The 113603-nt window shown below is 70.3% G+C and carries 108 protein-coding genes and 1 pseudogene (1 of these 109 running past the window's edge); 65 read left to right on the forward strand and 44 right to left on the reverse strand.

What is annotated here, in order from left to right; genetic code table 11:
- Positions 1-101 precede the first annotated feature (101 nt).
- The 6 genes from KCQ71_RS11770 to KCQ71_RS11795 all read right to left on the reverse strand — a co-directional run bounded on the left by KCQ71_RS11770 (position 102) and on the right by KCQ71_RS11795 (position 9168).
- Complete coding sequence (locus KCQ71_RS11770) at positions 102-1721, reverse strand: FAD-dependent oxidoreductase (RefSeq protein ID WP_223406066.1); 1620 nt, start codon at positions 1719-1721, stop codon at positions 102-104.
- Complete coding sequence (locus KCQ71_RS11775; protein WP_223406068.1) at positions 1718-3592, reverse strand: ABC transporter ATP-binding protein; 1875 nt, start codon at positions 3590-3592, stop codon at positions 1718-1720. Before KCQ71_RS11775 ends, KCQ71_RS11770 begins: the two co-directional genes overlap by 4 nt.
- The gene (locus tag KCQ71_RS11780; protein ID WP_223406070.1) at positions 3589-4752 is read right to left on the reverse strand and encodes an ABC transporter permease; all 1164 of its coding nucleotides are present in this window, start codon (positions 4750-4752) and stop codon (positions 3589-3591) included. Before KCQ71_RS11780 ends, KCQ71_RS11775 begins: the two co-directional genes overlap by 4 nt.
- On the reverse strand, positions 4752-5744 hold the full coding sequence (locus KCQ71_RS11785; protein WP_163541817.1) for an ABC transporter permease: 993 nt from the start codon (positions 5742-5744) through the stop codon (positions 4752-4754). The genes KCQ71_RS11780 and KCQ71_RS11785 overlap by 1 nt, the downstream gene beginning before the upstream one ends.
- 49 nt (positions 5745-5793) lie before the next feature.
- Entirely contained in the window at positions 5794-7758 is a 1965-nt protein-coding gene (locus KCQ71_RS11790; RefSeq protein ID WP_223406072.1) for an ABC transporter substrate-binding protein, read from the reverse strand.
- Between the two features lie 153 nt (positions 7759-7911).
- Positions 7912-9168, reverse strand: a complete 1257-nt coding sequence (locus KCQ71_RS11795; protein WP_223406074.1) for a Gfo/Idh/MocA family protein — start codon at positions 9166-9168, stop codon at positions 7912-7914.
- A gap of 144 nt (positions 9169-9312) precedes the next feature.
- Between KCQ71_RS11795 and KCQ71_RS11800 the strand changes: the two genes are divergently transcribed.
- Together KCQ71_RS11800 and KCQ71_RS11805 are read left to right on the forward strand one after the other, a co-directional pair.
- Positions 9313-10305 carry a LacI family DNA-binding transcriptional regulator gene (locus KCQ71_RS11800; protein ID WP_223406076.1) on the forward strand — a complete coding sequence of 331 codons (993 nt, stop codon included), beginning with the start codon at positions 9313-9315 and terminating at the stop codon, positions 10303-10305.
- A 108-nt stretch (positions 10306-10413) separates the two neighbouring features.
- A complete protein-coding gene (locus KCQ71_RS11805; protein WP_223406078.1) occupies positions 10414-10917 on the forward strand; it encodes a hypothetical protein in 504 nt (167 codons plus the stop codon).
- Positions 10918-10942: 25 nt separating this feature from the next.
- Here the strand turns inward: KCQ71_RS11805 and KCQ71_RS11810 are convergent, their stop codons facing one another.
- The 3 genes from KCQ71_RS11810 to KCQ71_RS11820 all read right to left on the reverse strand — a co-directional run bounded on the left by KCQ71_RS11810 (position 10943) and on the right by KCQ71_RS11820 (position 14105).
- A complete protein-coding gene (locus tag KCQ71_RS11810; RefSeq protein ID WP_223406080.1) occupies positions 10943-12178 on the reverse strand; it encodes an N-acetylglucosamine-6-phosphate deacetylase in 1236 nt (411 codons plus the stop codon).
- A gap of 79 nt (positions 12179-12257) precedes the next feature.
- Positions 12258-13037 carry a 6-phosphogluconolactonase gene (locus KCQ71_RS11815; protein ID WP_223406082.1) on the reverse strand — a complete coding sequence of 260 codons (780 nt, stop codon included), beginning with the start codon at positions 13035-13037 and terminating at the stop codon, positions 12258-12260.
- 333 nt (positions 13038-13370) lie between these two features.
- Complete coding sequence (locus KCQ71_RS11820) at positions 13371-14105, reverse strand: HAD family hydrolase (RefSeq protein WP_223406084.1); 735 nt, start codon at positions 14103-14105, stop codon at positions 13371-13373.
- A gap of 395 nt (positions 14106-14500) precedes the next feature.
- Between KCQ71_RS11820 and KCQ71_RS11825 the strand changes: the two genes are divergently transcribed.
- The gene (locus KCQ71_RS11825; RefSeq protein ID WP_223406086.1) at positions 14501-15421 is read left to right on the forward strand and encodes an LLM class F420-dependent oxidoreductase; all 921 of its coding nucleotides are present in this window, start codon (positions 14501-14503) and stop codon (positions 15419-15421) included.
- A gap of 4 nt (positions 15422-15425) precedes the next feature.
- Complete coding sequence (locus KCQ71_RS11830) at positions 15426-16409, forward strand: hypothetical protein (RefSeq protein WP_223406088.1); 984 nt, start codon at positions 15426-15428, stop codon at positions 16407-16409.
- A gap of 13 nt (positions 16410-16422) precedes the next feature.
- Here KCQ71_RS11830 and KCQ71_RS11835 read toward each other — a convergent pair whose 3' ends face one another.
- Genes KCQ71_RS11835 through flgN form a run of 5 tightly spaced genes read right to left on the reverse strand, consistent with a single transcriptional unit; the run spans position 16423 to position 20080 of the window.
- A complete protein-coding gene (locus KCQ71_RS11835) occupies positions 16423-16863 on the reverse strand; it encodes a helix-turn-helix transcriptional regulator (RefSeq protein ID WP_223406090.1) in 441 nt (146 codons plus the stop codon).
- On the reverse strand, positions 16860-17246 hold the full coding sequence (fliW, locus tag KCQ71_RS11840) for a flagellar assembly protein FliW (protein WP_223406092.1): 387 nt from the start codon (positions 17244-17246) through the stop codon (positions 16860-16862). The genes KCQ71_RS11835 and fliW overlap by 4 nt, the downstream gene beginning before the upstream one ends.
- The gene (gene flgL, locus KCQ71_RS11845; protein ID WP_223406094.1) at positions 17243-18124 is read right to left on the reverse strand and encodes a flagellar hook-associated protein FlgL; all 882 of its coding nucleotides are present in this window, start codon (positions 18122-18124) and stop codon (positions 17243-17245) included. The genes fliW and flgL overlap by 4 nt, the downstream gene beginning before the upstream one ends.
- Before the next feature lie 5 nt (positions 18125-18129).
- Complete coding sequence (gene flgK / locus KCQ71_RS11850; RefSeq protein ID WP_223406096.1) at positions 18130-19545, reverse strand: flagellar hook-associated protein FlgK; 1416 nt, start codon at positions 19543-19545, stop codon at positions 18130-18132.
- 7 nt (positions 19546-19552) lie between these two features.
- Entirely contained in the window at positions 19553-20080 is a 528-nt protein-coding gene (gene flgN / locus KCQ71_RS11855; RefSeq protein ID WP_308116631.1) for a flagellar export chaperone FlgN, read from the reverse strand.
- Between the two features lie 140 nt (positions 20081-20220).
- On the opposite strand from flgN, the gene KCQ71_RS11860 reads away from it, so the two are divergent.
- The 31 genes from KCQ71_RS11860 to KCQ71_RS12010 all read left to right on the forward strand — a co-directional run bounded on the left by KCQ71_RS11860 (position 20221) and on the right by KCQ71_RS12010 (position 45135).
- The gene (locus KCQ71_RS11860) at positions 20221-21024 is read left to right on the forward strand and encodes a sigma-70 family RNA polymerase sigma factor (RefSeq protein WP_223406100.1); all 804 of its coding nucleotides are present in this window, start codon (positions 20221-20223) and stop codon (positions 21022-21024) included.
- A gap of 112 nt (positions 21025-21136) precedes the next feature.
- Positions 21137-21973 (forward strand): flagellin N-terminal helical domain-containing protein, encoded by an 837-nt coding sequence (locus tag KCQ71_RS11865; protein ID WP_223406102.1) that lies wholly within the window; start codon positions 21137-21139, stop codon positions 21971-21973.
- A gap of 120 nt (positions 21974-22093) precedes the next feature.
- Positions 22094-23518 (forward strand): flagellar filament capping protein FliD, encoded by a 1425-nt coding sequence (gene fliD, locus KCQ71_RS11870; RefSeq protein WP_223406104.1) that lies wholly within the window; start codon positions 22094-22096, stop codon positions 23516-23518.
- Positions 23519-23570: 52 nt separating this feature from the next.
- Positions 23571-23990 (forward strand): flagellar export chaperone FliS, encoded by a 420-nt coding sequence (gene fliS, locus KCQ71_RS11875; protein ID WP_223406106.1) that lies wholly within the window; start codon positions 23571-23573, stop codon positions 23988-23990.
- The gene (locus tag KCQ71_RS11880) at positions 23990-24349 is read left to right on the forward strand and encodes a hypothetical protein (protein WP_223406108.1); all 360 of its coding nucleotides are present in this window, start codon (positions 23990-23992) and stop codon (positions 24347-24349) included. The genes fliS and KCQ71_RS11880 overlap by 1 nt, the downstream gene beginning before the upstream one ends.
- Positions 24350-24542: 193 nt before the next feature.
- Entirely contained in the window at positions 24543-24887 is a 345-nt protein-coding gene (locus tag KCQ71_RS11885; protein ID WP_223406110.1) for a flagellar basal body rod protein FlgB, read from the forward strand.
- Complete coding sequence (locus KCQ71_RS11890; RefSeq protein WP_223406112.1) at positions 24884-25273, forward strand: flagellar basal body rod protein FlgC; 390 nt, start codon at positions 24884-24886, stop codon at positions 25271-25273. The genes KCQ71_RS11885 and KCQ71_RS11890 overlap by 4 nt, the downstream gene beginning before the upstream one ends.
- A complete protein-coding gene (gene fliE, locus KCQ71_RS11895; protein ID WP_223406114.1) occupies positions 25273-25587 on the forward strand; it encodes a flagellar hook-basal body complex protein FliE in 315 nt (104 codons plus the stop codon). The genes KCQ71_RS11890 and fliE overlap by 1 nt, the downstream gene beginning before the upstream one ends.
- Positions 25587-27179: a flagellar basal-body MS-ring/collar protein FliF gene (fliF, locus tag KCQ71_RS11900; protein WP_223406116.1), complete on the forward strand. Its 1593-nt coding sequence runs from the start codon at positions 25587-25589 to the stop codon at positions 27177-27179. Before fliE ends, fliF begins: the two co-directional genes overlap by 1 nt.
- Positions 27176-28195: a flagellar motor switch protein FliG gene (gene fliG / locus KCQ71_RS11905; RefSeq protein ID WP_223406118.1), complete on the forward strand. Its 1020-nt coding sequence runs from the start codon at positions 27176-27178 to the stop codon at positions 28193-28195. Before fliF ends, fliG begins: the two co-directional genes overlap by 4 nt.
- Entirely contained in the window at positions 28185-28799 is a 615-nt protein-coding gene (locus KCQ71_RS11910; protein WP_223406120.1) for a FliH/SctL family protein, read from the forward strand. The genes fliG and KCQ71_RS11910 overlap by 11 nt, the downstream gene beginning before the upstream one ends.
- On the forward strand, positions 28796-30127 hold the full coding sequence (locus KCQ71_RS11915; protein ID WP_223406122.1) for a FliI/YscN family ATPase: 1332 nt from the start codon (positions 28796-28798) through the stop codon (positions 30125-30127). Before KCQ71_RS11910 ends, KCQ71_RS11915 begins: the two co-directional genes overlap by 4 nt.
- The gene (locus KCQ71_RS11920) at positions 30124-30552 is read left to right on the forward strand and encodes a flagellar FliJ family protein (protein WP_223406124.1); all 429 of its coding nucleotides are present in this window, start codon (positions 30124-30126) and stop codon (positions 30550-30552) included. Before KCQ71_RS11915 ends, KCQ71_RS11920 begins: the two co-directional genes overlap by 4 nt.
- Positions 30549-31274 (forward strand): C40 family peptidase, encoded by a 726-nt coding sequence (locus KCQ71_RS11925; RefSeq protein ID WP_223406126.1) that lies wholly within the window; start codon positions 30549-30551, stop codon positions 31272-31274. Before KCQ71_RS11920 ends, KCQ71_RS11925 begins: the two co-directional genes overlap by 4 nt.
- A 398-nt stretch (positions 31275-31672) precedes the next feature.
- Positions 31673-32803 (forward strand): flagellar hook-length control protein FliK, encoded by a 1131-nt coding sequence (locus tag KCQ71_RS27620; protein ID WP_308116632.1) that lies wholly within the window; start codon positions 31673-31675, stop codon positions 32801-32803.
- Between the two features lie 15 nt (positions 32804-32818).
- Complete coding sequence (locus KCQ71_RS11935; protein ID WP_223406128.1) at positions 32819-33238, forward strand: flagellar hook assembly protein FlgD; 420 nt, start codon at positions 32819-32821, stop codon at positions 33236-33238.
- Between the two features lie 34 nt (positions 33239-33272).
- On the forward strand, positions 33273-34448 hold the full coding sequence (locus tag KCQ71_RS11940; RefSeq protein WP_223406130.1) for a flagellar hook protein FlgE: 1176 nt from the start codon (positions 33273-33275) through the stop codon (positions 34446-34448).
- Between the two features lie 97 nt (positions 34449-34545).
- On the forward strand, positions 34546-34863 hold the full coding sequence (locus tag KCQ71_RS11945; RefSeq protein ID WP_223406132.1) for a flagellar FlbD family protein: 318 nt from the start codon (positions 34546-34548) through the stop codon (positions 34861-34863).
- Complete coding sequence (locus tag KCQ71_RS11950) at positions 34845-35612, forward strand: motility protein A (RefSeq protein WP_223406134.1); 768 nt, start codon at positions 34845-34847, stop codon at positions 35610-35612. Before KCQ71_RS11945 ends, KCQ71_RS11950 begins: the two co-directional genes overlap by 19 nt.
- Positions 35609-36424: a flagellar motor protein MotB gene (locus tag KCQ71_RS11955; protein ID WP_223406136.1), complete on the forward strand. Its 816-nt coding sequence runs from the start codon at positions 35609-35611 to the stop codon at positions 36422-36424. Before KCQ71_RS11950 ends, KCQ71_RS11955 begins: the two co-directional genes overlap by 4 nt.
- Before the next feature lie 118 nt (positions 36425-36542).
- Complete coding sequence (locus tag KCQ71_RS27625) at positions 36543-37394, forward strand: flagellar motor switch protein FliM (protein WP_223406138.1); 852 nt, start codon at positions 36543-36545, stop codon at positions 37392-37394.
- On the forward strand, positions 37391-38083 hold the full coding sequence (gene fliN / locus KCQ71_RS11965) for a flagellar motor switch protein FliN (RefSeq protein WP_223406140.1): 693 nt from the start codon (positions 37391-37393) through the stop codon (positions 38081-38083). Before KCQ71_RS27625 ends, fliN begins: the two co-directional genes overlap by 4 nt.
- Entirely contained in the window at positions 38083-38508 is a 426-nt protein-coding gene (fliO, locus tag KCQ71_RS11970; RefSeq protein WP_223406142.1) for a flagellar biosynthetic protein FliO, read from the forward strand. The genes fliN and fliO overlap by 1 nt, the downstream gene beginning before the upstream one ends.
- On the forward strand, positions 38505-39386 hold the full coding sequence (gene fliP / locus KCQ71_RS11975; protein ID WP_223406144.1) for a flagellar type III secretion system pore protein FliP: 882 nt from the start codon (positions 38505-38507) through the stop codon (positions 39384-39386). Before fliO ends, fliP begins: the two co-directional genes overlap by 4 nt.
- 1 nt (position 39387) lies before the next feature.
- The gene (locus tag KCQ71_RS11980) at positions 39388-39663 is read left to right on the forward strand and encodes a flagellar biosynthetic protein FliQ (RefSeq protein ID WP_223406146.1); all 276 of its coding nucleotides are present in this window, start codon (positions 39388-39390) and stop codon (positions 39661-39663) included.
- A 1-nt stretch (position 39664) separates the two neighbouring features.
- Complete coding sequence (locus KCQ71_RS11985) at positions 39665-40423, forward strand: flagellar biosynthetic protein FliR (RefSeq protein WP_223406148.1); 759 nt, start codon at positions 39665-39667, stop codon at positions 40421-40423.
- Position 40424: 1 nt separating this feature from the next.
- Positions 40425-41621 carry an EscU/YscU/HrcU family type III secretion system export apparatus switch protein gene (locus tag KCQ71_RS11990; protein ID WP_223406150.1) on the forward strand — a complete coding sequence of 399 codons (1197 nt, stop codon included), beginning with the start codon at positions 40425-40427 and terminating at the stop codon, positions 41619-41621.
- Positions 41622-41630: 9 nt separating this feature from the next.
- Complete coding sequence (locus KCQ71_RS11995) at positions 41631-43685, forward strand: flagellar biosynthesis protein FlhA (RefSeq protein WP_223406152.1); 2055 nt, start codon at positions 41631-41633, stop codon at positions 43683-43685.
- Positions 43657-44559 (forward strand): hypothetical protein, encoded by a 903-nt coding sequence (locus KCQ71_RS12000; RefSeq protein WP_223406154.1) that lies wholly within the window; start codon positions 43657-43659, stop codon positions 44557-44559. The genes KCQ71_RS11995 and KCQ71_RS12000 overlap by 29 nt, the downstream gene beginning before the upstream one ends.
- A 9-nt stretch (positions 44560-44568) precedes the next feature.
- Positions 44569-44835, forward strand: a complete 267-nt coding sequence (csrA, locus tag KCQ71_RS12005; protein ID WP_223406156.1) for a carbon storage regulator CsrA — start codon at positions 44569-44571, stop codon at positions 44833-44835.
- 15 nt (positions 44836-44850) lie between these two features.
- Entirely contained in the window at positions 44851-45135 is a 285-nt protein-coding gene (locus KCQ71_RS12010; protein WP_223406158.1) for a hypothetical protein, read from the forward strand.
- Positions 45136-45355: 220 nt separating this feature from the next.
- On the opposite strand, the gene KCQ71_RS12015 is transcribed toward KCQ71_RS12010, so the two are convergent.
- The gene (locus KCQ71_RS12015; protein WP_223406160.1) at positions 45356-45565 is read right to left on the reverse strand and encodes a hypothetical protein; all 210 of its coding nucleotides are present in this window, start codon (positions 45563-45565) and stop codon (positions 45356-45358) included.
- Positions 45566-45768: 203 nt separating this feature from the next.
- Positions 45769-46137 carry a hypothetical protein gene (locus tag KCQ71_RS12020; protein WP_223406162.1) on the reverse strand — a complete coding sequence of 123 codons (369 nt, stop codon included), beginning with the start codon at positions 46135-46137 and terminating at the stop codon, positions 45769-45771.
- A gap of 429 nt (positions 46138-46566) precedes the next feature.
- Here KCQ71_RS12020 and KCQ71_RS12025 point away from each other — a divergent pair, with 429 nt between their 5' ends.
- From KCQ71_RS12025 to KCQ71_RS12040, 4 genes are all read left to right on the forward strand, one after another.
- A complete protein-coding gene (locus KCQ71_RS12025; RefSeq protein ID WP_223406164.1) occupies positions 46567-47517 on the forward strand; it encodes a hypothetical protein in 951 nt (316 codons plus the stop codon).
- A 75-nt stretch (positions 47518-47592) separates the two neighbouring features.
- The gene (locus tag KCQ71_RS12030) at positions 47593-48633 is read left to right on the forward strand and encodes an LLM class F420-dependent oxidoreductase (RefSeq protein ID WP_223406165.1); all 1041 of its coding nucleotides are present in this window, start codon (positions 47593-47595) and stop codon (positions 48631-48633) included.
- A 105-nt stretch (positions 48634-48738) separates the two neighbouring features.
- The gene (locus KCQ71_RS12035) at positions 48739-49272 is read left to right on the forward strand and encodes an RNA polymerase sigma factor (protein WP_223406166.1); all 534 of its coding nucleotides are present in this window, start codon (positions 48739-48741) and stop codon (positions 49270-49272) included.
- Positions 49269-50393: a hypothetical protein gene (locus tag KCQ71_RS12040; protein WP_223406167.1), complete on the forward strand. Its 1125-nt coding sequence runs from the start codon at positions 49269-49271 to the stop codon at positions 50391-50393. Before KCQ71_RS12035 ends, KCQ71_RS12040 begins: the two co-directional genes overlap by 4 nt.
- Before the next feature lie 4 nt (positions 50394-50397).
- On the opposite strand, the gene KCQ71_RS12045 is transcribed toward KCQ71_RS12040, so the two are convergent.
- Positions 50398-51348, reverse strand: coding sequence for an oxidoreductase (locus KCQ71_RS12045; protein ID WP_223406169.1), 951 nt, complete (start codon positions 51346-51348; stop codon positions 50398-50400).
- 95 nt (positions 51349-51443) lie between these two features.
- Between KCQ71_RS12045 and KCQ71_RS12050 the strand changes: the two genes are divergently transcribed.
- Positions 51444-52100: a helix-turn-helix domain-containing protein gene (locus KCQ71_RS12050; RefSeq protein ID WP_223406171.1), complete on the forward strand. Its 657-nt coding sequence runs from the start codon at positions 51444-51446 to the stop codon at positions 52098-52100.
- Positions 52101-52188: 88 nt separating this feature from the next.
- The gene (locus KCQ71_RS12055) at positions 52189-52482 is read left to right on the forward strand and encodes a DUF4287 domain-containing protein (RefSeq protein WP_223406173.1); all 294 of its coding nucleotides are present in this window, start codon (positions 52189-52191) and stop codon (positions 52480-52482) included.
- Between the two features lie 30 nt (positions 52483-52512).
- On the opposite strand, the gene KCQ71_RS12060 is transcribed toward KCQ71_RS12055, so the two are convergent.
- A complete protein-coding gene (locus KCQ71_RS12060; protein ID WP_223406175.1) occupies positions 52513-53418 on the reverse strand; it encodes a macrolide 2'-phosphotransferase in 906 nt (301 codons plus the stop codon).
- A 150-nt stretch (positions 53419-53568) separates the two neighbouring features.
- Between KCQ71_RS12060 and KCQ71_RS12065 the strand changes: the two genes are divergently transcribed.
- Positions 53569-54924 carry an MFS transporter gene (locus tag KCQ71_RS12065; RefSeq protein ID WP_223406177.1) on the forward strand — a complete coding sequence of 452 codons (1356 nt, stop codon included), beginning with the start codon at positions 53569-53571 and terminating at the stop codon, positions 54922-54924.
- Positions 54925-55013: 89 nt separating this feature from the next.
- Here the strand turns inward: KCQ71_RS12065 and KCQ71_RS27300 are convergent.
- The 7 genes and pseudogenes from KCQ71_RS27300 to KCQ71_RS12095 form a co-directional block, all read right to left on the reverse strand.
- Positions 55014-55805 (reverse strand): annotated as a pseudogene (locus KCQ71_RS27300) (VC0807 family protein); the annotation flags it as partial.
- Positions 55699-56565 (reverse strand): NmrA family NAD(P)-binding protein, encoded by an 867-nt coding sequence (locus tag KCQ71_RS12070; RefSeq protein WP_223406178.1) that lies wholly within the window; start codon positions 56563-56565, stop codon positions 55699-55701. The pseudogene KCQ71_RS27300 and the gene KCQ71_RS12070, both read right to left, overlap by 107 nt.
- Before the next feature lie 78 nt (positions 56566-56643).
- Entirely contained in the window at positions 56644-58125 is a 1482-nt protein-coding gene (locus KCQ71_RS12075) for an MFS transporter (protein WP_223406180.1), read from the reverse strand.
- Entirely contained in the window at positions 58118-58717 is a 600-nt protein-coding gene (locus tag KCQ71_RS12080) for a dihydrofolate reductase family protein (protein ID WP_223406181.1), read from the reverse strand. The genes KCQ71_RS12075 and KCQ71_RS12080 overlap by 8 nt, the downstream gene beginning before the upstream one ends.
- 113 nt (positions 58718-58830) lie before the next feature.
- Complete coding sequence (locus KCQ71_RS12085) at positions 58831-59664, reverse strand: TrmH family RNA methyltransferase (protein WP_223406183.1); 834 nt, start codon at positions 59662-59664, stop codon at positions 58831-58833.
- Positions 59665-59850: 186 nt separating this feature from the next.
- Positions 59851-60828: a phosphotransferase enzyme family protein gene (locus tag KCQ71_RS12090; RefSeq protein WP_223406184.1), complete on the reverse strand. Its 978-nt coding sequence runs from the start codon at positions 60826-60828 to the stop codon at positions 59851-59853.
- Positions 60829-60881: 53 nt separating this feature from the next.
- Complete coding sequence (locus KCQ71_RS12095; protein WP_223406186.1) at positions 60882-63992, reverse strand: discoidin domain-containing protein; 3111 nt, start codon at positions 63990-63992, stop codon at positions 60882-60884.
- A gap of 242 nt (positions 63993-64234) precedes the next feature.
- Between KCQ71_RS12095 and KCQ71_RS12100 the strand changes: the two genes are divergently transcribed.
- The 3 genes from KCQ71_RS12100 (at position 64235) to KCQ71_RS12110 (ending at position 68931) form a co-directional block, all read left to right on the forward strand.
- Complete coding sequence (locus KCQ71_RS12100; protein ID WP_223406187.1) at positions 64235-67318, forward strand: family 20 glycosylhydrolase; 3084 nt, start codon at positions 64235-64237, stop codon at positions 67316-67318.
- A gap of 72 nt (positions 67319-67390) precedes the next feature.
- A complete protein-coding gene (locus tag KCQ71_RS12105) occupies positions 67391-68395 on the forward strand; it encodes a helix-turn-helix domain-containing protein (RefSeq protein ID WP_223406189.1) in 1005 nt (334 codons plus the stop codon).
- Entirely contained in the window at positions 68392-68931 is a 540-nt protein-coding gene (locus KCQ71_RS12110) for a dihydrofolate reductase family protein (RefSeq protein ID WP_223406191.1), read from the forward strand. Before KCQ71_RS12105 ends, KCQ71_RS12110 begins: the two co-directional genes overlap by 4 nt.
- A gap of 162 nt (positions 68932-69093) precedes the next feature.
- Here the strand turns inward: KCQ71_RS12110 and KCQ71_RS12115 are convergent, their stop codons facing one another.
- Positions 69094-69969: a formate/nitrite transporter family protein gene (locus KCQ71_RS12115; protein WP_223406193.1), complete on the reverse strand. Its 876-nt coding sequence runs from the start codon at positions 69967-69969 to the stop codon at positions 69094-69096.
- A gap of 173 nt (positions 69970-70142) precedes the next feature.
- On the opposite strand from KCQ71_RS12115, the gene KCQ71_RS12120 reads away from it, so the two are divergent.
- Positions 70143-70577 (forward strand): MmcQ/YjbR family DNA-binding protein, encoded by a 435-nt coding sequence (locus KCQ71_RS12120; RefSeq protein WP_223406195.1) that lies wholly within the window; start codon positions 70143-70145, stop codon positions 70575-70577.
- Positions 70578-70601: 24 nt separating this feature from the next.
- On the opposite strand, the gene KCQ71_RS12125 is transcribed toward KCQ71_RS12120, so the two are convergent.
- From KCQ71_RS12125 to KCQ71_RS12135, 3 genes are all read right to left on the reverse strand, one after another.
- Positions 70602-71249 carry a Pr6Pr family membrane protein gene (locus KCQ71_RS12125; RefSeq protein ID WP_223406197.1) on the reverse strand — a complete coding sequence of 216 codons (648 nt, stop codon included), beginning with the start codon at positions 71247-71249 and terminating at the stop codon, positions 70602-70604.
- Positions 71250-71322: 73 nt separating this feature from the next.
- The gene (locus tag KCQ71_RS12130; RefSeq protein WP_223406199.1) at positions 71323-72336 is read right to left on the reverse strand and encodes an LLM class flavin-dependent oxidoreductase; all 1014 of its coding nucleotides are present in this window, start codon (positions 72334-72336) and stop codon (positions 71323-71325) included.
- Positions 72333-72686 carry a TIGR04076 family protein gene (locus KCQ71_RS12135; protein WP_223406201.1) on the reverse strand — a complete coding sequence of 118 codons (354 nt, stop codon included), beginning with the start codon at positions 72684-72686 and terminating at the stop codon, positions 72333-72335. Before KCQ71_RS12135 ends, KCQ71_RS12130 begins: the two co-directional genes overlap by 4 nt.
- A 142-nt stretch (positions 72687-72828) precedes the next feature.
- Here KCQ71_RS12135 and KCQ71_RS12140 point away from each other — a divergent pair, with 142 nt between their 5' ends.
- The 4 genes from KCQ71_RS12140 (at position 72829) to KCQ71_RS12155 (ending at position 76698) form a co-directional block, all read left to right on the forward strand.
- The gene (locus KCQ71_RS12140) at positions 72829-74283 is read left to right on the forward strand and encodes a Na+/H+ antiporter NhaC family protein (RefSeq protein ID WP_223406203.1); all 1455 of its coding nucleotides are present in this window, start codon (positions 72829-72831) and stop codon (positions 74281-74283) included.
- A gap of 29 nt (positions 74284-74312) precedes the next feature.
- On the forward strand, positions 74313-74540 hold the full coding sequence (locus tag KCQ71_RS12145; RefSeq protein ID WP_223406205.1) for a PLD nuclease N-terminal domain-containing protein: 228 nt from the start codon (positions 74313-74315) through the stop codon (positions 74538-74540).
- A 117-nt stretch (positions 74541-74657) separates the two neighbouring features.
- The gene (gene mqo / locus KCQ71_RS12150) at positions 74658-76127 is read left to right on the forward strand and encodes a malate dehydrogenase (quinone) (protein ID WP_223406207.1); all 1470 of its coding nucleotides are present in this window, start codon (positions 74658-74660) and stop codon (positions 76125-76127) included.
- Between the two features lie 37 nt (positions 76128-76164).
- On the forward strand, positions 76165-76698 hold the full coding sequence (locus KCQ71_RS12155) for an NUDIX hydrolase (RefSeq protein WP_223406209.1): 534 nt from the start codon (positions 76165-76167) through the stop codon (positions 76696-76698).
- A gap of 14 nt (positions 76699-76712) precedes the next feature.
- On the opposite strand, the gene KCQ71_RS12160 is transcribed toward KCQ71_RS12155, so the two are convergent.
- Together KCQ71_RS12160 and KCQ71_RS12165 are read right to left on the reverse strand one after the other, a co-directional pair.
- Positions 76713-77444, reverse strand: coding sequence for a phosphotransferase (locus KCQ71_RS12160; protein WP_223406211.1), 732 nt, complete (start codon positions 77442-77444; stop codon positions 76713-76715).
- A gap of 689 nt (positions 77445-78133) precedes the next feature.
- Positions 78134-78850, reverse strand: a complete 717-nt coding sequence (locus tag KCQ71_RS12165; protein ID WP_223406213.1) for a GOLPH3/VPS74 family protein — start codon at positions 78848-78850, stop codon at positions 78134-78136.
- Between the two features lie 197 nt (positions 78851-79047).
- Here KCQ71_RS12165 and KCQ71_RS12170 point away from each other — a divergent pair, with 197 nt between their 5' ends.
- A complete protein-coding gene (locus KCQ71_RS12170; RefSeq protein WP_223406215.1) occupies positions 79048-81828 on the forward strand; it encodes an ATP-binding protein in 2781 nt (926 codons plus the stop codon).
- Positions 81829-81868: 40 nt separating this feature from the next.
- Here KCQ71_RS12170 and KCQ71_RS12175 read toward each other — a convergent pair whose 3' ends face one another.
- The 7 genes from KCQ71_RS12175 to KCQ71_RS12205 all read right to left on the reverse strand — a co-directional run bounded on the left by KCQ71_RS12175 (position 81869) and on the right by KCQ71_RS12205 (position 88918).
- Complete coding sequence (locus KCQ71_RS12175; RefSeq protein WP_223406217.1) at positions 81869-82459, reverse strand: TetR/AcrR family transcriptional regulator; 591 nt, start codon at positions 82457-82459, stop codon at positions 81869-81871.
- Positions 82460-82527: 68 nt separating this feature from the next.
- Positions 82528-84000 carry an MFS transporter gene (locus tag KCQ71_RS12180; protein WP_223406219.1) on the reverse strand — a complete coding sequence of 491 codons (1473 nt, stop codon included), beginning with the start codon at positions 83998-84000 and terminating at the stop codon, positions 82528-82530.
- A gap of 229 nt (positions 84001-84229) precedes the next feature.
- Positions 84230-85312: an extracellular catalytic domain type 1 short-chain-length polyhydroxyalkanoate depolymerase gene (locus KCQ71_RS12185; RefSeq protein ID WP_223406221.1), complete on the reverse strand. Its 1083-nt coding sequence runs from the start codon at positions 85310-85312 to the stop codon at positions 84230-84232.
- Between the two features lie 51 nt (positions 85313-85363).
- Positions 85364-86203 (reverse strand): alpha/beta fold hydrolase, encoded by an 840-nt coding sequence (locus KCQ71_RS12190; protein WP_223406223.1) that lies wholly within the window; start codon positions 86201-86203, stop codon positions 85364-85366.
- Positions 86204-86243: 40 nt separating this feature from the next.
- Positions 86244-87335, reverse strand: a complete 1092-nt coding sequence (locus tag KCQ71_RS12195) for a protein kinase domain-containing protein (RefSeq protein ID WP_308116633.1) — start codon at positions 87333-87335, stop codon at positions 86244-86246.
- A complete protein-coding gene (locus KCQ71_RS12200; RefSeq protein ID WP_223406225.1) occupies positions 87275-87994 on the reverse strand; it encodes an ABC transporter permease in 720 nt (239 codons plus the stop codon). The genes KCQ71_RS12195 and KCQ71_RS12200 overlap by 61 nt, the downstream gene beginning before the upstream one ends.
- Before the next feature lie 12 nt (positions 87995-88006).
- Complete coding sequence (locus KCQ71_RS12205; protein WP_223406227.1) at positions 88007-88918, reverse strand: ABC transporter ATP-binding protein; 912 nt, start codon at positions 88916-88918, stop codon at positions 88007-88009.
- A gap of 646 nt (positions 88919-89564) precedes the next feature.
- Here KCQ71_RS12205 and KCQ71_RS12210 point away from each other — a divergent pair.
- The 4 genes from KCQ71_RS12210 to KCQ71_RS12225 all read left to right on the forward strand — a co-directional run bounded on the left by KCQ71_RS12210 (position 89565) and on the right by KCQ71_RS12225 (position 91817).
- Positions 89565-89867 (forward strand): Rossmann-fold NAD(P)-binding domain-containing protein, encoded by a 303-nt coding sequence (locus KCQ71_RS12210; RefSeq protein WP_223406229.1) that lies wholly within the window; start codon positions 89565-89567, stop codon positions 89865-89867.
- A 1-nt stretch (position 89868) separates the two neighbouring features.
- Complete coding sequence (locus KCQ71_RS12215) at positions 89869-90267, forward strand: DUF4260 family protein (protein ID WP_223406231.1); 399 nt, start codon at positions 89869-89871, stop codon at positions 90265-90267.
- Positions 90268-90351: 84 nt separating this feature from the next.
- Positions 90352-91047 carry a hypothetical protein gene (locus tag KCQ71_RS12220; RefSeq protein WP_223406233.1) on the forward strand — a complete coding sequence of 232 codons (696 nt, stop codon included), beginning with the start codon at positions 90352-90354 and terminating at the stop codon, positions 91045-91047.
- Positions 91044-91817, forward strand: a complete 774-nt coding sequence (locus KCQ71_RS12225) for an SDR family NAD(P)-dependent oxidoreductase (RefSeq protein WP_223406234.1) — start codon at positions 91044-91046, stop codon at positions 91815-91817. The genes KCQ71_RS12220 and KCQ71_RS12225 overlap by 4 nt, the downstream gene beginning before the upstream one ends.
- Before the next feature lie 291 nt (positions 91818-92108).
- Here KCQ71_RS12225 and nrdF read toward each other — a convergent pair whose 3' ends face one another.
- The 5 genes from nrdF to KCQ71_RS12250 all read right to left on the reverse strand — a co-directional run bounded on the left by nrdF (position 92109) and on the right by KCQ71_RS12250 (position 100498).
- The gene (gene nrdF, locus KCQ71_RS12230) at positions 92109-93083 is read right to left on the reverse strand and encodes a class 1b ribonucleoside-diphosphate reductase subunit beta (RefSeq protein ID WP_223406236.1); all 975 of its coding nucleotides are present in this window, start codon (positions 93081-93083) and stop codon (positions 92109-92111) included.
- Positions 93084-93206: 123 nt separating this feature from the next.
- On the reverse strand, positions 93207-95342 hold the full coding sequence (gene nrdE / locus KCQ71_RS12235; protein WP_223406238.1) for a class 1b ribonucleoside-diphosphate reductase subunit alpha: 2136 nt from the start codon (positions 95340-95342) through the stop codon (positions 93207-93209).
- A gap of 5 nt (positions 95343-95347) precedes the next feature.
- Entirely contained in the window at positions 95348-95749 is a 402-nt protein-coding gene (gene nrdI / locus KCQ71_RS12240) for a class Ib ribonucleoside-diphosphate reductase assembly flavoprotein NrdI (protein WP_156738845.1), read from the reverse strand.
- An 89-nt stretch (positions 95750-95838) separates the two neighbouring features.
- Complete coding sequence (nrdH, locus tag KCQ71_RS12245) at positions 95839-96111, reverse strand: glutaredoxin-like protein NrdH (RefSeq protein ID WP_223406240.1); 273 nt, start codon at positions 96109-96111, stop codon at positions 95839-95841.
- A gap of 613 nt (positions 96112-96724) precedes the next feature.
- Positions 96725-100498: a metallophosphoesterase family protein gene (locus KCQ71_RS12250; protein WP_223406242.1), complete on the reverse strand. Its 3774-nt coding sequence runs from the start codon at positions 100496-100498 to the stop codon at positions 96725-96727.
- A 238-nt stretch (positions 100499-100736) separates the two neighbouring features.
- Here KCQ71_RS12250 and KCQ71_RS12255 point away from each other — a divergent pair, with 238 nt between their 5' ends.
- The 4 genes from KCQ71_RS12255 (at position 100737) to KCQ71_RS12270 (ending at position 104583) form a co-directional block, all read left to right on the forward strand.
- Positions 100737-101447: an aspartate/glutamate racemase family protein gene (locus tag KCQ71_RS12255; RefSeq protein ID WP_223406244.1), complete on the forward strand. Its 711-nt coding sequence runs from the start codon at positions 100737-100739 to the stop codon at positions 101445-101447.
- 73 nt (positions 101448-101520) lie between these two features.
- The gene (locus KCQ71_RS12260) at positions 101521-102411 is read left to right on the forward strand and encodes an NAD-dependent epimerase/dehydratase family protein (RefSeq protein WP_223406246.1); all 891 of its coding nucleotides are present in this window, start codon (positions 101521-101523) and stop codon (positions 102409-102411) included.
- A gap of 46 nt (positions 102412-102457) precedes the next feature.
- Complete coding sequence (locus tag KCQ71_RS12265; protein ID WP_223406248.1) at positions 102458-103738, forward strand: enolase C-terminal domain-like protein; 1281 nt, start codon at positions 102458-102460, stop codon at positions 103736-103738.
- Positions 103739-103752: 14 nt separating this feature from the next.
- Positions 103753-104583 carry an aldose epimerase family protein gene (locus KCQ71_RS12270; protein WP_223406250.1) on the forward strand — a complete coding sequence of 277 codons (831 nt, stop codon included), beginning with the start codon at positions 103753-103755 and terminating at the stop codon, positions 104581-104583.
- An 81-nt stretch (positions 104584-104664) separates the two neighbouring features.
- Here KCQ71_RS12270 and KCQ71_RS12275 read toward each other — a convergent pair whose 3' ends face one another.
- Positions 104665-106269 carry an FAD-dependent oxidoreductase gene (locus KCQ71_RS12275; protein WP_223406251.1) on the reverse strand — a complete coding sequence of 535 codons (1605 nt, stop codon included), beginning with the start codon at positions 106267-106269 and terminating at the stop codon, positions 104665-104667.
- 163 nt (positions 106270-106432) lie between these two features.
- On the opposite strand from KCQ71_RS12275, the gene KCQ71_RS12280 reads away from it, so the two are divergent.
- The 6 genes from KCQ71_RS12280 to KCQ71_RS12305 form a co-directional block, all read left to right on the forward strand.
- Entirely contained in the window at positions 106433-107452 is a 1020-nt protein-coding gene (locus KCQ71_RS12280; RefSeq protein WP_223406253.1) for a LacI family DNA-binding transcriptional regulator, read from the forward strand.
- A 413-nt stretch (positions 107453-107865) separates the two neighbouring features.
- Positions 107866-109179 carry an ABC transporter substrate-binding protein gene (locus tag KCQ71_RS12285; RefSeq protein WP_223406255.1) on the forward strand — a complete coding sequence of 438 codons (1314 nt, stop codon included), beginning with the start codon at positions 107866-107868 and terminating at the stop codon, positions 109177-109179.
- 4 nt (positions 109180-109183) lie between these two features.
- The gene (locus tag KCQ71_RS12290) at positions 109184-110134 is read left to right on the forward strand and encodes a carbohydrate ABC transporter permease (protein WP_223406257.1); all 951 of its coding nucleotides are present in this window, start codon (positions 109184-109186) and stop codon (positions 110132-110134) included.
- Positions 110124-111065, forward strand: coding sequence for a carbohydrate ABC transporter permease (locus KCQ71_RS12295; protein ID WP_223406259.1), 942 nt, complete (start codon positions 110124-110126; stop codon positions 111063-111065). Before KCQ71_RS12290 ends, KCQ71_RS12295 begins: the two co-directional genes overlap by 11 nt.
- Before the next feature lie 40 nt (positions 111066-111105).
- Positions 111106-112365 (forward strand): Gfo/Idh/MocA family protein, encoded by a 1260-nt coding sequence (locus tag KCQ71_RS12300; protein WP_223406261.1) that lies wholly within the window; start codon positions 111106-111108, stop codon positions 112363-112365.
- A 147-nt stretch (positions 112366-112512) separates the two neighbouring features.
- Positions 112513-113603 carry the beginning of an early set domain-containing protein gene (locus tag KCQ71_RS12305; protein ID WP_223406263.1) on the forward strand. Its footprint extends 1507 nt past the window's final position, so 1091 of the gene's 2598 nt are visible here — the first part of the coding sequence; it begins with the start codon at positions 112513-112515; the stop codon falls past the right edge of the window.

The following is a 113603-nucleotide window of genomic DNA, read 5'->3' on the forward strand; positions in this document are numbered from 1 at the left end:
TTCTACCTGGTTAACGCGTGACCGTGTGTTGCGCGGCGTCCGCCGTCGGTCCACCCGGACCGACGGCGGACGCGACGACGCGGTGCAGCCGGTGCGGCCGCTCAGTCCATCCCGGGCGCAGGCCAGGACAGATCGATGCCCTCGGCGGTCAATAGCCTTTGGAAGTCCCGCAGGCGCCGGTCGTCGGACCGGATCTGCCTCGGGTCGACGCCCTCGTCGAGGGCATGGGCGGCCAGGAGTCCGGCGCTCTCCCCGATGTTCCACTCCACCGGATGCAGGCGGTAGCAGCCGTTCGTGATGTGCGTGGTGCCGATGTTCTTGGCGGCTGGGAGCAGGTTGCGCATCCGCACCGGCAGCAGTGCCCCGAGCGGGATCTCGAACGGGAGGGCACGCAGATCGATGTAGTTGTCACCGCCGGTCGAAGGATGCAGATCCAGGCGGTAGAACCCGATGCCGACCGAGTCGGCATGGCGCCGGATCCCTCGTCCCGCACGCTCGGCGCGGGACACGTCCTGCTCCACGACCGTGTACTCGGCGGCAATCCGACGCGACTCGCGGATATACGGCGCCTGGGCGAACCCGTCGGGCGTGCCGGTGATGTCGGGCCGCAGCCGCAGCCCAGGGAAGCCTGTGCCGCCGTCGGGCCTCGGAGCCTGCGTCTGCAACCAGTAGAAGAAGCTCAGGGCCTGCCTCTTGGCCCCCCGGAGGTGCCGTGCGGACTCCTCCGCCCCGACCTCGAAGAGCGGACCCTCGACGTAGTCGATCATCGGCCAGTTCACGAGCGTGACGTCACTGTGCAGGGTGCCCGGCTCGAACGTCGCCTGCGCGAGGATGCGTCGGAACGTCCAGAGCTCGTCCGGGTCCGGATCCGGGCGGCCCGGGGACCGGAAGCCGGCGTCGGCGTCGGTGTTCGGGTGGAAGTAGTGCTGCCTGGGCTCGAGCGTGTGTGGGTGTGGTGCGAGCAGGCCGAGCATCGGGCCGGGCCAGTAATCCGGCCGGTAGCCGCGCCAGTGGTCGTAGTCGTCGGGACGGTCGATGGTGTGATCGCCGTCGACGTGATCGATCGCGAAGCACCAGGAGGCAGCCTGCATGTTCAACGGCTGGCGGACCTGCGGGGCGCTGGGCTCCCCGGTGTCCCCCTGGGACTCGAACCCGGTGACGTACTCGGTGCCGGTGAGCGGGAGCAGCTCGCCGGTCTCGGTCGCGTCGATGACCCAGGGCGCGACCGCTACGGTCTCGGCGCCGCTGTCGAGGTCGCGGAGCGTCACGCTGGTCACGCGGTCCCCGTCGGTGGTCGCCGCCACCGGCCGGTGCCGGAGTCGGATCTCGAGGCGCCCGGCCGCCCGCCAGGGTGCGAGCATGCCTTCGATGACGGCCACCGACACCCGCGGCTCGTGGCAGAGGCCGCTGACTCGCCCGAGGCCCGGGTTGAGCCGCCGATCCGCCCGCGCCCGCGCGGTCAGCGGGTACCACCGCCGGTAGTACTCGCGCACACCCTCACGCAGTTCCCCGTAGGTGCGAGTGCCCCCGAATCGCTCCATCCACCCGTGCTCGTCCGGCGGTACCGCCTGCGACGTGGACTGGCCGCCGAGCCACGGGTACTCCTCCGTGAGCAGCACCCGCCGCCCGGAGCGCGCGGCCGCGAGCGCGGCGGCGACGCCACCGAGACCGCCACCGACGACGAGGATGTCCGCCGCAACCTCGGCGCCGGAGGCGCTCACGCCGCCTCGTCGTCGGCAGCCGGGACGTCGTCCGGGCGGTAGACGATCCGCTCCCGGGTGCCGCGTAGCCGCGGGTCGGCGATCGGCACCGCGGACAGGAGCGCGCGGGTGTACCCGTGCTTCGGGTCCTCGAAGACCTCCGCGGCCGAGCCCTCCTCGACGATGTTGCCGTAGTACATGACGGCGACCCGGTCGCAGATCCGCTCGACCACCGAGAGGTCGTGGGAGACGAACAGGTAGGTCAGCCCGAGTTCGGACTGCAGGCCGGCGAGCAGTTCCAGGATCTGGGTCCGGACCGAGACGTCGAGCGCGGAGACCGCCTCGTCAGCGATCACCAGTTCCGGTCCGGTGATCAGCGCCCGTGCGATGCCGATCCGCTGCCGTTCCCCACCGGAGAAGGCGTGCGGGTAGCGGGTCGCCATCGCGCGCTTGAGTCCGACCCGGTCGAGCATGTCCGCGACCCGGTCGCTCAGCTCGGACCCCTGCGCCATGCCTGCGACACGCAGTGGCTCGCCGATCACCTGCTGCACCGTCATCCGGGGATTCAGGGAGCCGTAGGGGTCCTGGAAGATCATCCGCATCGCGCGGCGGTACGGCAGCAGCTGCTTCTCCGACATGGTCGCGAGGTCCGCGACCGTGCCGTCGCCGCTGCGGTAGCGGATCTCGCCCGCCGTCGGCTGGTAGACGCGCATGATCGAGCGCCCGAGCGTGGTCTTGCCGCATCCGGACTCACCGACCAGGCCGACGGTGCTGCCCGGGAGCACGTCGAGGCTGACCCCGTTGACGGCGACCACCTTCTCCTTGCGCTTCCGGCCGAACAGAGCCCCGGAGACCGTGTCGAACTCCATCCGCAGGTCCCTGACGCTGAGCAGGGGGGTGACGTCCGGGGCCGTATGCCGGACGGACTCGTCCGCCGACCCGCCGACCGTCGTCGTCGGGGGCGTCTCGGGCTCCGTGACGACGGCGCGGGTCGCCGAGTGCCGCTGGGGCAGGCTGGCCAGTAGTTCCTTCGTGTAGTCGTGCTGCGGGTCGTGGAAGATCTGGTCGACGGGCCCGGTCTCGACGACCTTGCCGTGCCGCATGACGACCACGTCATCGGCGATCTCCGCGACCACGCCGAGATCGTGGGTGATGAAGATCATCGTCATGTCGCGTTCGCGCTTGAGGTCGCCGAGGAGGTCGAGGATCTGTGCCTGGGTGGTCACGTCCAGGGCCGTGGTCGGCTCGTCCGCGATCAGCAGCGACGGCCTGGCGATGAGCGCCATCGCGATCATCGCGCGCTGGCGCATGCCGCCGGAGAGCTGGAAGGTGAACGCGTCGATCCGTTCCTCGGCCCGCGGGATCCCGACGCTTCGCAGTTCCTCGATCACCCGGTCACGGATCTCGGCGGGCGGCAGGTCGGTGTGGAGCTCGAGCACCTCGGAGATCTGGTTGCCGATCGTGTGCACCGCGCTGAGCGAGGCCATCGGTTCCTGGAAGATGAGCCCGATCTCCCGGCCGCGGATCCCGCGGATGGCCTCGCCGCGGGGGTCGAGCCGGGCCATGTCGACGGCGGGCCGTGAGTCATCGGGCCGGAACAGGATCCGGCCCGCCTCCACCTGCCCGGGAACGTCCACGACCTGGATGATGGACCGGGCCGTCGCGGACTTCCCGGACCCGGACTCCCCGACGACGCACGTCGTGGTCCCGCGCCGGACGACGAGGTCGATGTCGTCGACGGCTCGGACCACGCCCTCGTCGGATCGGAACACCGTCTGCAGGCCGCGGATGTCGAGGACGGCGTCGGGGCTGGCGAGCTCGTCGGCGGTCACGGCGGCTTCGTCGAGCTCCCGCCCGACGTCCCTGCGGGGGTGGCGCCGTCGGCGGATCACGTGGACCTCTTTCCGTAGGGGTCGGCCGAGTCTCTGAGCCCGTCACCGACGAAGTTGAACGCAACGACCGCGATCACCACCGCGAGCCCCGGGAACATCAGCCAGGGTGCGGTCGCCACCGTGTTGACGCTCTGGGCGTCCTGGAGCAGCACGCCCCAGGACACCGCGGGTGCGCGCAGGCCAAGACCCAGGAAGGACAGGGACGTCTCGGCGAGGATCATCGCCGGCACCGCCAGGCTCACCGAAGCGATGATGTGCGACGTGAACGAAGGCAGCATGTGCCGGAAGATGATGCGGTTGGTGGGCACGCCGTCGAGCCGGGCGGCGATCACATAGTCCTCGTCGCGCGTCTGCAGCAGTCGGCCACGGACCACCCGGGCCAGGTTCGTCCAACCGACCAGCGACAGGATCACCGTGATCATCAGGTAGGTCGGCACCGGGCCCCAGTCCGGTGGGACGGACGCGGCCAGCCCCAACCACAGTGGCAGCGTCGGGATACTCATGATGATCTCGACGACGCGCTGGATGACCGTGTCGACCCAGCCACCGAAGTAGCCGGAGATCCCACCGAGGAACAGTCCGAGGATCAGCGAGATCGAGACGCCCACCAGACCGATCGAGAGCGAGATCTGGGAGCCGTAGAGGATCTTGGACCAGAGGTCCGAACCCTTCCGGTCACCACCGAGTGGGTACCAGCGCTCATCGGGGTCCTCGGGTCCGAACAGGTGCACGTCGGAGTCGAACAGGCCGAGGAGCCGGTAGCTGTCACCGCGCACGAAGAACCCGAGGTTGACGAACTCCGAGGTATCCGGCTCGAAGATCCGTTCGAGGCTCTCGATGTCCACCTCGGAGGTGGTCGGGTGCACGTAGAAGCCCTCGGCGAAGGAGAACCGCACGCCCTGCGGTGGGTGGTAGGCGTGCTCGCCGCTGTAGCTGGTCGTGTTGAACGGAGCGATGAATCCGGCGAAGGCGGCCGCGAGGTACATCACGATGAGCGCGATCAGACCGATCTGCGCGAGCCGGTGCTTGCGGAACCGCCACCAGATCAGCTTCCACTGAGGTGCGGAGGTGACTGCGGTCCGCGACTTCCCGGTGTCGTCGACCAGTTCGACGACCTCATCGGGCTCGTCGAGACGTTCGTCGGTGCTCTGGGTCACCATCACTTGCCCCCGAACCGGACGCGCGGGTCGACGACCGCGAGCAGAACGTCCGAGATGAGTGTGCCGATCACGGTCAGGACCGCGACGATCAGGATGATGCCGCCCGCAAGGTACATGTCCTGGGACTGCAACGCGGACAGCAGCAGCGGCCCGGTGGTGCCGAGCGCGAGTACCGTCGCGACGATCACCTCGCCGTCGAAGATGGATGGGATGTTCCATCCGACCGTCGAGATGAACGGGTTCAGCGCGATCCGCAGCGGGTACTTGCGTACGATCCGGCCCTCGGGCAGTCCCTTGGCGCGGGCCGTGGTCACGTAGGGCTTGTGCAGCTCGTCGAGCATGTTCGCCCGCGTGGTCCGGATGATCCCGGCCGTCCCGGCGAGTCCGATGATCACAACGGGGATCCAGAGGTGCTCAAGCAGGTCTCCGAACTTCGCCAGACTCCATGGTGCGTTCGCGTACTCCGGTGAGAACAGGCCACCGACGCTCTGCCCGAAGTACTTGAATCCGATGTACGCGAGCACGAGCGCAGCGAGGAAGTTCGGGACTGCGAGAGCGATGAACCCGAGGGCCGAGATCACGTAGTCACCGCCCGAGTGCTGCCGGATCGCCGAGTAGACGCCGGCGGGCAGGGCGATCGCCCACGTGAACAGGAGCGTCGCGACCCCCAGCAGAATGGTCAGCGGCAGGCGCTCCATGATCAGGTCGCTGACCGGGCGGCGGTACTCGAACGAGAGCCCGAAGTCACCGTGCAGCAGGATGTTGCTGATCCACTTCCAGTACTGCACCCAGAATGGTTCGTCGACCCCGTAGCGAGTACGCAGGGCCTCGACGGCGGCCGGGTCCACCGAGTCGCCGGCCGCCTCCATCCGAGCTATCTGGGAGCTGAGGAAGTCACCCGGTGGAAGCTGGATGATGAAGAACGCGATGAGTGTCACGACGAGCAGCGTCGGGATCACATGCAGCACGCGATGGACCACGAACCTCAGCATCGGACCTCCAGGCGGGTGACGTCCCCACCGCCGTGGGGCGGGAGCGGCCTCAGGACGCCGCCTCTGCGAAGTACACCTGCGCCGGCTTCGTCACGCCTTCCCGGCCGTGGTAGAAGTCGAGGCTCGGTTCGTCGTCCCGGACGTTGTGCACGTCGACGCCGACCACGACGGGCTGGAACGGGACACCGACGATGCCGATCACGTAGGCCTCCTCGTCGTGCTGTGTCGCGATCGCCTGACCCGCTGCGATCCGTTCCTCGTCGGTCGCGGCGCTGCGCAGCGCGTCCCAGTTGTCCATGAGGGTCTGGAACTCCTCCGGAGGCTCGATCCCTTCGGTGCCGCCGGTGTTGTACCAGAGCCCGTAGCCGGGTGCGGTGTGGCTGCCGGAGGACGTGGGGATGAACCAGACGGGTTCGAGGTCCCAGTCGTTGCTCGGGTGCGGCGTGCAGTCGAAGTCGAAGTCGTTGCCGTTGCGCAGCTCCGAGGCGAGCGTGCCGTCGACCGGCCGGATGAGCAGGTCGATACCCACCGCGGCCCAGGCCGCCTGGATCATCCCGAGGGCGTCCGCGCGGGGAACGCCGTCGGTCGCCTCCACGAAGATCGCGGTGACCTGCAGCGGTGCGCCGTCCGGGCGTAGCCGGATGCCGTCGGAGCCGAGCGTGAGGCCGATGCCGTCGAGCAGTTCGTTCGCCTTGTCGACGTCGTACTCGAGGTAGTTCTGGCCGCCCTCGACGTAGTAGTCGCTGCCCTCGGTCGGGTTCGGCTGCCGGATCGGTCCGAGGCCGTCCATCAGGGTGTTGTTGATGTCGTCGCGGTCGATGGCGTGCGAGAGCGCGATCCGGAAGTCCCGGTTCAGGAAGATCTCGCGGAGCACCTCGTCCTGGTGGGAGAGGTTGGGGCACATCGCGAGCAGGCCGTCGTTGCTCGTGCGCCACCGCAGCATCCGGTAGCCGTTCGTCTCCGCGTTCTGCTGGAGAACCTGTGCAGCCTTGTATCCGAGCCCGTTGCCGAGGAAGTCGAGGTCCCCGTTCGCGGCACGCAGTTCCATGGTGTCCTGCTGCAGCACCTGGATCTGCATCTCGTCGATGTAGGGGAGCTGGCGTCCGTCCGGGTCGGTCTTCCAGAAGTACGGGTTCCGGCTGAGCCGGCCGACCCCGCTCTGCGCGTTCGCAGCCTCGACCACCTGGTAGGCGCCCATGGTCGGTCGGTCCGGGTTGGTCCAGAGGTTGTCCCGGTCCGCGAACAACTGGTCCCACGAGTCGAAGCCGGCCTCCTGTGCCTCGGCGAGCACGGTCGCCTCGTCCGTGAGGCCGCCGTGGAACTGCTCCAGGTAGTGGCGCGGCTTGAGGAACTGGTACCCGACGGCGGGGTGACAGAAGTACTTGGGCAGGAGGGCGAACGGCTCGTTGCACGTCACGGTGAGGGTGAGTTCGTCCTCGGCCTCGGCGGTGAGCGGAGTGCCGTCGAGGTTCGCGAACCAGAACGGCACAGCCGGCATCAGGGTGCTGTTGCCGAGCCAGTCGACCATCGAGAAGAGCACGTCCGCGGTGGTGAACGGTTCGCCGTCGGACCACTTCAGACCCTCACGCAGGGTCAGCGTGTAGACGGTGTTGTCCTCGTTCACCTCCCACGACTCCGCGACACTCTCCTCGGGGGTGTTCGCATCCCAGCCCCACTCCAGCAGGCCCTGGTTCGCGAAGGACTGCAGCACCGCCGTGGCGTTCACGTCGGTCTGCGCGTACCGGAGGGTTCCGCCGAACTGGCCCGGGCCGTCGAGCGGCTCGAGGACCTTCGGGTTGGTGGGTAGCCGTTCGGCGAGCTCCGGCAGTTCACCGGCCTCGACGAGCTCGGTGAGCATCGGCGACTCCATGGCGTCCGTGCCGCCGCCTCCGAACGGGTCCGGCGACTCCTCCTCCGCCGTGCATGCCGTGAGCCCGAGGGCGGTGATCAGGGCACCGCCCCCGCCGTACACAAGCAGACTGCGACGGGAGACATCCCGTGTGTAGATCGTCATCGATAACACTCCTCTATCCGGTCTCGTCTGGTCAGATCTCGCCCGCCACCCTCGGCAGGTCGCTTGCGGACGACCCCGTCCGCAAGCCGGCGCTCCGACTGTTCGGATCCCTGGCGCTTCGTCCACATTAGCGACCGCAAGCGGTTGCGGCAACTAGGCATCGCGTGCACTGCGGTCGGCGTGGTCGGCTCGACGCTGGCCCGCCTCGAAGTAGGCCCGGAGGGCGGGATCCAACGGTGGGACCGGCAGCGCACCGCCGTCGGCCCGCATCGACTCCGCGGCGGTCGCACCGGCCGCAACCGCTTCGCGCGCCGCCACCGGCGACGTCTCGGTCGGCGCACCCGTACGCACGAACTCAAGGAACTCGCGGAGCAGGCGAGGGTCCGCGCCGTGGTGGCCGCCCTCGACGTCCGGGATCGGGAACTCGACATCGCCGTGTTCGGCATACTCGGAACGGCGGTTCCACAGCCGCACCACGCCCTCCGGCCCGAGACCGAAGTTCTCGATCCGCCCCTCGGTTCCGATGACCGTGTAGTTGCGCCAGTAGTCCGGGGTGTAGTGGCACTCGGAGTAGGTGGCGAACACCCCGTTGTCCAGGCGCATGGTCATCATCGAGATGTCCTCGACGTCGACGACCGGGTTCAGCCCGGTCTGCGCCAACGGCGGCCAGTTCTTCTCGCGATCGAGCCATTCGCCGACCATCTGCCCGGAGCGGTCGGTCCGGTCGGTGACCTCGCCGTAGACCGTCAGGCCGCCCATCGCGCTCACGCGTGTCGAGTAGGCACCGGCCAGCCAGTGGATCACGTCGATGTCATGCGCGCCCTTCTGCAGCAGCAGCGAGTTCACATGGGCACGCTCGGCGTGCCAGTCCTTGAAGAACCGGTCCCCGCCGTCACCGACGAAGTAGCGGCACCAGACCGCCTTCACCTCGCCGATCCGACCCTCCTCGACGAGGTCGCGCATCAGGCGGATCACCGGCATGTGCCGCATGTTGTGCCCGACGTACAGGCGGCTGCCGGACTCATAGGCGGCCCTCAGGATCCGGTCGGCATCGGCAACCGTGGTGGCCAGGGGCTTGTCGACGAACACGTCGACGCCGGCCCGCAGCAGTCGCTCGGCCTGGTCTGCGTGGAGGTCGTCCGGCGACGTCACGAACGCGGCATCGATGCCGGCGTCGAGCAGGACCGAGACGTCGTCACCGACCCGGACCTCGGGGCCGAAGCGTTCGAACGCGCGGTCCTGTGCGCGCGGATGGGGATCGGCGACGGCGACGACGACCGCGTCGCCGTCGTCATCAGCTGCGCGCTTGGCGATGATCGCTCGGTTGCCGTTGCCGACGACGCCGAGCCGCAGGGTCGCATGACGATCGGTGGACAGTCCACGGCGATCCGTCTCAGGTTGGGTGATCATGGCGAAGACGCTACGGGACGCAAGCGCTTGCGGCAAGCATGCGGCCCCGGATCCTCAGGCTTTCCACAGGATGACGAGGCTGCGCTAGCCTTGCCCCTTGTTGCAGGTTGCGGCAACGATGGATCGCGGCGGAATGGAGTGCGCATGAGCGTGACACTTGCGGACGTGGCACGAGCGGTGGGGATGTCGGCGTCGACGGTCTCCCGCGCCCTGTCCGGCACCGAGAAGGTCAACGACGCCACCCGCGAGAAGATACGTCGCGTGGCCCGGGAGATGGGCTACGAGCCGAACCAGGTGGCCCGCTCGCTGACCTCGGGCCGCAGCGATCTGATCGGGCTGATCGTCCCCGACATCGCCAACCCGTTCTTCCCGCCGATCATCAAGGCGGTTCAGAGCCGGGCCAGTGCCAAGGGCAAGACCGTGCTGATCTCCGATGTCGACGAGCACCCGGCCGATGAGATCCAGCGCGCCCGTGTGATGCGCAAGCGGGTGGACGGGCTGATCGTGGTGTCCCCGCGGACCCCGGTCGAGTCCCTGCCCGAGCTGGCCGCGCTGCAGCCGATCGTGTTCGTCAACCGCAAGGTCGACGGCGCGGCGAGCGTGATCATCGAGGCGTCCGAGGGCATCCAGGAGGCCGTGGAGCACCTCGCCTCGCTCGGTCACAAGCGGATCTGCTACCTGAACGGCCCCCGACGGTCCTGGTCGAACTCCCAGCGCCAGGCGGCGATGCGCGCCGCGTGCGCCGAGCTGAACCTCGAGCTGGTCGAGTTCGGTCCCTTCGAGCCGCAGATCCAGGCCGGGGTGCGCGCGGCGGACCTCGTGCACAGTCGCGACATCACCGCGGTGATCGCCTACGACGACATGATCGCCATGGGTCTGATGGCCCGCCTGACCGAGCGCGGCATGCGCGTCGGTCCGGACATCTCGGTGATCGGCATCGACGACAGCCCGATGTCCGGCATGGCCTACCCGACCCTCACCTCGATCCACGTGCCGGGCACGCGGGCCGGGGCCACCGCCGTCGACCTCGTCCTGGACCTGGTCGACCACCCGGAGGACGCCCCGAAGCCGGTCGTGCAGCTCGAGACGCGGCTGATCATCCGGGGCAGCACGGCACCGGCACCCCCCGAGCGCTGACGCCACGACCGCCGTCGTCGTCTGAGCTGCGGGCGCCAGGCCGGTCTACACTCGCGCCGTACCCCAGCCAGGCAGCCCGCGCCGGCCGCCGGAGAGCAGAGCCACTCGATGAACCAGCCCGCCCCACTGCAGACCGACCTGCGCCTGAACGTCACCATCTTCACCGGCGCCACTGTGTTCCAGACGAAGAAGGTACGCCTGGAGTGGACCCGCCAGGACCGGATCCGGATCATCGACCTTGAGAGCCCGCAGGAACAGGTCCTGGCCGACTTCGCCCCCCAGGAGGTCGCCAAGGCCTCCTACGTGGGCGGCACGTACGGCTCCCAACAGTCCACCCTCAACCTCAAGACGGTCTCCGGGCAGAAGTTCCGGATCATGATCGGCGATGCGGTGATCAGCCCGCAGCCGTGGGAGTCGGTCGAGCAGTACAACGCCCGCATCGCTGCGGAGGGCATGCCCACCCCGAGGTGGTGGACCGACCGGCTCGCGACCTTCGGCGTGAACGCCAAGCACCTGGGCGCGGGCAAGGTCTGGCTCTGGGCGCTGGGCGGCGTCGTGGCACTCATCGTCGTGATCGCGGTCGTCACCCTCATCGCCGACCCGCCCTTCTGAACCCGCCGGGCGCCGCGGGCGTGGGTCACACGCCTGCGGGGACCTCGTGCCCACGCACGAATGTGCGCCACGGCACCAGATCGTCGGAGAACACGACCACGTCCGCGTCGTGACCGGGCGTGAGTGCACCCTTGCGGTCGGCCACGCCGGCCACCCGGGCCGGACGTGAGGAGCCCATCGCGATCACCTCGAGCAGCGGCCAGCCCAGACCCAGGTACAGGTGGGCCAGCATCGCGGCCAGGGTGGTGGTACTCCCACCGAAGGCGTCGGCGCCGATCACCATGCCGACGCCGTCGCGCACCTCGCAGCGCACGTCCGCGAGCCCGTAGCGGTACCCCTCGGGCATGCCGGCCCCCTGGGTCGCGTCGGACACCACGACCAGTCGCTCACCCAGGCACCGGCGGGCGATCTCCAGGAGCGCGGGCGGCAGGTGCTTGCCGTCGGCGATCACCTCGGCGGTGAGGCTGTCCGAGGACAGGGAGGCCTCGAGCAGACCCGGCACCCGCCACGGGCCGCTGCGGATGGTGCTGGACTGCCCGCTCCACAGGTGGGTGACGTGACGCAGGCCGGCCTCGACGGCCGCGGCGAGGGCGGGCACAGTCGCCTCGCTGTGACCGGCGGCCACCACCGTGCCGACGGCGGCGAAAGCCCGGATCGCGTCGACGGCGCCCGGTAGCTCCGGCGCGAGCGTCACCATCGCGGGGGCGAGCGACGCCAACGCTGCCACGTCCGCAGCGGACGGCGCGCGCAGCTTGCTCGGCTCGTGGGCGCCGGCCTGGGCCTCGGCGAGGAACGGGCCCTCGAGGTGGACGCCGAGCAGGTCCGCGCCATCGGGGACGCCGCGGTCACGCCAGGCGTGCAGGGCCCGGACCTTCCCGGCCATCACGTCGACGCGGTCGGAGGCGAGTGAGGCCTGGGTGGCGGTCACCCCGACCGATGCCAGGTGTCGCAGGATCGCGGGGACCGCGTCGTCCGCCGGACCGTCCTGCGCCAGGGCCGCCTCCTCGAAGGAGCGGCCCGCGGCGCCGTGGATGTGCAGGTCGATGAGGCCCGGTGCGACGATCCGCCCACCGACGTCCAGCACCCGCGCGGACTCCAGCAGAGCGGCCGGCGGCGCGGAGGTGAGCACGTCCGCGACCCGCGTGCCCTCGAGGAGGACGCAGGCGCCGTCGAGCAGCGCGCCCCCGGCGACTACCCTGCCGGACGTGAGCAGGACCCGCTCGGCCATCTCGTGCCTCTCTCTGCCGGCTCCGAACGTCATGCTCCGAACCTACCCGGCTGGTCGACCGGCCCAGCCCCACCCCCGCAGGGCCGGGCCGGGGTCCTTGGTGAGCGAGTGCTCAGGCCTGCGCGGGGAGCAAGGACGCGGACGCCCGCTCGAGGAAGAGCCTGGCGTTCGGGGACTCGCGCAGCTTCGTGGCGGGGCAGGCCGTGCTGACGTCCTCCGACAGTGCGCGGGCCACGGCCCGGGCCTTGCGGGCCTCCGGCGCGCAGACCTGGACGTGCGTCGCGGACAGCAGCGCGGGGATGGTCATCGAGATGGCCGTCTTCGGGGTAGCGGCCTCGTCCGGGAAGTGCCCCTCGCCGACCTGCTGCAGCACGGACTCCGGGGTCAGTGTGATGATCCGGGTCCAGCGCTCGTCGTCGAAGTCGGCGTCGAAGGGTTCGTTGAAGGCCAGGTGGCCGTTCTCACCGATGCCCATGCAGACCAGGTCCAGCGGGGCCTCGCGGAGCAGGGCCTCGTAGGCGTCTGCGGCCTCCTGGGGGTCGGGCGCGTCTCCGATGATGTACTCCACCTTCCCCGGCGCGAAGGGCTCCTCGATGCGCTCCCGGATCCAGCGGCGGAAACTCGCGGTGTGGTTCTCGTCGATGCCGACGTACTCGTCCATGTGGAACGCGGTCACGTCCCCCCACGGGACGTCCTGGTCCTTGAGCGCCTCGACGAATGCGAACTGGGAGTTCCCCGTCGCGATGACCACCCGCGCGTGCCCCTTGGCGGCAACGGTGTCGCGGATCACCCGGGCGGCGCTGGCGGCCGCGGCGGCCCCCATCTCAGCCTCCGAGGCGTACACCGCAACGGGTAGCTCCCCGGCGACGAACTGCTGGATCGGCTCCGACACTTGACTCCTCCTGCGCTTCAACTGGGTGTGAACGGCGCCCGGGTCCAAGCCCTGGCGCAACGAAATGCAACCGTACCGCAACCGCGTGCATTGCGCGATCGTCGAGGATTTGTGCGGGGCTTCGAGGGCCGGCTGTGGACGTGCAGGACCGCTTGCGGGCTCGCGGTGGATCGTGGGGTCGACGGCGGTGGTGCCGTCAGGCGACACGCTCCCGACGGCGGTGGTGCCGTCAGGCGACACGCTCCCGACGGTGGTGGTGCCGTCAGGCGACACGCGTCCCGACGGCGGTGGTGCCGTCAGTGCCCGGCCCGCGGGCAGCGCGGGCCGGTTGCTTCAGGTGCCCACGGACTCCGGCGACGCCGCGTCCACGATGGTGCGCACCGCCGTCGGGAGTTCGGACGCCTCGGCGACCGTGTAGAGCCGGCGCGCGTCCGACGCCGGGATCTCCGCCTCGAGCTCGTGTGCCCAGGTGAGGTGGTAGGGGACGTGCACGCCCCAGCCGCCGAGCGCGAGGACCGGCGCGATGTCCGAACGCAGCGAGTTCCCGATCATCACGAACTCCGACGCTCCTGCGTCGAACTCCGACAGCAGCCGTGCGTAGGTGGCCGTGTCCTTCTCGCTCACGATCTCGATGCGCCGGAACAGATCGCCGAGACCGGAGTCCCGGACCTTGGCCTCCTGGTGGAACAGGTCGCCCTTGGTGATCATGACGATCGGATGGACCGCGGCGATCTCCTCGACCGCCGCCCGGATCCCCGGCAGGAGCTCGACCGGGTGAGCGAGCATCTCCTTGCTGAGGACGATGATCCGGTGCAGGTCGGCGACGCTGATCCGCTGCTCGGTGACCTCGATCGCGGCTTCGATCATGGACAGCGCCATGCCCTTGACGCCATAGCCGAAGACGGCCAGGTTGGCCCGCTCGATGGCGGCGAGCCGGTCGAGCGCGCCGGGACTGCTGACGTGCGGCGCGACGATGCGCTCGAACTCCACCTGGGCGGCATCGAAGTAGTCCTCGCTGCGCCAGAGCGTGTCATCGGCGTCGAAGGCGACCATGCGGATCTGCGGCATCGCACGAGTGTAGGTAGCGGCGGTCCGAGATACGTATCGGAAATACCTTGGCGCGGAGCGACGACAGACGTAGATTGGCCGCACACGCGAAAGGAGGTGGTCCGAGACGTGAAGAATCTTGGGACTCGTGAGGTGGCTGTCCGCTAGCCGCTCGTCAAAGTGAACGGACGGCATGCCGTCTCCACGGCGCACGAGCGCTAGCGAGACCACGGCAGCCACCGGAGCCCTGCGGGGCCGCACCTTCGTCCAGTGCGGCACCCCGACACCACGTCGGGAACCGCGGGGCTTCTTCATGCCCGCTGGACCTCCCCAGCCGGCCAATGCCCGGGTCCGCCCGGACGCGTCCGCCGAGATCGTCGCGGTCACCGGCGGACCGGCCATGGCAGGGTGGACCCATGCAGCTGCGCATCTTCACCGAACCCCAGCAAGGCGCCACCTACGACGACCTGCTCGCCGTCGCCAAGGCCACCGAGGAACTCGGCTTCGACGCCTTCTTCCGCTCCGACCACTACCTGACCATGGGCGGCGACGGCCTGCCCGGACCCACCGACGCGTGGACCACGCTCGCCGGCCTGGCCCGGGAGACCTCCCGGATCCGGCTCGGCACACTCGTCTCCTCCGCCACGTTCCGGCTGCCCGGCGTGCTCGCCATCCAGGTGGCCCAGGTGGACCAGATGTCCGGCGGCCGCGTGGAGCTCGGCCTCGGTTCGGGCTGGTACGAAGCCGAGCACACCGCCTACGGCATCCCGTTCCCGGCCAAGCGGTTCGGGCTGCTCGAGGAGCAGCTCGAGATCATCACCGGCCTGTGGCAGACGCCGGTCGGTGAGACGTTCTCCTTCGCCGGAGAGCACTACCAGCTGACCGACGCCCCCGCCCTGCCCAAGCCGGTGCAGGCGTCCATCCCGGTGATCATCGGCGGACAGGGCCCCAAGCGCACGCCGGCGCTGGCGGCCAGGTTCGCGTCCGAGTTCAACCTCGGATTCGCCGAGTTCGACGAGGTCGCGCCCAAGCTGGACCGCGTCCGAGCCGCCTGCATCGAGGCCGGCCGGGACCCGGACTCACTGACCTACTCGGCCGCGCATGTCCTCTGTGTGGGCGCGAACGAGGCGGAGTTCACCCGCCGCGCAGCCGCCATCGGGCGCGAAGGCGCGGAGCTGCGTGAGCACGGCATCGCCGGCACCGTGGCCGAGGCCACGGATCGCCTGGCCGGCCTGCGGGAGTCCGGTGTGGAGCGGGTCTATCTGCAGGTGATGGACCTACAGGATCTGGACCACCTGGATCTGGTCGCACGCGAGATCGCACCGCACGTGGGTTGATGCCATGCGCTTCACGATCAAGGGTCGATCGCACCACCTCACGCAGGAGAGCGTGCGCGAGTCGCTCGCCGGGCACCGACCCGCGCGGGTCCAGCTCCACTGGGTCGCGGTGGCGGGCCTGCACTGGCCGGTCAAGCAGGCGCTGGAGCTGAGCATCGGGCTGTACCGAGCCGACTTCACCACGGACACCGCGCGGCGGATCTTCCAGCAGCTGGGGTTCCAGGTCTCCGCCCCCGCGACCGGCCGGACCCAGCGCCGGAGCGCTCCGACCACCCGTCGACCGGAGGACGTCACCGACGCCGCAGGGCTCGCCTGGCGCAACCTCGCGAGGGCGCTCGTGACACCGTCCCTCGGCCGGTTCGTTGACGACTGGGAGCGCGGACTGTCCGGCGCGACGGCGGCAACCGTGCAGCCCTCCGACGGTGACGCCCACCGCATGGCGCCGGAGTCGCTGGTATCCGATCCGGAGGCGGCCGCCGAGCTGATCGAGTACGCCTCCCTCGCCCGCCGGCGTGCCGATCGGCTGTCCGCGGTGAGTACGGCGACGGCGGTCGCGCTCGGCCTCCAACGGATGCTGCGCGACGGAGAACGGATCCTCGAACCCCCCAACCTGACCGGCCGGGCCCGGCCGGGCTTCGACCTCACGACAACGCATCGGCGCGCGCAGTTCGTCATCGGCCCGCTCACCTCGAGCAACACCGTGCGGCAGCGGCGGGCCATCTCCTCCGTGGTGCGACTGGCCCTGGACACGTCCGGTGCGGTGCCCGAGCTGTGGACGTCGGACCCGCTGTTCGCCGACTTCCTGCGCTCCACCGACGAGACCGTGGAGTGGGGCCTGTCGCGCTCCCCCCGCGCGCTCCGGGAGGCGTTCGAGGAGGCCTACTCCTCGACGAGGATCCCCGTCCGGGTGTTCGTGAACGGGCCCGCCGGCGACGTGGCCCTGCGGGACCTGTCCGCGCTGGTGCCGCAGGCCCGGCTCATCGACTGAAACGCCGCGGGCGTCAGTCGCCGGCCTCCAGCGCGGCCAGCGCTCCGCGCACGTGTGGCTCGCTGAGGTGCCGCCTGCGCGCCCGGCCGACGCGGCCGGCGGCCCGGCGGGCGACGTAGTCGGAGGCGCGTGCGACCTCGATCGAGCCGTCCGGCATCGCCCGCGTCATGGTCGGGGAGAACGGCCGGGCGGCGAGCCACTCCCGCACGTCCTCGACCCGCCAGAGCGGGGTCGACCCGGCCCGCCAGGCGGGCGCCGGGAAGCCCGTCGAGGAGTCCCGGCGGTAGGAGCGCAGGGTTCCGACGGCGATCGCGGCCAGGGCAGCGATCTCCCGCAGGCTCAGGTAGCCGGGCAGCGCCGGGGTCACTCGCGTAGCCGGTTCGTGCCCGTCCTGACCGGGATCCACCAGTCGTGCGTCCTTCGGAGCGCGGTCGACCAGATCGGGCTCGCTCACCTGGTGCTCACCGGCTCACCGAGCGGGTGCTGCAACGGCCAGTCCTGGTTCTCCAGGATCACCTGGAGGGCGGCACCGCTGCGGCGGTGCACGATCACGGGTGCCATCAGGTTGACGGTGGTGATCTCGCCGGCGGGGTTGGCCACCACGAACACCTCGGCGTCGCTCGCGTCCACCAGGCCGAGCCGGTTGCCCTGTTCGGCCGAGAGCACCGGGGCGTACCGGGGCAGGTGCGTGTCCGCGTCGATGAGGAACAACCGCAGGCCGTCGTCCCCGGCGGTGGTCAACGTCAGCAGGCCGGTGGCCCCTGGCACCGGTGTCAGCTCGAACTCCACATTCGGGGCAAGCCCGGGGGGCGGCGTGAGGAAGGAGACCGTGCTCATCGCAGGAAGTCCAGCAGGCTGTTCTGGAGTACCCGCGCCGTGACGCCGAGGGCGCCCTGGTACGCGACCTCGGCGGACTTCAGGTCGATGATCATCCTGGCCATGTCCACATCCTCGACGTCGGAGAGCCTGCGCTCCAACCCTCCCATGCGTTCCTGTGTGGCCACCTCGGCCACCTCCAACCGGTTGTAGCGGGTGCCCACGCCGGTGAGCTCAGTGAGCATCTGCTGCCGGCGCCCGTCGATCTCGTCGATCCGCGCACCGACATCCGCACCCGAGCGCAGATCCGCTGCGATGTCGGACATCAGCGCGAAGACCGATCCGGGTCCGGATCCGAAGACTGCCGCACCGTCGGCGTCGACCCGGACCGAATCGCCCGGGCCGATCCGACGCTGCACCGTGGCGCCCGGGACACCCGTGTACGTACCGTCCGGGTCGAACGCGGTCGCCTCGTCGGAGGTGCCCGCGAACACCGATCGCCCGCCGTAGGTGGCGTTCGCTTGGACCAGCAGGGCCTCCCGGATCCCATCGATCTCCATGGCGAGCGCCTCACGGGCAGCCGGCGCGGTCGCCCCGTTGGCGCCCTGGATGGTCAGATCCTGGGCACGTCCGATCAGGTCGATCCCGGCCTGGATGGCGGAGTCGACGGTGGTCAGCCAGGCATGGCCGTCCTGGGCGTTGCGGGCGTGCTGCTGCGCGACGCGCTGTTCGCCACGAAGGCGAAGGGACTCCGCGGTCCCGCTCGGGTCATCCGACGGGCGTGAGATCCGGGTGTTGCTGGTCGCCTGCTCGGTCAGCTTGTTCAGCTGGGCCAGCGAGGCCTGCAGGTTCTGCGCCGCGGTGCGTGCGGTCATCTGGTGCGTGACGCGGTTGATCATGGCGGTCACCTCCCGACGATCCCGGTCCGGTTGATGAGGGTGTCGAGCATCTCGTCGATCGCCGTCATCACCCGGGCGGAGCCCTCATAGGCGCGTTGGAAGGTCATCATGTTCATGGTCTCCTCGTCGAGGTCGACACCGGCGTTGCCCAACTGCAGGTCCAGGGCCGACCCCGCCGCGAGCGCCGCCACGGCGGCAGTCTCGGACTCACCACGGGCCCGGACCCCGGTCCCGGAGACGAACGTTGCCCAGAGCGCGTCGGGCGCCTGCGGGCCGGAGCCGATCTGCGCGATGGCGTCGGCCACGGAGCCGTCGTGGCCGCCTGCTCCCGGGGCGCCCGTCGCGAGTGCGGTCGCGACCACCCGGAGCCCCGCGGCAGCCGGCGCGCCCGCGGTGAGGCCGAAGAAGTCCCCGGCCGCGACGCCGTCGACGGTCCGGCCGGCGGTGTGCACGGCGTTCACCTTCGCGGCAAGGTCGGTCGCGAACGCGTTGTAGGAGGCGGCGGCCTCGGCGAGCACGCCACCGGTGCCGGTTCCGTTGGCGGGAGCCAGGAGCGAGATGGTTCCCGCGAGTTCACCGCCGCCCAGTCCCGCGGGCACGCCCGGCCGGTGGGCCCACTCCACGCGCACCGGGTCGGAGGCGGCGTCCCCCAACCGGCCCGCTCCGGCGACCTGGACCGGGCTGTGCGTCGTTCCGGACACCAGTGGGTTGCCTCCGACCAGGACATCCACGGTGCCGTCCCCGCGCTGGCGGACCTCCCCACCGGCGAGCGTCGCGATGGTGGTGGTCAGGTTCGACCGTTGATCGACGAGTTCGTTCACCGAACCACCGGCCGCGGCCGTGGACCGGATCCGTGCGTTCAGTTCGGCCACCCCAGCGGCGGCGGTGTTCAATTCTGCGACCAGCGCGTCGGCCTGCTCCCGGGCGCGGCCCCAGTGCGCGTCCACCTCGGCGTAGCCCTGGTTCACCGCAACTACGACGGCCGCGGCGACCTCCAGGACGACGGTCTCGGACGCCCGCTCGCCGGGCCGGTTCGAAAGGTCGGACCAGGATGCCCAGAAGTCGTTGAGCTTCGCCGCAAGACCGTTCTCACCCGGTTCGTGCAGCGATCCCTCAAGTGCCGAGAGCGCCGAGGCCCGCACGGCACTGAAGCCGTGCGACGAGGCGGTCCCGCGGACCCGGGCGTCGAGGTAGGCGTCCCCGAGCCGGGTGACGCCGTCCACCCGGACGCCGCGCCCGGGCTCCGGACTGCCGGCGAACAGGCCGAGCGCGGCCGGCGAGCCGATGCCCGAGAGCTCCACTCGCTGCCGGGTGTACCCGACGGTGTTCAGGTTGGCGACGTTCTGAGCCACCACGTCGAGGGCGCGACGCTGGGCCGTGACGCCGAGGTAGGCCGTGTTCAGTCCGGCGAAGGTGCTCATGGTGTCCTCACAGTCTCTTGTCCACGAGGCGCGCGCCGACCGGCTCGGCCCGGCTGGCCCCGTGGGAGTCGTACGTTCCGGTCGCACCGTCGAGTCCGGCCAGGGTCTCCTGCGCGGCGCGCAGCCCAGCGCGCAGGAACTGCGCGTTCGCGTCCCGCAGGTCGCGGATCCGAGTGGTCAGGGTGGTCAGGGCGGTGAGGTGCTCGGAGAGGACCTCGTCCCACGGTGGCGGCGCGTGCTGGATCAGCTCGCGCAGGCTGCTGCCGTCGGCGGCGCCCCACTGGCCGGCCACACCGGCCGCCTCCACATCTCGCGCTAGGCCGGATTCGTATAGACGCTCGACTACCTGTTCCACCTCGCGGGTGGCGTTCGCAAGCCAGTCGGTACGGCCGGCGGTCAGCAGCAGTTGCTCCTCGGTCAACTTGAACAGGAGCAACTCCAGCAAGTTCCTTTGGTGCCATATGGCGGCGGACAACTCCTGCACTCCCATGCCAACCCCGATCCCGGTCCGACGCGAGGACTCGTTCCCTCGCATCGACCACTCTCGGCAACTGGGCAACGGACGTAAGGTCTAGTCCAACGTCTATACATGAGGTAGTGTCACCTCCGCACGACAGCGGGCCGGTCCGGCCTCGACCGATCGTGCTCCGTTCCAAGGTCCCGGGGGTCCGAGTCGTGAATCGTGCCGAGCGCAATGCGGTCGTGGTGGCGAACCTGCCACTGGTCGGCTATCTCGTCGCCGATGTCTGCCGGCGAGCCACGCACCTGAGCCGCGACGATCTGGCCTCGGCCGGTGCGGTGGCCCTGGTGACCGCCGCCGATGCGTTCGACCCGACGTTCGGCGTGCCGTTCGGCGCCTACGCCCGCCAGCGGATCCTCGGCGCGCTCGCGGACGAGATGCGAGCGGGCGACTGGGCCACCCGCGGTGCCCGCAGCCGGATCAGGCAGACCCTGGCGGTCCGCGAACAGCTGCGCGCCTCCCTCGGCCGGGAGCCGGCGCGCGAGGAGCTCGCGGACGCCCTGGGGGTCGACCTGGCCGGCGTGGACGCCGCACTGGCCGACGCGGCCCGCACCGTGCAGCCGCTCGACGATGTCACCGTCGACCGGCTGCAGGATGCGAACGGCTCACCCCAGGACGCGGTACTCGTCGCCGAACGAGCCACCTACGTGCGGGCCGCTGTCGCAGCGCTGCCGGAGCGGATGCGCTACATCACTGAGCAGGTGTATTTCGCCGACCGCACCGTGAACGAGATCGCGGCGGAGCTGGGCATCTCCCACGCCGCCGTGTCCCAGCAGCGTGCCGAGGCGGTCCGGTTGCTCCGGGACGGACTCGCCACCCACTACGGCGACGGCGACGGCGCCGCGCCGGAACCCAGGTCACGGGTCGCGCCGTCGCGGCGCCTCGCCTTCCTCACCGAGCTCGCTGCCCTGACCCAGGGCGGCTTCACCCGGCCGGAGTCCGTGCGCGCCGTGTCCTGACGGATGAGGATCGACCCGACTGCTTACATCCGCTGGTAACCGGCCGAGAGGTACCGGTGACCGGCCCACGGATGGGCCGGACACGACCAGCCCACTCACGGAGGAAAGCATCATGGGTTTCGCCATCAACACCAACACCGCGGCAGCCAACGCCTACCGCAACCTGTCCGTCACGCAGGACCAGCAGGCCAAGTCCCTGGAGAAGCTCTCCTCGGGTCTGCGGATCAACCGCGCCGGTGACGACGCGGCCGGCCTGTCCATCGCCGAGGGCCTGCGCAGCCAGGTCAATGGCTACAGCGTGGCCGCCCGCAACGCTCAGGACGGCATCAGCGTCGTCCAGACCGCCGAGGGTGCCCTCGGTGAGGCGCACTCCATCCTGCAGCGGATGCGCGACCTCGCCGTCCAGGGTGCCAACGACACGAACAACGACGACTCGCGCACCGCGATCTCCAACGAGCTCACCGACCTCACCGCCGAGCTCACCCGGATCGCCGACAGCACGAACTTCAACGGCATCCAGCTGCTGGACGGCACCGCGACCGACCTCACCATCCAGGTGGGTGCGGACTCGGGCGCCAGCTCGCAGATCACGGTCGGCCTGGCGGCAAACAACCTGTCCACCATCGTGGCGGACATGACCACGGCCGGTGTCGCCGTGACCGACGCGACCGCGGCCCAGACCGCCATCGACTCGATCGACGCGGCCATCGCCTCGGTCTCCACCGGTCGTTCCGAGCTCGGAGCGACGCAGAACCGCCTCGAGTACGCGGTGAAGAACATCAACGTGTCCATCGAGAACCTGACCGCGTCCGAGTCCCGCATCCGCGACGCGGACATGGCCAAGGAGATGGTGGACTTCACCCGCTCGCAGATCCTGTCGCAGGCCGGCACTGCCATGCTCGCGCAGGCCAACCAGGCGCCGCAGGGCGTTCTGCAGTTGCTCCGCTGATCCGCCGCCGGCCGGTGAACCCACCGGCCGGCCACTGGGTTCCAGCGGTCATGACCGACGCCCGGGGCGGGTGCCGCCCCGTCCGGCCACCACCCCGGGCGTCGCCATCCCACCGGCCCGTTGCCGACCACCCACCTGATCGGAGCACTCGCGATGGCCTCCTTCGGCATCGACGGCATCATCAGCGGCCTCGACACCACCTCGCTGATCAATGCGCTGCTCTCCGCCGAGGCCGGGCCCCAGCGCATCCTCACCTCCAAGCGCACCGCCGCCGACAACCTGATCACGGCATGGCAGTCGCTGAACACGAAGATCGCCGCCCTGACCGAGCGCGCGGAGGCGCTCAGCACCGACACCGGGCTGCAGCCGCGCACGGTCACCAGCAGCGACCCGGCCGTGACCGCGACCGCGAAGGACGGCGCCGGGACCGGCGACCTGTCCGTCGTGGTCTCCTCCGTGGCCCGCACCCAGACCTCGGTCACGGCCGCGATGTCCGCCTGGGACACCGACCCGGCCGTGCTCACGGTCCGGTCCGCGAGCGGTGAGCTCACCGAGATCACTGCCGCCGGTGCCGACCTCGACGCCGTGGTGGCGGCCGTCAACACCTCCGATGCCGGGGTACGCGCCACGAAGGTGGCCGCCGGGCTCGACCCCGTGACCGGTCAGGCGCTGCACCGGCTCCAGTTCACCGCGTCCGCCTCCGGCGCCGACGCCGCGTTCGAGGTCTTCGCCGGCTCGGCCGCCGACGTGACGGCGGGCACCGCCGCGGACCTGTTCACCCGCCCGGGCGCCGCGCACGTACGCAGCGCGGCCGACGCCGTCGTGACGCTCTGGGCCGGCACCCCGGCCGAGCAACAGGTCACCTCGGCCACGAACACGTTCACCGACCTCATGGCCGGCGTGGACCTGACCGTCTCCGCGGCAGGTCCGGACCCGGTCACCGTCACGGTGGCCGCCGACGTCGAGGCCCAGACCACCGCGGCCGAGGAACTGGTCGGGGCGCTCGCGCAGATCTTCGCCGAGATCGCGACCCGGAGCCGGGTCTCGTCCACGATCGGCGCCGACGGGAAGGCCGTCGTCACCGGCGGCCTGTTCGCCGGGGAGTCCACGGTGCGCGACACCTCCTCGCGGCTGCTGACGGCGACGACCGCACCGGTCGACGGGCGCTCCCCGTCCGAGATCGGCATCGTGATCACGCGCGACGGCACCGTCGAGTTCGACGCGGACGTCTTCCGGGAGGCGCTCGCCACCGACCCGGACCGGGTCACCGGCACGTTGGCCGCCATCGCCGGTCGCGTCGCCGAGGCAGCGGCGACGGTCTCCGCGCCGAAGACCGGCCTGCTCAGCGCCCGGATCACCGGCGAGCAGGACCACGTCAAGGACATCGGCACCCAGATCGCCGAGTGGGACCGGCGTCTCGGATCGCGCCGCGAGACGCTGCAGCGGACCTACACCGCGATGGAAATCGCACTGTCCCGACTGCAGTCCCAGCAGTCCTACCTCGCCTCACAGCTCGCCAGCCTCGCGACGTCGTCCACGGCCTGACCGGCCCCCGAACCACCCGAGAGGAGGCAGCCCCGCGCGGGGCGCGCCACCGATGTCCACCTACACCGCGGCCCGGCAGTCCTACCTTCAGGACCAGGTGCTCGCCGCCTCCCCCGCCCGCCTCGTCACGATGCTCTACGACCGGCTGCTGCTGGATCTCAGCCGGGCCGAGGGCGCGCAGGAACTCGAGGACTGGGCGCAGGCCCGCGGCCACCTGATCCACGCCCAGCGCATCGTGACCGAGCTGATGACCACCCTGGACGTCGATGCCTGGGACGGCGGGGCCCAGCTGCACGCGATCTACGCCTACGCGCTGTCCACACTGCTGACCGCGAGCACGACCCGCGACCCCGGCCTCATCGCGTCCGTGCGCGAGCTCCTCGAGCCGATCCGGTCGGCCTGGCACGAGGCCGCGACGAACCTGCCGGCGCTGCGCAGCGCAGCGCCGAACGGCTCGCTCGGCGTCGCCTGATGACGCACGCCGACCCGGCCGCCGACGCCGCGACCGTCACCCGAGGCGAGCCGGCCACCTGGGCCGAGTTCCTCGACACCCTCGAGCGGGACGCCCGGCACACCGCCGTGCCATCGCCGAGCACCACGACGGCGACCACGATGCCGCCCGCCGACGGCGCGGCCTGGGTCCCGCCGTCGGGCCTCGGCCCGATGCCGGCCGGACTCGCCGACCGGGCCCGCGCGGTCCTCGCCGCCCAGCAGGACGCCGCGGCGGCCCTCCGGGGCTCGATGTCCGCGGCTCGCCGACACCGTGCGGCGATCGCCGCCGTACCGAGCGCGGACGCCGGACATCCGGTCTACCTGGACGTCACCGGCTGACCTCCGCGTCAAGACGCAGACGACCGGCCCTCGGTGACGACACCGTGTCGACCACCGTCGGTGTCTATACATTCGGGGCGCACAATCCCTTACCGTCGGCGCGCTGCTGCCGAGAGAGGGGAGTGAGCACGGATCGCTCACCCCCTCGGCCACGGATCGGCCACCGCAGTCTCGACGCTAGGTGAGTGTCCTCGTGCTGGAATCCGTGACCGCGCTCGCGATCTCGAGCGCCCTGGATGGCCTGTCCGCGCGACAGCGTGCCATCGCCTCGAACATCGCGAATGTGAACACCCCGAACTACACCGCCCGCCGGGTCGCGTTCGAGGACGCCATCACCCGGTCCGTGGCCGCGGGCGACGGGCGCGCCGACGCCACCGAGCAACGCTCCCTCGAGCCCACCCGGCTCGACGGCAACAACGTCAACCTCGACACCGAGACGCTCTCCAACGTCGACACGGTGCTGCGGTTCCAGTTCGCGGCGCGTGCGGCCGACGGCCCGTTCACCGCGCTGCGCACGGCGATGCGGACGAACTCATGACCTTCGACGCGATCGGTGTGGCCGGCACCGGGCTGACCGTGCACCGCAAGTGGCTGGATGCCATCAGCGACAACATCGCCAACGTCAACACGGTGACCAGCACCGACGGCGAGGCGTTCCGGGCCCGGTACGTGCTCGCCACCGCAGGCGAGGAGGGTGGCGTGTACGTGCAGGGCGCGGCGTACGGGGACGCCGAGGGCCGGCTCGTGCACGAACCGGACCATCCGCTCGCCGACGACGCAGGGTACGTGCGCTACCCGGACATCGACATGGCCGCCCAGATGTCGCAGCTCATCCTCGCCCAGCGTGGCTACCAGGCCTCGGCCGCCGTCGTCGACCGGGCCAAGGACACCTACACCGCCGCCCTCCAGATCGGACGAAACTGATGCCCATCGAAGCCATCGGCGCGCTCGGCGCCGCGCTCCCGACCGCGGGCACCGGCCTCGCCGGCGTCGATCGAGCCGCCCCGACCACCGGGACGGACGGGTTCGGCACGGCGCTGACCGGCGCCCTCGAGGACCTGCAGGCGCTGCAGGGCACCTCGGACGAACTCGCCATCAAGGCGGTCAGCGGTGACCTCACCGACATCCACCAGGCCACCCTGGCCGCCACCCGCGCCCAGGTCACCCTCGAACTCGTCGCCACCATCCGGAACAAGGGCGTCGACGCGTTCAACGAGATCATGAGGATGCAGGCCTGATGGCGGCGACCCTGACCTCCTGGTTCGGCCGGCTCATGGAGTCGGTCCGCTCGTTCAGCATCGCCCAGCGCACGCTGGCGCTGATCGGGATCGCCGTGCTGGTCCTCGGCACGATCGCGCTCTCCTCCTGGCTCACCCGCCCGTCCTTCGCACCCCTGTTCTCCGGCCTGTCACCCTCGGACGCGAACACGATCGTGGATCAGTTGCGCACCAACGGCGTCGAGTACCAGCTCACCGACGGCGGCTCCACGGTGCTCGTCCCCGAGGACGCCGTGTACGACCAGCGCCTGCAGGCGGCGGCCGCGGGGCTGCCGAGCTCGTCCACCGGCGGCTACTCGCTACTCGACGACATGGGCGTGACGACCAGCGAGTTCCAGCAGGAGGTCACCTACCAGCGCGCCATCGAGGGCGAGCTGGCCGCGACCATCGGCGCCATGACCGGCGTCCGGACCGCCTCGGTGCGGCTGGCCATCCCGGAGGAGACGGTGTTCGTCTCCCAGACCACGAACCCGACCGCGTCCGTGTTCATCGAGACCGAGGAAGGCGTCTCGCTCAACTCCGACCAGGTGCAGGCCATCGTGCACCTCACGTCGGCGTCCATCGATGGGATGTCCCCCACGGACGTCGCCGTGATCGACGCGACCGGACGGGTCCTCTCCGCCGTCGGGCAGGGCGCCACCGGTACCCCGGACCAGCAGGCGAGCGACCACGAGGAACGGGTCCGCGCGCAGGTCCAGGCCATGCTCGACCAGGTGCTCGGTGCCGGGAACTCGACGGTGGTCGTGGCGGCGCAGGTCTCCACCGAATCGGCCGAGCGGCTCGAGGAGAGCTTCACCACCCCGGAGGGGACGCCCGCGCACTCGACCTCAAGCACCACCGAGACCTACACCGGGTCCGCGGGAACCGGCGCCGGCGTCCTCGGACCGGACAACATCGCCGTCCCCGACGCCGAGGGCGACGGCGGGGATTACAGCTCGGAGTCGGAGGTGCGCGACAACGCACTCAACTCGGTGACGCAGACGACGTCGATCCCGGCCGGCACCCTGGTCCGCCAGTCCGTGTCGGTGGCTGTGGACACCTCAGCCGCGGCGCCCGTGGACATGGCCGAACTGTCCGCGCTGGTGGCCACCGCCGCGGGGGTGGACACCGCGCGCGGCGACCAGGTCACCGTCACCCCGGTGCAGTTCGACACCTCCTCCGCGCAGGAGGCGCAGGACGCGCTCGCCGCGGCGACCGCCGCCGAGGCGGCGCAGCAGCGCGCGGACCTCACCCGCACCGCGATGATCATCGCCGGGGTCCTGGCCGCCATCATCATCGCGCTCGTGATCTACGCACGCCGTAACCGCCGCCAGGACAGGAAGGCGATAGACCTGGGCCCGGCCACCATCGAGACGATCGAGGACGAGAACGCGCGGCCGGAGCTGCTGGCCGAGCCCGAGCCGCGGTTGGAGCTGCCACCGCCGCCGTTCCTCGACAACGGGCCGGAGGACCTGCTGCGCAAGCGCGCCGAGCTCGACGCCATCGCCGAGCACGATCCGGAGCGTATGGCCGAGGCGCTGCGTGACCTGATGGACGAACGGCGTCCGGTATGAGCGTGACCGATACGGCGTTGACCGGTGTGCAGAAGGCGGCCCTGCTGCTCATGCAGCTGGACACCGAGCGCGCCGCCAAGGTGATGCAGCAGTTCTCCGAGGCCGAGGCCGAGGAGATCACCGCGGAGATCGTCCGGTTGCGCCGGGTGGACCCCGCGGTCGCCGACGCGGTCATCTCCGAGCTCCACGACTCCACGATCACCGGCCGGTTCCGCTCCCGCGGTGGCAAGGACGTGGCGACGGGCCTGTTGGAGGCCTCGTTCGGTTCCGAGCGGGCGGCCGGGGTCATGTCCCGGGTGGAGTCGACCATGGCGGGCCAGCAGTTCGAGTTCCTGGAGACCGTCGAGGATCCGCACCTCCTCCAACTGTTCGAGGGCGAACACCCGCAGACGATCGCGTTGGTGCTCGCGCATCTGCGCCCCGAGCGCGCCTCGGGTGCGCTCGCCGCGCTCCCCGACCACCTGCGACCCCAGCTCGCCCGGCGCATCGCCACCATGGGGCCGCCGTCGCCCGAGGCGGTCTCGATCATCGCCGAGGCCCTCAAGCAGCGCGCGGGTGCCGCGGCCTCGTCCCGCGAGCCGGCGGACACCGTCGGCGGGGTGGCGCCGCTGGTGGAGATCATCAACCGGGCCGACAAGCGCATCGAGACCGCCGTGCTCGAAGGGCTCGACCGGCTCGACCCCGAACTCGCCGAGGAGGTCCGGGCCCGGCTGCTGACGTTCGCGGACGTGGTGCACGTGGCGGACCTGGACATGCAGCAGGTGCTGCGCGGGATCGACCCGGCCACCCTCGCGATCGCGCTCCGCGGCGCGGCATCGGCGATCACGGACAAGATCACCGCCAACATCTCCGCCCGGAACCGGGAGATCCTCGAGGAGGAGTCCGCCCGCCCGGTGCGGCTGCGGGCCTCCCAGGTCGAGGACGCCCGTGCCGAGGTGGTGCTGGCGATGCGGAGCCTCGAAGCGAGCGGCGACCTCGTGGTCGTGCGTGGCTCGGAGGACCGCTATGTCGACTGACTCAGGTCGGGTGCCGGCCGCGTTCGCGCCTGCGGTGTTCCCCGCCACCGGGGCGAGCCCGGACCCACGCGGCCAGGAGCAGGCGCAACGCCGCGGGCACGCAGCCGGGTACGCCGCCGGCCTGCGCGCCGCCCGGGCCACGCTCGCCGAGCGGCTCGCCGAACTGGAGACCGACCACGAACGGCAGGCCGCCGAACGGCGCGCCGCCACCGCCGACGCCGTGGCGGCACTGTCCGCCGCCGCGGCACACCTCGATGCCCGCGAGACCACGACCCTGCTGGAGGCCCAGGACCAGCTGGCGACCGCCGCCGTCGACCTCGCCGAGGCCGTGCTCGGCATCGAACTCGCCGACGGCGACACGAGCGCCCGCGCCGCCCTGACCAGAGCCCTGGCCGGGGTGCGGCACGAGGTGGTGCGCACCGTCCGGATGCACCCCGACGACGTCGCGACCCTCGCCGGGGCACCGGCGCCGGTCGAACTGGTCGCCGACCCCGCGATCACCCGCGGGGACGCGATGGTGGACCTCGACGCCGGCTTCCTCGACGCCGGCATCCGCGCGGCGCTCGGGCGCGCCCGCGCCGCCCTCACGCAGGCTCCGTCATGACCGCGACCCTGCGGCCCCACCCGGCCCGCTTCGCCCGTGCGCTTCGGGCCGCACGGCCGGAGCGGGTCGGCGTCGTCACCAGTGCCGTCGGTCTCGGCCTGGAGATCGCCGGGCTGGAGGTACCCATCGGAGAGCTGGTCACCGTGGGCGAGGGCCCGACGGCGGTGCACGCCGAGGTGGTCGCGGCCACCTCCGCGGGGGTGCGGTGCATGCCGCTCGGGCGGATGACCGGCCTGGTCGCCGGCGCACCCGCGCGTTCGCGCGGGACCGGGATTCTGGTGCCCACCGGTGCGGGACTGTTCGGCCGGGTCCTGGACGGACTGGGCCGGCCGATCGACGGCCGGGGACCGCTGTCCGACGTGCACCACGTGCCTGTCGCGAACTCGGCGCCCGCGCCGCTCGATCGCGCCCGGGTGGCCGAGCCGCTGACCCTGGGGGTCCGCGTCCTGGACACCCTGACCAGCGTCGGGCGCGGTCAGCGTCTCGGGCTGTTCGCCGGCTCCGGCGTCGGGAAGTCCTCGCTGCTGTCCATGGTGGCCCGCGGGACCGAGGCCGAGGTCTCCGTGATCGCGCTGGTCGGTGAACGCGGCCGTGAGGTCCGGGAGTTCCTCGAGGACGACCTCGGTCCGGAGGGTCTGGCGCGATCCGTGGTGGTCGTGGCCACCTCCGACGAGCCGGCGCTGGTGCGGCTGCGCGCCGCGTTCGTGGCGACCCGGATCGCCGAGTCGTTCCGGGAAGGCGGCGCACACGTGATGCTGATGATGGACTCCCTGACCCGGGTCGCCATGGCGCAGCGGGAGATCGGGCTCTCCGTCGGCGAGCCACCGGCCACCCGTGGCTACCCGCCGTCGACCTTCTCCGTGCTGGCCGAGCTATTGGAGCGTGCCGGGACCGCGGCACGGGGGTCCGTGACGGGCATCTACACGGTGCTCGTCGACGGTGACGACCACAACGAGCCCATCGCGGACTCGGCCCGGTCCATCCTCGACGGGCACGTGGTGCTCGACCGCAAGCTCGCCGTGGCCGGGCATTTCCCCTCGGTGGACGCGCTCGCCTCGATAAGCCGGCTCGCGAACCGGGTGACGTCGCCGCAGCAACGTGCCGACGCCACCACCCTGCGCCGGGTGCTCGCCGCCCGTGCGGCCGCGCGTGACCTGCTGGACGTGGGTGCCTATCAGCGCGGCGCGAACCCGCTCGTGGATGCCGCCCTCGAACACGCCGGCCAGATCGACGCGTTCCTGCTCCAGGAGCTGTCCGAGGCCGCCCCGGCCGATGATTCGTGGGCCCGGCTCGCCGGGCTCGCCCGAGCGCTGGGAGGCGCCCGATGACCTTCCCCCTTGCCGGCCTCCTCCGGGTGCGCCGTCTGCAGCAAGACCAGCGGGCCGGTGACCTGGCCCGCGCGAACCGACGCCACCGGGAGGACGTCCGGCGCACCGAACGCCTCGCCGGCGTCCTGGCCGGGAGCCCGGTGGAGGTCGAGGACCGCGCCACCCTGGTGGCACTCGTCGCGGCGCGCGCCTCGGCGCGCGGCCTCCTCGCGGAGCTGCGCGCCAGCGAGGCAGGGTCCGCGAGCGACGTCGAGGACGCCCGCGCCGCACACCACGACGCGCGCGCCGCGACGACGTCACTGGAGAAGCTCGAGGAACGTCACGCCGCGGGCGTGACGCTCGAGGAACTGCGCGCCGAGCAGGGCGCGCTGGACGAGACCGCAGGGCAGGCGTGGGCCCGGTCGGGCAAAGGACCGGACCGATGACGATCGCGATGATCTCCGCCCGGATCGGGCAGATCGAGCAGACGATGGCGCAGCTCACCGCGACGATCCAGGCGCCCGCCACGTCCACGTCCGCGACCGCCGCCCCACCGGCGACCGCTCGGGCGACGGACGCCACGTCGGCGGGCGGGCTCGCCGGCGCGACCGCCGACGCCGATCGGCCCCTGTTCGCCGCGGCGCTCGCCACCGCGCAGGCCGGCGGGACCGGGTCGACTGCGGCGGTCCCGACAGTGCCGGCGGCGCGGGCCAGCGCCAGCGGGACGGCCGTCGCCGCCGGCAGCGCCACCGGCGCCGACCTCGTCACGGCGGCCCGGAAGTACCTCGGCACCCCCTACGTCTGGGGCGGGGAGTCACTCGCGGAGGGCGGTCTGGACTGCTCCGGCCTGGTGCAGCTCGCCATGAAGGATCTCGGCGTGGACGTGCCCCGCACCGCCCGGGCGCAGATGACGATCGGCACCGAGGTGGCCTCGCTCGCCGAGGCCCGGCCCGGTGACCTGATCATCACCCGCGGCGGCGGGCACGTGATGATCTACCTCGGCGACAACCAGGTGCTGCACGCCCCGCGGCCCGGGCAGGACGTCCAGATCCGGGACATGTTCGAGACCGATGCGGACATCACCTCGATCCGGCGCGTGCTGCCGACCGGCGGGCAGGACCTGGCCACCGCGGCTGCCCGCGACGTGGTGACGGCGGGCTCACGATGAGCGCACCGACATTCCCCGCGCCGCCCCGATCACTCGGACCGTCGGCCGGAACGGTTCCGACCCAGCCACGGACCGACCGGTCCGGGCCGGCGTTCCAGGACGTCTTGTCCGCGCACACCGCGACACCGTACGAATCCCGGAACACCCGACCGAGCGACCGGTCCCCGGACGGCATTGGTGGTGGCGCCGGGTCCCGCGGCTCGGCCGGGCCCGGGTCGCGGACGAACCCGGCCCGGTCCGGCCCAACCGAGACCGCTCCCGACCGTCCCGGTCACCGGGCCGAGCCCACCGACCCCGGACCCGGGACGAACGCGACCACCGGGCTCGGGGCGACACCGGCCGACCCGACACCGGCACCGGCTCCGGCTCCGGCTCCGGCTCCGGCTCCGGCTCCGATCGTGCCGATTCCGGCAGCGGTGCCCGGCGACGCGGCGCTCGGGACGACGCCGGAGACCTCGGGTGCCCCCGGCGTCGTGGCGGCCGCGATGGACGGCGTTGCCACCGGCGTGGGCCTCGGAACCCCGATGAACCCCGACGCCGCGGTGCTCGCCCCGAGCGCGGGAGGCGAACCGGCCGGGTCCGCCGGGTCGACCGGCGCACTCTCCGCCATGGCAGGCTCGGCGACGGCCGGTCCCCACCCAGCCGCGGGCACGCCCGGCGCCCCGGGCCCCCCGGGCGTCACGGGCGGCACGGGCGTCATGGGCACAGCGATCGCCACCGGCACCGACGGCGCAACCGGCGCCGTGGGCGCCGCCACCGGACCGGCCATCGTCACCACGGCCGGCGCCGCCAGCCCACCGACCAACGCCGCGGAACCGGGCCTTGCAGGCACCGGCGCCACCTCGTCGAACTCGACCGCCGGTCAGCCCGCCGCGGCCCCGGGAACCCCGTCGGTTCCGGCGACCGCGGGTCTGGGCCCATGGGCATCTGCCGGTGCCGATGGCGGCGCCGCTCCCACCGCCGGCGCCGCACCCACCGCCGGCCGGGACGCTTCGCCGACCCCCACCTTGACGGCGCCCCTGACCGCACCAGCGCCCACCGTGCCCGTGACCGCGATGGCGCCCCCCGCCGTCGGGCCGTCCGCGTCGCCATGGCCGGCGACGGCGCAGCTGCTCGACGGCCTACTCACCCTGCGCTCGACACCAGCAGGGCAGCACACGCTCACGATCAACGTCACCCCGGACCACCTCGGGCCGATCGCCGTCCGGGCGCACATCGGCGCGGACGGCATCCGGATCGAGCTCCAGACACCGGACGCCGGCCGCGAGGCGCTGCGAGCGATCCTTCCGGACCTGCGCCGTGACCTCGCGGCCAGCGGCCTGAACGCCACGCTCGACCTGGATGCCGGCCCCGGGCACCACCCGGGCACGGGCGCCAGGACCGGGCCCGACGGTGAGGACGCCCGGCATCGCGGACCCGTCCCCGGTTCGATCCAGGCTCCCGGCTTCGGCCACGGCCCACGCTCGTCGGAGTCCGGCCACGCGCCCGGTCGCCCCGGCGGAGCCGCTGTACTCGACGTCCTGCTCTGAACAGAAGGAGACCCCATGCCCATCCCCCCGGTCGGTGCCGCCACCGCCGCGCAGGAGCCCCTCACCCCGACCGCACCGAAGCAGACCCTCGACTCCGAGGTGTTCCTGGAACTCCTGGTCACCCAGTTGCGCAACCAGGACCCGTCCTCGCCGATGGACACCACCCAGATGATCGCGCAGACCACGCAGCTGGCCAGCATGGAGCAGCTCACCGCGCTGGCGCGCCTGACCGAGGAGTCCTTCTCCCTGCAGATGCGCTCCGCGGCCGCCGAGCTGCTCGGCCGCGAGGTCAGCTACGCCGACGCAGACGGCGCGACCCACACCGGGATCGCGAGCGCCGTCTCGTACGCCGACCAGGTGCCGACCGTGACCATCGGCACCGAACGCGTGACCCTCGACGCCCTCAGCGGCGTCACCGCCACCACCGACGCCTGACCCACCACCTCATCGACAACCGAAAGGCAGACCCATGCTGCGCTCACTCACCTCCGGAATCACCGGGCTGCGCGCCCACCAGCAGATGCTGGACGTCACCGGCAACAACATCGCCAACGTGAACACCACCGGTTTCAAGGCGGGCACGATCCGGTTCCAGGACACGCTGTCCCAGATGGTGCAGAATTCCGCCGGCCCGCAGGCCGGTGCCGGCGGCACGAACCCGGCCCAGATCGGTCTCGGTGTCCAGGTGGCCGGCATCTCCACCACCTTCACCCAGGGCGCGGCCCAGTCCACCGGGCGAGCCTCCGACATGATGATCGCCGGCGACGGGTTCTTCGTGGTCCGCAAGGGCAACGAGACCCTGTACACCCGAGCCGGTGCCTTCGACTTCGACGGCGCGGGCCGGCTCGTCACGACGGACGGTTCGTTCGTGCGTGGCTGGGCCGCCGTGAACGGCCAGGTCAACCCGACCGGCCCGCTCACCGACATCACCCTCCCGGTCGGGGCCCTCGCGTCCGCCGAGGCCACCACCACGGCCACCGTGGGCGGCAACCTCCCGGCCGATGCCGAGGACGGGACCCAGCTGGTCCGGGACGTCGAGGTCTACGACGCGCTCGGCGGCACCCGCCGGCTGTCCCTCACGTTCGAGTTCTCCACCGCCGGTGGCTGGACGGTCGCCGGGTCCGACGGCGCAGCCACCGCACCCGCGCAGGCACTGACGTTCACCGACGGCCGGCTCACCGGCGGCGGTGCCCTCACCGTCGGCGGGGTCAGCGTGGATCTGGCCGGCGTGACCGGCTACGCGGAGCTCAGCTCGGTCGAGGTCACCGACGTGGACGGCCGCGGCGTGGGCGAGCTCGAGTCGTTCACGCTGTCCCCCGACGGCACCCTGATCGGATCGTTCTCCAACGGCGTGAAGGAGGCCATCGGCCGCATCGCCCTGGCCGGCTTCACGAACCCGGCCGGCCTGGAGAAGGCCGGCGGCTCGCTCTATCGGGCCTCCGCCAACTCCGGGGCCGCCGAGGTCGGCACCGCGGCGTCGAACGGTCTCGGGCAGCTCATCGGCGGCGCCGTGGAGATGTCCAACGTGGACCTGTCCCAGGAGTTCACGAACCTGATCGTGGCCCAGCGCGGCTTCCAGGCGAACTCGCGGATCATCACCACGTCCGACCAGGTCCTCGAGGAGCTCGTCAACCTCAAGCGCTGATCGCCTCGGCCTGTGACCAGGCCTTACCCGACCAGCCCACCGGCCGACAGTGCACACCGAGGCCCGATCGGGCCATGCCCGCAGCTAGGACAAGCCCATGATCATCCTCACGCGCCTGAACGGCACCGCCTTCGCGATCAACCCGGACCTGGTCGAACGCATGCACGCCACCCCGGACACCACGCTCATCCTGGTGGACGGTTCCAAGCACGTGGTCGCCGAGCCGCTCGACGTGGTCCTGGACCGGATCATCGAGTTCCGCGCCGCGGTCGTCTCCCGCGCACGAGACCTCCCCGTCACCACCGACCGGACGCTGTTCGGGCTGGTGCCACCCGCCGTAGCCGCGGGCCCGTCGGCTCCCGTGGACCTGCGACCCCGCACCAAGGAGGATCCGACGTGGACCCCGCAACGCTGATCGGCATCCTCCTCGCGTTCGGTGCCCTGGTGGGCATGATCACGCTGGAGGGTGCGAACCTCACCTCGGTGCTGCTGCCGGCACCGATCCTGCTCGTGGTGGGTGCCACCGTCTGTGTGGCGATCGCCGGGGGCACGCTCGCGGACGCCGGCCGCGCCCTGAAGGGTGCAGGCCAGGCGTTCCGGGGCAAGCCGGTGCCCCCGGCGCAGACGATCACCACGCTGGTGGAACTGTCCGAGAAGGCTCGCAACGACGGGCTGCTCTCGATGGAGAGCATGCTCGAGGAGGTCGACGACTCGTTCCTGCGGGAGGCGTTCCAGGCGATCGTGGACGGCATGGACTCCGAGGAACTGCGTCAGCTCCTCGAGGACAAGCTGGACACCAAGTCCGGCCGGGACCGGCAGGTCGCCAAGTTCTACTCCGACATGGGGGGCTATGCGCCCACCATCGGCATCATCGGGACCGTCGTGTCGCTGGTGCACGTGCTCGAGTACCTGTCCGAGCCGGCCACCCTGGGGCCGTCGATCGCGGCAGCGTTCGTGGCGACCCTCTGGGGTGTGATGACCGCGAACTTCCTCTGGCTGCCGATCTCGAACCGGCTCAAGCGTCTGTCCGATCTCGAGTGCGACCGGATGACCCTCGTCATCGAGGGCGCGCTCGCCGTGCAGGGCGGGCTCCAGACCCGCGCCCTGGACGAACGGCTCCGTGCGCTCGTCCCGGACGACCTCCCGCAGGAGAAGGCGGCATGAGCCGCGCCCGCGGCCGCACCAGGCGCGGCCACGCCGTCCACGGCGAGGAGGGCGGCGACGAACGCTGGCTGGTCTCCTACTCGGACATGATCACTGTCCTGATGGCGCTGTTCATCGTGATGTTCGCGATCTCCAGCGTGGACCAGGGCAAGTACGACGAGCTGCGGAACGCGCTGTCCTCGGGCTTCGGTCAGACCGACCTCGGCCGGCTCGACGTCACCGAGGGCGTGGTGGTCCCGCCCGAGGCGATGCCCGACCCGGCGTCCTCGGCGCAGCCGGAGACCGACTCCGAGCGGGCCGCGCTGGAACTGGCATCGTTGGAGCAGCTCCGGGACGAGGTCGCGGCCGCGCTCGCCGCCCACGGGCTCGAGGGGGCCGCCCGTCTCACCCTGGACGAACGGGGTCTGACCATCGGCCTGGTCACCTCCGAGATGTTCTTCGAGCCCAACCGTGCCGAGCTGACCACCCGGGCCGTGCAGGTCCTGGACGCGGTCACCCCCGCCGTCGTGGCCTCCGGGTACAGCGTCTCGGTGGAGGGGCACGCCGATCACCGCACCGGCACCTACCCGTTCCCGACCAACTGGGAGCTGTCCTCCGGTCGCGCCACCCAGGTGGTCCGGCACCTGATCGGAACCGGTGGCATCGGTCCGGAGCGGATCGCGGCCGTCGGGTTCGGCGACTCCCGCCCCCTCGCGGACGGCTCCGACCCCGACGCCCTGGCGATGAACCGCCGGGTCGACATCGTGGTGCTCTCGGACGCGCCGGAGTCCGTGCGCCAGTTGCTGCCGGAGTTGCTGTCCCAGGAATCCTGAACATCCACCAACGTCTATACACGATTCGCTTACATCGGCGGCGTCGTCGACGACAGTCAGCGGTGTGACAGCCGTAGATACGCGCGCAGACGCCCCCTCGCCCACAGCATGCGAACCCGTGGCGTATGACTTCCGACGCCCCACGGCGCTGGCAAGGGAGCAGTCGCGGATCCTGGAGCTGGCATTCGAGACGTTCGCCCGCCAGTGGGGGACGCAGCTCACCGCCAAGGTCCGGGTGCGGTGCCGTGTCGAACTCGACCAGGTCCGTCTGCAGACCTACGACGACTACACCGCCGCCCTGCCCGCGCTGACCACGATGGTGCTCCTCGAACTGCCCGACGAGGCGCCGCGCGCGGTGATCCAGTTCCCGGTCGGTGCGGCGCTCACCTGGATCGGGCACATGCTCGGCGCCACCGCGGAGCAGGCTCCCGACGCCGAGCGGGAGTTGACCGCCCTGGAACAGAACCTCGTGCGCCGGCTGATGAGCGACGCCGTCGAGGACCTCAGGTACTCGCTCGGCGATCTGCTCAACGTCGCCCCGGTGGTGCGCTCGCTCCGCTTCAACGCCCAGTTCGCCCAGGCCGCCGGGCCGAACGAACCGATGGTCGTGGCCGCGTTCACGGTCACGTTCGGGGACCGCAGCTGCCCGGCCACGCTGGCGTTGCCGTCCGCGGTCCTGCTGCCGCAGCTCGGCGGGTCCGTCCCGAGCGTCGGGGCGGACTCCGGCGACCTGATCGCCGGAGCGCTGGAGCTGGTGCCCCTGGAGGTGTCCGTCCGGCTCGCGCCCGTGCCGGTGCGGCCGGCGCAGATCCTCGACCTCGCCGTCGGCGATCTGATCTCAGTTTCCCACCCCCGAACTCGTCCCCTGGACGTCGCCGTCGACGATCGGGTGCTCGCCACCGCCGCCGTCGGGTCCACCGGTTCCCGGTTGGCCTGCGTCATCGTCACCACCGAGGAGTCCGACCGATGAGCACCACCACCGCCCCCACCGCCACCCTCGACGCCGCCGCGGCCCTGACCGCGCTGCTGCCGATGCCCGTGTCCGGGGTCGAGATCCGGCCCGACGACCTCGCTGCCGACGGCGCCGCCACCGCGTACCTGGCCTCGTTCGTGGGGGCCACCTCCGCGGACGTGGCCCTCGTCCTCACCGACGACCTGCCCACCGACGGCGTGGTCTCCGGTGCGGACGTGCTGCGCCCCGCGCTCGAAGCCGCGACCGCCACCCTCGGTGCCGGGATCCTCTCGGACGTCACCGAGGGCGATGCCGCCGACCTGCTCGCCACGCCGGACGTCGCGGTGTACGACCTGAACGCCCCGGACGGGCGGACGCTCGGCTGGTTCGCGATCCGGCTCCGTCCGAACGCGCGCCAGGCCGCCCGCCAGGGCACCGTGGACGCGGCGAGCGCACGCCCGGGTCGCATCGGCCGGATCAACGACGTGGAGATGACCCTCACCGTGGAGATCGGCCGCACCCGGATGAGCGTGCGGGACGTGCTGGACCTGGAGCCCGGTGGTGTCATCGAGCTCGACCGCTCCGCCGGTGCCCCGGCCGATCTGCTCCTGAACGGCCGGCTGATCGCACACGGTGAGGTCGTGGTGGTCGACCAGGACTACGCGATCCGGGTCACCCAGATCCTGGACGCGACCGAGGCGCACTGATGGACTCCCTGCTGCTGGCCCTGCGGGTGGCCCTCTCCCTGGCCTGTGTGCTGGGTCTGATGTGGTTCGCCCAGCGTCGCCTCGGCCGGGCCCGGACCCGGCGCCATGGCGAGTTGGAGGTCGTGGCCCGCCAGAACCTGGGCGGCAAGGCCCAGGTGGTCCTGCTGGAGGCCGCCGGCAGCCGATTCCTGCTCGGCGTCACCGAGCACCAGGTCAGCGTCCTGCACACCACCGACGCACCCGCGCAGCCGGTGTTCGAGGCATCCCTGGCCCGCGCCGCCGACGACGCCACCACCGACGAGCCCACCCTGCTGCCGGTGAACGCCCTCGAGCCGGCGAAGGGTTGGGCAGGGGGCTCCCTGCTGGACGCCGGCACCTGGAAGGCGGCCGCCGCGGCGGTCACCGGAAGGAACCGGGCCGCGTGAGTGCCGCCGCCGACGCGGTGAGCGGCGCCGCTCGGGTGCGCAGGCTCGTCCTGATCCTGTTGGCCGTCGTCACGTTGATCGTGCTGGTGTCGGTGCTGTTCGCCGGCACCGCGCACGCCGACACTGCCGAACCCGCGGACCCGACCGTGCCCACGGCGCCCGCCGGCCCAGCCGGCCCGAGCGGTCCCGACGACACGAGCGATCCCTCCGGCGGCGTCTCGGTGTCCATCAACGGCCCGAACGACGCGCCGAACGGCGCGATCGTCACGCTGCTCGCGGTCACGGTGCTGGCCGTCGCGCCGTCGCTGCTGCTCATGATGACGTCGTTCACGAAGATCTTCGTGGTCCTGGCGATGACCCGGAACGCGCTCGGGCTGACCACCGTGCCGCCGAACCAGGTGCTGGCCGGCCTGGCGCTGTTCCTGTCCCTGTTCATCATGGCGCCGGTGCTGAGCGAGATCAACGAGATCGCGCTGCAGCCCTACCTCGCCGGGGACATCCTGGTCAGCGACGCCTTCGACCTCGGCTCGGGCCCACTGCGCGACTTCATGCTGGCCCACACCCGCGAGGAGGACCTCGCGCTGATGACCCGGGCCGCCGGTTCCGAGAACCCGGAGACCACCGCGATGGTGCCGCTCACCACGCTCGTACCGGCGTTCATGATCTCGGAACTGCGGGCCGCCTTCATCATCGCGTTCGTCATCTTCGTCCCGTTCCTGATCATCGACCTGGTCACCTCCGCGGCCCTGATGAGCATGGGCATGATGATGCTGCCGCCGGTCATGATCTCGCTGCCGTTCAAGCTCCTGCTGTTCATCCTCGTGGACGGCTGGGGCCTGATCATCACGGCCCTGGTGTCCTCATACCAGGTGGCCTGACATGGATACCTCGGCCGTCCTGGACATCGCGGTGGACGCTCTCGTCCTCGCCGCGAAACTCTGCTTCCCGATCCTGGTCACCGCCCTGGTGGTCGGGTTCGGGATCTCCCTGCTGCAGTCGATGACGCAGATCCAGGAGATCACGCTCTCCTTCGTGCCCAAGGCCGCCGCCGTTTCGGTCGCCCTGCTGGTCTGCGGGCACTGGATGATCGCCGAGCTGACCACCTTCACCACGGGCCTGTTCGACTCGATACCCGGGCTCCTGGGCGGAGGGTGACGTGGGGATCGACCTGGATCAGGGCTGGCTGGAAGCGGTGCTGCTCGCGACTGTGCGGGTGACCGCGTTCCTGTTCATCGCCCCACCGTTCGCGCACCGGGGAGTGCCTGCCCGGATCAAGGCGATGCTCGCCGTCGGGCTCGCCCTCGCGGTGTCCCCCGTGGTCACGGCCGGCTACGTCACCGGGGACCTGCCGGCGTTCCTGCTCAGCCTGGTGTCGCAGCTGTTCATCGGGGCCGGTCTGGGCACGCTCGTCGCGGTGGTGTTCGCCGCAGTGCAGTCGGCCGGCGGGCTGATCGACCTCTTCGGCGGATTCCAGATGGCGCAGGCGTTCGACCCGGGACTGCAGGTCTCGGCCGCACCCTTCGCCCGCCTCTACCAGTTCGCCGCGATCGTGCTGCTGTTCGCCTCAGACGGCTACCAGCTGATCCTGGCCGGCCTGGTCCGCACCTTCACCGCGCTGCCGCTCGGCGAGGCCTGGCCGGCCGCCGACCCGGCCGCCGCACTGACCACCGCGGTGACCCAGATGTTCGTCGCGGCCCTGCAGATTGCAGGCCCGATGATCGTGGTCCTCTTCCTCGCCGATGCCGGGCTCGGCCTGCTCACCCGGGTCGCGCCCGCCCTGAACGCGTTCGCACTCGGCTTCCCGGTCAAGATCCTGCTCACCGTGTCCCTGGCGGCGACGGCGTTCCTGGCCCTGCCCCGGATCGTCGCCTCGCTGACGGACCAGGTCACCGACCTGCTCGTGGGGGTGGGCTGAGATGGCCGAGTCCGGTGGGCAGGAACGGTCCGAGAAGGCCACCGACAAGCGGATGAAGGAGGTCCGCGGCGACGGTTCCCTCGCCAAGTCCCAGGACCTGTCCGCGTGGCTGGGCGCCGGCGCCGGCGCCCTCGTCCTGCCCTGGACGCTCACTTTGGGCGCCGAGGCCGCCCGGGACCAGATGGGCGCCGTCGAGCGCATCATCGCCGCACCCGATCCCGCCGTGGCCGTGGCGGCCCTGAGCGAGGGCCTGGGCACCGTGCTGCCCACGCTCGTCCCCGTGCTCGGGGCGACCATCATCGCGGCGGTGGCGGGCGCCGTCGGGCAGGGCGGGATCCACCGGAAGAAGTTCAAGGTGTCGGCGCAGAGCCTCGACCCGGTCGCCGGCCTCAAGCGCACGTTCGGTCCCCAGGCGTTGTGGAACGGCGTGAAGGCCGCCCTGAAGACGGCGGTCGTCGCGGTGGTTCTGGTCGGCGCGGTGCAGTCCCTGATGCCGGTGCTGCTCTCCTCCGGTGGGCTGTCCCTGTCCGCGCTGCTCGGCGCGGCCGGCGGCGGGGTCACCTCGCTGCTGCGCGCGGCGGTGGCCGCCGGCCTCGTGCTGGCCGCCCTCGACGTCTTCATCATCATCCGGCGCAACCGGAAGAAGACCCGGATGACCAAGCGCGAGGTCAAGGACGAGAACAAACAGAGCGACGGCGACCCGCTGATCAAGGGCGCGATCCGGTCCCGGCAGCTCGCCACGTCGAGGAACCGGATGATCGCCGCGATCGCCGACGCGGACGTCGTGCTGGTGAACCCGACGCACGTCGCCGTCGCGCTGCGCTACGAGCCCGGCCGGTCGGCGCCGCGGGTGGTGGCCAAGGGCTCGGGTCACGTCGCCACCCGGATCCGGGAGCAGGCCGCGGCCGACGGCGTCCCTCTGGTCGCGGACGTCCCGCTCGCCCGGGCGCTGCACGCCGCGTGCCGCCTCGGCGAGGAGATCCCGGTCGAGCTGTACGACTCCGTGGCCGCGATCCTCGCGTTCGTGATGGCCCTGAAGCGGCGCGGTTCGGCACCACCCGGAGCCGTGCACACGGTGCCTGCGGCACGACCCGCCGCGCCCGCCCGGCCACGGGCGCCCGGCGCCCGGGGCCGAACCACCCGGATCCCCCAGCCGACCCACAGCCCGGCCGCCCCCACCCAGTCACTGCCCGCCTAGGAGAGTGCGATGAACCGCAACTACGCCCGCCTGGTCGTCCCGATGTTCGTCGTGGCGATCGTGCTCCTGCTCGTCGTCCCGGTGCCCGCGGCCCTGCTGGACGTGCTGTTCGTCGTGAACATCGTCGGCGCGCTGGTGATCCTGCTCACCGCGATGTACGCGAAGAAGCCCCTGGACTTCTCCGTGTTCCCGTCCCTGCTGCTCGTGGCGACACTGCTGCGGCTGGGCCTCAACGTCGCCTCCACCCGGCTCGTGCTGCGGGACGGCTACGCGGGCGCGATCATCGAGACGTTCGGCCACATCGTGGTGGGCGGCTCGATGATCATCGGCGCGGTGATCTTCTGCATCCTCGTCGTCATCCAGTTCGTGGTGATCACCAAGGGCGCCGAACGGGTCGCCGAGGTCGGCGCCCGGTTCACCCTGGATGCGATGCCCGGCAAGCAGATGGCCATCGACGCGGACCTGAACGCCGGGCTGATCACGGACGAACAGGCGCGTGCACGGCGTAGCGAGGTGGCCGCGGAGGCCGATTTCTACGGGGCCATGGACGGCGGGTCCAAGTTCGTCAAGGGCGACGCCATCGCCGGCATCATCATCATCTTCATCAACCTCATCGGTGGCTTCGCGATGGGCATGCTGCAGCGCGGCATGTCCGCGACGGACGCCCTCCAGACCTACTCCCTGCTCACCATCGGCGACGGTCTGGTCTCCCAGATCCCGGCCCTGCTGATGGCGGTCGCGACCGGCCTCATCGTGACCCGTTCGAACGCCGAGACGGATATGGGCACCGCTGCCGGCGCCCAGCTCACGCAGTCGCGCTCGGCCCTGATGATCGCCGGCGGCGCCGCCATCGCGCTGGCGATCATCCCGGGCATGCCGAAACTCCCGTTCGTCCTGATCGGCGGCGTGCTCCTGCTCGCTGCTCAGCGGATCAAGGCGCGGGAGGAGGTGACCACACGCGAGACCGCGCGGGCCGAGGCCGTGACGCAGGGTGCCCCCAGGGACGAGACCGAGGACCTGATCGACGCGATGCGGGTACATGCCCTGGAGATCATGCTCGCCCCCGACCTGGTGGACCTGGTCTCCGGCACCGCCGACGACCTGCTCGCCCGCGTCAAGGCGCTGCGCCGCAAGATCGCGATGGAGCTCGGCGTCGTGATCCCGCCGGTCCGCACCCGGGACAGCCTCGAGCTCCCGGCCGCCACGTACGTGGTCCGGATCGCCGGGGTCGAGGTGGGTCGCGGGCACGCCCCGGCCGGGAAGGTGCTCGCCCTCGGAGAGGATCTCGGATCGCTGCCGGGTACCCCGATCGTCGAGCCGGTGTTCGGCCTCGCCGGCAAGTGGATCCCCGTCGAGATGCAGCACGCCGCCGAGCTGGCCGGGGCCACCGTCATCGACCGGGTCTCGGTGCTGGTGACTCACCTGTCCGCGCTCGTCACGGCCCACGCCGACCGGTTGCTCACCCGCGAGGACGTCCGCGTCCTGGTCGAGTCCGTCCGCGCGGTCAGCCCGTCGGCGGTCGACGAACTCGTGCCGGGCGTGCTGTCCCTGGCGCAGGTGCAGCAGGTCCTGCAGGGGCTGCTCGTCGAGCAGGCACCGATCAACGACCTCACCCGGATCCTCGAGGCGCTGACGCTGCGCGCCAGGGCGAACACCGACCCGGAGCAGCTGGTCGAGGCGGCGCGGGCCGCCGTGGCCCCCGCACTGGTGGCCCGGCACACCGCCGACGGCGTCCTGCGGGTCGTCACCATCGACCCGACCCTGGAGCAGGCGATGCTGGAAGGGCTGCGCCCTGGTGAGGACGGCAGCCAGATCCTGCTCGACCCCGTGCAGATCGACGCCGCGCTCACCTCCATCGGCACCGAGATCGCGACCCTGGAGGCAACCGGAACCGAGGCCGTGCTCGTGTGTGCGCCCCAACTGCGACCAGCCGTCCGACGCCTGGTGGCCGCCCGGACCCCGAAGGCAGCGGTCCTGTCCTACGGCGAGGTGACCTCGGCGGCGGTGCCGATCGAGACGGTGGGGGTGGTGCGTGGTGCAGCGACGCTTACGACTGGAGGGTGAGCACCTCGAGGACCTGCGGGCGCAGGCCCGGCGCCAGTTTCCGCGGGCCAGGATCGTGTCCGCGGAACGGGTGCGGGTGGGCGGCATCGCGGGCTTCCTCGCCCGGCAGCACTTCGAGTTGGTCCTGGAACTGCCCGACGGCGTCCCGTCCGGCCCGCAGGCCGGTGGCCTGGCCGCGTTGCTCGCCTCGGCCGAGGCCGAGGAGGAGTCGATGCGAGGGGCGCCGGTATCGACCGAGTCGCGGCGGTTCGCGGATCTCCTCGACGCGCTCACGCAGGAGGCCGAGGACGAGGCCGGCCCGCTCGACCCGATCGGCACGGTCCGCCCGATGAGCACGGTCGGCCCGCCGCTGGCTCCGCGGCTGCTGCGCGGCCCCGGGGATCTGGTGCTGGTCGTTGGGCCGGAGCGAGCGGCGCTCGAGGTCGGCGCCACCATGCTCGGCGCGCTCGGGCTCCACGCGTCCGATCTGCTGCGCTCGGGAAGCCTCGATCGGGAGCCGATCCCACCGCTGGAGGCACGCAACCGCGCGACCCGGGCGCGCGCCTCGGGAGTGGAGGGCGGCCATGCCGCCGTGATCGTGGTCGGCCTGGGCCGTCACGGCACCGAACCGGAGACCCACGCGGCCACGGTCCGCGCCCTCGCCGCCGATCAGGTGTGGCTCGTGGTAGACGCCGGCCGCAAGGTGGACGACACCGCCCGGTACGTGCGGGACGTACGCGCGGCCATGGTGATCGATGCCGTCGCCGTGGAGGGCGCGGGCGCCACCGCCACTCCGGAGACGGTCACCGAACTCGAGGTGCCGATCGGCTGGGTGGACGGCACAGCAGTGGCGGATTCCTCCTCAGGACTCGCCCATGTCTATACATTGGAGTAGGGTTGCCACGTGCTTGTACTCACGCGGAAGGCCGGCGAGCAGATCGTCATCGGCAACGACATCACGATCACTCTCATCGAGGTGCGCGGCGGCGATGTCCGGATCGGCATCGATGCACCACGGTCCGTGACGGTTCACCGGGCAGAGGTAGTCGAGGCCGTCTCGGCCGCCAATGTCTCCGCAGCACACGCCTCCGCGGCAGACGAGGACCGGATCCGCGCACTGCTCGCACCCGCGGGCGCGGCAAGCATCGCACAAGCTTCAGACGACGTCTAGACGAACAGAGTGGACATGGCACACCTCGCACCGCAGCCCGGGTCCAGTGCGGACCTGAGCCGGCCCAGCGCGCTTCAGGCGCTCATCGCCGCGATGGCGGTCGGGCTGGACCCCTACGACGTTCAAGGCCTGACCCTGGCGCAGAAGGAACTCCTGGCAGACATCGTGGACGCGGAGCACGCGGCGGCCGATCGCGCCGACGGCATCGAACCAGGACACCCGCTGGCCTACGAGCCGGAATGGCGGTGGTGGCGCGAGTCGGTGCTGCCGCCGGCGCAGACGACCACGCGGGTGAGCTGAGCCGGCCACCCGGACGACCGAGCGGGGTGGGCCCAGCAGCCGACCACGTAGGCGCGACCGATCCCGTGGTGGGGATCGGCAACCGACGCAGACGGGTGGGCTGAGTAGCCTGCGGCCCGCAGGGTCGGGCGAGGCCCTCAGGACGGGCAGGGTCGGGCGCTGCCCTCAGGTGGCAGAGCGGCGGGCGCGGCCCTCGAGACGCGCAGGCCGGGTGCGGCGATCAGAACGCGCCGTGCCAGGCGATCAGTTCCGCGGCGAAGCCGTCCACCGGGCCATCGAACTCCAGCGAGCCGAGTGCATCGGCTCCGAACAGCCTCGCGTCCCCCGCGAGTCCGGCGAGCCAGTCCTCAAGCTCGACCGCTTCGGCAACCGCCGGTGACTGCGTGACACGCCAATCGGCACGGTCACACACCTCCGCAACTACGGACATCCTTCCACCCTCCACGCCATGACAGGCGACCCTCCCCGGCCGCGCAAGACACACATTCGCTGGAACCGGCTCGAACCGTCAACAACCCGCAATACTTTCTGTGACCGTTCTGTGACCTTCGGTCCGGCCGGTCGCAGAAGAGCCCTCGCACCGGGTTCGATGCGAGGGCTCGTGGGTTCTGCGCGGGCTCGTCGCCCGTGACGTCAGCGTTGCCGCGGCGCCTTGTACGCGACCTGCGCGCCGGGCGAGGAGTTGGCGTACGCCTGGAGCGCCTGGGTGACCACGTCGGTGACCGTCACGCCCTCCATGTCCGCCTTGGCTCGCACGAACGCGAGCAGGCGTGGCGGCAGTCGGCATGCCCACGGCACGAGGAGCGCATCCGCCGGCGGCAGTTCGTCCGGCACCGTGGCGCCCTTGCGGCCGTGGGACATCTGCACCCGGGCGATCCGCCTGGCGACCGCGAGCGCCTCATCGGGCGCGATGGGAGCGCCGCCGTATCGCATCGGCAACTGCTCGAACTCGCCCGGAAGGGCCTCTACCGTGGCGGCGTCCGCCGCTGGCGTCTCATTCATGAATTGCGCCTTCACCTGGCCCCTTGCTGGTGTACCTGACGCACCCCCGCGTGAACCGAGGGCGGCGTATCCGCACCCAGTACTCTATCGTCCCCACGGATGACTAGACAAACGAACCGGCAACGGATCATCGACACCTGGCTCCGACCCCCGTCATCTCAGGGCAAAGTCAGGTCGCGGCCGACGCACGTCGGGCGCAGGACGTCTGACGGAGCGTCAGACCACCGTGGCGCCGGGCCAGGCGTGTGGCTCACGTCATACGCGGACTCCAGACACGGGCGGGCCGGGCCGCTACTATGTCGCTGGCGGATGGTGTATGGCCAGTCGGTTCGGGGGAACGACGCTGGTCCGCGCACCACGTGTCCGGTACATCGATCGTTGACGCCCTATCCCCCCTCCACGCACTTCTTCTCGTTCGAGGGTTCTCCGATGACCGATCGTCGCAGGCAAGCCATTCTCGCTGCCGCACTCTCCATCGGCGACCTCACCGACGACACGATGCCCGCCGTCGCGTCCATCGACACCCAGCAGTCGATCTTCGAGATGGCCGGCATCCAGCTCGAGCACACCCTCGGCCAGCTGCGGCCGCACAGCCAGGTGCCCGCGTGGGCCGCGGCCGTGGAGCAGGAGCTCATCGCCGCGCACGATCGCCAGCCGGACCTGATCCACTCGGCGTTCCCGTGGTTCGATCGCTGGTACGACGGGCCCGCGGCCTACCGGTCGCCGCTGTTGCACAAGTTCGCCCACCACCTCGGCAACGCGGTCCGCTCCGAGCGACAGCTGCGCACCGGCGCCCTCGGCCAGTTCCTGCAGGAATGCGTGGGCAGCCTGCTTCGCCGCCGCCGCGGCTTCCACACGCTCTTCCTCGACGAGGCTCCCGCGGCTCGAGTGGCCCGGATCGATGCCCTCCGGCTGCGCGAGGAGGTCCCGTCGCTGGAGCTGCTCACCCTGGACCTGCTGTGGCACTGGCGCGACCAGGTACAACTCCAGGCAACCCGTGCCCAGATCGACCGGATCGTCCTGTACCGGACGATCACCCTGACCGGACCCGCGGCCGAGTGGGCGCTGGCCGAGGGCCGGCACATGCTGGCCAACGGCGACCACAACCCGCTCCGCCACGCGCAGCACCATCTCGTGTTCACGCCCCTGGCCCGGTGGACGATGTCGCGGTGGGAGGCCACGCAGGAGGGTCTGAAGCTCGGGCGCCGCGGTCAGGTGGTCCTGGAGGTGGAGCTCCCGATCCGCTCGGTCTGGGCGCCGTCCTCGGCCGACCCGGTCGCGTTCGTGGCCTCACCGGTGCCACCGCGCCCGGCTCGCCCCGACTTCCCGCTCGTCACCGCGGAGGAGTCCTGGCGGCTGATCGGCGTCGAGATCCTCTGAACCGGTGACAGCCCGCCGGAGCCACTGAGGCCGACGCGCCCGCTCGCCGATGGCCCGTGCGGCAGGATGGCAGTCATGCGCTACGGATTCCACACCGGGTACTGGGCCGCCGGACCGCCGGCCGGAGCCGCCGAGGCGGTCCTTGCCGCCGACCGGCTCGGGTTCGACTCGGTCTGGACCGCCGAGTCCTACGGCTCGGACGCCCTGACACCGCTCGCCTGGTGGGGCGCCGCGACGAGCAGGGTCCGGCTCGGGACCGGCATCATGCAGATGTCCGCCCGAACCCCGACGGCGACGGCGATGGCGGCCCTGACCATGGACCACCTCTCGGAGGGCCGGTTCGTGCTCGGCATCGGCGCGTCCGGGCCGCAGGTCGTCGAGGGCTGGTACGGCCAGCCGTACCCCAAGCCGCTCGCCCGCACCCGCGAGTACGTCGACATCGTCCGGCAGGTGCTGCGCCGGGAGGGCCCGGTCACCTACGCCGGTGCGCACTATCGACTGCCGGTCGACGGCGGAACCGGGCAGGGCAAGGCGCTGCGGTCCACGGTCCATCCGTTGCGCGCCGACCTGCCGATCCACCTGGCCGCGCAGGGACCGAAGAACACCGCGCTGGCCGCGGAGATCGCCGACGGGTGGCTGCCCGCATTCGTGTCACCGAAGCTGGACGCGGCCTACCGCGAGCACCTCGCGGACGGGTTCGCGGCCCGCTCACCCGAGCTGTCGCCGTCGGAGTCCTTCGAAGTGTGCGCGAGCGTACCCGTGGCCCTCGGAAACGATCTCGAGAGCGCCGCGGACCACATCCGCCCGCACCTGGCCCTGTACATCGGGGGGATGGGCTCGGCGACCACGAACTTCCACCGCGACGCGATCGAGCGGCTCGGCTACACGCAGGAGTGCGCGGAGGTGCAGCACCGGTACGCCGCCGGGGACAGGGCCGGTGCCGCGGCCGCGATCCCGCTCGAGCTGGTCCTGGACGTCGCACTGGTGGGCCCGCCCGCCGCGATCCGCGAGCAGCTGGCGGCCTGGGAGTCGAGCGTGGTCACCACGCTGATCCTGCAGACCGACCCCCGGCTGCTGCCGGCGCTGGCAGACGTGCTGGGACTCGGTGCGGACTGACCGCTCGGTGGCGGATACATCTGATGGCGATGTGACGGACGGGCTCGTCCCGGGGATGTAGAGGTGTAAGCAGCGTTTCGTCCCAAGGGTGAGGTGGGCCGCCAGATGACCGACGAAGACCGGTTCGATCGTCTCTACGAGACGCATCGGCCCGACCTGGAGGGGTTCGTCCGCCGCCGGATCCCGCCGGCGCAGGTCGAGGACATCGTGGCCGAGACGTTCCTGGTGGTCTGGCGGCGCCTCGACGACGTGCCCGCCGAGCCACGGCCGTGGCTCTTCGGGATCGCCCGCAACCTCATGCTCCGCAGCATGCGCTCGTCGGGTCGGTGGCACGCCCTGCAGGTACGGCTCGCGGCACAACCCCGACTGCTGTCCGAGGACCTCGCCAGCAGTGTCGCCACGCGAACCGACCTCGCTCGTGCCTGGGCGAAACTCAGCGCGGGCGAGCAGGAGGTCCTCGCCCTCATCGCCTGGGACGGGCTCACCACCAACGAGGCCGCGGCGGTCCTCAACTGCCAGATCGGCACATTCCGAATGCGCCTGATGCGAGCTCGGCGCCACCTCCTACACATCCTCGACCGGCTACCGCCCGTCGAGGCTCGGCCCGCGCGTCCAGTCACCAACGGAGCCCTCTCATGAACACCACCGATACACTCCTGCGTCAACTCGCCGTCCTGGATCCCGCCGCCGCGTCGACTCCGACCGACCCGGAGACCATCGAGAGCACCCGGCTCTGGGTGCTCGGCCACGACCGAGCCGCTCACGCGGCCGGCGCGGGCGCGCCTGCCGTCGCCGGTGTGAGCGATCTGGTTGCGCGACTCCAGGAGGAACCCGTCGCTGCCAAGGTGCGGCGGAGCCACCCCGGGCGTCGCCGGGTCGGCCTCATCGGTGCGGCGGTCGTGCTCGTCCTCGGGGTCGTGGGAGTGCTGCCGAGCGTCCTTCCCGGCGGCGGGACCACCACGTCACCGGCTGCGGCTCTCCCGATGCTCGCGTACTCCGAGCCGGACGGTGTCGACGGGCCGACAGGCCTGCGCGCCCTCGCGGACCAACTGCGCGCGGCTACGGCACCCGCCGAGTCAGGACGGTACTTCTTCGAGCACCGCCAGTACGTCGGCTACGCGATGCACGAGGTCGAGGTGTCGGAGGGCTACTGGGAGGTCGACCGCCTGATCCCGGTCGTAGACCAGTCCTACCGCTGGTACCAGACCGGGGATCTCTCCGGCGGGCAGCTGTACCTGCGCGACGGCGAGACGCCCGAGACCCACGAGATCCTGCTCGCCCCGGGCGAAGGTGCGCCGTACCCGTCCGATGTGCCGGACTCACCGCAGTCGATATACGACCTGGTCATGCTCAACAACGACCAGCATCAGCGCTTCCCCGGTCACTACCTGATCGACGCGTACAACGGCCAGGCGAACGCACTCAGCCAGGCGGACCGTGCGACCTTCCTGGAAGCGATAGCGCTCGCCGGGGACGTCACCTCCTACGGGCTGGTCACCGACCGGGCGGGCCGCGACGGGGTCGCGTTCGGGGCCTCGCGCTTCGAGGACGGCGATGGCGAGACGGTCGAGATCGAGTCCGTCCTCATCCTCGACCCGGACACGGGAAAGGTCCTCGAGGTGGAGACGATCTTCCCGAACGATCTCCCCGGAGCACCAGACGTCGTCGAAGAGTACGGCCTGGTGGTCGACTCCCGGTACACGGACACGCTGCCGGCCTGCGGGACCGTCACGTGCCCCGGAGCCGCCGACGCCGACTGACGCGTCAGGCGGGCCCGTCGGTGATCCCGTCGAGCAGCGCGAGCTCGGACTCGCTCAGCTCCAGCGCGCCGGCCGCGACGTTCTCCTCGAGATGCGTGACGTTGCCGGTGCCGGGGATCGCGAGCACGTGCGGGCCACGCTGCAGCGTCCAGGCCAGGCGCACCTGGGCCGCAGTGGCGCCGTGGGCGTCGGCGACCGCGGCGATCTGCGCCGTCCCGGTCTCATCCGCCGCGTCGTGCGGGCTGGTGCCGGGCACCACGGCCGCGACGGCGAAGAACGGCACGAACGCGATGCCGAGCTCGCCGCAGCGGACGAGCAGGGCATCGTCGGCGCGGTTGGTCAGGCCGTATTGGTTCTGCACGCACACGATCGGGGACACCGTCAGTGCCTCGGTCAGCTGCTCGGCTGTGATGTTGGAGATGCCGAGGTGCCGGATCAGGCCGGCGTCGCGCAGGTCCGCGAGCGCGCCGACGTGGTCGGCGACCGGTCCCGCCTCGGTCGTCATGCCGGAGCCCCACCGGAGGTTGACCACGTCGAGGTGGTCGAGCCCGAGCTGGCGGATGTTCTCCTCCACCTGGCTGCGCAGTTGCTCGGGGCGCGCGTACGGCTCGAAGCCGCCGTCGCGCGAACGGCTGGCCCCGACCTTGGTGGTGATCACGAGGTCGTCGGGATAGGGCTGCAGGGCGGTGCCGATGAGTTCGTTCGCCGACCGGGTCGGGACGAAGTAGAAGGCGGCGGTGTCGATGTGGTTGACGCCGAGTTCGACGGCGCGGCGCAGCACGGCGACGGCGTCGTCGCGATCCCGGGGGGCGGGGTCCCACGGCATGCCGGTGAGGCGCATCGCGCCAAGGCCGATCCGGTTGATGGTCCGGTCGCCGAGCTGCCAGGCGCCGGACGCGGCGGCGTTCGGACCGGACAGGCTTGCGGCGTTCGGGGCTGCGGTGTTCGTTGTCATGGAGACAGCCTTGCGCGGCGCACGCCGGTTTCGGGGCCCATGGCAGGTTGCTGCCGATCCTTGGCAGGATGCTGCCGGCGAGCAAGAATCGATGGATGCAGACCGGCGAAGCAGTCACGCTCGTACACGGCGAGGAGGAGTTGCTCGCTCGGACGAAGCACTTGTTCGAGACGGCGACGGACGTGGCATGCGCGGCGAACGACCTCGGCACCTGGACGATGAGGCAGGAGCCGCAGTGGCTGGACGCCGCGGCGCTGTCGCGGCGGGAGGACGTCCGGGTCCGCAAGATCTATCGGCCCGGGATGTTGCTCGACCCGGTGTCCGCGCAGCAGGTGGCCACGGCCCGCGACCGGCACGGTGCTCAGATCCGCATCACCACCGAGGACATCAACGAGACGATCATCTTCGACCGGCGCCTCGCGGTCCTCGCCGGCGACGTCAGGGCCGGGCGGCGCAGCTACAGCGTGATCACCCAGCCCGAGGTGGTGCAGGGCGTCACGTCGCTGTTCGAGGCTGCCTGGAGGTCCGCCACGGAGCTCGCGCGCTACGACGCCCGGATCGCCGAGGTACGCGAACTCGCTCCACGGGTGCTGGACCTTCTCGCGCAGGGGGCCAAGGACGAGTCCGCGGCCAGGATCCTCGGGCTCGGCGTGCGGACCTACCGGCGCCGGGTGGCCGAACTCATGGACGCCCTTGGTGCCGAGTCCCGGTTCCAGGCCGGCGTGCGGGCACGGGAACTGGGTCTGGTCTGAACGACCGATGAGAAACGCCGAGGACGTGAGTCCATAGGCTCTGAGTCGGCGCCGTGCCGCACTCCCCCGACGATCCAAGGAGTTCCACATGTCCTTCCAGGCCTACCTCGACACCATCGAGGACAAGACCGGGCACACCCCGCGCGAACTACTCGCGATCGCCGAGGCGAAGGGCATCACCGCGGACTCCAAGGCCGGTGACGTCGTCACCTGGCTGGCCGACGACTACGGCCTGGGCCGCGGGCACTCGATGGCGCTGTGGCACGTGATCAAGAACGGCCCGCAGATCAGCAGCAAGCACGTCGGCACCACCGGGACCCATCGGGACGCGTCCGACACGCTCTGGTTGGACGGGAAGGCGACCCGGCCCACACCTGCCTAGATGTACCGGGCCGTGCCCGGCCGCGGTGGCCTACTCCCGCGGATCCAGCAACGACTGAGCGGCCTCGCGGTGCTCGGGTAGTCCGGTGGTCAGGGCGAACAGGCCGTACCCGACGGGACCGAACGCGTGCAGTTCCGTGCACTGGGCGGCGAGGGCAGGCCAGGTTCGTCCGCCCGCCTCACGGTAGGCGTCGAGGGTGAGGTCGAAGATCTCCGGCGGTGCCGTCATCTGTTGCAGCATCAGGTCGCGCGCCGGGTCGCCGACGCCACCGGTGGTCCAGTCCAGCACGCCGGTGATCCGCTCGTCGGGATCCAGCAGCACGTGTGCCTGGTACAGCTCACCATGGCTGAACACCGTCCACCTGGGCCACAGCGATTCGTCGTCGAGCCAGGCTTCCCACCGGCTGCGTAGCTCCGGGGCGATGACGAACTGTGCGGCCACCCGCTCGTACTCGGCCCGGCGCTCGGCCCGGACGTCCTCCGGGCCGGGTGCCTCGAGCCCAGCCGCCCGAACCTCGGAGGCGGGGATCGCGTGCAGCGCGGCCAGCAGACGTCCGATCTCGACGGCGTAGACCGCCGACGCCACGTCCATGTGCCACACCGGCCGGCCGGCGTCGTCGAGGGTGAGGCCGGGCGAGCCCGGCAGCTGCGGGTAGGCGATCAGGTCCTCGCCCGCGATCCGCCAGTCCGGCACGGCGACGGGCAGATGCCGCCGCGCCACCTCCAGGACCGCGGACTCGCGGGCGATCGAAGCACCCATGTCGCCGCGGCGCGGGATCCGCAGAACCCAGGCGACGCCGTCGGGCGTGGTCGCGTAGGCGACCCGGAAGTCCAGGCCGGCCTCGTTGAGACGTACCGATCCGGGTTCGATCGTCAGTCCGTGGTGCGCGGCAAGCGCTGCGATGGACGCCGCGCTCGTGGGATCGTCGGCGGGCATCCGGCCACCCTGGCACACGCGGCGGCGTACTGGCGCCCTCGACGGAGGACTGAAGTACCTTGTGTACCCGCGGGCAACGCACGAGCGGCCGCCGCCCGCGGGCCGGTATCCATCCGGTCGATCCGCCCCGCTCCCGACCGGTAGGGACCCATGTCCGACGAAGCCCGCACCGAGGCCGCACCCGAGTCGACCGACGGAGCCGTGACCCGCTCCGAGCGTCTGGACAGGCTGCCGTTCACCCGCCTGCACGGGAAACTGCTCGGTGGTTCCGGCGTGGGCTGGGCCCTTGACGCCATGGACGTCGGGCTCATCTCCTTCATCCTGGCCGCGCTCGCGACGGAGTGGAACCTGAGCCAGGCGCAGGTCTCCTGGGTCGCGTCGATCGGGTTCGTCGGCATGGCGATCGGCGCGAGCGTCGGCGGTCTGCTCGCCGACCGGATCGGGCGCCGGCAGGTGTTCGCCCTGACCCTGCTCGTCTACGGCCTCGCCACCGGCGCGTCCGCGCTCGCCGGCGGCCTCGCCGCGCTGATCGTGCTGCGCTTCATCGTCGGGCTCGGTCTGGGCTCGGAGCTGCCGGTCGCGTCCACGCTGGTCAGCGAGTACGCCCCGAAGAAGATCCGCGGCCGGATCGTGGTGATCCTTGAGGCGTTCTGGGCGGTGGGCTGGATCGCGGCCGCGCTCATCGGGTACTTCGTGGTGCCGCTGGAGAACGGGTGGCGGTGGGCGTTCCTGATCGGGATGATCCCGGCCGCGTACGCGCTCGTGGTGCGCCGCGCCCTGCCCGAGTCGGTCCGGTTCCTCGAGCGCAAGGGCCGCACCGACGAGGCCGAGACGGCGGTGCGCCGGTTCGAGGAGGCCGCGGGCGTCGCACCGGTGCCCTCTCCGCCGGCGCAGCCCGAACCCGCCCCGCCGCACTGGCGGGAACTGTGGACCGCCCGGTTCCGCCGCCGCACCCTCGCGCTCTGGGTCGCCTGGTTCGGCGTGAACTTCGCCTACTACGGTGCGTTCATCTGGCTGCCGTCGCTGCTGGTGGCGCAGGGCTTCTCGTTGGTGAAGTCCTTCGAGTACACGCTGATCATCACCCTGGCGCAGATCCCCGGGTATGCCCTGGCCGCGTTCCTGATCGAGAAGTGGGGCCGGCGGGCCACTCTCGCCTCGTTCCTGGCCGGCTCGGCGGTCTCGGCAGTGCTGTTCGGCCAGGCGGAGACCGTCGCCGGGATCATCGCCGCCGGCATGGCGTTGTCCGCGTTCAACCTTGGCGCCTGGGGCGCCCTGTACGCGGTGACCCCCGAGGTCTACCCGACGGCGTTGCGCGGCACCGGCGCCGGCGCTGCGGCCGCCTTCGGCCGGATCGCGTCCATCGTGGCGCCGTTGTGCGTCCCGGTGCTGATCGCCACCGGCGGCTCGCCGCTCGCGTTCGGGGTGTTCGGGGCCGCGTTCGTGGTGGCGATGGTGGGTTCATTGTTCCTGCCGGACCTGACCGGGGTCGCACTCGAGGAGACCTGAGCGGGACGGGGCCTGCCCCACTGACTCCCGAAGAGCGTGCGCCAGTGACCCGTCCGGCGGATCAGCAGGTGGGTCGGAACCTGCAGGGCCGCGATCGTGACGAACGTCAGGGCCGTGTCCAGGCTCGGCACCAGTGCCACCGGCAGCGTGAGTGACATCCAGATCCGGAGGACGGCGTCCAGCATCACCGAGCCGCCCCAGACGACGGTGATCTGCCGCCAGGCCCGCCGGAACGCGGGGTCGGAGTCCCACAGCCGATCCATCAGTGCCGCCTTGCCGGGCAGCACCTCACGGGTCACCGTGAAGGTGATCGGCCTGGCCAGTGCGAGCGTCACGAACGTCCACAGGCTCAGCGGCGCGCTCACCCACGCGTTGCGGACGAGCAGCTGCCGCGGATCGTCGGTTGCCACGCCGACCACGAGACCGGCCACCATCGCGAGCAGGACGAGCACGCCGAGCGCGTCGACGGTGCGGGCCCTGACCAGGCTCACGACGGAACTCACGGCGGGTGGCACCATGCCGACGATCAATGCGGGCATCTCATCGACGCCGAGGGCGAGCAGTCCGTGGAAGAGCACGAGCGGCGCGGCCACGTCGAGCAGCAGGCGGGACGCGCGCCGCACTCGCTTCTTCAGGTTCTTCGTCATGCCTCCAGGCTCGCGCGCACGAGTTTCGCGCGCTGCGGCCGGACGGCTGGACCCGATGGGGCACCAGGAGGTCGATATACCTACTTCGGTAGGTAGTCGGGTGGGTCCGCTTCGAGCATGGTGCCGCTCAGCCTGCGACCCCGACGAGGCGGGCGATCGTGGGCCGCAGTCCGGTGGCGCCGCGCTCGGTGCGGTCACCGCGTGGCGCCAGCAAGCCGTGCTGATCAGCGTCATGGAGTTCGGCCAGGAGTTCGGCGGCGGCTGCGGGCAAGCCGGCTTGAACGAGTGCGGGGACCCAGTCGGCACGAGGGAGGGTGACCACCTCCAGCCTGCGCCCGAGCAGCTCGCCGAGTACCCCGGCAACGTCACGTTCGGTGTACTCGGGACCGATGACATCGATCGCCTCACTGATCGGTGGGGGCGAGAGCAATGCGCGAGCGGCGACACGGCCGACGTCGCTGGTCGCCACCATCGGGGTGGCCACCTCCGCGGAGTCCGCGAACACCGGGTACACCCCCTCGACGCGGGCCACGCCCACCAGGTCGCCGACCTTCTCCTGGAAGTGGCCCGAGCGGATCGCCGACAGGATGGCGCCGGTCTGCGTCAGGGCCTGCTCAAGCGCGTACAGACTCGCGATGGGACCCGTGCCCGACGCGAGGTCCGCACCCCCCGAGGACAACATCGCGACGTGCGGAACGCGGCTGGCGCGGACCGCCCAGGCGATCGAGGCGACGAGGGCCTGTGTATGCGCGTGGATGTCGTCGGCGGTCGGGTCGAAGGGCAGCAGGGCGAACAGGCCGGCAGACCCTTGGAGCGCTTCGGTGAGACTCCTGCGATCGCGCAGATCCACACGGACCGCATCCGCTCCGCGATTTCGCCAACCCTCAGCAGCTTCGGCACTGCGCACCAGGACGCGCACGGGCGCCCCGGCATCCAGCAGCGCGTTCGCGGCGGCGGAGCCCACCCTGCCGGTGGCTCCTGTGATGACAAACATGTGTGACTCCTTCGCGTGGGTGTGGGTGGGTGATCCGGTCCGCAGGCACGTCGTCAACTTCGGTGGCTGCCGGAGCAATCACGAAGCCGGCCTTCGCCGCCCGTTGTTCGCGGCCGGCGCCGAGGCGGCTTCGCGTTCTTCCGGTTCCCCTGCTGCGACCTCGTCCGAATCGTTCGTCGGCGCGGTGGTCTCGTACTGGGTCGAGATGAGGCGGAACTGCTGAGAGTGGAACGCCGCGAGAGCCAGGACCACGCAGACAAGACCGGCGATGACGAAGATCAGGGCGATACCCCGGGAGTCTCCGGTGCCCAGTAGCCACTCCCACTGCTGCTGACCTGCGTCGGTGCGCATGTACGGAATGACCCACAGCTCGGCCAGTGGCGCGACCAGTAGCGCCATGATCGGGGCGGACGCGGCCTCGAACGTCATCGCGAAGCCGAAGACGCGGCCTTGCTTCTCGAACGGCACCACCCGCTGGACCACGGTCTGCTCGGCGGCTTCGACGGCGGGGACCAACGCCAGGATCAGCCACCAGCCGGCCACGAACAACCAGCCCCATTCCCGGATCGTGCACAGTGCGCCGACCGTGCCGATGAGGGCCGCGGCCAGAAGCAACGTGCGGATCGGGTTCTTGCCGAGACCTCGTGCGGCGACGATGGCTCCGCCCACGATGAACCCGGTCGATGCGACAGCGAACCAGATGCCCCATGCCTGCACCCCGAACTGGTCGATGCCGTACGGGTCGGTGAGCGCCATGGCGACGCCGAGGAAGATGTTGTTGAGTGCGGTGAACAGCACGAGCGCCAGGAGGCCCGGTGCGTTGCGCACGGCGAGCCAGCCGCCGCGGACGTCCACCCACGTGACCGGCTGGTCGCCATGGATGATCTCGCGCTCGGGAATGTGCAGCGTCACGAGATGGAGCATGGTGAGCGCGAGTGCGGCGACGCCGATGACAAGGGTCCAGCCCATGCCGAGGAAGCCGACCGACAGACCGCTGAACACGCTGGTCACGAGCATCCCGATGCCCTGCACGGTGCCGACGAGCCCGTTCGCGTTGCCGTGCCGCTCGTCGGGCACCAGCAGGGTGACGGTGGTCGAGAGCGCGATGGTGCGCAGCTGCTCGACGACGGCGCCGGCGAGCATCACGAGCGCGAAGATCCAGAACCACGGCGATGCGAGGTCCACGATCCGCTCCGCGCCGACCGCGAAGAAGAACGCCGAGTCGAGCATGAGCACGGTCAGCGCGGCGACGGTTGCCCACACCATGATGGCCTTCTTGCGGAAGCGGTCGACGAGCGTTCCGAAGAGCATGCTGAAAGCCGAGACGAACAGCATGTACGCACCGCCGATCATGCCGGTGGCGATGACGTTGCGCGTCTCGGCATAGATCCAGAACATCAGTGCGAACCACAGGAAGCTCGTCGCGAGATTGGCGACCGCAGTGTTCACGAGGACGTGCAGGAAGACCCGGAAGCCGTTCGGCGGGACGGTTATCCCCTGGGACGCGGCGGGAGGGGGTGCTTCGCTGACCACGCCCGGTGGCCTCGGCGACTCACTCATGTGCGACTCGACCGTGCAGGGTGGGCCGGTAGATCAGTTCCTGGGTGTGGCCGTCGAGCGTCCGGGCCTCGATCAGCTCGAGGTCGAAGTCGGCTGCGCCCCGGAAGATCGGGTCCGTCCCGGTGTGACCGGTGATCACGGGAAAGACCGTCACCTGGACGCGGTCCACCAGGCCGGCCGCCATCAGCGTCCGGTTCAGCGACAGGCTGCCGTGCGAGCGCAGCGGCACCTCGGAGTCCTCCTTGAGACGGGCGACGATCTCGACGGCGTCACCGCTCGCGATGGTCGCGTCCGGCCAGTCGGCGGGTCCTTCGAGGGTGCTCGAGACCACCGTGGTCGGCAGGTACTTCATCCTGGTGTTGACCGGATCGCTCGCTTCGGACTCCTGGGTGATCGGGCCCAGGTATTCCAGGAACTGTCGGAAGGTGTTCGCCCCGAGGACCAGACGCGTGTCGTCACGGTACTGGGCGAGGCGACGGCTCAGGAACTCCGGGCCCTGTTTGCCCCAGTAGCCGCCCCAGTCGCCGTCGGCATTGTAGGAGCCGAAGCCGTCGAGGCTGCTGAAGACGTCGAAGGTGTACGTGGCGGTCATGATGATCTCCTTGGTGTCGGTCGACCTTGGTTGTCGTCACTGTTGGCGGTCGACGGGGGCGTTCTCTGGGGTGTCGGATCTCGACGGTTGCTACGAGCGCACGGAGGGAGAGCTCATAGCGGGGCGCGGTGCCGCTCGTAGAGCGCGAGCGCCCCGGCGACGGAAACGTTCAGCGACTCGACGCTGGGGCGCATCGCAACGGCGTAGCGATGCCGGGCCAGTGAGTCGAGCCCGGGCGATGCTCCGGTGCGCTCGCCGCCAAGCAGTAGGGCGACCCGGCCGGAGAAGGACGCGAGCTCGCTGAGTGGGGTGGTCCCGTCCGGGGCGAGACTGACGAGGGTGGCCGAGGCGTCACGCAGGAACCGGTGCATCTCGCCTCGGCACGCGAGCGCGACGGGGAGCGTGAAGACCAGGCCACGGCTCGAACGGATGAGCCTCCTGTCGAAGACGGAGGTGAGACCGCTCCCGATGAGCGCGATCCCGGCTCCCCCGAGTGCTGCCGCGGTGCGGGTGATCGCGCCGACGTTGCCCGTCAGGCGTACCCCGTCGAGGACGACGATGTCGCCGGCGCGCCGTGCGACATCGTCGAGCGTGTACGGGTGTGGATGCGTGGCGAGCGCGAAGACGCGGGTCCGCTTCTCGCCGGCGAACAGCTCGTCGGCGACGGCGCGTGCGAGTCGGTGGATCGGTATGCGGTCGGACCACGCAGCGGCCCGCACCTCGTCGCTCAGTGCCGGCGGGTCATTGGTGACGTAGATGCCGTTCAGCCGTATCCCGTTGCGCAACGCCTGCACGATGTTCTCCTCGTCGTCGATGAGGATCGTGTTCCGCGCACGAGCGCCGGCACGAAGCACGTCGCGAACTCGACGGGCACCGGAATCAGCGGAGCTCTCGATCACCGAGTCGACGGTGAGAGAGTCCGTCACGGGGCTGCTCAGGGAGATCACGCGCTCACGCTCCACCGTGACGTAGCGTCAAAGTCAAGGTTTCACGTCGCGGATCAGACCTCGTGGTACCCCCTCGCACCGACTCCCACTAACTCACCGGCTGCCCCAGCGCTTACCTGGGGCACGCTGAGCGGACTCGAACACCCGCCGGTCCAGGCGTGAACGCCCGGAGTTCGCAAGGCTCGCTCACGGGTGGCGCGAGAGTACCGCCTGACGATGCCACGCGTTCGCGCCGGCGATCGCCACATGCAGGTCACGCTGCCAGTCGGGATCGTTCGGGTCTGCTCCCTCGTCGAGGGTCTCCCGGTCGGTCGCGCGCCGGGCCGAATGTGCAACGGCGTGCAACCGGACGGCGTCCAGCTCGGCCTCCGAGAAGGGTGCGACCGAGCGGTACCCGGCCAGGAACGCGTCGAACAGACGCGGGCGTGGCGGCGCGCCCTCCTCCCCCCGGAGCTCCCTGGTCGCCAGCGCGACATCCTCGGCTGCCCACCCCGAGTGGGTCTCGTCGAGGTCGAACACGCTGACGCGATTGCCGTCGAAGCGCAGGTTGTCGAGCTCGAAATCACCGTGGACCGTCACCCGTCGGTGGGTGCGCGGGTCCAGGGCCGCCAGCCGTGCCTCGATATCCGTCAGAGCAACGGACAGCCCGGGCTCGGCGGTGTCGAGCGGGCGCCTCTCGGCGTCGACGGACGGAGCCACCTCATGGAAGCCGGCCAGGGCGGCGCCCCACCGGTGGGCCTGTTCGCGGGTCAGCGAGTCCGCGTCGAGGGACTCCCCGGCGGCCTCCTCGACGAGCATCGCGACCATCGGCCCGACCGGGGTGTCGACGGTCGGCGTCCGGGTTCCCGACGCCGTGGGGACGGGCGAGGACACGATCAGGTCCGCGCCGGCGGGGAACGCGGCCGCGAGACCTGCGCCCACGTGCAGTCGCACCGCCGCCGGCGATCCGGTCGGCGCGAACCGCAGGTAACGCCGCGGTGGGCCCGGCACGACGAACACGTGCGTTGCACTCGATCGCCACCATCTGGCCGCCCCGGGAGGCAGCGTCCACTCAGCGGCCGCGGCGTCCGCGACCGGGGAGCGCCAGTCCTCGTCGACGGAAGCCTGCACGGCCCGGATCTCGCTCAGTCGCAGCATCGCGCCGATGGTGGCACGGGGGCTCACCAGGTGTCGACACCTTTCGCGCGGTCGTCATCGATACGGCGCCGGCTCGCCGCTCAGGCGGGCGCTCCGTAGACCTGGACCTCCCCGATCTGCATCAGGTACCCGTCCGCGGCTGGCTGCGCGAGCTTCAGTTCGGTGCCCACGACCCGCAGGTAGGCCGCCGTGGTCGGCGTCTCGAGGGTGACGGTGCGCGGTTCGGCGGTGACCGCGACGTCATCGACCACCTCGGCGATCACGGTCCAGGTGACGCCGTCCGTGGACGTCTCGATCCGGTAGTCGGTGGGGAACCCGCGGCCGGCGTTCGCCTGGTCGGTGGCGGAGTTGCGTGGGTGGATCACGACCTGTTCGACGGCGTACGGCCCGCCGAGGTAGACCGCCACCCATTCGGAGTCGGTGGGCGAGGTGTTCGTGCCGACCTGCGAGGTCCACCCGTTCGTGGTGGCGGTGGGACCGAACTGACCGTCGTTCACGAAGGTGCTGGCCCAGCCCCACTGTGCGGCCTCCGTGGAGCTGGAGACCCCCACGGGGCGCGCCAGCGCCAGGTCCTTGCCGTCATACCAGGGGGTCTCCGCGACGGTGTCGTCGAACGCCTCGGGGCCGGGCAGCGAACCATCGTCGGAGTAGACCTCGATCTCGGCGAGCTCGAGCGCGGCCGCGCCGGTCCGAGTGCTGTGGGCGTCGACGACCACCCGCACATACTGTGCCCGCACCGACCGGAACGTGATGCTCGGCACCGGCACGGACGCCGTCGGCGGTTCGAGGTCCGCCTCGGCCACCGCCCGCCACTGAAGCCCATCGGTGGAGACCTGGATGGTCACCGCCTCCGGGAACGCCTGGCCGTAGCCGAACACTCCCCCGGCCGGGTACAGGTCCACGCGGTTGAACCGGCGCTCCGCGCGTAGGTCCAGCGTGACCGTGCTGGGGTCGCCCTCGACGATCTCGGTGGCGCGCCAGCCCTGGCTGCTCGGGGTCGAGAAGCGCTCACCGTCGGTGAGCTTGTCCATGTACCAGCCGTTGGCGCCCTCGGACGAGGCTGCGATCACATCCGCGTTCGCGGCCAGATTCAGCGGCACGGCTGGGCCCGGAGCCACGTAGCGGAGGTCATCCGGCAGCGCGAGCAGCATGGCGTCACCCGCGGCGAGGTCGAGGTCGAACCTGCCGTTCCTCGCGAACAGCGGCTGTGGCGACCCGTCCTCCCGGCTGATGACCTCCAGGTCGCGGACCCCACCGCGTAGCCGCAGCTCGACCTGCTGCTCGCTGGTGAAGTCGTTGTTCACGACCATGAGGTACTGGCGCCCGGTCTCGGAGTCCACCAGGCGGGAGACGATCACGTTGTCGTCGTCGGCGAAACGAGCGATGAACCCGTCCGGGATCGCGGGCTGCCCGAACAGGTCCGGCCCGTGCAGGTAGACCTCCGCGGCGTCCAGGTCCATCAGGGTGGGACCGAGGGCGTGCACCTCGGCGTTCAGCTCGCTGACCGGCTGGTACAGATCTGTGGGCGTCCCGTCCGGCGCGATGATCGCGTCGGTGAACGTCTCCGGCCGCCCGGTGGGGGTGAACCACGTGAAGTAGGACAGCTGCGTGTATCCGTAGGCGAGCGCCGCGTTCACCTCGTACCTGATCTCCGCGGGGTTCGTGCGCCGGAATCCGGCCGGGTTGCCGTTCGCGTCGACCCGGCCGATGGACTGGATGTACAGACCGGTGGGCACGTCGTTCTCGAGTCCCTCGACGCGCATCGCGTCCATGTTGTCCAGCATGGACGCGTAGTCCAACGAGTCCGCGGCGTCGCCGAACGGGTACCGGTCGTACATCAGGTAGGCGAGCTCATCGGTGCGCGCCAGCTCGGCGAAGTCGTCGACCTGGCTCTGGTAGGTGGCGCGATCCGGGTAGGCGAACATCGGCAGGAAGTTCAGGTAGGGGTAGAGCCAGTCCGCCTCGTCCTTGACCGCCTGGTGCACGCGGCCGTACGCGTTCGCGTTGTACGGCTCGTCCCGTAGGTAGAAGCCACCCACGCCCGGCACGTTCTCGTACTCGGCGACGATGTCGCGGATCTCCTGATCCGTCAGGGACAGGGACTCGTTGAGCCGGGGGTCCGAGACCCCCACGAGCATGCCGCGCTCGGCGGCCAGGGTGGCCATCTCCATGTTGATGGCCCGGCCCTGCAGGTCGGTGGAGTCGACGTTCTGGACGTAGTCGATGCCGGCGTCGGCGAGGTAGTCGTACTGCTCCGCCGTCGTGTACTGCGCGGTCGGCGGCCAGAATGCCGAGATCATGAACTCGGCATCGGTGTCGACCCGTTCGGCGATGACCGTGACCGGGATGGTCACGGGCGCACCGCCGTCGACGGTCGCGGAGATCGTGGTGGAACCGAGGGCCACCGCCGTGACCAGCCCGGCGGCGTCGACGCCTGCCACGGACGGATCGGCCGAGGTCCACGTGAAGGCGCTCGGGTCGGTGGGAACGCCGTTGCGGCTGGGAGTCAGCTGGTCGGTATCGCCCGGGAGCAGTTCGAGGGCGGGCTTGTCGAGCTCGACGAGCACCCCCGAACTGGTGCCGTACACCGCGAACTCGGCCAGCTGGACCAGGTAGCCGTCACGGCCGGTGGGCTCGGCGCGGCGGGTCGCGAGGGCTCTGACGTAGCGGGCCTCAGCGGCGTCGATCTCGAGGACCTGTGCATCGGTGACCGCGGTGTTCCCGGTGCTGGTGGCGACGGTGGTCCAGGTGCTCGCGTCGTCGGAGACCTGCACCTGGTAGTCCACCGGGAAGTTCTGACCGTCGTTGGCCGCGTCCATCCGCGGCCACAGGGCCACGCTGTCGATGGTGCTCGGCGCGAGGAGGTCCAGCTGCACCCACGCCGGCGTGGTCGCCGTTGCCGTGTTGCCGATCGGGTTCGTGGTCCAGCCGTACGGCAGGGTGGCGGTGCCGATCCGGCCATCGTTGACGAAGGACGTGGCCCAGCCCTCGTTCGACATCTCGTACGAGGACGAGGACGTGGCGCGCTTGCCCTCGGCGAGATTCACGAGGCCGTCCGGAAGGTTCGGGTCCACGTCGAAGATGTCGATGTCCGCGGCGTGTGCCGGCTGGGGCGCGACGGCGAGACCGAACGTCAGGACCGCACCGAGGACGACGACCAGGCCACGCCGGGTCCGGGTGTGGGATGCCATGGGGCAGAACCTCCGAGTAGGCACGTCGATGTGCTGAGGCATGACCTTATCTGAATCGACTCAACGTCGGTCAAGGGGCCTGCGCCGCGTCTCGTCCTTCGCCGGCCGCTCCGACGGGTGGGCCCAGGCGTCCGAGGCCTTGACCCCCGTGCCCGGTCTGCACCACTGTGTGCCACACCAGAGATCTGTTCGACGTTCGCGTCGCGAAGTGGCGGCCCGGATCGACACGAGGAGCATCAATCGTGACGTTGTTCTCAAGGCCTGGCCGGGCAGTCGTGGGACTCGTCGGTGCGTTGGCGCTGGTCGGACCGCTGGCTGTGGTCGCGAGCGCTCCGGCGCTGGCGGCCGATCCCCCGCGGGACGTGGCGCTCGACGGCGTCGCGGCGGCGTCGTCGGAGTTCCCGGATCCGGCGCGGTTCGCCGCGGCGCACGTCAACGACGGTGACCCGTCCACGCGGTGGGGCTCGGACTACACCCACGGGGACGAGGAGCCGGGGTACCCGCCGAGCGATCACGACCCGACGAACGACTGGATCGCCATCGAACTCGCGCAGCCCAGCGTCGTGCACAGTGTGGTGTTCGACTGGGAGGCCGCGTACGCACGTCAGTACGAGATCCAGGTCTCCGACGACGGGCAGACCTGGCAGACCGTGGCCGGCCTCGCCGGGCACCAGGGGCGCCAGGAGGTGGTGCTCGACCTCACCGACCCGGTCGGCTTCGTGCGGATGCAGGGCCGGGAGGCCTCCGCGTGGGGCTACTCCATGTTCTCCTTCGAGATCTGGGACGCCGCCACCTCGAGCGAGGAGCCGGACCCCACGGGTTGGGACCACGGCATCGACATCGCCCCCGAGGGCGTCGCCACGGCCTCCTCGGTCTACACCGGTGACCCGGCACGTTTCGCGGCGGCGAATGCCAACGACCGGAACTCGGCGACGCGCTGGGGCACCGACTACGCACGCACCAACCCTGCCGAGCCACCGCCGAGCGACCACGACCCGAGCAACGACTGGATCCAGATCGCGCTCGCCGAGCCGTCACCGGTGTGGAGCGTGGTGCTCGACTGGGAGACCGCTCGACCCGCCCTGTTCGAGCTCCAGACCACGACCGACGGCCTGACCTGGACCACCGTGCGCGAGGTGACCAGCCCGGCAACCGGACGCACCGAGTACCGCCTCGGCCTCGAGGAGCCGGTCTCGCACGTTCGCATGCAGGGCATCCAGACCGCCACCACGTTCGGGTACTCGTTGTGGAGCTTCGAGGTCTGGTCCGGACCCCAGGCCCCGCCCGAGCCGGGCGGGACGATCCTGCCCGCCCCGGTCTCACAGACCCAGATCGATGCCGACGCCTTCACGCTGACCGCCCAGACCCGGATCACGATCGGGGCCGAGGCCGTCCGCGCGGAGGCAGAGCTCCTCGCCGAACGACTGCGCCCGGCCACCGGTCACGACCTGCCGATCGTTCTCGAGGAGCCTGCGGCCGGAGACATCAGCCTGGTTCTCGACGCCGAGGAAGGCCCCACGGACACCGAGCTCGCAGTGGCCGAGGGGTACACGTTGACGGCCTCCGCCATCGGCGTGCGCGTCGCTGCCGCCACCACCACGGGCCTCTTCAACGGCGCGCAGACCCTCATGCAGCTCTTCCCGGCCGAGATCGCCGGCGAGGTGGTGCGCCCCGGCCCGTGGCAGGTCGAGGCAACGCAGATCGTCGACTACCCACGGTTCTCGCACCGCGGGGTGATGCTGGACCCGGCGCGCAACTTCATCGAGGTCGACGGGGTGCTGGGCATCATCGATGCCCTCGCCGCGCTGAAGGGCAACCGCCTGCACATGCACCTCTCGGATGATCAGGGCTGGCGTATCGAGATCCCGTCGTGGCCGCTGTTGACGGAGATCGGCGGGTCGATGTCGATGCCGGGCGGACGCTCCGGCTTCTACACCCAGGAGCAGTTCGCCCAGATCGTGGCCTACGCCGCCGCCCGCCATATCGAGGTGATCCCCGAGATCGACCTCCCGGGTCACTCCACGGCGGCGATCGCCTCCTACCCGGAACTCTCCTGCGGGTCGTCCAACACGGTGTGCACGACCTCCGCCGTGGTGGACGGTTTCATCAATGACGTGATCGGCACGGTCGCCCCGATGGTGAACACGGACCTGTTCCACATCGGCGGCGACGAGTCCATCTCGGGCCAGCCCTACATCGACTTCATCACCAAGCTCGAGGGCTTCGTGATGGACCATGACCTGCGCATGGTCGGCTGGACGCCGCTGCCGATGGCGGGCCTGGACCCGACCTCGGTGCACCAGTACTGGCGGGACCAGAGTCTGGAGATGACCCCGGAGTGGTTCGCCGGCGGCAACGACGTCATCCTGTCGCCGACCTCGAAGGCCTATCTCGACTACCCCTACCCGGCCCACAACGCCTACAGCACGCACGACTGGGACCCGAGCAACGTCATCGACGACTACCGGAACCTGTCCCTGCAGTCGTTCGGGCTGGACGACGACGACATCATCGGGATCGAGGGCCCCGCCTGGGGTGAGAACAACAGCGGCGGCGCCGTGGACGTGGAGCACAAGGTCTTCCCCCGGCTCGCCTCCATCCTGGACCTCGCCTGGTCGCCGCAGGAGCTGACGGCTGACTCCCGGTCCTTCCTGGACCGCCTGGCGGTGCAGGGCAGCAGGTGGCAGTTCGCCGGCACGAACTTCTGGCCGGACCCGAACGTCGCGTGGACCACATCGGTGGTCGGCACCAGCCACCTCATCGACGATGACGATCTCACCGTCAGCGGATCGTTCGCCACCGTCGCCTCGCCCACGGTGCGGGTGGAGAACCTGACGGCGACCATCGACTGGGGCGACGGGACGGTCTCCGAGGGGGCCCTGACCGGCACCTCGGCGGCTGGCAAGGTGGGCAACTCCGTGTACGAGGTGACCGGCGAGCACCCGTATGACGACGCCGTCGCGCGGGTCGGCACCGTCACGGTCTCCGGTCCGGGCGGGCAGAGCTGGACCACCTCGTTCCTGGTCGGCCCACCTGCGGATGCCGAGCGCACCTTCGCCGAGCGCAGCCAGGACTACCTGGCCCAGGTGGACGCCTACGTCGCCGAGGGGCGACTCGACCCCAGCAGCGCCGACCAGCTGCACGCCGCGGTAGCGCGGGTTCTGCGCCACCAGGAAGCCGGCCGGGTCACCAGGATGCATCAGGAGCTCGACAGGCTGGAGGCCATGATCGCCAGGCAGCAGCGCCACGTCGACGACCCGGAGGTGTGGACCTATCTCTGGGAGGAGGGGCAGGCCCTGATCGAGACAGGCCTCGACGAGGGCTGAGCAAGGGCTCGATCGGCGCCTGAGCAAGAACGGTCGGGCGCCGGTGGGCGGACCGGCCGCACACTGGAGTACATGACCGAGAACGGACGCGACCGGCTGCGCGAACTGCTCGACGCCGTCCTTGACGACGACCACGCCGACCTGCGGGGCATGGCCGCGGGCGCGTTCTCCTCGCCGTGGCATTTCAGCCGCCAGCTCAGCCGCGGCACCGGCGAGTCTCCCGTGGCGCTGCGCCGACGGGTGATCCTGGAGCGGGCCGCGTGGCGGCTGAGCCTTGGCGACACCGTGACCGACGCCGCGTGGGCGGCCGGCTACGACTCCGTCGACGGGTTCAGCCGCGCGTTCGCGCGCGCCTACGGCTACCCACCGAGCACCGTCGGCGAGAACGGCGACGCAACCTCCGCCGTCGGGCACCCCGAGCAGCCGGGCTCCGGACCGGCACCCGGGCGCGCCATGGCGAGCACGCACTGGCTGCCCGCGCCGAACGGCATCCATTTCCACCCGCCGACGAACCTGTGGGTGAGCGGGGGCGAGGCGCCCGCGCCGGACGGTGCGCTGACGGCGCACCTGGTCCGCCACGACGTCGACGACACCCGCCACCTGCTGCGGCTCGCCTCGGATCTGGACGCTGACGCCTTCCGGCGCGTGCGCTGGCCGGGGTTGACCGTGCTCTCCTGGGACGGGCCGGAGGAGTCGATCGCCGCCGTCCTGGAGCATCACATCTGGACCAAGGAGGTCTGGCTCGCGTCGATCGAGGGCCGGGACTTCCCGGACCGAGGCGCGGACGACCCGGCGACGCTGTCGGCCCGGCACGAGAGCGCCACCGCGCGCTGGCTGGACGCGGTCCGGGACATCCAGCGACGCGGTGCCTGGGACGACCGGCTCATCGACGCACTCTGCGAACCACCCGAGAGCTTCGTGCTGAGCAGCGTCATCGCGCACGTGCTCACCTACGCCGCGCACCGCCGGCTGCTGGTACGCCACCTGCTCCGCGATGCCGGCGTCGACCCTGGCGAGGGCGACCCGATCGACTGGTTGCGTGGCCCGAACCCGACCCCCACCGAGGAGAACCGATGACCCGCACCGTCTACTACACCGCAACGACCCTGGACGGCTTCATCGCCACCCCCGAGCACTCCCTCGACTGGCTGCTCACCCGCGACATCGACAACACCGGCCCGATGAACTACGACGAGTTCATCGCGAAGGTCGGGGCGATCGCCATGGGCGCCTCGACGTACGCCTGGATCCTCGAGCACGCGCCCGGCGGGTGGGAGTATGCGATGCCCGCCTGGGTGTTCACGCACCGGGAGTTCCCACCGCCGGCCGACGGCGCCGACGTCCGGTTCACCACGGACGATATCGAGAGCGTGCACGCCGCGATGGTGGCGGCGGCCGCCGGGAAGGACGTTTGGATCGTCGGCGGCGGCGACCTCGCCGGGCAGTTCGCCGACCACGGCCTGCTGGAGGAGATGATCGTCTCCTACGCACCTGTCACGATCGGCGCCGGTGCGCCCCTGCTCCCCCGCCACGTCGAGTTCCGGCTGGAGGAGTTGGCTCAGAACCGCGAGTTCGCGTGTGCCCGGTACGTCGTGGTGCGCGACGGCGAGTGAGGGCTCGGGCGGTCGGGTCACCTCACGCTCGGCCACGTCGGGTGGCGGCTTCGTCGTGAGTTCCCCATCGAGGTGCGCGAGTGGGACGAGCCGCTCCCCGGTTCGGACGAGGGCGAGGTCAGCTGCGAGCTGCAGCGCGCGCACTGGCGCGGCTGGGACGCGTCAGGCGCGCTCGGGAACCAGGTCGAGTTCCGCCGTGGTGCTCGGCTCCGAGTCCTGGTGTGCCGGCGCAGCCCCGCGGCGCGCCGCGGGGCGACCGTGCGTGAGGTAGAGAGGCAGCCCCGTCAGCAGCAGACCACCGACGAGGTTGCCGAGCACCGTCGGGATCTCGTTCCAGATCAGGTAGTCCATGATCGTGAACTGCCCACCGAGGAGGAGGCCGGACGGGAACAGGAACATGTTGACGATCGAGTGCTCGAACGCCATGAAGAAGAACAGCATGACCGGCATCCACATGACGATCGCCTTGCCCGGCACATCCTTGGCCACCATCGCGCCGATGACCCCCATCGACACCATCCAGTTGCACAGCATGCCGCGCACGAACAGCGTCAGCATGCCCGACGCCCCGTGCTCCGCGTACCCGACGGTCCGTCCCTCACCGATGTGCCCGATCGCCTGACCGACCTCGTTGGGCGGGGTGTCGAACCCGTACGTCACGACGATCGCCATCATCACCGCGACGGCGAACGCCCCGAGGAAGTTGCCGACGAACACGAGTCCCCAGTTGCGCAGCACGCCCCGCACCGTGATGCCGGGTCTCTTGTCGAGCCACGCGAGCGGGCCGAGCACGAACATGCCGGTGAGCAGGTCGTACCCGAGCAGGTACAGCAGGATGAAACCCACCGGGAACAGCACCGCGCCGAGGATGGCATGGCCGGTCGTCACCGTGACCGTGACGGCGAACGCGGCGGCGATCGCGAGGATCGCGCCACCCATCGTGGACCGGACCAGCGTGTCGCGGGCGGAGAGGAGCACCTTGCTGGCACCTGCGTCGATGATCGTCGGGACGAGCTGAGCTGGCTTGACGTAGGACATGTGGCACGGCTCCGTGGATCGGACGGTGGAGGTCTGCCGCTGGGACGGCGTCCCCGACGCTACGAGCGGGCCGTTTCATCAGCGTGTCTGCGCCCACCCGGTCTCGTTACGATCTCCGCTCAGCCGGTCGGTACCCACTGTGAGATCGCGCGTTGGAGTGGCACCATCGGAGCATGCGGGAGCCCGCGACGACGCCGGCCCGGGTGGAGGACATCCACGCGGCCGCCCTCGCGATGCCGTTCGTCACAGTCGAGTCCGCCGGGCAGAACCCCGTATACCAGGTGGGCGGGAAGTCGTTCGTCTTCTTCCGCAACCCTCGCAAGGACGCGTTCGACCCGGCTACCGGAGAGCTCTACGACGACGTCATCGTCATCTGGGTCAGCGATGAGGCAGACCGGATCGCACTGGTGCAGGACGAGACGCGGCCGTTCTTCACGACGCCCCACTTCAACGGCCATCCCTCGGTGTTGATCCGCGCGGCCCACGTGGGCCAGGTGTCACGCGACGAGATCGTCGAACTCGTCCAGGACGGCTGGCTCAGCCGGGCCTCGCGGCGGCGTGCCAAGGAGTGGCTCGCGCAGCATGATCCCGGCTCTGAGCCCGGCTGACAGGCTCTCGGCACGAGGCGCCGATCACACGCGGCTGGGAACAGTCCGTCCGGGAGTCCGGAGCCAGCGTCCCGGTGACCGGCTGGCCGACCAGACGAGCGCGCCCGCCGCCAAGAGCGTGCCGAGCAGCGCCACGACATGGAGGCCCAGCGAGGCCGGCCCTCGGTCGGGAAGCAGGAAACCGTAGGGCACCCAACCGTCGGTGACGCCACGCACGAGGACGACGAGCAGCCACAGCAGCGGGTAGGGAAGCACGAGCCAGAGCCGGCGCCAGGCGAGCGGCTCGCGGTCTCCGACGAGGAGCCAGTCGAGCGCGACGGCGAGCGGGAACGCGATGTGCAGGATCGCGCTCACCACGGGCGGTGCGGACCCCGTGCCCGGGATGAGGAGGTTGTAGATGACCGCGACGACGAGCAGGCACGCGGTCGCGACCCCGCGCACGAGGGTGAGCCAGCCTGGGATCCGTCGTCCCGTGAGCACGATGGTTCCCGTGATAATCAGCACGACGCTCGTGAGCAGGTTGGTCTGGTTCGTGAAGTAGCCGAAGTAGTCGAAGGGATTGCGGCCGCCGACCACGACCTGTGCGGCAAATCCGGACACCAGCACGCCGATGATCAGCAGCCCGGCGACGATCCGGACGATCGCCACGCACCCGGCAGTGGTGCGGTTCACGCCGGACGCCATCACACCGCGCAGCCTAACGACCACGCCAGCTGCCCGCCCCGGCGAGCGACCGCCGGATCGCTCAGGCGGCGGCCAGTTCCGACCGGATCGCGGGCAGCACCGCGGAGCCGAGCAGGTCGATGCCACCCGCCCCGGTGAGTCCGTGCGGCGTGCCGAACTCCACCCGGCCGGCACCCGCCTCCACCAACTCCAGCGTGTGCGCCACGATCTGGGCGGGCGTCCCGGCGAAGGCGAACCGGTCCAGCAGGTCGTCGCTCAGCAATGCGCCGGCGTCGTCGGCGCGATCCTGCGCGAGCAGGGCGCGCAGCCGCACCAGGAGTTCGTCCTCGATCTGCACCGTGGGATCGAGTGCGGCGATCACGTCCACGTACATCGCCACCTCGCGGCGGGCGATGCCCCGCGCGACGTCGCCGTCGGTATCGACCACGGTGACCGCGCCGGCGCAGACCGCGACCGCGCCGGCACCGCGCCCCGCCGAGATGGCGGAGTCGTCCAGCCAGTGGCGCATCTGGCGCACCATATCCGGGTTGGCCGATCCGCCGATCTTCACCTCATCCGCGATCCGGCCGGCCAGCGCGGCGCCGCGCGGACCCCAGACCCCGAGCAGCACGTCCACCGCCGGCCGGACTGGTTGGTACTGCAGGGCGAAGCCGGGCTCGATCGCGAACACCGTCCCCGCGTAGCCGGAATCATCGCCGGCGAGCAGCCGGCGGACGATCTGCACGGTGTCCTCGAGGTGCGCGAGCGGCCGGTCCTGGCGCACCCCCACCTGTGACATCCAGGAGCCGCGTGCCAGGCCGAGGTAGGCGCGCCCGCCGGAGGCTTCGTCGAGGGCCGCGATCTGACCGGCGATCTCCACGGGGTGGAGCAGGTACGGGTTCAGGCAGGACGGACCCAGACGCACCGACTCGGTCACGTCCGCGGCGACCATGAGCGCGGCCATCGGCGGCTGGTAGCCGAGGTCGGAGTACACGGAGAGGCCGTCGAAGCCGATCCCCTCCACGATCCGCGCCAACCGGGCGTACTCGACCGCGGTCTTGTCCGACTGGAGTGCGATCGTCAGCGACACGCTCACGTGAGGTCCTCCGTGGGGATGCTGCGTCGGCCGGTGCGTTCGATGCGCATGATCAGCCGCTCCTCGGGGTCCGGGCAGGCGACCTCATCGCTCGCCAGCCAGTCGTCGGGGTCGACCGCCCGCTGAGCGGCCGGCAGCAGCGGCAGCACCGCCGAGAGCGCGTAGATGCAGAAGTGGCGCCCCTCCGGGATGGTCAGCCGGCTCGAGCAGGACACGTCGAAGGAGTCACCGGGTGCCAGTCCACACACCGACCGACCCTCGATCCGGTCCACCACCACCCGCAGATCACTCAGTTCGGTCCGACGCCCCGCCCCGGTGTTGCCGGCGCGCTCGCCCGTCTCGTCCCTCATCGCATCCTCCTGCTCCGAACAAGCAGTATCCCCGATCGGTGGACGGCGACGACCCGGCGTTCCACGTCCGTGTAAGGTCCGTGGCCAGCCGCGCGAGACGAGTCGCGGCAGATCCGTCACGGCGAGGTACGAGGTCGAATCGATGAATGACGAGCCGGAACTGAAGTTCCGCGGCGGCTGGACGATGGCGTTCGTACCCGTGGGGATCTTCCTGATCTTCTGCGTCCTGTACTTCGTGGTGCTCGACGCGTTCGACATGACGGCGCTGGCGACCGGCGGCTTCATCGCCCTGCTGATCGGCGCACTCCTGGCCCGTGGCTACAGCAAGTACTGGGACGCCGTCATGGCCGGGATCGGGAGCCCGACCTCGGTCTCGATCGTCATGGTGCTGTTCATGGTCGGCATGCTCGGCCAGCTGATCAAGGACTCGAACGTCTCCGGCGGCTTCGTCTGGATCGCTGACCAGGCCGGTCTGAGCGGGGCCGCGCTGACCCTGTTCACGTTCTTGGCCTGCTGCCTGATCGCCATGGCCACCGGGTCATCCATCGGCACCATGTTCACCGCGTTCCCCATCTTCTACCCGGCGGGTGTGCTGCTCGGCGCCGACCCGACGCTACTGGCGGGCGCGATCGTCTCCGGCGCGATCTTCGGCGACAACCTGGCGCCGATCTCAGACACCACGATCATCTCCGCGTCCACCCAGCGCTTCCGCCGCAAGGACGGTGCCGCGGACATCGGCGGTGTCGTGACGAGCCGCGCCCGGTACGCGCTGGTGGCCGCAGGGGTCAGCGCCGTCGCCTACCTGGTCTTCGGCGGCACCGGCGCCGGTCCGGTGGACAGCGCCGACCTGGCCGAGGCGGCGGACCCACGCGGGCTGCTCATGCTGATCCCGATCGCGGTGCTGCTCGTGGTGTCGTTCTACACCCGGAACATCTTCCTGGCCGTGACGGTGGGACTGATCCTCGGCACGGCGACGGCGCTCCTCTCCGGGCTCCTGGACCCGTCCGGTGTGCTGGGCGTGGTCGACGGCGCCCCCACCGGCTATCTGGTCACAGGTGTCGCAGCCCTGCTGCCCACGGTCTGCCTGGTGATCTCCGTGTTCGGGATCATGGGCGTGCTCCGCGCCGGCGGCGTGCTCGAACGGATCGTCGACGCCCTCGCCCGAGGCCGGCTGGCCGGCACCCCGCGTGGCGCCGAGACCGCGATCGGGCTCGGTGTGAGCGCCACGACGGTGCTCTTCGGCGGCGTGAACTCGGCCTCGATGCTCGCCTTCGGCCCGATCGCCGACGAGATCGGTGCCCGTCAGCAGCTCCACCCGTACCGCCGTACGAACGTGATGGACTGCTTCGCGATGGGCGTGTCCTGCGTGGTCCCGGTGTTCAGCGCGTTCCTGTTCATCGGCGCGCTCCTCACCGGCGGTCACGAGCAGGCACCGGCGCTCTCCACCGTGCAGTTGTTCGGGGCCACGCTCTACCCGCTGGTGCTCACGGTCGTCCTGATCGTGGCGGTGGCGACCGGCTGGGGCCGGCGCTTCGAAGGGCCCGACGGCGTCGCGGTGCGGCGGCGTGAGGATGCCGCCGAGCCGGTGGTGGTCTGACGCGAACCAGGTGGTCGTAGCCTGGTGCCATGGGCCGGGACGAGCAGAAGATGCGGTGGGCGGACTTCTCCGCGGGTCAGCAGGCGGCGATCGTCGGTGTCGCCGCGGTGGAGGTCGGCCTGCTCGTCGCTGCGCTCGTCGACCTGAAGCGACGGCCCGCGGAACAGGTCCGCGGCCCCAAGGGCGCCTGGGTGGCGGCGAGCTTCGTGAACTTCGTCGGCCCGATCAGCTACTTCGCCTTCGGCCGCAAGCGCTGAGCCGGCTCCAGCTCGTCGGCGACGCATCGGCGGCAAGAGCCACGGAGACGTCCCGAACGGTGTCCACCGGTCGGCCGGGTACTGGCCATCGCCGCCGTAGTCCGTAGGCTGCGGTCCATGGGTTCAGGCACCACGGACGTCGCACTGATCGGCGCCGGCATCATGAGCGCGACTCTTGGCACGCTGATCCAGCACCTCGAGCCGGACTGGTCGATCGAGATCTTCGAATCCCTCGACGGGGCCGCGCAGGAGAGCTCGAACGCGTGGCACAACGCCGGCACCGGGCACGCCGGGTTCTGCGAGCTCGACTACGCGACCCCGCTGCCGGGTGGTGGCCTCGACGTGTCGAAGTCGATCGCGATCAATGAGCAGTTCCACGTCACCCGCCAGCTCTGGTCCGCACTGGTCACCCGCGGCGAACTCCCGACGGCGTCGGCGTTCGTGAACCCGACCCCGCACCTCGCGTTCGTGACCGGTGCGGAGCAGGTCTCTCTCCTGCGGACCTGGTACGAAGCGCTGCGGTCGCAGCCGCTGTTCGCGAACCTCCACTACAGCGACGACCCAGCTCAGATCGGCGAGTGGTCCAGGGCGCTCGTCGAGGGCCGGACACCGGGTGAGCCGATCGCTGCCACCTACGAGGCCTCCGGCACGGACGTCGACTACGGTGCCCTGACCCGTGCGCTGACCGACGCGCTGGTCGGGCGCGGCGCGCGCCTGCACCTGCGCCGGCGGGTCACCGACCTGCGCCGCGACGGCGATGGGTGGATGATCGAGCACCGCACCCCGACCGGCGTCGCCACCAGCCCGGCCCGGTTCGTCTTCGTCGGCGCGGGCGGTGGCTCGCTGCGGCTCCTGCAGCGATCGGGGATCCCCGAGGCGAACGGCTTCGGTGGCTTCCCGGTGAGCGGGAAGTTCTTGCGCACCCGGACCCCCGAGGTCGTCGACGCCCACCCCGTCAAGGCCTACGGTCTTGCCGAGAAGGGCGTGCCCGGCCTCGGCGCTCCGCACCTCGATCACCGCACGGTCGACGGCGAGGACTCGTTGCTGTTCGGCCCGTTCGCCGGCTTCGACCCGCGATTTCTGAAGGCCGGCTCCCGCCTGGACCTGTTCCGCAGCATCCGGCCCGGGAACATCGCCCCGATGCTGACCGTGGCCAAGGACAACTTCGATCTGCTGAAGTACCTGATCCGCGAGATCACTGCCCCGCGTGACAAGCAGATGCTGGCGCTGCGCAAGCTGATGCCCGCCGCCGTCGACGCCGACTGGGAGATGATCGACGCCGGCAAGCGCGTCCAGGTGATCGGCAGGAACGAGCGCGGGCATGGCGCCCTGCAGTTCGGCACCGAGTTGGTGATCTCCCCCGGAAACAACATCGCCGGCCTGCTCGGTGCCTCACCCGGCGCGTCGACGGCGGTCCCGGTCATGATCCGACTGCTGCAGGAGGCGTTCCCCGACCAGTATCAGGGCTGGACGCACCAGCTGCGCGAGCTGGTGCCCTCCCTCGGACGATCGATGAACACCGACGAGGCGTGGGCGCTGGAGATCCGCCGCGCCACCGCCGAGACGCTGGGACTGGCCGGCGTATAGGGCTCCGGCCTGGGGACGCCCTGCGATACTCATCGCCGTGAGTACTCCGGAGTGGCAGGCACGGCTCGCCTCCCCTCGATTCGTGACGTACGCGGGCGCAGACATCCACTACCAGCGGGGCGCGCCGGCCGAACAGCTCATCACCCGGCTGCACCTGGTCGGGATCACCCCGGCCGGACGCGTGCTGGTCTGTCACAGCATCGAGGGGTGGCGGTTCCTGCCCGGCGGTACCCGCGAGCCGGGCGAGTCCGTGCGCGAGCTCGCGGGGCGGGAACTGCTCGAGGAGGCCGGCGCGGTGTTCCGAAGCGAGCCGCTCGTCTTCGCCGCCCACGCCGCGACCAGCCGACTGCCCCACCCCTACCGCCCGCACCAGCCGCACCCGCACGCCTATTGGGCCTACGCCGTCGGGCGGGTCGAGGTGACGGGACCACCCACGAACCCGGCCGACGGCGAGCAGATCGTCGCCGTCGACGAGCTCGACCCGGACACCGCGGTCGCCGAGCTGGAGTCGCACGATGTGCTCCACGCCGACGTGCTGCGTGACGCGATGGACCTCGGGCTGATCGACTGACCGCAGCACGGCGGCTACCGAAGAAGTTCGGCCACCAGGCCGCCCGCGCGGACCACGGCCCGCAGCTCAGCCGCAGACAGGGTGGGGTTCGCGCGCCGCCGGCGGGCCGCCTCGTCCAGGTGGGCGGCCGGGTCGCCGCCGGCGGCGGCCAGGAACTGCTCGACGGCGTGGGGCAGGTCGTCGTGCAGCGCACCAACGGCGTCGGCCCGCTCGGGGTTCACGGCCACCTCCGCCATGATCAGCGCGGTCATCGCGACGTCCAGGTCACCCGGTCCGATCTCGGCGTTGTTCCAGTCGATCAGCATGGGGCCGCGACCCGGCTCGAGGATGACGTTGTCCGGGTGTAGGTCCAGATGGATCAGCCCGTGCCAGGTGGGGGCCTGCGGGGCCCCGGGTGCCTGCGCTACCTGCCGCGCCTCGGACGGCGGTCGCACCCGCCGGAGCGCGTGATGCAGGTCGGCCAACACGGCCATCGCGCTCTCGAGGTCCGTCCGGCCCGCCGTGAGCGCGCCGAGCATCGTCGGCCCGTGCAGCCGCTCCATCACCAGATCCCCGCCCGACACCTTGTGCACCAGCGGCACCGGGAAGCCCTGACGGGCGAGGTATCCGAGTAGTTCCCCCTCGCGTTCGACACTCTGGCCGTCCCGGTACCGGCGCAGCACCGAGCCGTCACCGAGCGCGAACACGTCCGCCGTGCGGCCGCGGCCGATCAGCTCACCGGGCGGCCCGGTCATGTCCGCGGTCACAGACCCCATAACATCGGAATCGCCATTGCCGCGCAATGCCCGCGCACAGATAGCGCGAGGAACACGCCGGCGACGACCGTCAGCGGCTCGGCGAGGTTGGCGAGCATCCACTCCATCACTGGCGTGAGCGGTCCGGCGTTCCGGATTGGACTCATGGGCACGGGTGCGACGGCGCTCGCGAGCCGTATGTGGCGATGTCCTCGTGATGGTGATGGTGTGGTCGGGGTAAGTCGTCCCGGCGTGCCCTTGTTGTCGGTCGCGGCTGTGCTCGTCCAAGCCGCCGGCGGTGGACCTTCAGCCTGGCCCGCCACGCTGCCCGTCGCCCACGAGGTGGAAGTCCGACACCACCCCCGCCTCCGGAAGCTCTTATTCGGCATATCACGCCCCCCGTCGTCGACGCCGCCGCTCCGCACCAGCCCGCCTGAAGTGGTCGCTCACAGTGAAGCAATCGATCTGCAGTGATCGGCGAGTGAATTAGGTCGCTCTCGCCGGCTGGTAGGCCTTGCCGAGTTCGCGCGCACAGGTAGGACGCACCGGAACAGAACATCTGAAGCCGAGAGATGTCGTCATGGTGATCTAGAAGTACCTGACCGACCTATCGAGGGCAGCGAAGGGCGCCACGGCACCTCCGGAAGCGGAGACTGGCCGGCCGTGGCCACCGCACGCCAGTCCCGCGATCCCCGCCCTCGCTACCGGCCCGCGGTGTTCGCTCCGGACGTCGCACCCAGGGCACCGAGCAGGATCGACAGCGTCGTCATCGTCACCGACGTGCCCGCTGCCGCCGCACCCCAGCTCCCGTTCTCCAGGTCCTTCGCGCGGTGGATCACTGCCGACGTCCACGGGATCTCCGGATCGAACTGGTGCAGGTTCGCGCTCGCGGAGAGCAGAGCCGCCAGCGCGGCCGTCCGTGCGTCAGGCTCTGCAGCGTCGACGAGCGTGGCGCGGACCCCCGCGAGGAGCTCGCTTCGCCGGGCGCTACCGAGCGTGAAGGACGTCGAGGGGATGAACCCGAGCCGCTTCTTCTTGTGACGGCGCAGATGTCCGCTGCCGACCAGCCTGTCCAGGACCTGGCCGCGCAGCGGCGGTCCGATCGCCGCGATCGCACTCTGCGGGTCCAGTGCCCTCGTGCGCAGGTAGTCCCATGCCGCACGCAGTACAGGGTCCTCAGGTGCCTCGCCGCGCGCGCTGACCCGGTGGGTCGGCCGCCCGGTCGCCTCGGTCAGGTTACGGAGCGCGAGCTCGGCGACGACGGCACCACCCAGGACGTAGAACAGGGTGGTCTCGCCGGCGATCGCTCCCGAGTCGGGCTGGAACAGCAGCAACAGCAGGTCCTCGACGAGCAGCGGCTCCTCCAACTGGCGCGCGGCCGATGCCCCGACCGGCTCGCGGTGCTCTTCAGTCATCATGTCCTCTCCGCACCGTGTCCGGTGCACCCGGTGCCTTCCGAGACCAATGACCGGTTCCGCCGATCCGCGCGCGCGACGTGCGGATCTTGGACAACGCCGCTCGCGCGGCAGCAGACCGCGTGCGTGTCGGCCACCGGTCTGCTCGGACACTAGACCTGGCGCGTCGCGGTTCGCATCGGTAAGAATCACCTAAGCCGATGCGCAGCACCGGGTCCACACTGACGGGAGCGACTCTGACCAATCTCCTGGGCCGGCGCGCAGAGCGTGAAGCGGTCGAGAATCTCCTCGCGCAGGCACGCGCCGGTCGCAGCGGGGCCATCGTCGTGCGTGGCGAGGCGGGTATCGGGAAGACTGCACTGCTCGAGAACGCCCGGGACACGGCCGTCCGACTTGGCTTCCGGGTGGAGTCTTCGGTCGGAGTGGAGTCCGAGACTCAGTTCGCGTTCGCGGGCTTGCACCAGCTCTGCGCGCCAATACTGGACCGCGCGGGTGCGCTGCCCGATCCGCAGCAGACTGCTCTGAACGTGGCGTTTGGGTTGCGTGACGGTCCTGCGCCAGATGGGTTCCTGGTCGGACTGGCGACACTCAACCTGTTGGCTGAGGTCGCCGAGGAGGGGGCGCTGCTATGCCTCGTCGATGACGCCCAGTGGTTGGACCAGGCGTCCGCACAGGTTCTGGCGTTCGTGGCACGACGGCTGGCGGCCGAGCATCTGGCGCTCGTGTTCGCACTACGCGACTCCGCCGCGGGTGACGTTGCCCCGTTCGCGGGACTGCCCGAGCTCCGCCTGGACGGACTCGGCGAAGCCGACGCGCGGGCGCTGCTCGCCACGGCGGTTCGTACCCCGCTCGATGCTGGGGTGCTCGAGCAGATACTCGCCGAGGCACGGGGGAACCCCCTCGCACTGGTGGAGTTGCCCAGAAGCGCCCCTGCGGCACAGCTGGCCGGCGGTTACGCCTTGCCCGACGCACTGGACGTCCCGCGCCGCATCGAGCAGAGCTTTCAGCGCCGCTCTGGCAGCCTGCCAGCCGAGACTCAGGTACTGCTGCTGGTCGCCGCGGCCGAGCCGACCGGCGAGGTGGCACTCTTGTTGCGAGCGGCCGAACACCTGGGTATCTCCCCCGAGGCGGCCACACCCGCCGAGGTCGCAGGGCTGCTGGAGATTGGCGCCCGGGTGCGGTTTCGCCACCCGCTGGTGCGCTCGGCGGTCTACCATGCCGCTGCACCACCGGACCGTCGCCGCGCCCACGGCGCGCTGGCAAAGGTGACCGACCCCGCGGCCGACCCGGACCGCCGTGCGTGGCACCACGCGCAGGAAGTCCTCGGAGTCGACGAAGCCGCCGCCGCGGGCCTGGAGCGCTCGGCCGACCGGGCGCGTGCCCGCGGTGGGCTGGCCGCTGCGGGGGCCTTTCTCGAGCGGGCGGCCGAGCTCACCCCTGAGCCTGCCACTCGGGCGAGCCGGGCGCTCGAGGCCGCGCACGCCAAGCATGAGGCCGGTGCAAGCGAGGCAGCTCTGGAGCTGTTGGCGATCGCAGCCGCCGGGCCGCTGGACGCCTTACCGCAGGCCCGTCTCGAGCTGCTCCGCGCCCAGATCGCCTTCCATCTGACGCGTGGCAACGACGTACCCGGGATGCTGCTGGAGGCCGCCCGAACACTCGCCCCGCTGGACGCCGCGCTGTCCCGCGAGACCTACCTCAACGCCGTCGGCGCTGCGACCGTCATCGGTGGCAGCGGCCCTGGCCGCCACGTGGCGGAGGTTGCTCAAGCCGCCCGGGCGGCGCCCGATCCGCCAGGAGATCCCACGTCTGCGGACCTGCTGCTCGACGGTCTGGTGACGGCGCTCACTCACGGGTACGAAACGGGCGTGCCCGTGCTACGCCGTGCCCTGGAGTCGTTCCGCGACGTGCCCCAAGCTCAGGTCGCGGACAACCGTGACAGCCGGTGGTTGTGGCTCGCCAGCCGCATCGCGCTGGCACTGTTCGACGACGACCTGGTCCACGCGCTGGCCACCCGCCACGTCCGGTACGCCCGCGAGGTCGGTGCCTTGGCGGCCCTGCCCTCCGCACTCCTCATCCGGTTGTTCGACATGGTGCTCGCGGGCGAACTCGCGCAGGCCGCCGAACTGGCCGCCGAGGAAGGCACTCTCGCGCAGGCAACGGGGGCCGCCCTGCCGTGGCACATCGCCCGTGTCGTCCTGGCGGCTTGGCGCGGGCACCAGGACGAGACCGCCGAGCAGCACACGGCCAGCCTGCAGGTGGCGACCGGACGTGGCGGCGTCAGTCTGCCCCAGTACGCCCTGGCGGTGCTCTACAACGGCCAGGGCAACTATTCCGCCGCACTGGACGCCGCAGCGCAGGCCTGCGAGTCCGACGAGCTGGCGCACGTGAGCCTCGCGCTCCCCGAGATGGTCGAAGCGGGGTGTCGTGCGGGCGAACCGGAGCGTGCGGCGCTCGCGCTAGCCCAGCTCAGCACACGAGCCCACGCAACCGGGACGCAGTGGGGGCTCGGGCTGGCGGCGCGCTCGCGAGCGCTGCTCAGCACAGGGGCTACCGCAGAGGAGCACTACCGCGAGGCGATCGAGCGGCTCCGGCAGTGCCGAATCGCGACGTATCACGCCCGCACCCACCTCGTCTACGGCGAGTGGCTCCGTCGCGAAGGCCGTCGCCAGGACGCCCGCGAACAGCTCCGCGCAGCCCACGAGCTCCTGTCGGAGATGGGCGCGGAGGCCTTCGCCGAGCGCGCCGCCCGCGAGCTGCGCGCCACTGGCGAGCACCCCCGCAAGCGGACCGCCCAACCCGCCGATGAGCTCACGCCCCAGGAACTGCACGTGGCACGGCTGGTGTCAACCGGTGCGACCTCCCGGGAGGTCGGTGCGCAGCTGTTCCTCAGCCCCCGCACCATCGAAGCGCACCTGCGCAGCATCTTCCGCAAGCTCGGCATCACCTCCCGCCGCCAGCTCAGAGAACTGTCGTTGCCCTGACAAGGCCGCCAAGCGCAACGCCAGCCCACGGCGCACGGCCTCATATCGGCGTGTGAAAGGTGCCGTCCGTGGCAAGTGCGAGCAGCAGACCGCGGGCCGTCGCGATGCTGGCCTCGTCCTCCTCGCCAGACAAGGCAGCGAGGGCGACACCCTCCGCGGCCCGACGCACGATCTGGATGCGTTCGACACCCAGCCCGTCGATGGCGAACTGCTCATGCCACCATGCGCTGTGCTCGTCAGACACCGCAGAGACCGCGGGGAGCGCGTGCAGGCCGCCCCAGGAGGCGACTGCCGTGAAGTCGCGCGTCGCAACAGCCTGTGAGCTCCCTTCGCAGAGCGCGCGGACGTAGGCCCGCAGCATCTTCCCGGGATAGTTCTCCGACAGGTCGAGGTGGCTGAGGACCGTCGCTCGGAAGCGCTCCTGCACGTCCTCTACGACGGCGATGAACAGTTGGTCCCGGCTCCCGAAGTGGTGGATCAGGCCACTCTTGGAGACCCCGGCGACCGCGGCGACCTGGGCGAGGGTCACGGCGGCGCCCTTCTCCAGGATGAGCTGCGAGGCGGCGTCGAGTACCGCGCGCCGGGTGCGCTCGGTGTTGCGCGTTGCTCGCCCCTCCACCAACCGGACCACCGTCATACCCCTCGACACCAACTGACCAACTGGTCCACAGTAGAGCACGCGCGCACGGCGTGGCCTGTTCAGCGCGTCTCGGCCGCTGCACCGTCCACCCACGGCGAGTGCTGCTCAGTGGACGAGTTCGCGTTCGTGCCCTGCGGCCAGGTCCTGGTTGGCAGCGGCGCCCGGAGCGTGACGCCGGCCCAGATCGCGGCGAGGGCCATGATTGCGGCACCGGCGATGCCGGTGACGGTGATCGCCTCGGTGAACGCGTCCTTGGCGACCTCCAGGACCGCAGCGCCGGTGGGGCCGCCGACCTCGGCCGCCACCAGGTGGGCCTCCGCCATCGTCGCGGACGCCCGCTCCGCCAGCGACGCGGGCAGATCGAGCGACTCGGTCCCGGAGGTGACGACCCGGGTGTACCAGGTGACGAGCACGCCACCCAGGACCGCAGTACCCAGGGTGGTGCCGAGCTCATAGGCGGTCTCCGAGATCGCGGCCGCCTGGCCGGCACGCTCGGGCTTGACCGAGCTCATAATGATGTCGTTGCTCAGCGCGAGACCGATGCCCGCGCCCAGCGCGACCAGCGCGAGGCAGGTGGCGATCAGGGCCGGACTCGAGGTGGGCGACAGGAACAACGTCAGCGCGAAGCCCGCGGCGGCGATCAGCAGACCGGCGGAGATCACGTAGGCGGGGAGGAACCGCTTGACCAGCGTCGCCGCGGCGAAAGCGGCCACGGCGGCGAGGATCGCCTGCGGGATGAGCCAGACGGACGCCCGCGACGGGCTCAGGTCGAGCACGAGTTGGAGGTGCTGGATGAGGGCCACCAGTGCGCCGACCATGGCAAGGATCGACAGCAAGTCCGCGACGACGGCGCCGCGGAAGTAGGGGATCCTGAACAGCCTGACGTCCAGGAGCGGCGTCGTCAGAGTGAGCTGTCGGCGGACGAACAGGGCGATGGCGACCACGCCGAGGACGAGGGCGGCGACCCCGATGGCCATGTCCGTGCCGCCGGCGAAGGTCTTGATGGCATAGACCACGCCGATCAAGCCGACGAAGGAGAGCACGACGCTGAGGACGTCGATCCGGTGCAGGTCGGGGTTGCGACTCTCGGGCAGCAGGAAGGGGCCGAGAACGAGCAGGAGCAGCATGACGGGGATGTTCATCAGGAAGGCGGCCTGCCAGCTGAAGGTATCGATGACCCAGCCGCCGACGATCGGCCCGACTGCCGCGCCGACCGAGGCCATCGCGGCCCACACCGCCATCGCGTAGCGGCGCTGCTGCCGGTCGAGGAACATGTTTCGCACCAACGACAGCGTGGACGGCATCATGATCGCGCCGCCCACGCCCAGCAGTGCGCGGGCGCCGATCAGCATCCACGGGGAGGTCGCCAGCGCCCCGGCCGCGGACGCCATTGCGAAGATGACCGCGCCGATGAGCAGGTTGCGGCGCCGCCCGAACCGTTCGCCCAGGACGGCCATGGCCACCAGCAGGCTGGCGACCACCAGGGAATAGATGTCGATCATCCACAACTGCTCGATACCTGTGGGGCTCATTTTCGGCAGAGATCGCGGGCAGTCCCAGGATCAGGACGGTTCCATCGATCGTGATCAGGAGTAGAGGCAGGACCAGCACGGCAAGGCCGATCCAGCTCTTTGCCGTGGCCTTGGGTGGCGCGTGATTCATGACGATTCCTCTCAGTGGTCAGGGGTCAGCGCGGAGGTACGACCACACACTACAGAACGAGTGGTCGGTTATACCGTGAGTCAGGTCTGTTGGGTAGCGTCATGACAGTGCCCCTCGCGGGTGACGTCTCGCGAAGTCCCACACGATGGCGCTGGCGTCCGGACCGGCGTGGTCGGTAAAGAGGCCCTCGCCGGCATGTCCGGGCCAGGCGTGCGCCATGTCGTGGACGAGGTAGGACTCGACGAGTGACGCACCCGCGGCCGTGGTGAAGGTGGTGTGCAGGTAGCCATGCCTGCCCTCGTCCGCCGGCACCGTCGTCGTCGTCTCGACGAGGTCGAGGCTGTCGTTGAGCAGGCCGTCATCGACGAGGTCGCTGACAGCGACCCAGTGTTCGACGAGACGGGTTGCGACGAGGGGCGGGACGACGTCGTCGTCCTCACCCTGAATGATGAGCAGCGGCACCTGCCGTGCCTGCTCGCCCATCTGGGACCACGCTTGACGTGCGGTGTAGCTCGGAGGCGTGACATCGGGATCCTCCGGGTCCACCTGGTTCAGCCCGTACTCGCCGCCGGCGACCGCCGTCGCGGTCGCGAAGACGTCGGGGTAGGTGGCGGCGAGGATGACGGCCGCACCCGCGCCCGAGGAGGCGCCGGCAACGTGTACCTGGTCCGGGTCAGCGCCGTAGTCCTCGACCACCTGCAGGGCGACGCCCGCGAGCAACGCCGGTTCACCCGTGTGACGGTGCTGCTCCCGTGGGTCCGCCGAGTTCCAGCAGTTGATCGCGCTGCGAAGCATCCGTTGGGTCGGGTAGACGGCGATGAAGCCTTCGCTGTCGGCCAGATCGTTGAGCTGCGTCGTGGCCTTCATCGAGTTCCAGCCGTAGCCGGTCATCCCGCAGCCGTGGATTGCCATCAGCACCGGCAGCCGGGTGCTGCCGTCGTACTGGGGCGGGATGTGAACCTGGTAGCGCAGCGAGCCGGCGTCGCTCTCGTACACGTGATTGCGGTCCCCGTCGTCCATCCACCAGGGCAGACCGAGCTGGAAGGCCGCCGTCGCAGCACCGAGGGCAACCACGACCACGAGCACCACTCCGGAGGTGATCCAGGGCCATCGCCGTCGCCGGCGATGGAGGTCTGCCCGCGGCCGATCGGACTCGAGCGCATCGTCCTCAGCGGTCTGCATCTTCGACCTTGGCTCTTCCATATGTGGTTCCACGGTGTCGTACCCGTCGGCTCATCGGAGGAAGTCGCGCAGGGCGGCGTTGACCTCGTCGGCGTGCGTCCAGAGCAGCCCGTGCGGAGCGCCCTCGATCTCGACGTACGTTGCATCAGGCAGGGCGTGATGGAAACGGCGTGCGGTGGCGTCGATGGGAAGGATCTTGTCAGCGGTGCCGTGCAGAATCAGTGCGGGCTTGCCGCTGTCGCGGACCGCTTCGATGTCCGCTCGGAAGTCCTCGAGCCAGGAGGAGACGACGGCGTAGGCCGCCACGGGGGCGCTGGAGACGGCGACGTTCCAACTCCCGGTCACTGCCTCGGCGCTGATTCGGGACCCGAGGTTCTCCTTCAGATCGTAGAAGTCGGAGAAGAACTGGGTGTACCAGGCGTACCGGTCCCCCTTCGCCGCAGCCTCGATCTCGTCGAAGACCTGCTGCGGCAGCCCTTCGGGGTTGTCCTCGCGGGCGAGGAGGAACGGTTCCAGCGATGCGAGGAACGCGAGCTTGGCGACGCGCTCGTGGCCGTGCCGGGAGACGTAGCGCCCGAGTTCGCCGGTGCCCATGGAGAATCCCACGAGGACGACGTCGTGCAGGTCGAGAGTGTCCAGAACGGTGTTCAGGTCGGCTGCGAAGGTGTCGTAGTTGTAACCGGAGCTGACCTTGGAGGACTGCCCGAAACCGCGACGGTCGTAGGTGATGACGCGGTGTCCTGCGGCGAGCAGGTCCCGGGTCTGGCGTTCCCAGCTGTGCCCGTTCAGCGGGTAGCCGTGAATGAGGACGACCGGCTGACCTGTGCCCTGGTCCTCGTAGTACAGCTCGATCGGTGTGCCGTTCTCGTTCCCGACGGTGATGTGACCCATGGTTCTCGTTCCTTTCGTGAGCGGAGGTGAATCGTCGTCCTCATCGGAGGACTCGGTTGCCGAGGACCGCTGTCGTCGGCGTCCTGGTGGCCCATGACCGATGCCATGGGACCGGGTTGTCAGATGCGTCCACCTCGGCGCCGTCCCCGGCGAGGCCCGTCGCTGCCGACAGGAGCTCCTGCTTGAAGTCCCGCGCGCTCTGGAACCGCCCGTCGGGGTTCTTGGCAAGAGCCTTGTGGAGCACCGCGTCGAGCGCGGGGGGGAGGTCGAGGTTGCTGATCGGTGCGGGTTGTTGGTGGACGTGCTGGTAGGCGACGGAGACCGGGTCGGCACCGACGAAGGGCGGCCGGCCGGTCAGCAGTTCGTAGAGGAGGCACCCGGCGGAGTACAGGTCGCTTCGCGCGTCGGCGACCTCGCCACGGACTTGTTCGGGAGACAGGTAGTGCGCGGTGCCAAGGATCGCCCACGTCTGGGTGATCGTCGACGAGGAGTCACCAGTGCTGCGGGCGATTCCGAAGTCCACGACCTTGACGTCGCCGTCCGGCGTGATCATCACGTTCGCCGGTTTGACGTCGCGGTGGACGATGCCTGCTCGGTGGCTGACCTCGAGTGCGGACAGGATCGCGACCTGGTGGCGTATCGATGTCGTGAGTGTGAGTGCACCGTCGCGGATCAGGTCCCTCAGGGACTGGCCGGCGACGTACTCCATCACGATGAACGGGACGGGTCCCTCCTCTGAGGGTGCGCCGTCGGCTGGTTCACATCCGGTGTCGAAGACGGTGACGATCGCAGGGTGGTCGAGGGCCGCAACCGCCTGCGCCTCGCGTCGGAACCTGGACTGGAGGACGGGATCGCCGGCCAGATCTGCTCGGAGCATCTTGATTGCCACTCGGCGGCCCAGGCGGAGGTCACGACCGAGGTGAACGGTGGCCATACCACCCCGGCCGATGACAGCACCCATCGCGTAGCGCCCGCCGAGGACTCGCTCCGCGCTCCCGAGCACTCCTTCGTGACGCGCGCTGCCGGCGAGTGGCAGGGGTGGGGATGAGCCGGGTGCTATGTCGATGGGTCTCATCGGCGCGGCTCCCAGCGGAACATCCGCGACGCCAGGGCGACTGCCGCGATGACCCATGCGAGCGTCGGCAGCAGCAGCAGTAGCGACTCGGTCACCGGGACATCGCCGTTCCAGGCGTTGACCATCAGCTCGGTGGCGGCGCCGCCGGGAAGCAGTCGCTCCAGTGGGGCAAGGCTCTCCGTCCCGGTGATTCCCACCCAGCTGGCCACGGCGATCACGCCCAGGCTCAGTGGCAGCGCCGTGACCTGGGCGTGCTCGGGCGACTTCGTGATGCCGGCCGTGGCGATCCCGAGGGCGAGCATCATGGCGAACGACGCGACGACCCCCGCCACGAGCAGGGCGACCTGAACGGCAGCGCCGCCGATGCCGGCGAACACGCTGAGGATGACCGCGATCTGGAGCAGCGAGATCCCGGTGACCGGGGCTACCAGACCGGAGAGGATCGTCGGGTCGCTGGCGGCCGTCGAACGCAGCCGCTTGAGGAAGCGGTCCTGCCGGCGGGCCGCCAGAGAGGTCACCGTGGTGGCGTAGAGGGTGAAGGCAGCGATGGTGAACACGAGGACGGCGCCGACGTAGCCGAGACTGCCGATCCGGGCGAACGTGTCCCGGAGGTTGATGATGAAGATGCTCACTGCCACAGGCATGAGCAGGCTGGTGATGAGCACGGCCCGGTTCCGAAGGATCTGGACGAGCTCGCCATACGCGATGGCAAACATTGGGTGGTCCTTTCAGCGGACGAGGAGAGGAGAGGGAACCGACTCGGCGCCGATGGCGCGGAAGACGTCGTCCAGCCGGGTTGGTGCTGCCGACAGGTCGGACAGTTCCACGGCGTGGTCGTCGGCCCACTCGAGCAGGTTCTTGAGGTCTCGTTGAAGCGCGAAGGTCTCGATCGAGTAGGACCGGCCGGCCAGCGGGGCCGGCCACATCGGCAGCGCGGGGGCGTCGGGAGGCAGCGAGAACTGGATCGAGGCCGGCAGCGTCCGGGTCAGGTCGGACACCGTGCCCTGGAGGTGAAAAGTGCCCTGATGCATCAGTCCGATCCGGTCGGCGCGCTGCTGCGCCTCCTCCAGGTAGTGGGTCGTGAGCACGACGGTCGCCCCGTCCTCGCGCAGCTGTTGCACGGTCTCCCACAGGGCATCGCGGGACTGGATGTCCAGCCCCGTGGTGGGTTCATCGAGGATGATCAGCTCAGGGCGGCCGTACACGGCGGCTGCGAAGTCGAGGCGTCGCTTCTCCCCGCCGGACAGCTGGGAGGACCGAGTGCCGCCCTTGTGGGCGAGGTCGACGAGATTGAGCACCCGCTCCACCGAGTCCTGGCGTCCGGAAATGTGGCCGATCAGTCGGACAGTCTCGGCGACGGTGAGATCCTGGGCGATGCCGCTCTCCTGCAGCATGATCCCCATCCGGGATCGCACCTCGCGCCGGTTGGTGGGACTCTTGCCGAACACCCGGGCCCTCCCCGACGACGGGTCCCGGTGTCCTTCGATGACCTCAAGGGTCGAGGTCTTTCCCGCTCCGTTGGTTCCGAGGAGGGCGTAAAGCTCCCCTCGCTCGACCTGGAACGAGAGATCCTTCACGGCGTGGAACTCGCCGTACCTGAGGTTCCGCTGGTCGACTTCGATGACAGGACTGGCAGACATGGTGGTTCCTCAGAGGTCGACGATCCGGAGCGGGACAATGGCCGCGCCGCTCGGGGCCGTAGCGGATGGATGTGATCAGGCCGACCAATCGCTGCCGGTCGTTGCCGTGACCTCAGAATTTCAACGGCGCCTGTGGGGTCGCGTCGGTGGAAGTCCCCATATGTCCGCCGGGTGGTACGGTGCCGCGAGCCGCCCGTTCGATGGCGGCGCGAACCCGAAACCGCACCATCGATGGGCGGGTGCGACGCGCGGAATCCTGGGGGAGACGCCGCAATTGAGCACGGCCCCCAGCGTGGCTACCACCGACGCGTCCGCCTCCAGATCGGGAATTTGGCCGGTGAGGGGTCGCATCGGTGAGATCTACCTAGTCGGGTCCGACGCACGAGGTGCCAGGGCGCCGGACCGACCTGCCCACCTACCCCAGGAGCACGGCTGTGCAGCCGATCATGACCTAAGGGGCTTCTACCGATGCGAAGACTCCGCCACCGGTGCGAGCCTGAGGAGATCTCAGGGACCGGCAGCGAGCGGATTGCCGGGACCTCCAAGCAGAGCCGTCGCCTCGGTCCACCTCGTCCTCCTGCTCACGGAGCTCCGGGATGGATCGGCATCTGATCTGGCGACCTGCGGCGGCGGAGAGGAGCATTCGATGAAGGTATTCATGACCGGGATCAGCGGCGCGGTAGGACGGCTGCTGGCGCGGGACCTGGCCGAGCGCGGTGACGACGTCTCCGGCCTGGTGCGTCGTGAGGAGCAGCGAGCCGATCTCTCGAGATGGGGCGTCGATTCCCTCGTCTACACCGCAGGGTCGAACGGCGGCGCGCGGGAGGTTACCGCCGCCCTCGATGGTGAGGGCGCGATGAAGGCTCTGGAGGCGGCAAGCATCGCCGGCGTGGACCGCCGCGGTGGACCACGTGGTAAGGCACGGCGAGGTCCCGGTGAAGGGGACTGACATGGCCACGGCGATCCAGCGATTCGAGAACGCTGCCATCGCCGTCGCGATCCTTCTCGCGATGGTGACCTTCGGGCAGCCGTGGTGGCTGCTCCTCGCCGCGTTCCTGCTCTTCGACCTCTCTGCCGTCGGGTACCTCCGCGGTTCGCGCGCCGGTGCCGCCTCCTACAACGCGATCCACAACTACGCTGGTCCGGCGATCACGTCGGCGCTGTACCTCGCGCTGCTCATCGCGGACCACCAGGCGGTCTGGCTCTCCCTCCTCGCGGCGTGCTGGGCCTTCCACGTCGCGGTCGATCGAGCGCTCGGTTACGGACTCAAGTTCGACGAGGGCTTCACCCACACGCACCTCGGCCGGATTGGTCGGCAACCGCGCGGCGCGGCGGACCGAGGTCGGTGACGCCGTGCTGACGACGAGCAGTATCGGACCCCACGGCGCGGAACAGATCTTGGGATACGAACGAGAGTCGTCCGGACGCGCCCGGTGGTGGGGTCGTATTCGCAGCAGCGCATCGTGCTGTGCTCGGCGCGTCGCCCAGAAAGAGTGGGAACGCGCATGAACGCGGTGGATCAGGAATTCCTGTTGAGCTTGGCCGGTGTGTCCGCCACGCTCCTGGGAACCTTCATCGTCGGGGTGTTCTTCTACATCGAATCCAGCATGCATCGCCGGATGACCGGTTCCCGAGCGATGGAGATGTACCTCCGGTCCGGCACGCGGTGGGTCTTTACCGCCTACTCGATCCCGCTGTTCGTCCCGCTCGTCCTGGCGGTGATGGACCCGCTCTGGGGCGCGATCACGTTCGCCGCCCTCGGCATGGTCCTGACCGTGCTGACCGTCGAGACGGGACGTCGCACCTTGGCCGGTGGCAGATCCGGGATGTCCCACGCATTCGTTACCAATGAGTGGGCGACGAGCGCGGCGGTCCTGGCCGCCATGATTCTGCCCTGGGCGCTCGGCGGGTGGATTCCGCGACCCGCCGAGTTCGTTCCCTCGTTACTCCTCCTTCTCGCGTCCGGATTTGCGAGCACAGCCGCACTGGTCATGGCCCAGTTCGACGCAACCAGGGTGAGTGAGGCCACCCCTCGCGGCCCGGCGACGGCGATCGTCGCGGGATGTGCCGTCAACCGCCGCGGCGACTCCGGCGCGGCAATGCCACGACAACGGAAGGCGTCACCATGACCACGCAAGGACCGCGAGTCGCCATTATCACCGGCGCCGGAAGCACGAGGGGAATCGGTTTCGCGGCGGCACGTCTGCTCGGCACCAGCGGAGCTCAGGTGGTGATCACGTCGACGACGAATCGCATCTTCGGAAGAGTTTCAGAGCTGCGTGCCAGGGGTATCCGCGCGGAAGGGGTGGTCGCCGACCTCACCGATCAGGCCGGCGTGGACGCTGTCGTCACGTGCGCGTCGGACTCGTTCGGCGGCGTGGACATCCTCGTCAACAACGCCGGGATGACTGCCGTGTCCGGCTCGTACGCCTCGGGTGCGACCGACAGACTTCCCCTCGACCACTGGCGTGCCTCGCTGGATCGGAATCTGACCACGACGTTCCTCATGACCCGCGCCGTCCTGGGCCACATGCGGGCTGCCGGCTACGGCCGTATCGTCAACGTGTCCTCGGTGTCAGGGCCCGTCGCCGCCTACGGCGGCGACGTCGCGTACCACGCGGCGAAGGCCGGCGTTGTCGGACTGACACGCTCGACGGCGATCGACACGGCCCGGGCGGGCGTCACGGTGAACGCGGTCGCTCCGGGGTGGATCGACACGGCATCCGCCTCCGACCACGAGCGGAAGATGGGCGCGGCGACACCCGTCGGCCGGTCCGGCACCGCAGACGAGGTGGCGTACGTGATCGCGTTCCTCGCCGGCGAAGGCGCGTCGTACATCACGGGTCAGTTGATCACAGTCGACGGAGCCAACTCCATCAGCGAGGAGCGCGGGCGTTAACGCCCTCAGTCATGCCGCCGCCATGCGCGACCACGTTCTGGGGCCGCTTTCGGCTATTGGGCCGAAGGAACCCCCTCGGCTTCCAGCACACGGTGCTGGAAGTCTTCTCATGGATCTGTTCCCCACTGACGACGGACACTGCCCATGAGCTTGGGACGGACACTGCCCATCAGCTTGGCGCCAAACCCTTCCCAGGCGTGGCCAACTATCGCCTCAAGTGGCCACCAAGGTTGGAAGGTGGCCATATTCGATGACGAAATGGCCACCATTCCTGACGACCCACACAGCGGCTCAGAACGCCCAGTCCTCGTCCTCGGTGTTGACGGCCTTGCCGATCACGTACGAGGACCCGGACCCGGAGAAGAAGTCGTGGTTCTCGTCCGCGTTCGGGGACAGCGCGGACAGGATCGCCGGGTTCACGGCGGTCTGGTCCTTCGGGAACAGGCCCTCGTAGCCGAGGTTCATCAACGCCTTGTTCGCGTTGTACCGCAGGAACGCCTTGACGTCCTCGGTCAGGCCGAGCGGGTCGTAGAGATCTTCGGTGTACTGCTCCTCGTTCTCGTACAGCTCGAAGAGCAGCTCGAACGTGTAGTCCTTGAGCTCCTGACGGCGCTCCGGCGTCGCCTTCTCCAGGGCCTTCTGGAACTTGTAGCCGATGTAGTAGCCGTGCACGGCCTCGTCCCGGATGATCAGCCGGATCAGGTCCGCGGTGTTCGTCAGCTTCGCCCGGCTGGACCAGTACATCGGCGCGTAGAAGCCCGAGTAGAACAGGAACGACTCCAGCATGGTGGAGGCGACCTTGCGCTTCTCCGGGTCGTCACCGCGGTAGTAGTTCAGCACGATGTCGGCCTTGCGCTGGAGGTTCTCGTTCTCCTCCGACCAGCGGAACGCGTCATCGATCTCCGCAGTGGAGATCAGGGTGGAGAAGATCGAGGAGTAGGACTTCGCGTGCACCGACTCCATGAACGCGATGTTCGTGTAGACGGCCTCCTCGTGCGGGGTGACCGCGTCCGGGATGAGGCTGACGGCGCCGACGGTGCCCTGGATCGTGTCCAGCATGGTCAGGCCGGTGAACACCCGGGTGGTCATGAGCTGCTCGTCCGCGGTGAGCGTGTGCCAGGACTGGATGTCGTTGGACAGCGGGACCTTCTCAGGCAGCCAGAAGTTGCCGGTGAGACGATCCCAGACCTCGAGGTCCTTGTCGTCCTGGATTCGGTTCCAGTTGATGGCCGTGACACGACTGACCAACTTGAGCTTCTCGGACACGGGTGCTGCTCCTTGCGCGGGTGGTTCTGGGGAGGGGAGAAATGGGGGCCCCTCCCGGCGCGGAGCGAATCACGCGCCGGGAGGGGGATCTGATCCGAACCGGTCAGGGGACCGGCCGGAGGTTCACAGCATGCAGGACACGCAGCCCTCGACCTCGGTGCCGGTCAGGGCAAGCTGGCGCAGCCGGATGTAGTACAGCGTCTTGATGCCCTTGCGCCAGGCGTAGATCTGCGCCTTGTTCAGGTCCCGGGTGGTGACCGTGTCCTTGAAGAACAGCGTGAGCGAGAGGCCCTGGTCCACGTGCTGGGTCGCCGCGGCGTAGGTGTCGATGATCTTCTCGTAGCCGATCTCGTAGGCGTCCTCGAAGTACTCGACGTTGTCGTTGCTCAGGTAGGGCGCCGGGTAGTAGACGCGCCCGATCTTGCCCTCCTTGCGGATCTCGATCTTCGAGGCCACCGGGTGGATCGAGGAGGTCGAGTTGTTGATGTAGGAGATCGAACCGGTGGGCGGCACGGCCTGCAGGTTCTGGTTGTAGATGCCGTGCTCCTGCACGGACGCCTTCAGCGCCACCCAGTCCTCCTGGGTGGGGATGTGCACACCCGCGTCGGCGAACAGGGTGCGGACCCGCTCGGTGGCCGGCTCCCACGTCTGGGTGACGTACTTGTCGAAGTACTCCCCGCTGGCGTACTTCGAGTCGTCGAAGCCCTTGAACTTCGACCCCCGTTCGATGCTCAGCTTGTTCGACTCCGTGAGTGCGTGGAACAGCACCGTGTAGAAGTAGATGTTCGTGAAGTCGATGCCCTCCTCGGAGCCGTAGAAGATCCGCTCCCGGGCGAGGTAGCCGTGCAGGTTCATCTGGCCGAGGCCGATGGCGTGCGAGTCGTTGTTGCCCTGCTCGATCGAGGGCACCGACCAGATGTGGGTCTGGTCGGACACGGCGGTCAGGGCCCGGATCGCGGTGCCCACGGTGGCCCCGAAGTTCGGGGAGTCCATGGTGGCGGCGATGTTCAGGGAGCCCAGGTTGCAGGAGATGTCCTTGCCCACGTGGTCGTAGGAGAGGTCCTCGTTGTACGTGGAGGCGGTGGAGACCTGCAGGATCTCCGAGCACAGGTTCGAGTGGGTGATCTTGCCCTTGATCGGGTTCGCCTTGTTCACCGTGTCCTCGAACATGATGTACGGGTAGCCCGACTCGAACTGGATCTCCGCAAGGACCTGGAAGAAGTCGCGCGCCTTGATCTTCTTCTTCTTGATCCGGCCGTCGTCGACCATCTCGTGGTACTTCTCGGTGACGTTGATCTCGGCGAACGGCACGCCGTACACACGCTCCACGTCGTACGGGGAGAACAGGTACATGTCCTGGTTCTCGCGGGCCAGCTCGAACGTGATGTCCGGGATCACCACACCGAGCGAGAGCGTCTTGATGCGGATCTTCTCGTCCGCGTTCTCCCGCTTGGTGTCCAGGAAGCGCAGGATGTCCGGGTGGTGGGCGTGCAGGTACACCGCGCCCGCACCCTGACGGGCGCCGAGCTGGTTGGCGTAGGAGAAGGAGTCCTCGAGGAGCTTCATCACCGGGATCACGCCGGAGGACTGGTTCTCGATCTTCTTGATCGGGGCGCCGTGCTCACGGATGTTCGACAGCAGCAGGGCCACACCGCCGCCACGCTTGGACAGCTGCAGCGCGGAGTTGATCGCACGAGCGATGGACTCCATGTTGTCCTCGATGCGCAGCAGGAAGCAGGACACGGCCTCGCCGCGCTGCTTCTTGCCGGAGTTGAGGAACGTGGGGGTCGCCGGCTGGAACCGTCCGGAGACGATCTCGTCCACCATCCGGGTGGCGAACGTCTCGTCGCCGTCGGCCAGGGTGAGCGCCACCATCACCACGCGGTCCTCGAACCGCTCCAGGTAACGCTTCCCGTCGAAGGTCTTCAGCGTGTACGACGTGTAGTACTTGAACGCGCCGAGGAACGTCTGGAACCGGAACTTCTTGCCGTACGCGTAGTCGAAGATCGTCTGCAGGAACTCGAAGGAGTATTTCTCCAGGACCTCGGCCTCGTAGTACCCGTTCTCGACCAGGTACTCGAGCTTCTCCTTGAGGTTGTGGAAGAAGACCGTGTTCTGGTTGACGTGCTGCAGGAAGTACTCCCGCGCCGCCTCCCGGTCCTTGTCGAACTGGATCTCACCGTCCGGTCCGTAGAGATTGAGCATGGCATTCAGCGCGTGGTAGTCCATCGCCGGCTCACTCGTCGTTGTCTCTGTCATTGTCGTCAGCGTTGCAGCCAAAACTGTCCCAATCCCTCACGGACGCGATGCACGTCCTCTGCGGTTCCCAGTAGTTCGAAGTTGTAGAGATAGGGCACCTGGCACTTGCGCGCCACGATGTCCCCAGCGATGCAGTAGGCGGAGCCGAAGTTCGTGTTGCCCGCGGCCACCACCCCGCGGATCAACGACCGGTTCTCCTCGTCGTTGAGGAAACGGATCACCTGCTTCGGCACGGCGCCGCGCCCGTTCCCGCCGCCGTACGTCGGCACGAAGAGCACGTAGGGTGCCTTCACCTTCAACGCCGGTTCGTGCGCCCGGAGCGGGATGCGCTCGGCCGGTAGCTCGAGCCGGTCCACGAAACGGCGCGTGTTCTCCGAGACGGAGGAGAAGTACACGATGCCGGTCACGATGATCACGCCTTCGGTGCTCAGACGGTATGACTAGTGGCCGACGGCGGGACTTCAGCGGTCCCGTCGCCGGCGGTGGGTGGTGGTGCTCAGGCGAGCACGGCGGCGGCGTTGGAACTGTCGGCCGCTCCCGCGGCCACGGCCGCGAGCGCCTTGATCTTGTCCGGACGGAAGCCCGACCAGTGGTCACCACCGGCGAACACCACGGGTGCCTGCTGGTAACCGAGCGCCTTCACCGACTCCAGAGCCTGCGCGTCCTCGGTGATGTCCACCACCGTGTACTCGAGGCCCTGCTTCTTGAGGGCTCGGTACGTCGCGTCGCACTGCACGCAGGCCGGCTTGCTGAAGACGGTGATGGTCATGGCGGGGATCCCTTCGGTGTGGTGTCGGTGGTGCGTCCCCCTGGACTACCGCCGTGTAACTACCTTCATGTCATTCGTCGGGCGAACTACTGCTGCCCGTTCCACAGACACTACACCTAGTGGTGACGATCCGCGCGAACCCCTAGGGATTGTGTCGGCGCGTCGTGTCGCGGGCGTGTCTTCCACAGCTGGCGGCGTGTCGCTGTGGACTTCCGCGGCCGTTCTGTGTACGGCCTGTGGGCCGACCTGTGGGTAACCGCCCGACGGCGTCGGTGCGGCCGAGTTGTCCACAGCCGGGGCCGTGGCGGGGCCCGATCGACGGTCCGTGAATCCACCGGCCCATGCACCGTCCGTCCACGGATCCACAACCGCGGACCGGCACCTGGAGCACCTTCTGGTCACGACACCAGTCTCGACCCGACCACCGACATTGGTCGTCGAGGCGCGCGGGCCGGGTCCGCACGCAACCTCGAAGGGTGCGGTCGACTGTGACCGGGACGGACATGGCGACGCGGGCACGCGGTCCCGGAGCCGGTGCCGCCGGACGGCGACGGCCCCCGGGTCACCGTGAGGTGTCTCGGGGGCCGCCGGCGTGTCGTTCGCGCCTCGGACGTCAGCCCCGCGTCGGGATCACCGTCATGTCGTCCCAGCCGAGGATGACCTCGTCCGCCGCGAGCACCGCGAGCCGGGCCCGGGCCCGGGCGTCGGCCGGCAGGGTGATCGTGACGGTGCCGTCATCGGCCACCACGGTGGTGCCGAGTCCGGTCGTGTCGCCGAGCGGGGTCGAGTACAGGAACGTACCGACCTCGGTGCCGGCGTACTCGGCGCCGACAGTCACGGTGAGGCTCGCGCCGGCCCGCGCCGAGGGCGGCAGGTCGACCGCGCCACGGTTGCCCGGCACCAGTGCCTCGCGCGGCACCGGGACGATCTCGCCCGGCGCCTCGAACTCGGTGGTGAACACCCGCGTGTCGGACAGGGTCACCCCGCCGGCGGCGCTGGTGGCCTCGACGAACCAGGCGTAGGTCTGGTTCGGCTCCAGGTCCGCCCAGGTGACGGTGGCCGCCGCGCCCGAGGAGGCGGTGGCGGTGCCGATCACCTCGGAGGTCGGGGTGAACAGCGCCACGCCGTCGGTCGCGAGGCTGGTGGCCCGGCTGGACAGGTCGACCGGCAGCACCATGTTGTCCTCGAGCCCGTTGTAGCGGGCGTCGGTGTCGAACTCGGTGGCGCCGAAGTCGTCCAGCCACGGGGAGTACGTGTCCACGATCATCTCGGACCGGTCCACGTCGAACTGCAGCAGCCGGAAGAAGCTGGCGCCGAACCGCAGCCCCTGCTGCGGGTCGTAGCCGCCGATGTCCACGAGGCCGGCGCGCTCGGCGGTGACCTCGTAGAACTGGTAGTCGGCGAGCATCTCCACCACGCCGTTGCCGTCGGCGCCGACGTCGGTGCGCACGTTCGTGCCGACGCCGTGCTCGTGGCCGCCGAGGACCAGGAACACGTTCGGGTTGACGGTGACCACCCGGTTGTAGAGCAGGGCGCCGTCCCGGCTGGAGAACCCGGCGTCACGGCCGTCCGGGTTCACGCTCGGGCGCAGGTAGTCGTGGGCGAGCAGGATCGCATTGCGGTCGGCGTACTGCGCGAGGACCTCGTTCGCCCAGGCCGCCTCCTCGTTCGTGACGCCGTAGGAGAGGTAGACCGCGACGAAGTCGAGGCCGCCGGCGGTGAACAGGTCGTAGTGGTTCTGGTTGTCCCCCTCGCGCCAGGGCGCCCCGTAGGCGGCGCCCGCCCAGGTGCCCGAGAGCGCCTCGTACCGCTCCGGTCCGTAATACTCGTTGAAGAGCGCACCCGGGCCGTCGTCGGTGCCGGTGCGGTTGTCGTGGTTGCCGGCCAGCACCCCGTTCGGGATGCCGGCGTCGTCGAGGATCCGCTGGGCCGCGGAGGACACCTCGTACTCGGCGCGGGCGTTGGCGACGTAGGCCGGGTCGTCATTGTTCTGGGTGTAGTTCTCGATGATGTCCCCGGTGTGCGCGGCGTAGGCGATGCCCCGCTCGTCGGCGTTGTCGGCGATCCACTGGGTGACGTCGGTGTAGGCCTGCTCCCAGACGGCTCGCTCCTGCTCGCTCTCCTGCTCCACGGCACCCTCGGACAGGTACTGGGTGTCGGTGAAGTGCGCCAGCGAGAAGTCGTAGTCGTCACGGTCGGCGAACCCGGCCGGGTCCCCCGGCTCGATGTCGTCGGCGAACGGGTCGGTGCCGGTCACGAGGACGTGCACCAGGCCCGCGTCGAGGTGGCCGGCCGTGACCGGGGCCGAGAGCGCGGTGACGCCGTCGAACACGCCGCGGGCGCTGTCGACCAGCACCCATGCACCCGTCTGGACGTCCCACACGTACAGGGACGCGAGACGTTGTGGGTCGAGCGTGCCCTGCCAGGAGACGCCTCCGCCGTCGAGGTCGGACGCGGTGGCGATGTCGAACCGCTGGTAGACCACTGCCGCGCCGGACGGGGAGTCGAGGGTCAGCCCGTCTCCGAGGTTCAGCGCGTCAACCGGCACCTCCTCGGCGCCCTCGATGTCGAGGGTGGTCGGCACCGTCTCGGACTCGCCCTGGTAGGCGACGGTCGCACCGTCGGCGACGGCGCGGTTGAACGTCGCGGTGACGTCACCGCCGTCGGGTTCGGCGACGACCGCGGACAGGTCCACCGTGTCGGTGGTGACCACGGCGCCGTCGGCCGGGCTGAGGTCGGTCGGCACGGACGGCACACCGAGCGCCACGAACGTGATCTCGTGGGTGGAGGTGTTGCCGAGCACGTCCTCGGCGGTGACGGTGATGACGTGCTCACCGGCGGTCAGGCCCGGGCCGACGGACGTGCCCGGGGCCACCTCCGCGCCGTCGAGGGTGAGGGTGGGCTCGCCGAGCACGCCGGAGAGGTCCTCCAGCTCGACGGCGAGGGGTACCGGGGAGCCGATCTCGGCGCCGTCGGCGGGGCTGCTGCCGGCCAGGGCGGGCCCGGTGTTGTCGGTGCTGATGGTGCGGCGCGAGGTCGCGCCGGACGCGGTGACCGCGGTCAGCGTGTGCTCGCCGTCGGTCACGGTGGCGGTGTCGACGTCGGCGCGCAGGCCGGAGGTCTCGGCGTCCACGACGAACGTGGCGCTGATCTCGCGGGGCTTGGTGGTGTTGTCGCCGCAGTTGCCGTCGCCCATGTTGTACGAGGCGGCGATGTCCTGCCCGACGGCGGTGCCCTGGGACAGGGCGAGGCTCAGGTCCGAGATGACGAAGTCGTCGCGGTTGGCGCCGCAGGAGGTGACGAACGTTCCGGTGACCACCTCGATGGTGTTCTCGCCCGCGACCAGGTAGGAGTTGGGCACGTCCACGCGCACGGTCTCGCTGACGTGGTCGCCGAGCAGGATGGGCAGGCCGTTGACGACGACGGAGTTGCCGTAGCGGGCCTCGATCGAGTTCGTGCCGACCGTGAACACGAACGCCGAGGTGTCGGCGCCGAGGGTGGGTACGACGGGCAGCGGCGCGTCGTCGAGGGTGAGGCTTTCGACGGGATCCGCGGCGTCCGTGGGCGCGGCGAGGAACGTCTGCGGTCCGTGCAGGAGGGCGCCGTCCTCGGGGGTGATCGTCGGTGCACCCGGGTCGCCGTTGTTCACGACGACCGAGTGGGACGTGCTCACTCCGGCGGCGGTGATCGCCTCGAGGGTGTGGGTGCCGTCCGTCAGGGCGGCGGTGTCCAGGGTGGTGGCCAGGCCCGTGGTCGCGCCCGGTGTGCCGTCGAGCTCGAAGGTCAGGGCGACCTCGAGCAGGCGTGAGGTGTTCGAGCCGCAACTGCCGTCGCCCATCAGGTAGGCGTACTCGTTGGCGGACCCGTCCGCCGTGCCGTCGAGGAACTCGACGGCGAGGTTCGAGATGTCGAAGTCGTCGAAGTTGTCCCCGCACGTGGCCGAAATGGAGCCGGTGACGAACTCGACGGTGTTGGTGCCGTCGGTGAGGTAGTCGTTCGGGACCGGCAGCGCGACCCGCTCGTCGACGTAGTCGCGCTCGGTCAGCCCGATGACGTTGCCGTTGACGACCACCGAGTTGCCGTACCGCGCCTCGATCGAGTTCGTACCGACGTCGAACAGGAGCGTGGCCTCGCCGGTCGTCACGTCGGCGGCGAGGTCCTCGCCGTCGAGCCGGAGCGCGGTGACCGAGTCCCCGGCCACGACCGGCTCGGCGGCGACCGCGGCGTCGCCGTGCAGGTAGCTGCCCTGTTCCGGCAGGAGGATCGGCGCCCCGTCCTCCGGATCGGCCAGCGCGCCGGGCGCGATCAAGCCGGACGCCACCAGCCCCACCCCGGTCACCAACGCGATGGCGCTCGCGCGCCCTGATCTCCCGCTACGTTCTCGCATGCTGCTGCGCACGTTCCGTTCCCCCGGATCGTCATGGAGTCCCCGCCAGCACCTCGGCCGGGGCGGACGTCATCGCCCGGGTACCCAGCCTGTCGCTGCCGGGTGAACTCCGTCCGACCTGCGCGCGAAGCGCCGTCAACGGATCGGCGCCCAGTTGAAGTTCGAACGAGTTCGGCGGTGTGGACGGGTGCGGTGACGCCGGCGGCGAGGATCCGGCACGCCGTCGTTAGGGTTGACCATGACCACACCACGGGTGATCGGGATGCTCGGCGGGATGAGCTGGGAGTCCAGCGCCGAGTACTACCGGCTCGCCAACGAACTGGTTCGCGAGCGACTGGGCGGGCTGCACTCGGCGCGCATCGTGATGGCCTCGGTCGACTTCGCCGAGATCGAGGAACTGCAGGTCGCCGGACGCTGGAGCGAGGCCGGTGACCTGCTCGCCCGGGTAGCGGTGGGTCTGCAGGCCGCCGGTGCCGAGTTGCTGTTGATCTGCACCAACACGATGCACAAGGTGGCTGAGCAGATCGAGGCCGCGATCGACATCCCGCTGCTGCACCTGGCCGACGCCACCGCCGCCGCCGTGGCAGCCGACGGCCTGCACACGGTCGGTCTGCTCGGCACCGCGTTCACCATGGAGCAGGACTTCTACCGGGACCGGCTCGCCGGGCACGGCTTCACCGTGCTCGTCCCGGCCGCGGACGACCGGGCCGAGGTGCACCGGATCATCTACGACGAGCTCTGCCTTGGCGAGGTGCGGGAGTCCTCGCGCGCCAGCTATCGCCGCGTGATCGACCGCCTGGCCGCGGCCGGTGCGCAGGGCGTGATCCTGGGGTGCACCGAGATCGAGTTGCTGATCGGTGCGCGGGACAGTCCGATCCCGGTGTTCCCCACCACTCGCCTGCACGTGGAGGCGGCGGTGGCCGCCTCCCTGGGCGGCGACGGCGGCTGACCGGCCGTCATCGCACGCCCGTCCCCCGCGTGTCTGCGCCGGGCACACCCGGCGGCTCGGCAGACTTGACCCCGTGCCCCCGATCGTCGAGCCGCCGCGCCGTGTCCTCGTCACCGGGGCGGCCGGCACGATCGGACGCGGGGTGCTCTGGGCGCTGCGGCGTGCGGGCATCGCGTCCACCGCACTGGTCCTCGACGACCCCGGTGACCTCGACGCCAACCGGGTGGTGCTCGGCACGGCGACCGACCGCGACCGGGTGACGGACGCGCTCGACGGCGCGGACGCCGTCGTGCATCTTGCCGCTCTCGCGGCGCCGCACCTGGGCACCGCGGACGACGTGTTCGGCGGCAACACTGCCGCCACCTTCACCGTGCTCGACGCGGCCGGCCGGGCCGGCGTGCGACGCGCCGCCATCGCGAGCAGCATCAATGCGCTCGGGGTGCTCTACAGCCCGGTGCCGGTTGCGCCCGCGTACTTCCCGCTCGACGTCGAGATGCCCACCGCAGCAGCCGACCCGTACTCACTCTCGAAGCGGGTCGACGAGGAGACCGCCCGCGCGATGCACCGCGCGTACGGCATGGACGTGATCGCCCTGCGGTACCCGATGACCGGCGGGCTCGGGGAGGAGCCGGGCCTCGGGGACCGGCTCCTCGCAGGCATCGCGAACGGGCGGGCCAACCCGGCCCGCGTGGCCGCCGACGGGTGGAGCTACCTCGAGGTGCGCGACGCCGCCGGCGCGGCACTCGCCGCCCTCAGCCCCCGCCGTCGGGGAGCCTTCGCCGTGCACGTGGCCGCGCCCACCACCTACCTCACCGAGCCCACCGAGGCGGCGCTCGACCGGTACTGGCCGGGCGTGCCGCGGCGCCGGCGGATCCCGGGCCGGGACGTTCCGATCGACCTGCGCCCGGCGCAGGACCTGCTCGCCTTCAGCGCCGAACACATCGTCGACCCCGAGTCGGACTGACCGAACCACCCACCCCACCACCACCACGAGGACGTGAACCAGCCGCATGCCTGCCGACCCATCCGTCGAGCCCGCCTTCCCGACCGTCACCCCACCCTGGCCCGCCCCGGACGACCTGCGCGTCACCGCGGTGCGCACGATCGTCACGGCGCCCGAGGGGATCCCGCTCGTGGTGGTCCGTGTGGACACCACCGACCCGCAGATCTACGGGCTCGGCTGCGCGACGTTCACCCAGCGGTGGCGCGCCGTGGCCACCTACGTCGACGAGCACGTCGCTCGGCTCGTGGTCGGGCGCCACCCCGAGGACATCGAGGACATCGTCCGGGCCGTGAAGTTCTCCTCGTACTGGCGCGAGGGCCCCGTCGGCAACAACGCGATCTCGGGTCTGGACATGGCGCTTTGGGACATCGCCGGCAAGCGTGCCGGGCTGCCGGTGCACGCGCTGCTCGGCGGCCGGGTCCGCGCCGCCGTGCCCACCTACGCGCACGCCTCCGGGGCCGGCGTCGACGCCACGCTCGCCTCGGCCCGCGCCTGGATGGACTCCGGCTGGAGGCACGTGCGGCTGCAGACCTCGCAACCCGGGCGCGGCAGCTACGGCAGCGCCGGCTCCGAGGCCGCCTACCCGGGACAGCCGAACGAGGACGGCTGGGATGTGCAGCACTACCTGCGCACCACGCCGGAACTGTTCGCGCGCGCCCGCGCCGAACTCGGCGACGAGGTCAACCTGATGCACGACGTGCACTCCCGGCTGACCCCGAAGCAGGCGGTGCTGCTCGCCCGCGCGCTGGAGCCGTACCGGCTGTTCTTCCTCGAGGACGTCGTGGCACCCGAGTTCTTCGACGAGCTCCCCGGTGTCCGGGCCGCCTCCCCGGTGCCGATCGCGGTCGGTGAGTTGTGCACCTCGCTGACCGACGCCGCCCGACTGATCACCGGCGGCGGCGTGGACCTGATCCGCTGCCACATCACCGCGATCGGTGGTCTCTCGGCGGCCCGCAAGCTCGCGACGCTGGCCGAGTTCCACGGCGTCCAGACGGCGTGGCACTCCCCCGGCGACGTGTCCCCGGTCGGCGCGGCCGCGAACGTCGCGGTCGACGTGACGAGCGCCGCGTTCGGGATCCAGGAGTACCACCACTACTCCGAGCCCGTGCACGAGGTGTTCCCCGGCACCCTGCGAGCCGAGGCCGGCTATCTGCGCCCGAACGGCGCACCCGGCTGGGGCATCGACATCGACGAGAAAGCGGCCGCTCGCTATCCCGCGAGCCTGTCCCGGCACGACGAGTGGGCCCTCGGCGTGCGCGGGCTTGACGGCGCGCTGTACGCACCATGAGCGGACCGGATTCCATGAACACCCTGACCAACACCGAACTGACCGTCGAACTCCTGGACCCGGTCGCGGACCGAGCCAGGTTCGGGCCGCGGTACTGCACCGGTGGCTACGTCTTCCAGATCCACGACCGTCGGCATGGCCCGCTGCTGACCGGGCCCACCTATCCGCACGAGTTCAACTGGTTCGACGGCCAGGGCATCCCGGACGCGTTCAACCTCGCGCCGTTGCGGGACCCGGCAAGCACCGGCACGACCTCGCTCGTGATCGGCGTCGGGACCTGCGATCTCGAGCGGCGCGAGGTGCTCGAGTTCTGCTCCTGGGAGACCGAGCAGGTGGCCACCCCCGGCGGTGGCGCCATCACCTACCGCACCGCGCACGCCTTCCAGGGCTTCGACCTGAGCCTCGTGCGAACCGTGACGCTGGAGAACCGCACGCTGCACTCCGAGACCGAGATCCACAATCGCGGGCAGCGGCTGCTGCCGGTCTCCTGGTTCCCGCATCCCTTCTATCCGCAGCCGTCCGGGGACGAATTGCTGCGCACGAGCCTGCCGATCGACATGCCAGGCAACGACGGCTACGACCTCGCTCCGAACGGCTTCATCCGACGCCGGGCGCTCGCCCCGGGGCACGGGGGCCACTACGCGGCGCTCGGCGTGCGAGCGCACGAGCGGGCCACGTTCACGCAGCGTCATCCCGCCCTCGGCCTCGTCACCGCGACGACGAGCTACGCGCCGACGTTCCTGCCGATCTGGGGCAATCACGAGACGTTCTCGTTCGAGCCGTTCTTCGAGCGGACCCTCGGCGCCGGTCAGTCCGACCGGTGGTCGGTCAGCTACGACTTCTGAGCCCGGGTCCGGGTGCGCCGAGCGCCCGGTCCCTGGCAAGCGCGCGGCGAACCACGGTTGAACCGACCGTCGCGGGCGCCCTCACCACCGCTTGTCCTCCGCCCAGCGCAGCTGCACGCCGCGCGCGGTGAGCACGCGCTGGAAGTCCTCGACCGAGGCGGGTGCCGCGACGACGGCGTGTGGCTCGGTGCCGTTCTCCAGGCAGTAGGCGGCGAGCGTCCCGACGGCCTCGCCGATGCTCCACTCGACCGGGTGCAGCCGGTAGGCGCCGTTGGTGATCTGCGTGGTGCCGATGTTCTTCGCGGCCGGCAGCAGGTTGCGCAGCCGACGGGGGATCAGCGCCCGGAGCGGGATCTCGAACGGGTGCGGGGTGCCGCCGGCGCCTCGGCCGTCGCCCGTGGTGTGGTGCCGGTCGATCCAGTAGTAGTGACCGGTGCCGACCGAGTCCGGGTAGCGCTCGGCCCCGTCGTCGCCGCGATAGGCCGTGGAGAGCTCCTGCTCGACGATCGTCTTCAGAGCGAGGATCCGGCGGGACTCCCGGATGTAGGGGTACATGGCGAAGCCGTCCTCGGTCCCGGCGACGTCGGCACGCAGCCGCATCCCGGGCCAGCCGGTGCCGCCGTCCGGGCGGGGCGCCTCGGTCTGCAGCCAGTACACCAGTGACCTGCTCAGGGCCTTGGCCTGGTGCCAGTGGTGCTCGGCGTCCGGGACACCGAAGAGCGGTCCGCCGACGTAGTCGTTCATCGGCCAGTTGACCACCACCACGTCGCTGCGGAAGAAGCCTGGCGTGAAGAAGCGGCGGACGGCGATCCGGCGGTAGTTCCACAGCTCCGGGGCCAGGCCCATGTTGCGGTGGTCGAGGTCGATCACGTCGTCGTCGGGGTTCGGGTTCAGGGTGAAGACGCGGCCTGGTTCGCCCGCGGGGGTGGCCGGCTCACCGAAGCTGAGGATCTTGCGCCCGTCCAGCTGAGGTGGGCGCAGATCACGCCAGTGGGCGTAGTCGTCCGGACGGTCGATCGTGTGGTCCTCGCCCTCGAGGTGGTCGATGGCGAAGCACCAGCTCACGCCCTGCATGTCCGTGGGGTCGGCCGTCGGCCAGGCGCCCGGCTCCCCGGTCTGCTCCTGCGACTCCCGCCCCGAGACGTGCTCGACCCCGGCCAGGGGGAGCAGGTCACCGAGTTCGGTGGCGTCGAGGACGTACGCGGCGGCGACGTCGATCTCGTCGCCGGACGCAGTACGCACCCGGACCGAGGCGACGTGGTCGCCGTCGGTGGCGACCGAGACCGGCACGGTCTCGCGCAGGACCACGAGGCGGTCCGCCGCCAGGTACGGCATGAGCAGGTCGTCGATGACCGCGACCGCCACCCGCGGGTCGACACTGACCGGGCTGACCCAGGCGTGGCCCGGGTTCAGGTGGGGGTCCGCCCGCGCCGCATCGGTGAGCGGGAAGTTCCGGCGGTAGTGGTCGCGGAGACCATCGCGCAGCCGGCGGTAGGAGCGGTTCGCGCCGTCGTCCTCGATGTATCGGTGCTCATCGGTCGGCACGAGCTGGCTGGTCAGCTGTCCACCCAGCCACCGGGTCTGTTCCGTGAGCACCACGCGACGTCCGGCCTCAAGTGCTGCCAGGGCCGCCGACACCCCGCCCATGCCGCCGCCGATGACGGCGATGTCTGCCTGCAACTCCACGATGCACCACTCCTATGTGAGACCTGTGCCATGCTCCGGTTCCAGCCGAAGCATCCTTCCTGGGAGCCTACCCGAACATTTTCGGAGAATTCTAGGGTTGTTTGCTACAGTTTGTACTCGGATCGAAGGGCGCAACGCCGCCCAGGAACGAGAGGAGTCGGTCATGGGCGACCGTCCCACGAAGCGCAAGAAGCCCTCGCTGGCCGAGGTCGCCGCCATCGCCGGCGTGTCGATCTCGACCGTGTCCAAGGTGGCGAACGGCAGCGCCGACGTCTCCGACGTGACCCGGGAGCGGGTCGAGCGGATTCTGCGCGACCGTGGCTACGTGGCGACCAAGAAGCGCCGGGGCTCGCTGACTCCCGTGGTGATCCTGGCCCGGGACATGCACTCCCCGTACAGCCTCGACGTGATCCGTGGCGCGGTCGACGCGGCCGGACCGGCCCAGATCGACATCAGCATCGCGCTCTACCCCAACGACGCCCAGGACCTCGGCTGGATCGACGAGATCCAGGCGGCCGGCAAACGCGGCGTCATCGCGATCACGTCCGTCCTCGACGATGCCCAGCGGGCCCGGTTCGACGCCCATCACCTGCCGCTGGTCGTGATCGACGCGCTCAGCAACCCGGACGAGAGCACCTACAGCGTCGGCGCCACGAACTGGGCCGGCGGCCTCGCGGCGACGGAGCACCTGCTCGGTCTGGGACACCGCCGGATCGTCATGCTCAGCGGTCTCCCGACGGCGATGGCCAGCCGGGCCCGCATGTCCGGGTACCTGGCGGCGCTGAACATGGCTGCCGTCGACCACGAACCGCCACGGGTGATCCCCGGCGACTTCACGTACGACTCCGGTCTCGAGGAGGGCCTCGCCCTGCTGTCGGAGCCGGAACCACCGACCGCGATCTTCGCAGCGAGCGACTTCCAGGCCCTCGGGGTGCTGGAGGCCGCGCGCCGGGCGGGCATGAGCGTGCCCGACGACCTCAGCGTGATCGGCTTCGACGACCTCATCATCGCGCAGCTGGCCTCGCCTCCACTGACCTCGGTGCGACAGCCCGTGGACCAGATGGGGGCCGCCGCGGTGGAGACGATCGTGGCCCTGCTCGGCGAGGCGACCACCCGACCGCGTCACACGGAACTGGCGACCCGGCTCGTCGTCCGGCACTCCACGGCCGTGCCCCGCACCTGACCACCGCCCGCCGCATCCTGGCCACCGACCGCCGCGCCTGACCTCCACCCACGCGCCACCATCGCGTCCAGGACCGCCCCGCGCCGGATTCGAGCCATGCGCCCGAGCCGAGGCCTCCGGGACCCGCGCCCGCCCCGCCCCCTGGCCCGACCCGGACCCCCGCGCCACCCGTGTCACTCCCCGAAAATTCTTCCAAAAGTCTCTAGACACTTTCGGGGAACGTGCAGTAGCCTCGCTCGCAGCAGGGACCACTGCTACCCAACACCGATGTTGAGGTGAACACCAACGATGGCTATCCCAGAGGCACTCCATCGCCCCCGAACTGGGCGTCCCGATGCACCGCACCCCCTCACCCGCCGGTACCCCCACCGGCGTCCGGCCGTCATGCGGCCCGACCACCGACTGGAGCTCCGATGAACGGATCGACGAACCGGCGCCGCTTCCTCACGGCGGCCGCGACCTTGAGCGCGGGTGCCATGGTGCTCGCCGCGTGCAGCGCCGGGGACGACGGCGGCGCTGATGGGGACACCCCCGACGGCCCTGTGGAACTGCGCATGGTGATGTGGAGCGCGAACGAGGGTCACCACGAGATCTTCAACGAGATCGCGGACGCCTACATCGCCGAGAACCCGGACCTGGTGAGCGCCGTGTCGTTCGAGCCGCTGACCGGGTCCGGCTACGTCAACGCCCTGACCACCCAGATCGCCGGCGGTGACGCGCCGGACCTGGCCTGGGTCTCGGAGGCGAACGCGGCGCAGTTCGTGCAGAGCGGCGTGCTGTACAACCTCCAGCCCACGTTCACCGAGACCGAGGGGTACGACATCGACGACCTGCTCGACGGCGCGATCGATGTCTGGTCCGCGGACGGCGAGATCTACGGCTACCCGTTCTCGAACAGCCCGTTCGGGATGTACGTCAACAACGATCTGCTCCAGGCCGCGGGCCAGCCGAACCCGCGCGACCTCATGGCGAGCGGCGAATGGACCTGGGACAAGGCGATGGAGATCGCCGCGGCCGTCGCCGACGGCAGCTCGACCACCGGCTTCCAGGCCTCGGACGACCCGTACACCAACTGGAACTCGGCGCTCGGCGCGATGTGGATGTCCTGGGGTGCGGCGCCGTGGAGCGAGGACGGCACCGAGTGCACGTTCGACTCCCCGGAGATGGTCGAGTTCTTCGACTGGTTCCACGGCCAGATCTATGACACCGGCGCGGTCGCCGAACCGGGCGCGGAGTTCGACTTCGCATCCGGACAGGTCGGGCTGCGGCTGTCCCAGCTCAGTTCCTCCACCGCGCTCGGCGACGACTTCGCCTGGGACTTCGTCCCGATGCCCGACGGACCTGCCGGCACCGTGCCTGTGGTCGGCCAGGGCGGTGTGGGGGTGGTCGCGCGTGGCGACAACCCGCAGATCGCGGCGGACTTCCTCGCCTACTTCACGAACCCGGAGAACTCGCAGCTGCTCGCCCAGTTCTTCCCGCCGCCGCGCCAGTCCCTGCTGACCGTCGAGACCCTGTCCGCTGCCGCCCCGGCCCTCACCGAGGAGCAGATCCAGGGCACCGTCATCGACCAGGCACTGGTCGGCGTGACGAAGGCCGGGCACGTCAACATGAGTGAGATCGCCGATCCGGTCCGGGTGGAGCTCGACGCCCTCTGGGTGCCGGAGGGCGACGCCGCCACCGTCATGCCGGCGATCTGCGAGGCCATCTCCGACAGCCTCGCCGGCTGATCGGATGAGCGCCGAACCGATGGGTGCGACCGACCGCGAGGTCGGTCGCACCCGGTGGCCGCGGACCGGCTCCTCGAAGCGGCTGGCCCGGATCGATGCGGCCGTCGGGCTCTCGTTCGCGGCCCCCGCAGTGATCGGTGTGCTCGTGCTGGGTCTCGTGCCGTTCGGGTACGTGATCTGGTACAGCCTGCACGACTGGAGCCCGCTGATCGGGGAGTTCAACTGGATCGGGCTGGACAACTTCACCCGGTTGATCGCCGATGACACGGTCTGGTCGTCCTTCCTCACGACGTTCAAGTACGCGGCGCTGCTGATGGTCCTGAACATCACCCTGGCCATGGGGCTGGCGGTCCTGCTGAATCAGAAGCTGCGCGGCACCACGACCTTCCGGGCGTTCTTCTTCTCCCCGGTGATCGTCTCGGCCGTGGCCTGGGTCCTGGTCTGGAACTACCTCGTCGCGGCCAACGGGGGCATCAACGGTGCCCTCGCCACGATCGGCATCCAGGGTCCGAACTGGCTGCGCGATCCCACCTGGGCGCTCGTCACCGTCGTCGTGATCCAAGTCTTCAAGGGCGTCGGCATGAACATGATCCTGTTCCTGGCCTCGTTGCAGAACGTGCCGGCGGAGCTGAAGGAGGCTGCCCGCATCGACGGTGCCTCCCCGGCCCGGGTGTTCCGGTCCGTCACCCTCCCCCTGATCAGCCCGACCATCCTGCTCGTGGTCATGATCACGACGATCGGCGCGATGGACGTGTTCGTGCCGATCCAGATCCTCACCCAGGGTGGCCCGGGGCGGTCGACCACGGTGATCTCCTACCTGCTCTACCGCACGGCGTTCGAACAGCAGGACTTCGGGTACGCCTCCGCGATCGGCGTGGTCCTGTTCGTGGTCGTCCTCGTGCTCGCCGCCCTGCAGTGGAACTCCCGGAAGAGATGGGTGCACGATGAGGTCTGAAGTCATCGCGGCCCAGGCGCAGGGCGCGAACATCGAGGTGACCGAGGGCTCCGAGCCGGTTCGGAGCAAGCACACGCCGGACTCGGCGCAGGCCCGCCGACGCCGGCTGTGGACGAAGATCGTGCTGTACACGCTGCTGTGCGTGCTCTCGATCCCGTTCATCTACCCGACGATCTGGATGATCTTCGCCACCTTCAAGCCGACGGACGAGTTCTTCCAGATTCCGCCCACGCTGTTTCCCGAGAACTGGACGCTGGATGGCGTCTCGAAGATCTTCACCGTCACGCCGTTCGCGCAGCAGTACCTGAACTCGCTCTACCTGGCGACCGTGATCACGATCGGGTCGATCATCGTCTGCTCGCTCGCCGGGTATGCGTTCGCGCGGGTCAGGTTCCCGTTCGCCGGCAAGCTCTTCCTGGTGCTGATGTCCGGGATGATGATCCCGGGCGAGGTGACGATCATCCCGATCTTCCGCTGGGTGGCCGACCTCGGACTGATGAACACGCACATCCCGCTGATCGTGCTGCCGATCTTCGGGCCCGCTTGCATCGTCGGCGTCTTCATCTTCCGACAGTTCTACCTCTCGCTACCCGTTGAACTCGAGGAGGCGGGCCGGCTCGACGGGCTCGGTCGGCTGGGGCTCTTCTGGCGGATCGCGTTGCCGCTGTCCGGTCCGGCGATCGCCGCCGTCGCGATCATGAAGTTCCTGTCCTCGTTCAACATGTACTTCGAGCCGCTGATCTTCCTGCGCAGCGAGGAGCTGTTCCCGGTGGGCCTCGGACTCACCCGGTACCAGGACGGGTACGGCGAGCCGCTCTACAACACCCAGATCGGGGCGACGGCACTCACCGTCATCCCCGTCCTGATCGTCTTCCTGTTCGCCCAACGGCAGTTCGTCGAGGGCCTGTCCAGGACCGGCCTCAAGGGCTGACGGACCGCCGACACCAACCCTCGCAGTCACGGAGATACTCATGATCAGCATCGGCATCAGCGGCGCGGGCCTGTTCGCGGAGTCGTTCATCCCACTGTTCGCCAAGCACCCGCTCGTGGAGCGGGTGGTCCTGGCCGACCTCATCCCCGACCGGCTCGCCGAGGTGGCCACCCGGCACGGCATCACCGAGACGGCCGCCTCCCACGCCGACCTGTGCGCGAGCGACGTGGACGCCGTCGCCATCTTCGCGCAGCGGCACCTGCACGGACCGCTCACCCTGGAGGCCCTCGGGGCCGGCAAGCACGTCTACTGTGCGGTGCCGATCGCGTCGAGCCCGTCCGACGTCGAGCAGATCGTCGGCACGGTCGAGCGCACCGGGCTCGTGTACGCCAGCGGTGAGACGTCCTACTACTACCCGCACACCATCTACTGCCGGGACCGGTACGCGGCCGGCGACTTCGGCGCGTTCGTCTATGGCGAGGGCAACTACCTCCACGACATGACGCACGGCTTCTACACGGCGTTCCAGCACAGCGGCGGTGAGCAGTGGCGCCGGGTCGCCGGCTTCCCGCCGATGTTCTACCCGACCCACTCGACCGGTGCCGTGCTCGGTGTGACCGGTGCCCGGGTGACCCAGGTCAGCTGCCTGGGCTACACCGACACCGCGGATGACGGCGTGTTCGGCATGGGTCGCAACGAATGGGACAACCCCTTCTCGAACCAGACCGCGCTGATGCGCACCGACGACGGCGGGATGATGCGGATCAACGAGTTCCGCCGGTCGGGCTGGCGCGGCCGGCACGGCAGCAACCCGCTCACCATCTACGGCACGCTCGCCTCGTACGAGGAGAACGCCGGCAGCCAGTTGTGGGTCGACCGTCAGGACGGGCCCACCGACGTGTCGGAGATCCTCGCCTGCGCCGCGCACACCCGGGACGAGGTCACCGACGCGGAGACCAGCGATCGAGCCGACCTGCACGAGGTGCTCCGGGAGGACTTCAACAGCCGGTACGCCTCGGTGCACCCCACCGCCCGGCTGCCGCGGGTCTACGCCGGTCTGCGCAACGGGCACCTCGGCTCACACCACTTCCTCGCCGACGACTTCGTGCGCGCCGTGCACACCCGGTCGGTGCCACCGGTCAACGTGTGGGAGGCGGCGAAGTTCGCCCTGCCGGGTCTGCTCGCGCACGCCTCCAGCCTGGTCGGCGGGACCCAGCTCGAGGTGCCCGACCTCGGCGGCCCGCCGCCGGACCTGCCGCGCCTGGATCTGGGCATCCCCGTGGAGGAGCTCATCGACTGATCCCGGTCACCAGCCTCGCCGACCTCGGCGAAGCGGACCTTCACTGCCAGAACTGCATGTTGGACCGGTCCTGCGCATCGCGGGATCGCGCCACCTGGGGCCCGCCGCGGGCGCCCGGGCGCAAGGAACCCAATGGAGGGAATGCAGATGCACGCTCAGAACCAGGCCGGCCCCGATCCTCGGAGCACACGGGACACCGACCGGATCCACGAGGGGGTCTCCCGGCGCGCGGTCCTCCTCGGCACCGCCGGGTTGGCGGGTGCGCTGGCACTCAGCACCGCCCCCGCCTCCCGGGTCTGGGCGACGTCCGAGGGGACCGTGCTCCCGCTCGTCGTCCCGCTCGAGGCGCCGCCGGACCGCACCGCGTTCGAAGCCTCCGAGCAGGTCCTCTCCGGCTACCTGACGGTGGTCGCCCCGATGGCGAACAGCATCCGCGACCTGGAACCGAACTACGGGTGGATGGAGGACGGCTGGTGGCGTTCACCCGAGCAGCCGTACAACGCCCGGGAGATGGAGCAGGTCGCCACGCTCACCTGGTTCCTGACGCACGAGCGCTCCTGGAACCCGTACTTCGGCGACGCCAGGCTGCGCGACCGTCTGGAGGCGGCCCTCACCTACTACCTCGGCATCCAGCTCCCGAGCGGGGCGTGGTCGGAATACGCCTACGACGTCGCGCACCTGTCCCCGACCGGTTTCGGTTCCGTTGCCCTCTCGCTGACCTACACCTACCTCGCCGAGGCCGGCGAACTGCCAGGCATGCTGCCGCGCATCGAGGCTGCGCTGCGGGCTGCCGCGGTCTGGCTGACCGACCTGTCCCGGCACCATTGGGCCCGGCCGGTCCTCTACACGAACCAGGTCGTCGCCGGCCTCGTCGGGGTGGCCAACGCCGCCGAGGCGCTCGGCGACCCCACGATCGCTGCCTCCGCGGACGAGTGCTGGACCGAGCTGCTCGAGCACAGCATCACGCCCGCCGGCCACTCCATGGAACCGGCCGGCTACGACAACGGCTACTCGTTCACCGTCGCCCTGCCGGACATCGCCGACGCGGCGCAGACCGGCGTGCCGCAGGCGGTCGAGATGGCGCGTTCGATGATGGGCTTCGTCAGCCTGGCCGCGGTCTGGGAGCCGGACCGAGCCGGGTGGGTGCACTGGGCGGCGATCTGCGTCCGGAATCCGGCGTTCGCGAGTTCGGTGCAGCCGAGCGAGGTCACGGACCGTTCGGCGCTCGGCCGGGCCCT

This window comes from Occultella gossypii, from assembly GCF_019947135.1.
GTDB classification, from domain to species: domain Bacteria; phylum Actinomycetota; class Actinomycetes; order Actinomycetales; family Beutenbergiaceae; genus Occultella; species Occultella gossypii.

Bases quoted from the DNA above. Each gene is read 5' to 3' on its own strand.
- KCQ71_RS11780 (WP_223406070.1), bottom strand. From the start codon at position 4,752: ATGGTGACCCAGAGCACCGACGAACGTCTCGACGAGCCCGATGAGGTC.
- KCQ71_RS11785 (WP_163541817.1), bottom strand. From the start codon at position 5,744: ATGCTGAGGTTCGTGGTCCATCGCGTGCTGCATGTGATCCCGACGCTG.
- KCQ71_RS11790 (WP_223406072.1), bottom strand. From the start codon at position 7,758: ATGACGATCTACACACGGGATGTCTCCCGTCGCAGTCTGCTTGTGTAC.
- KCQ71_RS11795 (WP_223406074.1), bottom strand. From the start codon at position 9,168: ATGATCACCCAACCTGAGACGGATCGCCGTGGACTGTCCACCGATCGT.
- KCQ71_RS11800 (WP_223406076.1), top strand. From the start codon at position 9,313: ATGAGCGTGACACTTGCGGACGTGGCACGAGCGGTGGGGATGTCGGCG.
- KCQ71_RS11805 (WP_223406078.1), top strand. From the start codon at position 10,414: ATGAACCAGCCCGCCCCACTGCAGACCGACCTGCGCCTGAACGTCACC.
- KCQ71_RS11810 (WP_223406080.1), bottom strand. From the start codon at position 12,178: ATGACGTTCGGAGCCGGCAGAGAGAGGCACGAGATGGCCGAGCGGGTC.
- KCQ71_RS11820 (WP_223406084.1), bottom strand. From the start codon at position 14,105: ATGCCGCAGATCCGCATGGTCGCCTTCGACGCCGATGACACGCTCTGG.
- KCQ71_RS11825 (WP_223406086.1), top strand. From the start codon at position 14,501: ATGCAGCTGCGCATCTTCACCGAACCCCAGCAAGGCGCCACCTACGAC.
- KCQ71_RS11830 (WP_223406088.1), top strand. From the start codon at position 15,426: ATGCGCTTCACGATCAAGGGTCGATCGCACCACCTCACGCAGGAGAGC.
- fliW (WP_223406092.1), bottom strand. From the start codon at position 17,246: ATGAGCACGGTCTCCTTCCTCACGCCGCCCCCCGGGCTTGCCCCGAAT.
- flgL (WP_223406094.1), bottom strand. From the start codon at position 18,124: ATGATCAACCGCGTCACGCACCAGATGACCGCACGCACCGCGGCGCAG.
- flgK (WP_223406096.1), bottom strand. From the start codon at position 19,545: ATGAGCACCTTCGCCGGACTGAACACGGCCTACCTCGGCGTCACGGCC.
- flgN (WP_308116631.1), bottom strand. From the start codon at position 20,080: ATGCGAGGGAACGAGTCCTCGCGTCGGACCGGGATCGGGGTTGGCATG.
- KCQ71_RS11865 (WP_223406102.1), top strand. From the start codon at position 21,137: ATGGGTTTCGCCATCAACACCAACACCGCGGCAGCCAACGCCTACCGC.
- fliS (WP_223406106.1), top strand. From the start codon at position 23,571: ATGTCCACCTACACCGCGGCCCGGCAGTCCTACCTTCAGGACCAGGTG.
- KCQ71_RS11880 (WP_223406108.1), top strand. From the start codon at position 23,990: ATGACGCACGCCGACCCGGCCGCCGACGCCGCGACCGTCACCCGAGGC.
- KCQ71_RS11890 (WP_223406112.1), top strand. From the start codon at position 24,884: ATGACCTTCGACGCGATCGGTGTGGCCGGCACCGGGCTGACCGTGCAC.
- fliE (WP_223406114.1), top strand. From the start codon at position 25,273: ATGCCCATCGAAGCCATCGGCGCGCTCGGCGCCGCGCTCCCGACCGCG.
- fliF (WP_223406116.1), top strand. From the start codon at position 25,587: ATGGCGGCGACCCTGACCTCCTGGTTCGGCCGGCTCATGGAGTCGGTC.
- fliG (WP_223406118.1), top strand. From the start codon at position 27,176: ATGAGCGTGACCGATACGGCGTTGACCGGTGTGCAGAAGGCGGCCCTG.
- KCQ71_RS11910 (WP_223406120.1), top strand. From the start codon at position 28,185: ATGTCGACTGACTCAGGTCGGGTGCCGGCCGCGTTCGCGCCTGCGGTG.
- KCQ71_RS11915 (WP_223406122.1), top strand. From the start codon at position 28,796: ATGACCGCGACCCTGCGGCCCCACCCGGCCCGCTTCGCCCGTGCGCTT.
- KCQ71_RS11920 (WP_223406124.1), top strand. From the start codon at position 30,124: ATGACCTTCCCCCTTGCCGGCCTCCTCCGGGTGCGCCGTCTGCAGCAA.
- KCQ71_RS11925 (WP_223406126.1), top strand. From the start codon at position 30,549: ATGACGATCGCGATGATCTCCGCCCGGATCGGGCAGATCGAGCAGACG.
- KCQ71_RS11935 (WP_223406128.1), top strand. From the start codon at position 32,819: ATGCCCATCCCCCCGGTCGGTGCCGCCACCGCCGCGCAGGAGCCCCTC.
- KCQ71_RS11940 (WP_223406130.1), top strand. From the start codon at position 33,273: ATGCTGCGCTCACTCACCTCCGGAATCACCGGGCTGCGCGCCCACCAG.
- KCQ71_RS11945 (WP_223406132.1), top strand. From the start codon at position 34,546: ATGATCATCCTCACGCGCCTGAACGGCACCGCCTTCGCGATCAACCCG.
- KCQ71_RS11955 (WP_223406136.1), top strand. From the start codon at position 35,609: ATGAGCCGCGCCCGCGGCCGCACCAGGCGCGGCCACGCCGTCCACGGC.
- fliN (WP_223406140.1), top strand. From the start codon at position 37,391: ATGAGCACCACCACCGCCCCCACCGCCACCCTCGACGCCGCCGCGGCC.
- fliO (WP_223406142.1), top strand. From the start codon at position 38,083: ATGGACTCCCTGCTGCTGGCCCTGCGGGTGGCCCTCTCCCTGGCCTGT.
- KCQ71_RS11980 (WP_223406146.1), top strand. From the start codon at position 39,388: ATGGATACCTCGGCCGTCCTGGACATCGCGGTGGACGCTCTCGTCCTC.
- KCQ71_RS11990 (WP_223406150.1), top strand. From the start codon at position 40,425: ATGGCCGAGTCCGGTGGGCAGGAACGGTCCGAGAAGGCCACCGACAAG.
- KCQ71_RS11995 (WP_223406152.1), top strand. From the start codon at position 41,631: ATGAACCGCAACTACGCCCGCCTGGTCGTCCCGATGTTCGTCGTGGCG.
- KCQ71_RS12010 (WP_223406158.1), top strand. From the start codon at position 44,851: ATGGCACACCTCGCACCGCAGCCCGGGTCCAGTGCGGACCTGAGCCGG.
- KCQ71_RS12015 (WP_223406160.1), bottom strand. From the start codon at position 45,565: ATGTCCGTAGTTGCGGAGGTGTGTGACCGTGCCGATTGGCGTGTCACG.
- KCQ71_RS12020 (WP_223406162.1), bottom strand. From the start codon at position 46,137: ATGAATGAGACGCCAGCGGCGGACGCCGCCACGGTAGAGGCCCTTCCG.
- KCQ71_RS12025 (WP_223406164.1), top strand. From the start codon at position 46,567: ATGACCGATCGTCGCAGGCAAGCCATTCTCGCTGCCGCACTCTCCATC.
- KCQ71_RS12030 (WP_223406165.1), top strand. From the start codon at position 47,593: ATGCGCTACGGATTCCACACCGGGTACTGGGCCGCCGGACCGCCGGCC.
- KCQ71_RS12035 (WP_223406166.1), top strand. From the start codon at position 48,739: ATGACCGACGAAGACCGGTTCGATCGTCTCTACGAGACGCATCGGCCC.
- KCQ71_RS12040 (WP_223406167.1), top strand. From the start codon at position 49,269: ATGAACACCACCGATACACTCCTGCGTCAACTCGCCGTCCTGGATCCC.
- KCQ71_RS12045 (WP_223406169.1), bottom strand. From the start codon at position 51,348: ATGACAACGAACACCGCAGCCCCGAACGCCGCAAGCCTGTCCGGTCCG.
- KCQ71_RS12050 (WP_223406171.1), top strand. From the start codon at position 51,444: ATGCAGACCGGCGAAGCAGTCACGCTCGTACACGGCGAGGAGGAGTTG.
- KCQ71_RS12055 (WP_223406173.1), top strand. From the start codon at position 52,189: ATGTCCTTCCAGGCCTACCTCGACACCATCGAGGACAAGACCGGGCAC.
- KCQ71_RS12060 (WP_223406175.1), bottom strand. From the start codon at position 53,418: ATGCCCGCCGACGATCCCACGAGCGCGGCGTCCATCGCAGCGCTTGCC.
- KCQ71_RS12065 (WP_223406177.1), top strand. From the start codon at position 53,569: ATGTCCGACGAAGCCCGCACCGAGGCCGCACCCGAGTCGACCGACGGA.
- KCQ71_RS12070 (WP_223406178.1), bottom strand. From the start codon at position 56,565: ATGTTTGTCATCACAGGAGCCACCGGCAGGGTGGGCTCCGCCGCCGCG.
- KCQ71_RS12075 (WP_223406180.1), bottom strand. From the start codon at position 58,125: ATGAGTGAGTCGCCGAGGCCACCGGGCGTGGTCAGCGAAGCACCCCCT.
- KCQ71_RS12080 (WP_223406181.1), bottom strand. From the start codon at position 58,717: ATGACCGCCACGTACACCTTCGACGTCTTCAGCAGCCTCGACGGCTTC.
- KCQ71_RS12095 (WP_223406186.1), bottom strand. From the start codon at position 63,992: ATGGCATCCCACACCCGGACCCGGCGTGGCCTGGTCGTCGTCCTCGGT.
- KCQ71_RS12105 (WP_223406189.1), top strand. From the start codon at position 67,391: ATGACCGAGAACGGACGCGACCGGCTGCGCGAACTGCTCGACGCCGTC.
- KCQ71_RS12110 (WP_223406191.1), top strand. From the start codon at position 68,392: ATGACCCGCACCGTCTACTACACCGCAACGACCCTGGACGGCTTCATC.
- KCQ71_RS12115 (WP_223406193.1), bottom strand. From the start codon at position 69,969: ATGTCCTACGTCAAGCCAGCTCAGCTCGTCCCGACGATCATCGACGCA.
- KCQ71_RS12120 (WP_223406195.1), top strand. From the start codon at position 70,143: ATGCGGGAGCCCGCGACGACGCCGGCCCGGGTGGAGGACATCCACGCG.
- KCQ71_RS12135 (WP_223406201.1), bottom strand. From the start codon at position 72,686: ATGAGGGACGAGACGGGCGAGCGCGCCGGCAACACCGGGGCGGGGCGT.
- KCQ71_RS12140 (WP_223406203.1), top strand. From the start codon at position 72,829: ATGAATGACGAGCCGGAACTGAAGTTCCGCGGCGGCTGGACGATGGCG.
- KCQ71_RS12145 (WP_223406205.1), top strand. From the start codon at position 74,313: ATGGGCCGGGACGAGCAGAAGATGCGGTGGGCGGACTTCTCCGCGGGT.
- mqo (WP_223406207.1), top strand. From the start codon at position 74,658: ATGGGTTCAGGCACCACGGACGTCGCACTGATCGGCGCCGGCATCATG.
- KCQ71_RS12165 (WP_223406213.1), bottom strand. From the start codon at position 78,850: ATGATGACTGAAGAGCACCGCGAGCCGGTCGGGGCATCGGCCGCGCGC.
- KCQ71_RS12170 (WP_223406215.1), top strand. From the start codon at position 79,048: ATGCGCAGCACCGGGTCCACACTGACGGGAGCGACTCTGACCAATCTC.
- KCQ71_RS12180 (WP_223406219.1), bottom strand. From the start codon at position 84,000: ATGAGCCCCACAGGTATCGAGCAGTTGTGGATGATCGACATCTATTCC.
- KCQ71_RS12185 (WP_223406221.1), bottom strand. From the start codon at position 85,312: ATGCAGACCGCTGAGGACGATGCGCTCGAGTCCGATCGGCCGCGGGCA.
- KCQ71_RS12190 (WP_223406223.1), bottom strand. From the start codon at position 86,203: ATGGGTCACATCACCGTCGGGAACGAGAACGGCACACCGATCGAGCTG.
- KCQ71_RS12195 (WP_308116633.1), bottom strand. From the start codon at position 87,335: ATGGGTCATCGCGGCAGTCGCCCTGGCGTCGCGGATGTTCCGCTGGGA.
- KCQ71_RS12200 (WP_223406225.1), bottom strand. From the start codon at position 87,994: ATGTTTGCCATCGCGTATGGCGAGCTCGTCCAGATCCTTCGGAACCGG.
- KCQ71_RS12205 (WP_223406227.1), bottom strand. From the start codon at position 88,918: ATGTCTGCCAGTCCTGTCATCGAAGTCGACCAGCGGAACCTCAGGTAC.
- KCQ71_RS12210 (WP_223406229.1), top strand. From the start codon at position 89,565: ATGAAGGTATTCATGACCGGGATCAGCGGCGCGGTAGGACGGCTGCTG.
- KCQ71_RS12215 (WP_223406231.1), top strand. From the start codon at position 89,869: ATGGCCACGGCGATCCAGCGATTCGAGAACGCTGCCATCGCCGTCGCG.
- KCQ71_RS12225 (WP_223406234.1), top strand. From the start codon at position 91,044: ATGACCACGCAAGGACCGCGAGTCGCCATTATCACCGGCGCCGGAAGC.
- nrdE (WP_223406238.1), bottom strand. From the start codon at position 95,342: ATGACAGAGACAACGACGAGTGAGCCGGCGATGGACTACCACGCGCTG.
- nrdH (WP_223406240.1), bottom strand. From the start codon at position 96,111: ATGACCATCACCGTCTTCAGCAAGCCGGCCTGCGTGCAGTGCGACGCG.
- KCQ71_RS12250 (WP_223406242.1), bottom strand. From the start codon at position 100,498: ATGCGAGAACGTAGCGGGAGATCAGGGCGCGCGAGCGCCATCGCGTTG.
- KCQ71_RS12255 (WP_223406244.1), top strand. From the start codon at position 100,737: ATGACCACACCACGGGTGATCGGGATGCTCGGCGGGATGAGCTGGGAG.
- KCQ71_RS12265 (WP_223406248.1), top strand. From the start codon at position 102,458: ATGCCTGCCGACCCATCCGTCGAGCCCGCCTTCCCGACCGTCACCCCA.
- KCQ71_RS12270 (WP_223406250.1), top strand. From the start codon at position 103,753: ATGAACACCCTGACCAACACCGAACTGACCGTCGAACTCCTGGACCCG.
- KCQ71_RS12280 (WP_223406253.1), top strand. From the start codon at position 106,433: ATGGGCGACCGTCCCACGAAGCGCAAGAAGCCCTCGCTGGCCGAGGTC.
- KCQ71_RS12285 (WP_223406255.1), top strand. From the start codon at position 107,866: ATGAACGGATCGACGAACCGGCGCCGCTTCCTCACGGCGGCCGCGACC.
- KCQ71_RS12290 (WP_223406257.1), top strand. From the start codon at position 109,184: ATGAGCGCCGAACCGATGGGTGCGACCGACCGCGAGGTCGGTCGCACC.
- KCQ71_RS12295 (WP_223406259.1), top strand. From the start codon at position 110,124: ATGAGGTCTGAAGTCATCGCGGCCCAGGCGCAGGGCGCGAACATCGAG.
- KCQ71_RS12300 (WP_223406261.1), top strand. From the start codon at position 111,106: ATGATCAGCATCGGCATCAGCGGCGCGGGCCTGTTCGCGGAGTCGTTC.